At 42.5% G+C, this 115,343-nt stretch carries 92 protein-coding genes and 4 tRNA genes (1 of these 96 only partly in view); 68 read left to right on the top strand and 28 right to left on the bottom strand.

Annotated elements, in window-relative coordinates:
- Positions 1–187 precede the first annotated feature (187 nt).
- The 5 genes from MSMAS_RS01420 to MSMAS_RS01400 form a co-directional block, all read right to left on the bottom strand.
- Positions 188–430, bottom strand: a complete 243-nt coding sequence (locus tag MSMAS_RS01420) for a hypothetical protein (RefSeq protein WP_048036323.1) — start codon at positions 428–430, stop codon at positions 188–190.
- A 176-nt stretch (positions 431–606) separates the two neighbouring features.
- Complete coding sequence (gene feoB / locus MSMAS_RS01415; RefSeq protein ID WP_048046289.1) at positions 607–2,604, bottom strand: ferrous iron transport protein B; 1,998 nt, start codon at positions 2,602–2,604, stop codon at positions 607–609.
- A 60-nt stretch (positions 2,605–2,664) separates the two neighbouring features.
- Complete coding sequence (locus MSMAS_RS01410; RefSeq protein WP_048046288.1) at positions 2,665–3,318, bottom strand: metal-dependent transcriptional regulator; 654 nt, start codon at positions 3,316–3,318, stop codon at positions 2,665–2,667.
- A 236-nt stretch (positions 3,319–3,554) separates the two neighbouring features.
- Entirely contained in the window at positions 3,555–4,010 is a 456-nt protein-coding gene (locus tag MSMAS_RS01405) for an N-acetyltransferase (protein ID WP_048036321.1), read from the bottom strand.
- A 236-nt stretch (positions 4,011–4,246) separates the two neighbouring features.
- A tRNA-Arg gene (locus tag MSMAS_RS01400) sits at positions 4,247–4,321 on the bottom strand.
- 439 nt (positions 4,322–4,760) lie between these two features.
- On the opposite strand from MSMAS_RS01400, the gene MSMAS_RS01395 reads away from it, so the two are divergent.
- The 8 genes from MSMAS_RS01395 to MSMAS_RS17970 all read left to right on the top strand — a co-directional run bounded on the left by MSMAS_RS01395 (position 4,761) and on the right by MSMAS_RS17970 (position 11,813).
- Positions 4,761–5,324, top strand: a complete 564-nt coding sequence (locus MSMAS_RS01395; protein ID WP_011032985.1) for a biotin transporter BioY — start codon at positions 4,761–4,763, stop codon at positions 5,322–5,324.
- A gap of 85 nt (positions 5,325–5,409) precedes the next feature.
- Positions 5,410–6,234 carry an energy-coupling factor transporter ATPase gene (locus MSMAS_RS01390; RefSeq protein WP_048036320.1) on the top strand — a complete coding sequence of 275 codons (825 nt, stop codon included), beginning with the start codon at positions 5,410–5,412 and terminating at the stop codon, positions 6,232–6,234.
- On the top strand, positions 6,210–7,073 hold the full coding sequence (locus MSMAS_RS01385) for an ATP-binding cassette domain-containing protein (RefSeq protein ID WP_048039642.1): 864 nt from the start codon (positions 6,210–6,212) through the stop codon (positions 7,071–7,073). Before MSMAS_RS01390 ends, MSMAS_RS01385 begins: the two co-directional genes overlap by 25 nt.
- A 70-nt stretch (positions 7,074–7,143) precedes the next feature.
- Positions 7,144–7,917, top strand: a complete 774-nt coding sequence (locus tag MSMAS_RS01380) for an energy-coupling factor transporter transmembrane component T family protein (RefSeq protein WP_011032988.1) — start codon at positions 7,144–7,146, stop codon at positions 7,915–7,917.
- A 107-nt stretch (positions 7,918–8,024) separates the two neighbouring features.
- On the top strand, positions 8,025–8,372 hold the full coding sequence (locus MSMAS_RS01375) for an ArsR/SmtB family transcription factor (RefSeq protein ID WP_011032989.1): 348 nt from the start codon (positions 8,025–8,027) through the stop codon (positions 8,370–8,372).
- Entirely contained in the window at positions 8,369–9,736 is a 1,368-nt protein-coding gene (locus MSMAS_RS01370; protein ID WP_011032990.1) for an SO_0444 family Cu/Zn efflux transporter, read from the top strand. The genes MSMAS_RS01375 and MSMAS_RS01370 overlap by 4 nt, the downstream gene beginning before the upstream one ends.
- Positions 9,737–9,828: 92 nt before the next feature.
- Entirely contained in the window at positions 9,829–10,335 is a 507-nt protein-coding gene (locus MSMAS_RS19845) for a PspC domain-containing protein (RefSeq protein WP_011032991.1), read from the top strand.
- A 346-nt stretch (positions 10,336–10,681) separates the two neighbouring features.
- Positions 10,682–11,813 (top strand): IS630-like element ISMma9 family transposase gene (locus MSMAS_RS17970; RefSeq protein ID WP_155395322.1). Its coding sequence is split into 2 segments (ribosomal slippage): positions 10,682–11,115 and positions 11,114–11,813, totalling 1,134 coding nucleotides; the frame shifts between segments, so codons are not numbered across the junction.
- Between the two features lie 172 nt (positions 11,814–11,985).
- On the opposite strand, the gene MSMAS_RS01350 is transcribed toward MSMAS_RS17970, so the two are convergent.
- Positions 11,986–12,060: transfer RNA gene (locus MSMAS_RS01350), tRNA-Arg, on the bottom strand.
- A 346-nt stretch (positions 12,061–12,406) separates the two neighbouring features.
- Between MSMAS_RS01350 and ilvE the strand changes: the two genes are divergently transcribed.
- From ilvE to MSMAS_RS01335, 3 genes are all read left to right on the top strand, one after another.
- Positions 12,407–13,285, top strand: a complete 879-nt coding sequence (ilvE, locus tag MSMAS_RS01345; protein ID WP_015411527.1) for a branched-chain-amino-acid transaminase — start codon at positions 12,407–12,409, stop codon at positions 13,283–13,285.
- Between the two features lie 472 nt (positions 13,286–13,757).
- Positions 13,758–15,686 carry a molybdopterin biosynthesis protein gene (locus MSMAS_RS01340; protein WP_048046000.1) on the top strand — a complete coding sequence of 643 codons (1,929 nt, stop codon included), beginning with the start codon at positions 13,758–13,760 and terminating at the stop codon, positions 15,684–15,686.
- Between the two features lie 378 nt (positions 15,687–16,064).
- Positions 16,065–17,159 carry an OBG GTPase family GTP-binding protein gene (locus MSMAS_RS01335; protein WP_011032996.1) on the top strand — a complete coding sequence of 365 codons (1,095 nt, stop codon included), beginning with the start codon at positions 16,065–16,067 and terminating at the stop codon, positions 17,157–17,159.
- 229 nt (positions 17,160–17,388) lie between these two features.
- Here the strand turns inward: MSMAS_RS01335 and MSMAS_RS01330 are convergent, their stop codons facing one another.
- Positions 17,389–19,491, bottom strand: a complete 2,103-nt coding sequence (locus tag MSMAS_RS01330) for a methyltransferase domain-containing protein (RefSeq protein WP_011032997.1) — start codon at positions 19,489–19,491, stop codon at positions 17,389–17,391.
- Positions 19,492–19,681: 190 nt separating this feature from the next.
- The gene (locus MSMAS_RS01325; RefSeq protein WP_048046287.1) at positions 19,682–20,944 is read right to left on the bottom strand and encodes an anion transporter; all 1,263 of its coding nucleotides are present in this window, start codon (positions 20,942–20,944) and stop codon (positions 19,682–19,684) included.
- A 184-nt stretch (positions 20,945–21,128) separates the two neighbouring features.
- On the opposite strand from MSMAS_RS01325, the gene MSMAS_RS01320 reads away from it, so the two are divergent.
- The gene (locus tag MSMAS_RS01320) at positions 21,129–21,320 is read left to right on the top strand and encodes a hypothetical protein (RefSeq protein WP_048036659.1); all 192 of its coding nucleotides are present in this window, start codon (positions 21,129–21,131) and stop codon (positions 21,318–21,320) included.
- A 252-nt stretch (positions 21,321–21,572) separates the two neighbouring features.
- Here MSMAS_RS01320 and MSMAS_RS01315 read toward each other — a convergent pair whose 3' ends face one another.
- Complete coding sequence (locus MSMAS_RS01315) at positions 21,573–21,857, bottom strand: non-histone chromosomal MC1 family protein (RefSeq protein WP_011033000.1); 285 nt, start codon at positions 21,855–21,857, stop codon at positions 21,573–21,575.
- A gap of 224 nt (positions 21,858–22,081) precedes the next feature.
- On the opposite strand from MSMAS_RS01315, the gene MSMAS_RS01310 reads away from it, so the two are divergent.
- The 5 genes from MSMAS_RS01310 (at position 22,082) to MSMAS_RS01285 (ending at position 29,176) form a co-directional block, all read left to right on the top strand.
- Entirely contained in the window at positions 22,082–22,336 is a 255-nt protein-coding gene (locus MSMAS_RS01310) for a type II toxin-antitoxin system HicB family antitoxin (protein ID WP_011033001.1), read from the top strand.
- A gap of 1,753 nt (positions 22,337–24,089) precedes the next feature.
- Positions 24,090–24,162: transfer RNA gene (locus tag MSMAS_RS01300), tRNA-Gln, on the top strand.
- Between the two features lie 279 nt (positions 24,163–24,441).
- A complete protein-coding gene (locus MSMAS_RS01295; RefSeq protein WP_011033002.1) occupies positions 24,442–26,013 on the top strand; it encodes a PAS domain-containing protein in 1,572 nt (523 codons plus the stop codon).
- Positions 26,014–26,642: 629 nt separating this feature from the next.
- The gene (locus MSMAS_RS01290) at positions 26,643–28,565 is read left to right on the top strand and encodes a right-handed parallel beta-helix repeat-containing protein (protein WP_048036654.1); all 1,923 of its coding nucleotides are present in this window, start codon (positions 26,643–26,645) and stop codon (positions 28,563–28,565) included.
- Positions 28,547–29,176 carry a cobalamin B12-binding domain-containing protein gene (locus MSMAS_RS01285; protein WP_230633323.1) on the top strand — a complete coding sequence of 210 codons (630 nt, stop codon included), beginning with the start codon at positions 28,547–28,549 and terminating at the stop codon, positions 29,174–29,176. The genes MSMAS_RS01290 and MSMAS_RS01285 overlap by 19 nt, the downstream gene beginning before the upstream one ends.
- Positions 29,177–29,938: 762 nt before the next feature.
- Here MSMAS_RS01285 and MSMAS_RS01275 read toward each other — a convergent pair.
- Together MSMAS_RS01275 and MSMAS_RS01270 are read right to left on the bottom strand one after the other, a co-directional pair.
- Complete coding sequence (locus tag MSMAS_RS01275; protein WP_230633322.1) at positions 29,939–31,192, bottom strand: ABC transporter permease; 1,254 nt, start codon at positions 31,190–31,192, stop codon at positions 29,939–29,941.
- Positions 31,185–32,096, bottom strand: coding sequence for an ABC transporter ATP-binding protein (locus MSMAS_RS01270; RefSeq protein WP_048046284.1), 912 nt, complete (start codon positions 32,094–32,096; stop codon positions 31,185–31,187). The genes MSMAS_RS01275 and MSMAS_RS01270 overlap by 8 nt, the downstream gene beginning before the upstream one ends.
- 110 nt (positions 32,097–32,206) lie before the next feature.
- On the opposite strand from MSMAS_RS01270, the gene MSMAS_RS01265 reads away from it, so the two are divergent.
- The 9 genes from MSMAS_RS01265 to MSMAS_RS01230 all read left to right on the top strand — a co-directional run bounded on the left by MSMAS_RS01265 (position 32,207) and on the right by MSMAS_RS01230 (position 42,786).
- Positions 32,207–32,878: a dihydrofolate reductase family protein gene (locus tag MSMAS_RS01265; RefSeq protein ID WP_048046283.1), complete on the top strand. Its 672-nt coding sequence runs from the start codon at positions 32,207–32,209 to the stop codon at positions 32,876–32,878.
- A gap of 835 nt (positions 32,879–33,713) precedes the next feature.
- Complete coding sequence (locus tag MSMAS_RS01260; protein ID WP_230633321.1) at positions 33,714–35,654, top strand: proton-conducting transporter transmembrane domain-containing protein; 1,941 nt, start codon at positions 33,714–33,716, stop codon at positions 35,652–35,654.
- The gene (locus tag MSMAS_RS01255) at positions 35,651–36,592 is read left to right on the top strand and encodes a respiratory chain complex I subunit 1 family protein (RefSeq protein ID WP_011033009.1); all 942 of its coding nucleotides are present in this window, start codon (positions 35,651–35,653) and stop codon (positions 36,590–36,592) included. Before MSMAS_RS01260 ends, MSMAS_RS01255 begins: the two co-directional genes overlap by 4 nt.
- Positions 36,589–37,275, top strand: a complete 687-nt coding sequence (locus MSMAS_RS01250; protein ID WP_011033010.1) for a hydrogenase-4 component E — start codon at positions 36,589–36,591, stop codon at positions 37,273–37,275. The genes MSMAS_RS01255 and MSMAS_RS01250 overlap by 4 nt, the downstream gene beginning before the upstream one ends.
- Positions 37,272–38,810, top strand: a complete 1,539-nt coding sequence (locus MSMAS_RS01245) for a proton-conducting transporter transmembrane domain-containing protein (protein WP_048046281.1) — start codon at positions 37,272–37,274, stop codon at positions 38,808–38,810. Before MSMAS_RS01250 ends, MSMAS_RS01245 begins: the two co-directional genes overlap by 4 nt.
- Positions 38,811–38,821: 11 nt before the next feature.
- Entirely contained in the window at positions 38,822–40,447 is a 1,626-nt protein-coding gene (locus MSMAS_RS01240; RefSeq protein ID WP_048036649.1) for a hydrogenase large subunit, read from the top strand.
- Between the two features lie 85 nt (positions 40,448–40,532).
- Positions 40,533–41,045 carry an NADH-quinone oxidoreductase subunit B family protein gene (locus tag MSMAS_RS01235; protein WP_048036648.1) on the top strand — a complete coding sequence of 171 codons (513 nt, stop codon included), beginning with the start codon at positions 40,533–40,535 and terminating at the stop codon, positions 41,043–41,045.
- A gap of 321 nt (positions 41,046–41,366) precedes the next feature.
- Positions 41,367–41,537, top strand: a complete 171-nt coding sequence (locus tag MSMAS_RS18515; RefSeq protein WP_155395321.1) for a hypothetical protein — start codon at positions 41,367–41,369, stop codon at positions 41,535–41,537.
- Between the two features lie 463 nt (positions 41,538–42,000).
- A complete protein-coding gene (locus tag MSMAS_RS01230) occupies positions 42,001–42,786 on the top strand; it encodes a helix-turn-helix transcriptional regulator (RefSeq protein ID WP_011033016.1) in 786 nt (261 codons plus the stop codon).
- A gap of 396 nt (positions 42,787–43,182) precedes the next feature.
- On the opposite strand, the gene MSMAS_RS01225 is transcribed toward MSMAS_RS01230, so the two are convergent.
- Entirely contained in the window at positions 43,183–43,548 is a 366-nt protein-coding gene (locus tag MSMAS_RS01225; RefSeq protein ID WP_048036673.1) for a response regulator, read from the bottom strand.
- 241 nt (positions 43,549–43,789) lie between these two features.
- A complete protein-coding gene (locus MSMAS_RS01220) occupies positions 43,790–46,657 on the bottom strand; it encodes a cation-translocating P-type ATPase (RefSeq protein ID WP_011033018.1) in 2,868 nt (955 codons plus the stop codon).
- 526 nt (positions 46,658–47,183) lie between these two features.
- Here MSMAS_RS01220 and mtaA point away from each other — a divergent pair.
- From mtaA to MSMAS_RS01160, 12 genes are all read left to right on the top strand, one after another.
- On the top strand, positions 47,184–48,203 hold the full coding sequence (mtaA, locus tag MSMAS_RS01215; protein ID WP_015411548.1) for a methylcobamide:CoM methyltransferase MtaA: 1,020 nt from the start codon (positions 47,184–47,186) through the stop codon (positions 48,201–48,203).
- A gap of 300 nt (positions 48,204–48,503) precedes the next feature.
- Positions 48,504–50,123, top strand: a complete 1,620-nt coding sequence (locus MSMAS_RS01210) for a methylamine methyltransferase corrinoid protein reductive activase (RefSeq protein ID WP_011033020.1) — start codon at positions 48,504–48,506, stop codon at positions 50,121–50,123.
- A 435-nt stretch (positions 50,124–50,558) separates the two neighbouring features.
- Complete coding sequence (locus MSMAS_RS01205; RefSeq protein WP_011033021.1) at positions 50,559–51,716, top strand: GTP-binding protein; 1,158 nt, start codon at positions 50,559–50,561, stop codon at positions 51,714–51,716.
- Between the two features lie 645 nt (positions 51,717–52,361).
- The gene (locus tag MSMAS_RS01200; RefSeq protein ID WP_048038091.1) at positions 52,362–52,553 is read left to right on the top strand and encodes a hypothetical protein; all 192 of its coding nucleotides are present in this window, start codon (positions 52,362–52,364) and stop codon (positions 52,551–52,553) included.
- A 1,040-nt stretch (positions 52,554–53,593) separates the two neighbouring features.
- Positions 53,594–54,370: a methanol--corrinoid protein MtaC gene (mtaC, locus tag MSMAS_RS01195; protein WP_011033022.1), complete on the top strand. Its 777-nt coding sequence runs from the start codon at positions 53,594–53,596 to the stop codon at positions 54,368–54,370.
- A gap of 12 nt (positions 54,371–54,382) precedes the next feature.
- Entirely contained in the window at positions 54,383–55,768 is a 1,386-nt protein-coding gene (gene mtaB, locus MSMAS_RS01190) for a methanol--corrinoid protein co-methyltransferase MtaB (protein ID WP_011033023.1), read from the top strand.
- Positions 55,769–55,823: 55 nt separating this feature from the next.
- Positions 55,824–56,408, top strand: a complete 585-nt coding sequence (locus MSMAS_RS01185) for an acetate uptake transporter (protein ID WP_011033024.1) — start codon at positions 55,824–55,826, stop codon at positions 56,406–56,408.
- A 386-nt stretch (positions 56,409–56,794) separates the two neighbouring features.
- Positions 56,795–57,787, top strand: a complete 993-nt coding sequence (locus MSMAS_RS01180; protein ID WP_011033025.1) for a cation diffusion facilitator family transporter — start codon at positions 56,795–56,797, stop codon at positions 57,785–57,787.
- Positions 57,788–58,182: 395 nt separating this feature from the next.
- A complete protein-coding gene (locus tag MSMAS_RS01175; protein WP_011033026.1) occupies positions 58,183–60,198 on the top strand; it encodes a hydantoinase/oxoprolinase family protein in 2,016 nt (671 codons plus the stop codon).
- 147 nt (positions 60,199–60,345) lie between these two features.
- Entirely contained in the window at positions 60,346–62,274 is a 1,929-nt protein-coding gene (locus MSMAS_RS01170) for a hydantoinase/oxoprolinase N-terminal domain-containing protein (protein ID WP_011033027.1), read from the top strand.
- Positions 62,275–62,402: 128 nt separating this feature from the next.
- On the top strand, positions 62,403–63,188 hold the full coding sequence (locus tag MSMAS_RS01165; protein ID WP_011033028.1) for a helix-turn-helix transcriptional regulator: 786 nt from the start codon (positions 62,403–62,405) through the stop codon (positions 63,186–63,188).
- A gap of 351 nt (positions 63,189–63,539) precedes the next feature.
- On the top strand, positions 63,540–64,328 hold the full coding sequence (locus MSMAS_RS01160; protein WP_011033029.1) for a helix-turn-helix transcriptional regulator: 789 nt from the start codon (positions 63,540–63,542) through the stop codon (positions 64,326–64,328).
- 183 nt (positions 64,329–64,511) lie between these two features.
- On the opposite strand, the gene MSMAS_RS01155 is transcribed toward MSMAS_RS01160, so the two are convergent.
- Both MSMAS_RS01155 and MSMAS_RS01150 read right to left on the bottom strand, forming a co-directional pair.
- The gene (locus tag MSMAS_RS01155; protein ID WP_048036635.1) at positions 64,512–64,928 is read right to left on the bottom strand and encodes a cupredoxin domain-containing protein; all 417 of its coding nucleotides are present in this window, start codon (positions 64,926–64,928) and stop codon (positions 64,512–64,514) included.
- Between the two features lie 276 nt (positions 64,929–65,204).
- Positions 65,205–65,276 (bottom strand) — tRNA-Arg (locus MSMAS_RS01150).
- Between the two features lie 171 nt (positions 65,277–65,447).
- On the opposite strand from MSMAS_RS01150, the gene MSMAS_RS01145 reads away from it, so the two are divergent.
- The 12 genes from MSMAS_RS01145 to MSMAS_RS17805 all read left to right on the top strand — a co-directional run bounded on the left by MSMAS_RS01145 (position 65,448) and on the right by MSMAS_RS17805 (position 78,847).
- Positions 65,448–66,632, top strand: coding sequence for a redox-regulated ATPase YchF (locus MSMAS_RS01145; RefSeq protein WP_011033031.1), 1,185 nt, complete (start codon positions 65,448–65,450; stop codon positions 66,630–66,632).
- Positions 66,633–66,736: 104 nt separating this feature from the next.
- Positions 66,737–67,411, top strand: a complete 675-nt coding sequence (locus tag MSMAS_RS01140; RefSeq protein WP_011033032.1) for an undecaprenyl diphosphate synthase family protein — start codon at positions 66,737–66,739, stop codon at positions 67,409–67,411.
- Between the two features lie 2 nt (positions 67,412–67,413).
- Positions 67,414–67,947 carry a DUF5817 domain-containing protein gene (locus tag MSMAS_RS01135; RefSeq protein WP_048039307.1) on the top strand — a complete coding sequence of 178 codons (534 nt, stop codon included), beginning with the start codon at positions 67,414–67,416 and terminating at the stop codon, positions 67,945–67,947.
- A 778-nt stretch (positions 67,948–68,725) separates the two neighbouring features.
- Positions 68,726–69,697 (top strand): global nitrogen regulator NrpRI, encoded by a 972-nt coding sequence (nrpRI, locus tag MSMAS_RS01130; protein ID WP_011033034.1) that lies wholly within the window; start codon positions 68,726–68,728, stop codon positions 69,695–69,697.
- 118 nt (positions 69,698–69,815) lie between these two features.
- Complete coding sequence (locus MSMAS_RS01125; protein WP_011033035.1) at positions 69,816–70,484, top strand: MBL fold metallo-hydrolase; 669 nt, start codon at positions 69,816–69,818, stop codon at positions 70,482–70,484.
- 511 nt (positions 70,485–70,995) lie between these two features.
- A complete protein-coding gene (locus MSMAS_RS01120; protein WP_011033036.1) occupies positions 70,996–71,739 on the top strand; it encodes an ABC transporter ATP-binding protein in 744 nt (247 codons plus the stop codon).
- Positions 71,721–72,944 (top strand): SufB/SufD family protein, encoded by a 1,224-nt coding sequence (locus MSMAS_RS01115; protein WP_011033037.1) that lies wholly within the window; start codon positions 71,721–71,723, stop codon positions 72,942–72,944. Before MSMAS_RS01120 ends, MSMAS_RS01115 begins: the two co-directional genes overlap by 19 nt.
- A gap of 714 nt (positions 72,945–73,658) precedes the next feature.
- Positions 73,659–73,964: an ATPase domain-containing protein gene (locus MSMAS_RS19680; protein ID WP_011033038.1), complete on the top strand. Its 306-nt coding sequence runs from the start codon at positions 73,659–73,661 to the stop codon at positions 73,962–73,964.
- Between the two features lie 88 nt (positions 73,965–74,052).
- Positions 74,053–75,477 carry a circadian clock protein KaiC gene (gene kaiC, locus MSMAS_RS01100; RefSeq protein WP_011033039.1) on the top strand — a complete coding sequence of 475 codons (1,425 nt, stop codon included), beginning with the start codon at positions 74,053–74,055 and terminating at the stop codon, positions 75,475–75,477.
- A 159-nt stretch (positions 75,478–75,636) separates the two neighbouring features.
- Complete coding sequence (gene kaiB, locus MSMAS_RS01095) at positions 75,637–75,978, top strand: circadian clock protein KaiB (protein WP_011033040.1); 342 nt, start codon at positions 75,637–75,639, stop codon at positions 75,976–75,978.
- 5 nt (positions 75,979–75,983) lie between these two features.
- Positions 75,984–76,358: a circadian clock KaiB family protein gene (locus MSMAS_RS01090; protein WP_011033041.1), complete on the top strand. Its 375-nt coding sequence runs from the start codon at positions 75,984–75,986 to the stop codon at positions 76,356–76,358.
- Between the two features lie 32 nt (positions 76,359–76,390).
- Positions 76,391–78,847, top strand: a complete 2,457-nt coding sequence (locus tag MSMAS_RS17805; RefSeq protein WP_162009646.1) for a PAS domain S-box protein — start codon at positions 76,391–76,393, stop codon at positions 78,845–78,847.
- Positions 78,848–79,016: 169 nt separating this feature from the next.
- Here MSMAS_RS17805 and MSMAS_RS18510 read toward each other — a convergent pair whose 3' ends face one another.
- Positions 79,017–79,190 carry a hypothetical protein gene (locus tag MSMAS_RS18510; RefSeq protein WP_155395169.1) on the bottom strand — a complete coding sequence of 58 codons (174 nt, stop codon included), beginning with the start codon at positions 79,188–79,190 and terminating at the stop codon, positions 79,017–79,019.
- A gap of 417 nt (positions 79,191–79,607) precedes the next feature.
- Here MSMAS_RS18510 and MSMAS_RS01080 point away from each other — a divergent pair, with 417 nt between their 5' ends.
- From MSMAS_RS01080 to thsB, 3 genes are all read left to right on the top strand, one after another.
- Complete coding sequence (locus MSMAS_RS01080) at positions 79,608–79,970, top strand: transcriptional regulator (protein ID WP_011033043.1); 363 nt, start codon at positions 79,608–79,610, stop codon at positions 79,968–79,970.
- 1 nt (position 79,971) lies between these two features.
- Positions 79,972–80,589 (top strand): 4Fe-4S binding protein, encoded by a 618-nt coding sequence (locus tag MSMAS_RS01075; RefSeq protein WP_193334235.1) that lies wholly within the window; start codon positions 79,972–79,974, stop codon positions 80,587–80,589.
- A 672-nt stretch (positions 80,590–81,261) separates the two neighbouring features.
- Entirely contained in the window at positions 81,262–82,890 is a 1,629-nt protein-coding gene (gene thsB / locus MSMAS_RS01070; protein WP_011033045.1) for a thermosome subunit beta, read from the top strand.
- Positions 82,891–83,256: 366 nt separating this feature from the next.
- Here thsB and MSMAS_RS01065 read toward each other — a convergent pair whose 3' ends face one another.
- Positions 83,257–83,646, bottom strand: a complete 390-nt coding sequence (locus MSMAS_RS01065) for a DUF473 domain-containing protein (RefSeq protein WP_011033046.1) — start codon at positions 83,644–83,646, stop codon at positions 83,257–83,259.
- Between the two features lie 4 nt (positions 83,647–83,650).
- On the bottom strand, positions 83,651–84,400 hold the full coding sequence (locus MSMAS_RS01060) for a proteasome assembly chaperone family protein (protein ID WP_011033047.1): 750 nt from the start codon (positions 84,398–84,400) through the stop codon (positions 83,651–83,653).
- 658 nt (positions 84,401–85,058) lie between these two features.
- Between MSMAS_RS01060 and MSMAS_RS01055 the strand changes: the two genes are divergently transcribed.
- From MSMAS_RS01055 to MSMAS_RS01035, 5 genes are all read left to right on the top strand, one after another.
- Complete coding sequence (locus MSMAS_RS01055; RefSeq protein ID WP_048039628.1) at positions 85,059–85,646, top strand: pyruvate kinase alpha/beta domain-containing protein; 588 nt, start codon at positions 85,059–85,061, stop codon at positions 85,644–85,646.
- Between the two features lie 122 nt (positions 85,647–85,768).
- Positions 85,769–87,241 carry a tRNA guanosine(15) transglycosylase TgtA gene (gene tgtA, locus MSMAS_RS01050; protein ID WP_048039627.1) on the top strand — a complete coding sequence of 491 codons (1,473 nt, stop codon included), beginning with the start codon at positions 85,769–85,771 and terminating at the stop codon, positions 87,239–87,241.
- 293 nt (positions 87,242–87,534) lie between these two features.
- Positions 87,535–88,476 (top strand): UbiA family prenyltransferase, encoded by a 942-nt coding sequence (locus MSMAS_RS01045; RefSeq protein WP_048039626.1) that lies wholly within the window; start codon positions 87,535–87,537, stop codon positions 88,474–88,476.
- A gap of 28 nt (positions 88,477–88,504) precedes the next feature.
- A complete protein-coding gene (locus tag MSMAS_RS01040; protein ID WP_011033053.1) occupies positions 88,505–89,662 on the top strand; it encodes an NAD(P)/FAD-dependent oxidoreductase in 1,158 nt (385 codons plus the stop codon).
- A 161-nt stretch (positions 89,663–89,823) separates the two neighbouring features.
- Positions 89,824–90,963 carry a radical SAM protein gene (locus MSMAS_RS01035; RefSeq protein ID WP_193334236.1) on the top strand — a complete coding sequence of 380 codons (1,140 nt, stop codon included), beginning with the start codon at positions 89,824–89,826 and terminating at the stop codon, positions 90,961–90,963.
- Positions 90,964–91,260: 297 nt separating this feature from the next.
- On the opposite strand, the gene MSMAS_RS01030 is transcribed toward MSMAS_RS01035, so the two are convergent.
- Both MSMAS_RS01030 and serB read right to left on the bottom strand, forming a co-directional pair.
- Positions 91,261–92,118 (bottom strand): coiled-coil protein, encoded by an 858-nt coding sequence (locus tag MSMAS_RS01030; protein WP_011033055.1) that lies wholly within the window; start codon positions 92,116–92,118, stop codon positions 91,261–91,263.
- A 40-nt stretch (positions 92,119–92,158) separates the two neighbouring features.
- The gene (gene serB, locus MSMAS_RS01025) at positions 92,159–92,866 is read right to left on the bottom strand and encodes a phosphoserine phosphatase SerB (RefSeq protein ID WP_011033056.1); all 708 of its coding nucleotides are present in this window, start codon (positions 92,864–92,866) and stop codon (positions 92,159–92,161) included.
- A gap of 402 nt (positions 92,867–93,268) precedes the next feature.
- Between serB and MSMAS_RS01020 the strand changes: the two genes are divergently transcribed.
- On the top strand, positions 93,269–94,099 hold the full coding sequence (locus tag MSMAS_RS01020) for a F420-dependent methylenetetrahydromethanopterin dehydrogenase (protein WP_015411578.1): 831 nt from the start codon (positions 93,269–93,271) through the stop codon (positions 94,097–94,099).
- A gap of 198 nt (positions 94,100–94,297) precedes the next feature.
- Here MSMAS_RS01020 and MSMAS_RS01015 read toward each other — a convergent pair whose 3' ends face one another.
- Both MSMAS_RS01015 and MSMAS_RS01010 read right to left on the bottom strand, forming a co-directional pair.
- Entirely contained in the window at positions 94,298–94,708 is a 411-nt protein-coding gene (locus MSMAS_RS01015; RefSeq protein ID WP_048039624.1) for a DUF2111 domain-containing protein, read from the bottom strand.
- Between the two features lie 91 nt (positions 94,709–94,799).
- Positions 94,800–95,462 (bottom strand): DUF166 domain-containing protein, encoded by a 663-nt coding sequence (locus MSMAS_RS01010; RefSeq protein ID WP_011033059.1) that lies wholly within the window; start codon positions 95,460–95,462, stop codon positions 94,800–94,802.
- A gap of 157 nt (positions 95,463–95,619) precedes the next feature.
- On the opposite strand from MSMAS_RS01010, the gene tmk reads away from it, so the two are divergent.
- Entirely contained in the window at positions 95,620–96,240 is a 621-nt protein-coding gene (tmk, locus tag MSMAS_RS01005) for a dTMP kinase (RefSeq protein WP_011033060.1), read from the top strand.
- 151 nt (positions 96,241–96,391) lie between these two features.
- On the opposite strand, the gene MSMAS_RS01000 is transcribed toward tmk, so the two are convergent.
- Both MSMAS_RS01000 and MSMAS_RS00995 read right to left on the bottom strand, forming a co-directional pair.
- Positions 96,392–96,664 (bottom strand): hypothetical protein, encoded by a 273-nt coding sequence (locus MSMAS_RS01000; protein ID WP_011033061.1) that lies wholly within the window; start codon positions 96,662–96,664, stop codon positions 96,392–96,394.
- Between the two features lie 164 nt (positions 96,665–96,828).
- Entirely contained in the window at positions 96,829–97,551 is a 723-nt protein-coding gene (locus tag MSMAS_RS00995) for a HisA/HisF-related TIM barrel protein (RefSeq protein ID WP_011033062.1), read from the bottom strand.
- 112 nt (positions 97,552–97,663) lie between these two features.
- On the opposite strand from MSMAS_RS00995, the gene MSMAS_RS00990 reads away from it, so the two are divergent.
- Both MSMAS_RS00990 and MSMAS_RS00985 read left to right on the top strand, forming a co-directional pair.
- Entirely contained in the window at positions 97,664–98,368 is a 705-nt protein-coding gene (locus MSMAS_RS00990; protein WP_011033063.1) for a (5-formylfuran-3-yl)methyl phosphate synthase, read from the top strand.
- A gap of 108 nt (positions 98,369–98,476) precedes the next feature.
- The gene (locus MSMAS_RS00985; protein WP_048036617.1) at positions 98,477–99,016 is read left to right on the top strand and encodes a metal-dependent hydrolase; all 540 of its coding nucleotides are present in this window, start codon (positions 98,477–98,479) and stop codon (positions 99,014–99,016) included.
- A gap of 503 nt (positions 99,017–99,519) precedes the next feature.
- On the opposite strand, the gene MSMAS_RS00980 is transcribed toward MSMAS_RS00985, so the two are convergent.
- Both MSMAS_RS00980 and MSMAS_RS00975 read right to left on the bottom strand, forming a co-directional pair.
- Entirely contained in the window at positions 99,520–101,331 is a 1,812-nt protein-coding gene (locus MSMAS_RS00980; RefSeq protein ID WP_015411586.1) for a hypothetical protein, read from the bottom strand.
- 679 nt (positions 101,332–102,010) lie between these two features.
- Complete coding sequence (locus tag MSMAS_RS00975; RefSeq protein WP_011033066.1) at positions 102,011–102,916, bottom strand: polysaccharide deacetylase family protein; 906 nt, start codon at positions 102,914–102,916, stop codon at positions 102,011–102,013.
- Positions 102,917–102,961: 45 nt separating this feature from the next.
- On the opposite strand from MSMAS_RS00975, the gene MSMAS_RS18505 reads away from it, so the two are divergent.
- The 3 genes from MSMAS_RS18505 (at position 102,962) to MSMAS_RS00970 (ending at position 106,778) form a co-directional block, all read left to right on the top strand.
- Positions 102,962–103,108, top strand: coding sequence for a hypothetical protein (locus tag MSMAS_RS18505; protein ID WP_155395168.1), 147 nt, complete (start codon positions 102,962–102,964; stop codon positions 103,106–103,108).
- Positions 103,109–103,385: 277 nt separating this feature from the next.
- On the top strand, positions 103,386–103,553 hold the full coding sequence (locus MSMAS_RS19340; RefSeq protein ID WP_155395320.1) for a hypothetical protein: 168 nt from the start codon (positions 103,386–103,388) through the stop codon (positions 103,551–103,553).
- A gap of 1,344 nt (positions 103,554–104,897) precedes the next feature.
- Positions 104,898–106,778 (top strand): disaggregatase related repeat-containing protein, encoded by a 1,881-nt coding sequence (locus MSMAS_RS00970; RefSeq protein ID WP_015411588.1) that lies wholly within the window; start codon positions 104,898–104,900, stop codon positions 106,776–106,778.
- Positions 106,779–106,964: 186 nt separating this feature from the next.
- Here the strand turns inward: MSMAS_RS00970 and MSMAS_RS19125 are convergent, their stop codons facing one another.
- Positions 106,965–107,114 carry a hypothetical protein gene (locus MSMAS_RS19125; protein ID WP_155395167.1) on the bottom strand — a complete coding sequence of 50 codons (150 nt, stop codon included), beginning with the start codon at positions 107,112–107,114 and terminating at the stop codon, positions 106,965–106,967.
- Positions 107,115–107,350: 236 nt separating this feature from the next.
- Here MSMAS_RS19125 and MSMAS_RS00965 point away from each other — a divergent pair, with 236 nt between their 5' ends.
- Both MSMAS_RS00965 and MSMAS_RS00960 read left to right on the top strand, forming a co-directional pair.
- The gene (locus MSMAS_RS00965) at positions 107,351–108,961 is read left to right on the top strand and encodes a right-handed parallel beta-helix repeat-containing protein (RefSeq protein ID WP_011033068.1); all 1,611 of its coding nucleotides are present in this window, start codon (positions 107,351–107,353) and stop codon (positions 108,959–108,961) included.
- A 363-nt stretch (positions 108,962–109,324) separates the two neighbouring features.
- Positions 109,325–111,421 carry a disaggregatase related repeat-containing protein gene (locus tag MSMAS_RS00960; RefSeq protein WP_011033069.1) on the top strand — a complete coding sequence of 699 codons (2,097 nt, stop codon included), beginning with the start codon at positions 109,325–109,327 and terminating at the stop codon, positions 111,419–111,421.
- Between the two features lie 264 nt (positions 111,422–111,685).
- On the opposite strand, the gene MSMAS_RS00955 is transcribed toward MSMAS_RS00960, so the two are convergent.
- Positions 111,686–113,281 (bottom strand): glycosyltransferase family 2 protein, encoded by a 1,596-nt coding sequence (locus MSMAS_RS00955; protein ID WP_011033070.1) that lies wholly within the window; start codon positions 113,279–113,281, stop codon positions 111,686–111,688.
- A 1,248-nt stretch (positions 113,282–114,529) separates the two neighbouring features.
- On the opposite strand from MSMAS_RS00955, the gene MSMAS_RS00950 reads away from it, so the two are divergent.
- Positions 114,530–115,343 carry the 5' portion of a UDP-N-acetylglucosamine 3-dehydrogenase gene (locus MSMAS_RS00950; protein ID WP_230633320.1) on the top strand. Its footprint extends 122 nt past the window's final position, so the window shows 814 of its 936 coding nt (coding positions 1–814); its start codon is at positions 114,530–114,532; its stop codon lies off the right edge, out of view.

Genomic DNA, 115,343 nt, shown 5'->3' with positions numbered 1-115,343 from the left:
TATAGAAGAAAATTCCGGAAGGAGAGGTACGGCTGACAGTTTTATATAGACTGTTTTAGATAAATAGAAGAAGGCTCAAGGTCCTGAATTTTACAAAATAGAGAATGAAACCCAAAAACTAACTCTAAAACAAAAGGAGTTAAAGAGTTGGATTTCAATAGGGGATGGAACTTCTCAGGGGTAAGTGTTACTTAATGGGCTGAACAGGTTCATCGAAATTGAGCAGTACACTTTGCCTTGCCTGTATTTTGGGGGATGTACCGCAGTCCATATCCAGAGCAGTTTCGTCAACAATAGAACCGTGGGTTCCGGTGCTTTCGAGAAAAAGTTGAACCTCTTCAACCTCTGGCTCTCGGAAATGGTCCATTTCGAAAATATCCATAATAACACTAAGTACGTTTTTGTGTAAGTGATCGGTAATCCGAGTCATCGGAAATAAACACGATGTATAAAGTATTAATAATTAACGTTAATAGAAGAATAAAAGAGAAAGGAATAAAGAAGAGTTTTAATATATAAAAATTGTGCTTAAGGCACATAAATTTGATTCAGCATCACAGGCTAGAATAAGGAAAAAAATACAGTAAAAGAACAAAAAATGAAAAATTAAAGGAATAAAGGCCCGAAAATCCGGATCAAAACACCTACTACAACAGCAAGGACTATTGTGAAGGTGACAATTAGAGTTGTATCCTTTGTACCGAGTTCATGCTTCAGTACTGCAATCGTTGCCACGCAAGGGACATAAATCGTAGTGATCACCGCAAACTGATACATCTGAAGCGGAGTCATCACTGCTGCAAAATTGGCTGTGCCTGCCAGTACTGCAAGAATCTGAAGCGCCATTTCTTTTCTGAGAATCCCAAAGACAAGAGCTGTTGCGGCAAAAGCCGGAAGTCCCAGAAGCCCTACGGATATGGGCTCTACGAAGTCCTGGAAGACAGAAAGAAGTCCCAGTGCATCGGCAACTCCCAGGGCTGCACTCCCTGCGAGCAGCAGCGGAAAAGCTATGTATAAAAATTCACGGCTTTTCATCCAGGTCTTTCTGAGGGTTGATTTGAGTTCGGGTTTCCTGAGAGGAGTCATTTCCATAATGAAACCGCTTCTCTGGCCCGGAAGAGTTCTTCCAAGAATCCAGCCCATTGCTCCGATTATGATGACCTCAAGCACATAGATCGAAACCGCAGGCCAGAAACCAACAAAGGTCCCTACAAGCCCAAGGATGATAACTGTCCTTGCAGAGCAGGGAATAAGAGAGATAAGAATCGAAGCTATCCTCTTTTCCCTTTTTGTACCGAGTGCATGTACAGCCATTATTGCCGGGACATTGCAGCCAAACCCCAGAACAAGAGGGATGACAGCTCTCCCGTGAAGCCCGAGTTTATGTGTTACATTGTCCAGAAGAAAAGCTGCCCTTGTCAGGTAGCCCGAATCCTCGAATATGGAGAGAATCGCGTAAAATACTGCAATGTACGGGATTGCGATTGCGAATCCGGCTTCCACACCTCGCAGGGAATAGACGATAAGGTTTCTGACAACGGGAGACATATCACGAGTCATCTCCTCGACGGGCTGGATTATATGAGGCTCGAAAAGGTCGTTAACAATCCAGGTTTCGAGAAAACCCCCTACCCTGAAGACCATTAAAAACGTAAACAGAAGAGCAGATATAAGGACTGCTATTCCGAAGTGAGGAGAAGTAAGAACTTTATCTACTTTATCACGGAACCTTTTTTTAGGCTCAAAACTTGAAACCACAGTGTCAACAATAAATCCGGACTCTCCGTAAAGGTCTCTTGCGACCGTGTCAGGAACTGAGATTCCGTAATCGATTTCAATATTCTGCCTCAAACGCCTGGCAGAAGAAAGAATCGCATTTGCTTCAGGCGGCATGCAGCAGAGTTCCACAAACTCCGCGTCGTTTAACAGGGCTGCAATCTTAACACTTTGAGATACATTCGGAAAAGCATGGTCAAGCCCGGATAGAGCCTGACGGATCCACTGGCTGTATCTTACCCTGTGGTGCTTCTGGACTTTTCTTGCTTCTTCAAGAGCCGCAAGCACGACATCGTCAAGCCCCACACCCCAGGTTGCAACAGTTGGGACTACGGGCAGGCCCAGAAGTTCCGAGAGTTTATCCGTATCAACAAGGATACCAAGCTCGGCTGCAAGATCTACCTGATTTAAGGCGATGACCATAGGGATATCGAGTTCCAGAAGCTGAAGGGTCAGATAGAGGTTTCTCTCAAGCCGGCTTGCATCAAGGACATTAACAATAACATCAGGAGAATTTTCAATAAGGAATCTCTTGGTTACCTTTTCATCTTCGTTTGCAACCCCCAGAGAGTATATTCCGGGAAGGTCTACTACTTCAATGGTCCTGTCGTTTACTTTTACAGTTCCCTGTTTGAGCGAAACAGTTGTGCCAGGATAGTTGGAAACTTCAACCCCGACGCCTGTAAGCCTGCTAAAAAAAACGCTTTTTCCAACGCTCGGGTTGCCTATAAAAGCAAGTGTCAAATCATAGGGAGGAATCCTTTCATAAAGGGGGTCATTTTTACCTCTCTCACCGGAATTACAGCATGAGCTGGAAATCTCTATCACATCTCCGTCAACTACACTCCACTCCAGTTACAGCTGAATCATCCATTTTTACAGGACTTTTCATTTAGGAGTGATGAAAATTTTTTTTGCTACATCCCTTCCAAGGGCGATCTCGGACCCGACAGCCATGACTGAAATACAGCCCTGTTTTTGCTTGCGCCGGACTTCGATATCCTCTCCTGCTATAATACCAAGGGAGGTCAAACGCTCTTTGGTTTCTCTGGGAAGGGTTACTCTTGCAACCGTGCCTGAACTTCCCTCTTTCATTTCATCCAGAGGAATGAACGCTTCTTCTCGCTGCAAATTATTTTTATCAATATTTATCGGGTGTCCGTCAGGACAGTACTCCGGGTTTCCAAGGAAATCGTAAATTCTCTCAAGAACCGAATCCGATACCGCATGTTCAAGCTCACAGGCTTCCTTATGGGCTTCCCTCCGGTCAAAATCAAGGACTTCAGCCAGGAAAGTTTCAAGCACCTGGTGTTTCCTTTTAATCCGAACAGCTTCTTCAGCCCCTTTTTCAGTCAATTCTACCCCCTGATAAGGTTTATATTCAACAAACCCCATTGAATGCAACTTTTTAATCATTTCCGTCACACTGGGTGATGACACATTGAGTTCTTCTGCAATTTGTTTAGTTTTAGCAGGGCTCTGGTTTTTTGTAATAAGGTAAAGAATAGTTTCAAGGTACTCTTCAAGTCGATCCGTATGCATTAACACCATCCTGCCAGCGCACCGGCGCCTGCCCGAAATTGATCGGCTCAGATAATTAGGACAACCTAAAAAGAATAATTACTGAATAAATAGTTTTTGTTTTTTGCCTGTCAGAGAAGAGACGGATAAAAACGATTCAAAGCCGAAATAGAACCTGAGTTCTGCAAAGAAAATATAAAAAATAAAGATTTCGGGAAGAGCAAAGCTCAAAACTCCCTGAAAACTCCCGGGATCTTTCATTCTTTGATTGACTTAAGGACGGCAATCTCATTACAATCCGGGAACTTGGGGCACCTGATGCATCCTGACCAGATTTTCCGGGGCAGGCTGTTTTTGTCAACAATATTAAAGCCAAGGGTTTCAAAAAAACCGGGCACATAGGTAAGAGCAAAAACTTCTTTCATGCCGAGGCTTTTTGCATCCTCAAGACAGGCTGAGACAAGCTTTGTGCCCACTCCTTTTCTTGCACAATCAGGTTTAACGGCGAGAGCAAGAATTTCCGCAAGGTCTTCCCAGACTACATGCAGGGCACAGCATCCCACAATTTCTCCTTCGATCTCACAAACGTAATAGTCCCTGATGTTCTCATACATCTCGCTCAGGGAGCGAGCAAGCATAAGCTCCTCCCTGGAGTAAGTGTTGATGATCTGTTTCATCTCAACAACATCACTTATCCTGGCTTTTCTGATCAATTTCTGTGTCCTCTGAAGCTGCAATTGTATTTTAAATAGAAAGTGCGCTGCACCTTAAACATTTGCTGTAATGCAGATAGGAGATAACTGTACTTCTAAATAAGAAATTTTTCCACAATTAAAGAGACATGACTGCGGAAGCAGACATACAAAACCGGTAAAATGAAAAGGAAAAATTTGAAACAAAAACGAACAGTAAATAAAAGATAATATTTAAATGAAAAGATAGGTTTTAGCGGGCGCGAAGGGATTTGAACCCCCGATTTACAGCTTAGGAGGCTGCCGCCATATCCGGGCTAGGCCACGCGCCCACAATGAACTTCCAGAACACAGCATGAAACAGTATAGTAAAACTGTATTCCAGGTGAAGTATCCATAATACCGGCATAAGATATATATTTAATTATCGCTCCAAACATGGAAAGCCTGCCATATCATAAGAGCAGATGTCCTGAAGCGAATTCTCTGGAAAGTTTTAAATCAAATGTAAACCATGTACCTCCTCCAGGTTAACAATGTTTTTTAGATTATCGAGAACCCGTTCTAATTCAAAAGTTAATGAAGATTGGAGTTAACAATACGATCACTGCTACCTGGAGGATCTCGATATATCATGATCACACAGTCCAATTAATATATTTAAGAAAGATTTACCTGATGATTTTTCAGGAAGGAAAACTCAAATGATATTAAAACGGGGAGACCTGAAAAGAAGACGGGTAAATAAAAAATAACAAGAAAGGAAAAAGCATGCATATAAGACATGACAATTCTTACCCACCCCATACCTCGGAACTCCGGAAAATGGTCTTTGCATCCCTTTTTGCAGCCCTGACTGCTGTGGGAGCTTATATACAGATCCCTATACCTTTTTCTCCTGTTCCTGTCACACTGCAGGTTTTTTTTGTTTTGCTTGCAGGAAGTATGTTAAAGAGTAAATGGGGGAGCCTGAGCATGGTTGTATATACCCTTCTCGGTGTTGCAGGGCTTCCGGTCTTTTCAGGAGGCAGTTCAGGTCTGGGAGTGCTCCTGGGACCTACAGGAGGATATATTTTCGGTTTTATCGTGGCTGCGTACTTTACAGGCAAACTCGCTGAAAAAGCAGAAAGGGCTGGAAAGTCAGGGCTTGCAGTTAATGCCCTCAATATGAGTGCGGGAATTTTAACTATATATGCCCTGGGTGTTACCCAGTTAATGCTGGTTGCTGAAATCGGTCTTGGGACAGCACTTGCCCTCGGAGCCATCCCCTTTATTCCGGGAGAAATAGTGAAAACCGCAGCTGCAGCATATATCGCTACAACCTATAAGCTTTAAAGACTGTGACCGGATGTCTCGGCGAAATATTTAGAAGTTAATTGAATCTGATACAATCAATAAAAATATGTAAACTCGATTCCACATGATCCGGCTCGAAAACGTAAGTTACTGCTATCCTGATGGAACCCCTGCTCTAACAAACATAAATCTGACGATAAGAAAAGGGGAGTACCTGGGGATAATAGGGAGGAACGGGAGCGGCAAATCCACTCTTGCTCTCCACCTTAATGGGCTCCGAAGACCTCAGAAAGGAAAGGTCATTGTAAAGGGCATCGACGCCGGAGACTTTTCAAAGCTTCAGGAGGTCAGGAAAATTGTTGGAATCGTATTTCAAAACCCTGAAACCCAGTTTATTGGCAGGACTGTAGAAGAAGACCTTGCTTTTGGTCCTGAAAACCTCTGCCTCCCCCCGGCGGAAATACGCAAAAGGGTGGATAGAGCCCTTGCAGAAATCAAACTTGAGAAATACAGGCACCATTCCCCAAAGTCCCTGAGTGGAGGGCAGGGTCAGTGCGTGGCTCTTGCAGGGGTCCTTACCATGGAGCCTGAATGTCTTGTTTTTGATGAAGTAACATCCATGCTTGACCCTGATTCCGGAGAAGCTGTCCTCAGGCGCATAAAAAAGCTTCATGAAAAAGGAAAGACCATTGTATATACCACACATAACCTGGAAGAACTTCATGTTGCAGACAGGATCATAGTAATGGACAGGGGGAGAATAGTGCTTGAAGGAGAACCTGAATACGTACTCTCAGATCCTTTACTTAAAGATCTGGGGCTTACTCCACCTTCCCTCATAGAACTTGCAGAGCAGCTGAAAAACCATGGAATCGAAATTTCATGGGAAAATACCTCTTCCCCTTCCAGCTTTGCGGAGGAACTATGCCGATTATTCTTGAAAACATAAGTGTCTTCTACTCCAGAAATACCCCTCTTGAAATTGCAGCCTTAAAAGATGTTAACCTGCGTATTGAAAAAGGGGAATTTGTGGGGATACTTGGAGAAAAAGGTGCAGGGAAATCCACTCTTATAAAGCTGTTTAACGGCCTTCTGCGTCCGGATTCGGGAAGAATAACAGTTAACGGGCTTGACCCCTCTTCAAAAAAGGTTAAAAGCAGGGTAGGGATGGTATTTCAGCAGCCTGCAGACCAGCTCTTTTGCAGGACAGTATATGAAGAAATAGCATTCGGGCCTCTTAATTTCGGATATTCCAGAAAAGAAACTGAAGAAAGGGTTTTTGAAGCCCTTGAAGCCGCATCTCTTGAACGTTCAATGCTGTCCAGAGACCCCCTGAGTCTGAGCGGAGGAGAAATGCAGAGAGTCGCACTTGCAGGAGCCCTTGCACTCAGGCCGGACTACCTTGTGCTTGACGAACCGATAACAGGGCTTGACCCTGCCGGTAAAAAAGAGATTCTGGAGACTCTCAAAAAAATAAAGGGGCAGGGGACGACAATTATAACCGTAACCCATAACCTCAAAGGGTTTTTTCCTCTGCTGGAAAGAATAGTACTCATTAAGGAAGGAAGGATAAGTTTTCAGGGGAGCAGAAAAGAGTACATGGAAACTGAAAATGTTCCTCTTCCTCCTGTGGCTTCCATGATGAGAGAACTTCATTCCAGGGGCATACAGGTAAATCCTGCAGTATTTACTGTTGAGGAAGCCCTTAAAGAGATATTGCGTGTAAAATCAATGATTGAAAAAGAAAAGGCTGAAAAAGAAAGAGCTGAAAAACAGACTAAAAAGTAACCGGAGAAACATACTGAAAAATGTAAAACAGGTGAGAAGAAACAAGGGAGAAAAAAGAGGAGAGAAGAGCATGCAAGAACCTGTTTTCAGTTATGTGCCCGGAGAATCATTTCTGCATAAGCTTGATCCAAGAACAAAACTTGCAGCCGTAATGCTGCTGGGCATCCTGGCTTTCAGGGCGGAAAGCTTTTTAGAAATAGGGACCCTCTTCACTTTTTTTATTGCCCTTGCTTCATTTTCCCGGCTTCCGCTAAAGGTTTTTTTCCGGGCAGTAAGGCCCATGGCTCTGTTTATTATATTCATTTTCCTTGCACAGTTTTTCTTCACGGAAGGACAGGAGCTGGCTTCTTTCTGGGTCCTGCGCCCCACCCTTGAAGGGCTTTATAACGGGATCAGGATTTCTGCAAGGTTTATCCTTCTCCTGCTTTTTGCTGCCCTTATGACAGCAAGCACTGACCCGTCCGCAATCACCTGCGGGATAGAGAGAATGTTGCGCCCTCTGCCTCTCCGCTGGCTGGGTGTGAATTCCTATGAGCTTGCGACAATGATGAACCTCTCAATAGCTTTCCTCCCCCTTCTTTTTGATAGGGTTGAGCGGACAAAAGCTGCCCAGGCTTCAAGAGGTATGTATTTTGGGAAGAACCCATTAAGGTCTGTTCCGGCACTTACAATTCCCCTGATAAGAGGAGTGGTCAGGGATGCGGAAGAACTTTCCCTTGCAATGGAAAGCAGGGGATACCAGGGGACCTGCAGGACTTCGATTCATGAGCTTTTGATGCGGAAAAGAGACAGGCTATCCCTTTTAGTTATGGGGCTTTTTGCAATTATCATGCTGGTGCTCTAAGATACATTTTGATATCTTACATTAAATTTTGATATATCTTATCTTAAAATTCTGCATTTGAGAAGTTTTAAAAAAGGATTAATACATGAACATTTGTTCATATAATCATGCAAAATAAGTGCAAGCGAGTAAGCACTGAACAGATAAAAACCCTGATGCAAAAGGTTCCCGACGCGGAAATCATCACACGGATGTCTGCAATATTTCAGGCGCTCCAATCGGATACCCGCCTGAAAATACTTTTTTTACTCAGACATAAAGAGATGTGCGTCTGTGAACTTGAAGAGGAACTTGAAGTCACACAGTCTGCCGTATCGCATGGGCTCAGGACCCTCAGGCAGCTCGACCTTGTAAGGGTCAGGAGGGAAGGAAAATTTACAGTTTACTATATTGCAGATGAACATGTACGCACACTTATCGAGATGTGCCTTGAGCACGTGGAGGAAAAAGCTTGAGTACTGATATATTCAGTTCCATCCCGGAACTGATTTCGGGCATCCTCATATCTTCATGGGAAATCTTTGTAGAAGCTGCTCCTTACCTTATTTTCGGATTTGCAATCGCAGGCATCCTCAATGTCCTTGTGCCGGATCAGAAAATTGTAGAATATCTTGGAACATCAGCAGGAAAAATCCGTTCCGTAATCAATGCCGCTCTGGCAGGGCTTCCCCTTCCTCTCTGCTCCTGCGGAGTTATCCCGGCAGCAATGTCCATAAGGAAAAGAGGAGCAAACCGGGGTGCGACCCTTTCCTTCCTGATTTCAACTCCTCAGACAGGAATGGACTCTATTTCTATCACGTACGCCCTCCTTGACCCTCTGATGGCTGTTTTTCGCCCGCTTGCGACCCTTGCAACCGCAATCCTTGCAGGGATTGCAGATAACCTGCTGATAGGGGAGGATCCGGAAAAAAGCGGAAAAAGTGAAAATGAGAAAGCCGGAAAGAAAGCTGAAATCCTTGCTGTCTCAACTCTTGTTGGCGTATCAGTAAGCGGAGATAAATGCAGTCCCGTTTCATGCAACTGCGGAACACATGAAGCAACAGAAACGGGAAAAGAGAAACATCCTGACAAGAATACTGTGCCTTTAAAGTCCGGAACTCTGGAATTAAAGTCCGAGACCGGAAGAGAGACTTCACATCTTAAAATTACGCCTGCAATTCATGCTTCTGAAAATAACACCCCTTCATGTGGCTGCGGACACTGTGGAGAGGGGAAAAGAGAACAGTTCTCTGACAAAAGGGTTAAAAAGTCCATAAAAGAAGACATTCTGGAATGCCTGAAATATGCCTTCATAGAACTTCCGGGAGAAATTGCCAAATGGATGCTTATAGGTATTCTGCTTGCAGGAATAATTTCCTACGCTATTCCCGAAACCCTGGTCCAGGAATACCTTGGTGGTGGTTTCAGTTCAATGCTGGTCATGCTTGTAATAGGCATCCCGCTTTACATCTGCGCTACCGCTTCAACTCCTCTTGCAGCAAGCCTGGTAGCCAAAGGGATGAGTCCTGGCACAGCTTTTGTTTTCCTGCTTGCAGGACCTGCAACCAATGCGGCAACCATAACCATGGTCGCCCGGTTTCTGGGGAAACGTTCCGCAGTCCTTTATGTTGGAGTAATCTCACTCTGTGCCATTGGAGCAGGAATCCTTCTTGACTGGCTTTACTTCAAACTGGGAATAAGCGTTACTGCAACCCTTGGAAGTGCAGAAGAAATGCTCCCTGAGAGTATTAAGCTCGGTTTTGCGGTCCTTCTTCTCCCTCTAATGCTGTACGGAATTTTCCGAAGGAACCATGGGCGCGGCTGCACCGAATGTCACTGAAAAAAGAAGCAGAGCAGCAATAACTTAGCAAGGACAGTTAAAGAATTAATAAGTACCAGATAATATAAATCCTCCTAAATAGAATAAACAATATGCAGGAAAATTCAGAATTCCAGGAAAAAAAGGAACCTGAAGAAAGCGATTTCAAATCTCCGGGGGAACTTGAAACTGGTTACACAGAAAAATCCTGGAAAAAGCCTGAGAAAACAATGGAAGAAAAAGGCACGACTATGGATTCGGAATACCAGGAAAGAGAAGAACCAGCTTCAAGCGGATTCAAAGCTCCGGGAGAACATGAAGCAGGATATACAGAGAGATCATGGAAAAAACCCGAAGGAACTATGGAAGAAGATATAGGATCTGGAGGGGAAACCCGAGAAGAGGAAAGCACAGGCTATACAAAGAAGCGCCTGACAAGAAGCAAAAGTGACCGCATGGTTTTTGGAGTCTGCGGAGGGCTCGGAAAATACTTCGGTGTTGACCCAACCCTTATTAGGCTTGGCTTTGCTTTCTTTATCCTGTTGAGCGGAATCGGGCCCGGAATCGTGATATACATTATTATGGCAATAATCATGCCTCAGGAAAATAATGTTAAATGATGTCTGAAATCCTTAAAGCAATAAAGATTAAAGGCAATTAAAGAAAAAAATCGCCTGCAAACAAAGAGAATAACAGGGAGAGATTATACAGGGACAGGGAGAGATTATACAGGGAATTCAGGTCTCTTTAACACCCGACAAATTGTTTTTTAATTTATTTTCATTTATTCGAACTTTCAATCCTGTTTAGAACACTTTTTAATCCTGTTTAGAACACTTTTTAATCCTGTTTTGAACCCTGTGGCTTTAAAAAATGCTTGCTTAAGCATTTCCTTAAGAGACTAATGTCGTGTCACCGATGGAAAGTCTTAAGCGTTATATTGAATGATCTTCATAAGTATCATTCATGATTAAATATACTGTGACACTTACCGAAGATGAACGTAGATCTCTTTGTGAACTTGCTTCAAAGGGAAAACATAACTCTCAACAAATTCTCAATGCTCTGATTTTGCTTAATTGCGATAAAAGTGAATTGAATGTTAGCCATTCAACCAATGAAGAAATCTCACGTGTCCTGAATATTAGTATGAAAAAAATTGACCGTGTTAAGAAGAGATTTGTTGAAGAAGGTCTTGAAGTTGCCCTTAACGGGAAAGAAAGCGAGCGCATTTATACTAAAAAAGTTGATGGTGATCTTGAAGCCCATTTAGTCGCCCTTAGTTGCAGTCAACCCCCTGAAGGTTTTGCAAGATGGTCGTTAAGATTATTAGCCGATAAGGCTGTAGAACTTGGTTATTTCGAGGAAATTTCTCACGAAACAGTACGCCGTACTTTAAAAAAACGAAATCAAACCCTGGCAAAGGAAACAATGGGTAATTCCTCCAGAACAAAACAGTAGCTTTGTTGCGAATATGGAAATGGTTCTGGACGTTTATAAACGTCCGTTTGATCCACGAAATCCTGTTGTGTGTATGGACGAATCCCCAAAACAACTGATTGCAGAAACCCGGATCCCTATCCCCTGCTCAACAGGGAAGCCAGAAAAGTACGATTATGAATACAAGCGAAATGGAATGTGCAATATATTCCTTGCCTGTGAACCGTTGACAGGGAAAAGAATGGTAAAGATCACTGAAAGAAAAACAAAGAGAGATTGGGCTTATTTTCTCGAAGAAATAGAAGTTCAACATGAAAATGCAGATAAAATTACGTTAGTAATGGACAATCTAAACACGCACATACCTGGATCTCTCTACGAAACATTTCCACCACCAAAAGCAAAGGCGCTATGGGACAGATTTGAGTTCGTCTACACGCCAAAACATGGAAGCTGGTTGAACATGGCAGAGATTGAACTGAATGTACTTACAGGTCAATGTTTAAAAAGGAGAATGGATAACATCGAGTTTGTCAGAAAAGAAGTTTTGGCATGGCAAAATTACAGAAACAACAAAAATTCAAAGGTTAAATGGCAATTTACAACAGATGATGCAAGGATAAAATTGTCACGTCTTTATCCGACTATTGAGGATTGACGCGACACTAAGCTATGCAGGAGAAAGCTGCCAAAATATTGAAGGTGAAAACAAAGCGAGAAATAATGAAGGTGAAAACAGAAAGAAGAGGATTTCAGCAGGAGAGATAAGAAAACCGGGAAGAAATTCGAGGTTTATTTGTCAAAGGTAAATTGAAAGAAGAAGAATAAAGCGGGCTCGAAGGGATTTGAACCCCCGACGTCTGGGTTAGAAGCCCAGCGCTATATCCTGGCTAAGCCACGAGCCCTGTTTGCTTTTCTACTGCGGAATACGAAATGAGCCTTCTAAGATAAAAGCCTTTTGTCTGAAAATGTAAATTAGGGCTGTATTAAATCTTAAAATATTTATGTGGAAGCGGAATTGTAATATATAATCAGCATATACCCATTTCACTTGGAGCGTTTTATAAGACTTCCAGTATGGTAACTCTCTCAAAGTTCAGAGTTCTTTTGTGATCTTTGCACAGAGCTTACATACTAATAAAGACTGAAAAAGTAAATTGGGCTATTGGCCTGTAGATTAAAGGCCGTACTGGATCAAAAGCTCCGGTTAAATAATTTACAGGCAAAAAAACCGAGAAGGATGATTTGCAAATGAGTGAGTTACTTATTTATTTAGACGGGAAATTTGTCCCGAAATCCGAAGCCAAAGTTTCGGTTTATGATCACGGTTACCTCTATGGGGACGGTGTGTTCGAAGGAATAAGGGCATATAACGGACGTGTTTTCAAGTTAAAGGAACATGTTGACAGGCTTTTTGACTCAGCAAAAGCAATTGCAATGGACATACCCGTTACAAGAGAAGAGATGACCGAAATAATCCTTGAGACCCTGAGAAAAAATAACCTCAAAGACGCTTACATCCGCCCTATCGTCTCAAGAGGAGTCGGAGATCTCGGGCTTGACCCCCGCAAGTGTGAAAAACCGTGCGTTGTTGTTATCGCCCAGGGATGGGGTGCCATGTACGGCAACCTTTATGAAATCGGGCTTACAGGAGTCAGCGTCTGCGTCCGCAGGAATGCACCTGATGCCCTGTCCCCTAACATCAAGTCCCTGAACTACCTGAATAATATCCTTGCAAAGATAGAAGCAAATGAGAAAGGCGGAGATGAAGCCATATTCCTTGACCAGAACGGCTTTGTGTGCGAAGGTTCTGGAGACAACATCTTTATCGTCAAAAATGATAAGGTCTTTACTCCCCACACAATAAGCAACTTAAAAGGCATCACAAGAGCTACAGCCATTGAGCTTCTGGATGAAATGGGATACAAGGTTATTGAAGCAAACCTCGGCCTTTTTGACCTCTACACGGCAGACGAAATTTTCGTTACCGGGACTGCAGCCGAATCTGCTCCGGTCACCAGGCTCGACGGAAGAATCATCGGTAATGGCAAACCCGGTCCTCTCACAATGAAGATGGTTGAAGCCTTTGACAAAATAACCCGCAGTACAGGCACCCCTATTTATAAATAAAAGAATCAGAATGAAAGAATTTGCTTGAGAAAAGAATAATACTAAAGCAAATGCAAGAATTGCGGGGTTTTTCCCGCTAAAAATCTTTTTTGATCGATTTTATTACTAATTTCTTTATTATCTGCCTTTTTAGCAAAATTGTTTTAATTAATGTAACTATTTTAGTGAATTTATTCGTATAAGACGTATTTAGCCGAGACGTGTTTTAGCTGAAACATATTTTAGTTGAGAGTATTTTAGTTGAGAGTATTTTAGTTGAGAGTATTTTAGTTGAGAGTATTTTAGTTGAGAGTATTTTAGTTGAGAGTATTTTAGTTGAGAGTATTTTAGTTGAGAGTATTTTAGTTGAGAGTATTTTAGTTGAGAGTATTTTAGTTGAGACTTCTAATGTTTAAAGTGTTGACATATGCCGGGAAACGCTATTAAGTTAAAAAACAATCTGAAAACCGATAAGACTCAGGGTTTGATGCTGATGAAACGTAAAGAATTTCGGGAACTCGTCTCTGTAGAAGAAGCACGGAAAATAATAAACAGCCTTAAGGTCACTCCGGAAAAGGAATATCTGGCCCTTGAAAACGCTTATGGAAAAACCCTTGCAGAGGATATAATTACCGAAATTAATGTCCCTCCTTTTCCAAGGGCGGTTATGGACGGTTATGCTGTCAGGGCAGAAGATACCTACGCAGGCAGTGAAAAAGTACCCGTAAAACTTAAACTCCTTGGAAATATCCCGGCAGGATCGGATGAAAAATTCAGGATTTCGGCAGGGGAAGCCGTGGAGATTGCGACAGGTGCCCCGATTCCCGAAGGGGCTGATGCCGTGGTAATGGTCGAGTATACTTATGAAGAAAACGAGACTGTCTCCGTCCTCGGGGCTGTAACTGCAGGGGAAAATATAATGAAAGCAGGTTCGGATATCCGGAAGGGGGAAAGAGTCCTGCGCAGGGGCAGAAAACTCGGCACAAGAGAAATCGGGGTTCTGGCTTCCACAGGCAAAAAAGAAGTCCCCGTACTCAGGCTGCCCATAGGGATAATCTCAACAGGAGACGAACTTGTAAGTCCCGGAGAAAACCTGACTCAGGGAAAAGTGTACGATGCAAACTCTTATACGCTGTATGCAGGCGTTAAGGAATGCGGAGCTTCCCCTCTTCTTTACGGGATTGTGAAAGACGACGAAAACCTGATGGAAAAAGTACTTGAAACTGCAATTTCCGAATGTGCCCTGATCCTTACTTCCGGGAGCACGTCCTCAGGATCAGGGGACGTGATGTACAGGCTAATAGACAGAGCAGGAGAGACCCTTGCCCATGGGGTCAATATAAAACCCGGAAAACCTGTTGTCATCGGCGTCATAAAAAGCGTTCCGATTATAGGGCTTCCGGGGAATCCCACGTCTGCTTTAATGATTTTCAATGAATTTGTGGCTCCTCTGCTTAGAAAATCCCTTGGAGCGGGAGCAGGGACAAGGAAAACGGAAAAAGGAATAATGGGTACTGACCTGCGCTCCGAAGGCAGGCAGCAGCTCCTTCCGGTTGGGATGGTCAGGGGAAGAGTTTATCCTGCAGACCGGGGTTCAGGCGCCATAACCTCCCTTTCCGGAGCAGATGGATTTATAGAAATTCCGCCGAAAACAGAGTTTATAGAGTCCGGGACGCCTGTGGAAGTGACCCTTTTTGGAGAAGTCGAAAAACCGGACCTCCAGATATCAGGAGGTTTCTGTCCAGGGCTTGACGTTCTGGAAGACCTCAGCGGACTAAGGTTCAGGACACTTTATACGGGTTCAAGCGGGGGTTTCAGCGCAATTGCAGCAAAGACGGCAGATATTGCGGGTGTGAACTTACCCTCGAAATCAAAGGGACAGGCAGAAGCTCTGTACAATATTCCGATAATGAAGAATATGGAGCTTTCAGAAGCTGTACTTGTCAGGGGGTACAGGCGGGAAGTCGGGCTTCTTGTCAGGCTGGACAGCACGATTAAGGGACTTGAAGACCTGCCAGGAAAGCATTTAATTAACCGGAACAGAGGGTCCGGGATAAGGGCACTCCTGGATTTGAAAATAGAGGAACTGGCAGGAGAGAAGGAGATTAACAAAAAAGAGTTTACAGACTCGATACACGGATACTCTTCAGGAGCAAAATCCGAAGTTGCAGTCTGCGAAGCGGTTCTTTCAGGAAAAGCTGATGCAGGAGTAGGTTTAAGAAACTGTGCAGAGAAAAATAATGACATAAAATTCATAAAAATTGCGGAAGAGGAATATGATTTTCTGATCAGAAAAGAGGTCCTCGACACCCCTGAAGTCCAAAAATTCCTTCAAACCCTTGGCTCGAAAGAATTTGCCTCAAAACTTCCTGCAGGGCTTCAGGTATGTGAGAGAACAGGAGAGATTATTTATAATGGATAAAGGCATCTGCTATCCATAATTACCAGAAAGATATATCAATAAGGTTTAAATATTATTATACTTATTCAGTGATATAAATATAAATCTACTATGGAATCGGGAATCTAAAGCAAATTTTAAACAGGGAATAAATTAGGAAACCCCTTTTAGCAGCAGTAAGTTTTAATAAATAATTTTATCAATGAAAAATTCCGGGGCAATAAAAGTATTCCATAGGTATATATATTGCATCCAACTATTCAGGATAAAATATCCAGATAACGGATCTGTTTTGGATCAAAAAAGGTTTTTAGAGACCGTTTGGATGCGGTTTCTTTTTCACGAAATATAAAATCACTATAAGATCATTTCTTCAGTCCCGAAATCGGCAGGTTTCAGATGAGCAGCATACAGGAGCAAATACAGGAAGTAGAAGAAGAAATCCGGAAGACCCAGTATAATAAGGCAACTTCCCACCACATAGGCAGGCTGAAAGCCAAGATAGCCCGCATGAGGGATGAAATTGAGAAGAAGTCTTCCTCAAAGGGTGGAGGAGAAGGATACTCGGTCAAAAAATCGGGAGACGGTACCGTAACTCTGGTGGGCTTTCCGTCAGTGGGGAAATCTACGCTTCTGAACAAAGTTACAGGCGCAAAATCAGAGGTAGGAGCATACGAGTTTACCACGCTTACAGTTGTACCCGGAGTGCTTGAACATAAAGGTGCAACAATCCAGTTCCTTGACGTACCCGGACTTGTAAAAGGCGCGTCTTCAGGGCGCGGTCGCGGGAAGGAAGTTATATCGGTCATCCGTAACTCTGATATGGTCATCTTTTTGCTTGATGTTTTCCAGCCAAAACACTATGAAGTGCTTATGGATGAACTTTACCAGGCAGGAATCCGCGTGGATGAAGTGCCTCCTGACGTCAGCATTAAAAGAAAAGACAGGGGCGGCATCGAGATAAACTCAACCATAGAGCTGGACCTCAATGAAGAAACTATAAAAGCCGTGCTTGACGAATACAAAATCCATAATGCTCATGTCCTCATAAGGGAAAATATCACTGTGGACCAGCTTATAGATGTAGTTCTGGGAAACAGGAGTTATGTCCGTTCTTTAATTGCTGTCAACAAAGTGGACCTTGGGTATCCCCAGCTGATAGAAGAATGCCGGAGAATGTACCCTGACGCGATTTTTATCTCAGCCCACGAAGGCACAAATATCGAAACACTCAAGAATGCTATTTACGACCGCCTTGGCTTTATTCGAGTATATCTGAAACCTCAGGGGCAACCGGCAGATATGGAAGAACCCCTTATAGTTATGAGCGGGACGAACATAGGCCAGATCTGCGACAGGCTGCACCGCGATTTCCGCAGGAAGTTCCGCTATGCCCAGATATGGGGCTCGTCTGCAAAACACCCCGGTCAGAGAGTGGGGCTTGAACATGCCATGGAAGACGAAGATATTCTGACGATAATCATTCAAAAATAAACATCGCAGAGTAAAAAGAAAAGGAAAGCGAAGGAAAAAAATTAGTCTTTCGCGTTCCGTTTTTTTATTCAATTTTTCGAGTATAAAATTCCGGTCTTTTGTGGATCAGATATACTCCGATCCGGCAAATTTTCAGACCCACTTATTTGATCCGGGTTTATTTCCAAATCAAATTTTTTTAACCGATTTTTGATTGTTTTAACCATACACTATGAGAGAGCCTCTACTCTTAGAGAACCTTTATAGTTTCGGAATTGCTTGAGAAAACATTTCTCTTCCTGCCATTTCCGGGCTCAATTGAGCTTTTAGCCTCAACTTCTTCCTCGAATTCCGCAGCACATTCAGCCGGGCTTTTTCTTGTGGACTGGCCTGCCTTCGTTTGAAGCACAACCTTGCCGCCCAGCCCGATACCATATCTTTTCTTTGCAGCCCCAATAATTGCCGCAAGCATACCGGAATAAGAGATGTTCGCATAAGCTGCCATTTTGGCAAGGTGACCGTCCCAGCACCATCCAGGGTTGGGGTTTACCTCAAGGAGCCTTGGCCTGCCTTCAGCGTCGAGCCTCCAATCAAAGCGGGCATAATCACGGCATCCCAGCCTTGTAAAGAGAGCAAGGCAGCTCCTTACGACTTCCTTCTGGGTCTTTTCAGGAAGGTCCGCAGGTACGGATTTAATCTTCCAGTAAGAAGAATCCGGGAGCCATTTGGCTTCATACCCGCAAATCTTTGGCAGTTCTCCCGGGACTGCGGAATAATCTTCTTCCGTAATGGGCAGCACGGTGCACGAAGGAGGGTTTCCGATTATACCTACACTGATGTCTTTTCCAGGGAGGAATTCCTCCAGAAGGAGAGGCTTGTCTGACCCTATTTTTTCCCGTGTTTCTTTCATGATGTCAAGAAGTTCCTCTCTGCTGTGGACTATGCTTTTCTGTGTGATCCCGAAACTTGAATCTCCTGAATTGGGTTTTACGAGCAGGGGAAAAGAGAGAGAAAGCCTTGAGATATCAGAATCATCTGTAACGAGAACCCCTTTTGCCACAGGAATCCTCATCTCACGAGCTACTCCCCTTACAAGAGATTTATCATAGCAGTAGGCAAGGCACTGTGGACCTGCGCCGGTGTAAGGGATATTAAGCTGTTCAAACATGGCAGGAACGTGTAATTCTTTTACAGGATCGTTGTAAAAACCTTCATCGCAGAGGTTGAGTACAAGGTCGGTTTTCCCTGCTTTCTTTCTGAGGTCTTCGAAAAGGGTTTCATGTCTGTCAAGGAAAGTGAATTTTATAGAAGGAATTTCAGAAAGAGCCGTCTTCATCCGGTTAATGGTTTCGAAATCATCATCGTCAAATACACAGGCAGGCTTGACCTGGTCTTCTTTCCTTGGATCCCCAAGCACCACAACAACGTTAAGGGGCTTTTTGCTTTCCGCACCGGAAGACTCCATGGAAGGCCAGGCTTTCTCAACAGTGGCTGAAAGCAGAATTCTCTTTTCCATCATTCCTGCGTCCTGAGTGCCTGTCGAGACAGGGCTGAAGGTTGTGTGGAAGGTCGGGCTGCTAAAACCTGATGCCGTAAGCAGTTCAAAAAGGCTTTCCCTGTTGTACAGCCTTTCAGCGTAAAACTGGTCTGCAATTATCCCTCTATCAATACGGCATATAACCTCCCTGCAGATCAACCTTTCACAGTCTGAAGAAAGGGCTCTTTCCCTACATACAAAATACTTCCTGTCCAGCCATTCCCATGATCTTGGCTGGAAATTCTTTCTAATGTGGTCCCCGTCTACAGCGTCAATAAAGACTCTCCCACCTGGCTTCAGTACCCGGAAAACTTCTTCGAGCACTTTTCTGTCCTGCAGAGTGGAATCAAAGTATCCAAAGCTGTTCCCGAGAATGGTAACCACAGAAAAGGTGTCAGATGGATAAGGCAGCTTTCTTGCGTCCCCCTCCCTGAACCTGACCTGCAGGTTTTCCTTTTGAGCCCTTGTCCTTGCTTTTCGGATGAGGTACTGGGATCTGTCATAGCCTTCAACATTTGGAAATCCTCTCCTTGCCAGTTCCAGGACATGCCTGCCCTGTCCGCAGCAAAGGTCAAGAACAGCATCTTCAGGGTTGAGCCCAAGGATAGAAACAACAAGATCAGCTTCTTTCTTTGTAACTTCAATGTCATCCAGAAGATCGGCATCAGTCTTGAGATAGAGAGAATTAAAAAGAGTCTGCCACCAGTCGGACCGGACATGAGTTTCAAGGTCTTCAACAGGCCCGAGGGTTTTCGTCTGTACGGCACCTTTAGCGCGTTTGCGCCTGGAATTAGAATCAATATTATTCTGGGTCATGATAAGATATCTTCCCGAAAAAAATGTATGTGCTTTCAGTATATCAAGTTTATCGGACAGTTAGGGAGATTTATATACTCAAAGGGTCAGCTGGATAGAGCAGTTAAAGGATTAATAGGTATTAAAACAGCATTTCAAGTTAAAACGAATTTCCTTGCTTCATTTAAGTAAATATAATTGCTTTTAAAGTTTAAAGAAATATAAAGTAAATAATAGCATTTAAAAATGAAATTAAAAGCCCTATTTTAGCGAATTCCATAAAAGAGAAAGTTTCACCTTCTTTTTCGGCATTCTGGAGTATAATAACGTTGCTTGCAGCCCCAAGAATCAAAAGATTCCCTGCAATTGTACTTCCGGCAGCGAGCGCCATCAACTGCCCCTGTGAAACACCGCTCCCCATTGCAGGGAGGTAGAGCGCAACAAAGGGAACATTAGAAATAAGCTGGCTGAGTCCTATGCTGAGTGCAAGGATAGTGGGAACTGAGCCTAACTGCGGAGACATTCTGTACAGGAGTCCCTGACAGGTTCCGGAAATCCAGACGCTTTCCATGAGCACGAACATGGAAACAAAGAAGACCAGGGTTGCCCAGTCAATATTTTTTACAACTTCAGTCCGCCTTTTGCTGAGCAGTATGGGAGAAGCCGAGAAAAGGGCAATCCAGCTCAAACTGAAATCCCAGGCAGGCAAGAACTCTACGAGAAGAATTTTACATGTAATAAGAGCCAGCAGAAGGAAAAGAGCCTTTTTTGATATTTCCGCAAGTTCGGGATCTGAAATAAGCTCGTCGGTGTGTATCAGAGCTGGTTTCCCAAATTCGCTGCTGAAAAAGAGTTTAAGAACGGCATAAACAAGCACAAGATTTATCATAGTAGGTACGGCCAGGGAGCTTAAAAATACCACAAAGGGGGAGTCAAGATTTCCGTCAATTGCGATCAGGAGGTTCTGGGGGTTTCCTATAGGGCTCATGACGCTCCCGGTGGTTATCCCGAAAGCCAGGGCAAAGAGCATGAGTTTGGGAGACACGCCGTATTTCCTTGAAAAACGCAAAACCAGCGGGGTACCCATTATAGCAAGGGTGTCATTCATAAGGACTGCGGAGAGAAGACCTGTGGAGAAGATTACCAGTAAAACGAGCTGGTCCGTATTTTTTGCCCTTGAAACAATCCGGCCTCCTATCCAGGCAAGATATCCGCTCCTGTTAAGTGCTTCCCCCACACAAAAGGCCCCGAAAAGAAAAAGGAGCACATCTATGTTTATTGCCCTGAGAGCTTCCTGAGGTGAAATTTCCCCGAGAAGCAGCACAGAAATGGCTCCAAGGGTCATGACCTGCCAGATCTGCAACCTTAAAGACCCGACCTGCCTGAGAGCGGTAAGCAGAAGGACACAGAGAAGGACGAGTACAGAAAGGTCGGGCGAAGATACAAAAGAATATACAAAAGAGTCAGCTACCATAAATCCCGCAAGCCTGTTAACATACATTCCAGAGTTCTATTAACATAAACTTTGGGAGTGATACATGTACAAGTATAAAATCCCTGCGCTTGTAGAGGAGAACAGAAAGAAAAGATCAGCGAAAATAGACATAAGGAATGTCAGACTCGAAATGTTTAAAATAAACTGAATAATATTTCAAGGTATGACAATTTACTTTCCTTTTTCTGTGACTATTCGGAAAGAAGAGAACACCTATATTTCAATCTGCCCGGAGGCGGATATTGTCTGTAGAGGGGAAAGTATCGAAGAAGCGGTTACAAACCTGAAAAAAGAAGTTGAACAATTCCTGGGGGAAGAACTGCCCAGGGGATTTTCGAAAATTGTATATTACTAAGAAATTTTTTTACTAAGAAACGTTTTGTCATCTGGCTCAAAATTCCCCGGGTTCTGAAAAATAGCGCTTATAAAATACAGAATCCCATTTTAAGCTTGAAGCGGATAATTTAGAAAGAAAAGTCTACTGGAAAAAAATCACCACATATCCAGAAAAAAGTATTAAAAATATCCAGGGAAAAGAAGATGCTCGTGGGCTTTGAAAAAAATGAAATGTCCCCGGTTTTCCAGGGTATATGAAGAAAAATGTATTTTACTCGATTGTTTCTATTTTTTCTTTCTTAACAAAAGGTTTGCTGATTTTATCCGGCATCCATTCAGGCTTGTTTTTCGGAGCTGCGACAACCTGCTTCCATGCCTTGAAAACGTGAATCTTCTTTGTCCCGCGCTCTCTTAGACGGATAATATCTGGTTTTGATTTTGTTCCTTTACCTCTGTTTGCAGCTTTCAAAGCAGCCTGACGAGGCTGTTTTCCAGTGAAAACTCCATGTTCCGTGCCATCTACATCTCGCAAAACAAAATTTCGTGTGTCAGCCATAAAGGTCATCTCTCAAAGTATATTATTAGAGAGTGATTAAGTTGAAAGTATATATAATTTTCTTATAATGTGGTCAATAGTTGTTGCTTTCTTTAAGGTATAACCTTTAGTCATACTGCCATGAGAAGAGAATATACGGAACAGAAGGCTTTATGCAGTACAAATTGACAGATACAGGGGACCAACTGCGAAATATTTAACATAATCCCGAAGTATTACAAATTATGACAGAAACGTTTACTTTAACTGCGAAGGTGCAGAAAAAGGGTGACTGGTACATATCCTCATGCCTGGAACTGGACATATCAAGCCAGGGAAAAACGATTGAAGAAGCAGTGTCAAATCTAAAGGAAGCAGTTGAGCTCTATATTGAAATAGAAGGGATTGACCTTCCGGTCAAGCGTCCTTTTTTGACTAAATTTAAAGTAAAGGGAAAAAAAACCGAAGATAAAAAAACCGAAGATAAAAAACCGAAGTAAAAAGTGTTGTAAGAAGAAGCTTAGAGGCACTATTGCCCTTTAGTTACTATGTCCCCCAACATAGCAAGCCCCGAAGATATGCTCCCCCAAGCATATTGAATCAGAAGCATGATCAATTGCCCCCAAGCAGTTCCATTTTAATACCCGTCTCACTTCCCAACTCCACAAATATAACATTATATCATTACTATTTCAAATTAATTACTCCAAATTTTTCATTCAGAAAAAAATTAATTCCATATTGAAAACTTCAAAAGAAGATTACAGATAGGAGATTAAAGATATAAGGAAAGTGAATTACCACCGGGCTAAGGACTCAGGGGTTTTACGTTTATTGATATAAAAGATAAGGAAATAAAAAATCAGGGGAAAGGACAAAAATAAGATAGAGAAAGCGAAAAGGAAAATCAAAGAAGGAATTAATCAGAGACAGAGTAAGAAAAATCCCGAAAGCATTTGTTCCGGCTGTAGTCCTCGATACATTTGTTCCAGAGATATGCGCCCCCGAGCATAAGTCAAGAACAGGTCAAGAACAGGATCAAAGCTTTCGAGAGATTCTCAATTCCTGTACTTATTCACATCCATTACTCATTCGTTCGATCTGTTCACTCCCGGTTGCAAATATATAATTAACTCTTGATTATTTTAAATTAATTATATTAAAAATTGTTTCGCAGCGAAATATATTTTATTATGAAACAATTCAGCGCCTGAAAAGGATTCAATATTAAATATTATTGCAATACCATTACTTTCTGAGAAAAAAGGCAAATTAAAAGAATAGCGGATGAATATATTGCTTTTTCAACTCAGAGGTTACTTCTCCTGAAAGCAGAGATTGAAAAAGTTAGTGAAAAGGTTAGTGAAAAAGAGTAAAAAGGTTGTAAAAAAAGCCCGGATGCCGCATAAGTTTCTGCATCCCCCAACACAGCCTCTTCAAATTATGCTCCCCCAAGCATATTGATTCAAAGAGAATACCAGCGGCTCCAGGCAGTTTTTTGGTGGCAGATTACATTGGTTTATCCTGTATTGCTTCCCAACTGCAACATATAATTATAACGTAAGTTATTTTAAATTAATTATGTTAAAAATTGTCCTACAGCAAATTATATTATTGCATTAAAAGTTTTAAAGTAAGAATAAAATATGCGGCATTTGTAATTTTTAATTAAAAAACGTAGCAAAAAGTATTCTGTTGGAATTAGATAATATTCTGTTGGAATTAGATAATAAAGAAATAATTTTGAAACAACATAAAAACGGAACAATACGGGATATAATTAACTGAAAATTAATTGATTACAAATTAGAACCAATAAAATGCTTAGACCAATAAAATGCTTAAACCAATAAATGTTTAGAACCAGTAGAATGCTTAATACAAGAAGAAGCCCGGTGCCACCGTGATCCTTTGCCGTATTCCCCAACCAGCCGCCCTGAACAATGCTCCCATCAAACATGTTCCAGAGCAGGACCCGATAACTCCGGGCAATTATTTTACAATCCGCTAACACTTCTCTATTCGACCATACCTTTCATTTCCAGCTCCATAATATACTAATAATGTAAAATACTTTAAATTAATTATACAAAAAATTTTTTTGAAACAAAAAAGATTGCTATATGAAAAATTTCAACGCCAGTATATGATTTTTAATATGATTGATATTTTACAGGAAATTCACAAAAAAGTCCCGAGATGGCACAAAAATTAAGTACATGAATTAAGCTATAAGTAAAAGCTTTCATGCGCAGTCCTGTAGGGTAGTGGTCAATCCTTCGGGCCTTTGGAGCCCGGGACAGCGGTTCGAATCCGCTCAGGACTATACTATTTTTCCAGTTAGGGATTAAAAAAATCTATAAAAAATCCTTTTTTTCAGTTCATCCAGTGTCTTCCGATCTATTCCTGCATGTACACTTAGAAAAGATACTCTGGAAAGGTTTGAGAAATCTCAATTATATAAATGAAAAGTGACTATATATCTCAAGAGATATAATATAAAAATCTCGAGTCTGATTTTCAGTTTGATGCCTTCTCCTGTTCAAGAGTTCTTATATTTCAATTCAAACATCAGGATCTTTCCGGGGGTGAAAGAATTAGTTCTTTGATATCCGAAGATGCAGGACCAGAAGAGCTTGAAGCAATAGCCGTAGCAGTACATTCTCTTGTAGGGCTCCCGACCACTATCCGCAGTTTAAAGCGGAAAGGGCTTCGCCTGGAAAACGGAAAAATAATTGATAGAGACTATACGGGACCTGTACTCGAAGAGGTACTCAGGACCGGTAAAACTGTGCGTGGAGTCCCAAAGGGAGGTACGTACCTTGGCAGGAATGTAGCCGTTTCCCCTATTTTCTCCGAAGATGGAAAAGTTGTTGCAGCAATAGGAATTGTGGATTTGCTCTCTGTCCTCAAGATGCAGGAAACAATCCGGACTGTGGTAAATAACAGCCCTGCTGTTGTTTTTCTATGGAGAAATGAAGAAAAGTGGCCTGCAGAATTCGTTTCGGAAAATGTTGTTAAGTTTGGATATACAGTTGAGGACTTTATTTCCGGCAATTTCCTTTACGGGGATATCATCCATCCTGAAGACAGGAACAGAGTGAAAGAGGAACTTAAAACACGAATACGCAGAGGGGAAGTTGACTTCAATACGGGATACAGGATATTCACAAAAGCCGGAGACGTGCGCTGGGTTAATGAAAGGGCATTTATTCAGAGGAACAGAGAAGGCGAGATAACTCACATTCAGGGGCTTGTGCTTGATATAACTGAAGACAAAGAAAAAGAAGAAGCGCTCAGTAAATCGATTGAAATGCAGAGCATGCTGAGAACCATAATCAACAACAGCCAGGCTATAGCTTTTTTATGGGAGAACAAAGAGAACCTGCCTGCAGAATATGTTTCAGAGAATGTGACCCAGTTAGGGTATAAGGTAGAAGATTTCATATCAGGAAAGGTGCTGTACGGGGATATAATACATAAAGATGACATTAATAAGGTTAATGAAACCCTTAAACGCAGCATCGCTGAGGGGCAGGGTTCTTTCGGCATTGAATACAGGATTTATACAGGAGAGGGAAGAATGCTCTGGGTAGAAGAAAGAGTCTTTGTCCAGAGGGACGAAGAAGGCAGAGCAACTCATCTTCAGGGCCTGGTTGTGGATATTACCGAAAGAAAAGAAGCCCAGAAAATGCTTGAAATACAGAGGGAACTTGGAGCAAAACTTAACACGACATGGAATCTCCATGCCATTCTTAATATGGTACTTGATGCCTGCCTGCAAATAAACGGGATAGATGCCGGAGGCGTATATATCAGGGATGAACTCCTGGACCAGATAAACCTTGTTCAATCCCGCGGCATCTCTCCAGAATTCAAAGAAAAAGTTTCCAGGTTTAAAGCAGACTCAAATGAAGCAAAACAGGTCTGGGCTGAAAAACCTATCTATTCAATGGATTTTTACTCGGATAAAATGGCTGAAGCTGCAAGAAAAGAGGGGATAAAAGCAGTTGCGGTAATTCCTTTAAAATATAGCAACGAAATCATAGGCAGCCTGAACTTTGCTTCCCATACTCTGGATAAGATTCCATGGAATATCCGCAACTTCCTTGAGAGCATTGCCCTCCAGGTGGTAAGCCATATAGCCCCGGTATGTATCCAGGCAGACCTGTCCTGAACTACCTGCTGAACCTGAAATTTTAACCGGGTTTCCAGCTCCCTTAAACCGAATAGAGCCCGGTGAGCATAAAAGTGAACAGTATACCAGTAAAAAGCGAACAATATACCAGTAAAAAGCGAACAATATACCAGTAAAAAGTAAGCAGTATACCAGTAAAAAGTAAGCAGTATACCAGTAAAAAGTAAGCAGTATACCAGTAAAAAGTAAGCAGTATACCAGTAAAAAGTAAGCAGTATACCAGTAAAAAGCAAACAATATACCAGTAAAAAGTGAGCAGTACAACAGTAAAAAGTAAGCAGTATACCAGCAGGCAGTAAAAGATAACAGTTGTTATCCAGATAACCAGGTCTAAATAATAAAATTAAAACTCTTTTTTTAAATCAGCTATGAACTCCGTTTAAGGATTGTTTCCGGGTTAGCTGAATACAGGATATTTTTGAATTAACCCTCGGGTGGATTTTTAATCTGGCCATGTCCTGTGAAAGCCTGAATACTGGTCGTGCAGAGACCTTCTTATCTATCCTGTAAAGTTTGCCCAAGTTTCAGGGATTGCCCGGAAAAAACTCATCCAGCATTCATTATTCAGACTTTATGAGAGAGATAAACCGGGGTTCATTTACAGGGAGATGATACTGTTGAAAAGGAAGAGAATATTTGTACTTATTGCTGTTTTCACACTGCTTATCCTTATATCAGGCTCCGCATCCTCAGCTACTCTTTATGTAAAAGAAGGAGGAACAGGATCATACGAAAATCTGCAGGAGGCAATAGATGCGGCTTACGAAGGGGATATTATCCTTGTTGAGAAAGGGCAGTACAGTGAAAACGTACTCGTAAATAAATCACTGGAAATAAGCTCCACGAATCGTAACCCTGAAAAAACCGTAATCACTGCTCTGGACCCGGAAGCCCCTGCGTTCCACATTGTTTCTGATTCTGTAAAAATCAGCGGGTTCTCTATAAAAGGGGCAAATTCCACATATGGAATTTACCTTGACGGCGTTTCTGAAAGCAATATCACTAACAACTATTTTTCAGGAAACTGGAGAAGTATCGCGCTGAATAATTCACACGGAAATATCCTGAAAAATAACCGCCTGGAAAGCAGTGACAATGGGATCTGGCTTGAAAGTTCGGAACGGAACCTGATAAAAGACAATAAAGCAAAATCGAACAGGCATTACGGATTTTATCTTAATTCGTCCGAAAACAATACCCTTCAAAATAATTGTGCATCTGAAGGAGCGGTTGGCATCTACCTGGAAGATTCATCCGGCTGCCGTATATCTGGCTCAAAAACATTGAATAATTTTTACGGAATTTATCTTACCGGCTCAGGGGAAAGCCTGCTTGAAAAGAATACCGCAAACTCAAACGAAATGTACGGGATATACCTCGGGAACTCGAACGGAAGCATCCTGAGAGGAAACAAAGCTAATTCAAACCACTGGGGAATTTATCTCGACTCAAGCTTCAATATACTCCAAAAAAATAAAATGTCCCGCAACAGCAGAAATTTCGGGGCTTACACCTATCATTACACAGGTGAAATGAATAACAGCATCGACACAAGCAATAAGGTAGACGGGAAATCGATATATTATTTGTCAGGAGTTTCAGACCTTACACTTGACTCCAATTCCAGTGCAGGAGTTGTATACTGCATAAATTGTGAAAACATCACCCTCAAAGACCTGGGTCTTGAAAACAGCAGTTTTGGGGTTTACCTCTATAATAGTCAAAATTCTCTGCTTGAAGGATGCAGCATCTCAAACTGTGAACATGGAATATATCTTGGAAACTGTTCCATGACAGCTCTAAGGGGAAATGATGTAAATTCTAATGAAGGAAACGCTTTCATTTTGAGCAGCTGCAGGAACTGCCCTGTAGAAGATAACAGTGCTTCAAATAACATGGCGGGAATCTGGCTGTGTGATACAAGCACAGACAATGTCCTTAAAGAAAACACTGTTAGCTCAAGCAGCTGGTGCTGTGTAGACCTTGGGGATACAAGCTGCAACAACACCCTTGAAGGAAATATACTTTCAGAGGCTTATGAAGGGATCTACCTCTACGGGTCAAGTGAAGAAAATACCCTGAACAATAATACCATCACAGCCAGCTCCTATGGATTATATACCGAAGGCTGCGGCAACAATACAATATCAGGAAACAGGATACTGGGAAATAATATCGGCATCTCTCTTAACCTGAACTGGACAGATGGGACAGGTTCAGACTTCAATATAATCTACAACAATTACCTGAATAACAGCCGGAACGCTGAAGACTTCGGAACAAACAGCTGGAATATTTCGAAAATCGCTGGTGTGAATATTGCAGGGGGGCCTTACCTTGGCGGAAATTTATGGGTTTCCCCGCAAGGGAACGGTTTCTCAGAAACAGCTTCTGACGGGGACGGGGATATGATTTCAGATCTGCCTTACAATGTAACGGAAGCAAACTGTGATTATCTTCCCCTTATATCCGGAAAAACCGCAGAAGATTTTGAAAATGTGAGCGGAAAAAGGTGCAGGAGGAACAGGTAATTCCGGAGAAAGAAAAAGTCAGAAGGAAGTCAAAAATCTGGAGAAAGAAAGGAGAGAAAAATATGTGCGTTAAAAAATTGAGTTTACTGGTCCTGTTAATTCTGGGGATAGTTGCTGCTCAATTCATATTCCCTGTGTCGGCCGGAGATCCGGGCGGAAAGGAGAGAGGTAATGTGGGAACTGTCGTAATCGCTACTGTTGAAGGGGATTCCCACACTTACGGTAAGGACAGTATTGAAGCCGCTTTTGAAAAAGAGGGCTTTGAAGTAATTAACCTTGGAGAGGGAGTCTCATCTGAAAGATTTGCTGAAGCCGCCAAAGAACACGAAGCAGATTTTGTATTCAGTTCGGCATCCATGAGCACAACCATGATCCGGCAGATACAGATTGAAGAGCAGCTTAAAAATGCCGGAATACGGGATAAAGTCGTAACAGGTGTGGGGGGATCGCTGATAACTCAGGAATGGGCTGACCGGATAGGAGCTGACATCTACGCTTCAGGTTCGGAAGACGCGGTCTTAAAAGCAAAATCGGCTCTCCTGAACAGCAGCACCCAGAAAACCCATATTTCGGCTGATGAAAATACAAATTGCGGAAGCTGCCATGGATAAACCCACAGAACAAAAATTTTGAACAGGAAAATTGGGAGACGTTAACTCTCCCAATCAAATTGTTTAGATAAATGTAGTAATAAATCGGGCCAGCCGGGAGGAAAGAAAAGCAGTAAAAAGAGAAGCAAGAGGGGAGTAAGAGAAAAGAAAATCAGGCCAGCAGAGGGGAAGAAAAGCAATAAGAGAGTAAGACGAAAGAAAATCAGGAAAAGCGATGTAAAGGACCAGAAAAAAGCAGTTTATGGGGATGAATATTGTAAAAAGAGCAGTTTGGTGGTTCAAAGGGATTCTGCATCCATGAAGTGGATTACGGGATCAGCTTTCAGACTGTCCTGAATTTACCTCATTTTACAGCTTACGCATCAATGAAGTATATTGCAAGATCGGTTTTCAAGCCGTCCTGAATTTGCTTCATCTTACATCCTGCGCGTCAATGAAGTAGATTTCGGGATCAGTTTTCAGGCTGTCCTGAATTTGCTCCATTTTACAGTACTTCCCTTATGAACCAATTAATACTATGTAACTCATAATATAAAATCCCAGCGATAGAATTATAGATTATTAAGTCAGTTAAGAAATATAATTATCGAATGCCCGGATTAGCCCCTAAAAACCCTTTCACCCATCTTGAATATTTAACTGGTCATCTAACAGGAAACAGACAGGTCATAAGACCGGAGATGCAGGCACCTGGCCCATTAATTTAAATTGGGAGTCTGACTGCTGTTCAAGTCAGCTTTTTCTTTCCTCAATAGTCCTCCTTCATCTCCCGGCTTCCCGGATGCTCTTCAGGATTTCTTTTACTTCGGGTCTTTTTCCGTACATGAGTAAATAAATCCTGAATAAACGGCTCGAAATTATAATTACCACGTGAATAGAAACAAAAAGGATGAAAAGGCTGGCTGTGATCTGGTAGAAAGGCACTTCTGAAGCCGCGATTCTGGAAAGCATAGTTACGGGAGATGTAAATGGAAAAAGGGAGAGAAAAACTGCAGCAGGGCTGTCAGGATTTGTAAGTATGAGCTGCATGAAAACTAGAGGGAAAGCAGCAGCAAATGTGAAGATGCCTGCAACCTGCTGGCTCTCCTGAAGAGAGCCTGTTATTGCCCCGATTCCCGCCATCATGCTGGCAAAGAAGAGAAAGCCCAGCAGGAAATAGATAAGGGCAAGGAAAAGAATCATTGGATCCACTCTTACAGGGAGGGCATATCCGCCTCCGATAACAATGACAGAGAGCCACACAATAATCTGCAGAAGGCCGACTGCGCCAAGCCCTATTATTTTTCCTGTAAGAAGTTCTGTGGGGGTAGCAGAAGAAAGTAGAACTTCCATAATCCTGTTTTCCTTCTCTTCGGCAACTCCGCGAAGTAGATAGCCTGACGCGGTAAATATGCTGAAAAAAAGGAGAAAACCGGTAAGGAAAGGAAGGCCAAAGCTGGCCAGGATCTCAGCTATTCCCTGCTCTGACGACTCCCCGTTGTCCCCGATATTATAAAGCCTCAGGTTGATGGGGTCCTTGACCCTCTGGAGCACAGACTCATTCACTCTGTCTTTCAGGAGAGAGTCAATAGCTATATCCGAAAGCTCAGCCGAGAGTTCAGTCCCCGGAACTGACATTTCTTTTTTGGAGGAATAAAGTTCAATCACACCGGTCTCAAGGAAATTTTCAGGGACTATAATATAGGAAGAAATTCGGCCTGACCGCAGGGCTTCCCTTGCTTCGGAGTTCTCTTCATACCTTACTAACTCTATTGTTAAGGGTTTTGCTTCCAGAGGACCTGCAGAGAAACCTTCGCTGATAAAAGATTCCGGGAATTCGAAGGAACCTGTCATGTCAATGTAGCCTACTCTCTGGTCTTCGACAGTGGCTGTACTGACAAGCAGGGAGGGAATGATTGCTATTCCGGCAAGGAGGAGAGGAAAAACAAAGGTCATGAAGAGAAACTCTTTGCGCCTGACAGTTTTTAGAAACTCGTGCCTGGCAACAATAAAGGTTTTTCCGGAAAACTTACTCACCGGAAGCACTCTCCACAGTTTCAATAAAAATATCGTTAAGGGAAGGAAATGCCTGCTCAAAGCGAAGTATCTCAGCCCTTTTAACAAGCTCCTGAAGAACCGCCTGTGCGCTTATCCCTTCCTCAGGAAAAATCTCTAACAGCCCCTCATGCCATGCAATTTTTTTGATGCCTGGAATTTCTCGAATAACGCTTAAATTCCTTTTATCCGCAAACTCAACAAACAAAGAGTTTTTTCCATGTTCTTTCCGTATTACTTCAACAGTACCGTAAAGAACCTGCTGGCCTTTATTGAGCATAAGAATTCTGTCGCATAGTTTTTGCGCCTGCTCCATCATATGTGTGGAGAGTATGACGGTTCTGCCCGCGTCTCTGTACTCGGTAATTTTGGATTTAATGGTTTTTGTGCTCACAGGATCAAGCCCTGAAAAAGGCTCATCAAGAATGATAAGTTCAGGGTCATGGATTATTGAAGAAAGGAACTGAATTTTTTGCTGCATCCCTTTTGAAAGCTCTTCTATTCTCTTTTCCCTGTGCTCATAAAGTTCCAGGGATTTCAGAAGCTCTTCAGCATTTGCCTGAGCTTCTTTTTTAGGGACATTTTTAAGCCGGGAAAGGTAAACAAGCATATCCAGAATTTTTGTTTTTTTGTAAAGCCCCCGTTCTTCTGGCAGGTATCCTATCCTGTCCTTTCCGGCAGCAGTAAGAGAGCTCCCAAAAACATGGATTTCGCCTGAATCCGGCTTTATAATGTCAAGAAGCAGTCTTATAAGGGTTGTTTTTCCAGCCCCGTTAGGGCCCAGCAGCCCGAAGATTTCGCCCTTCTCGACTGAAAAGGAGATCTCTCTGATGACATTTTTTTCTGCAAAAGACTTTGATACGCCTTTAAATTCCAGAGCATGCATCCAGATTAAATATATTCCAAGATAGAATAAGTTTATTGAATGTTTGATTTAAGTTAATACAACTTTAATTAAACTATATATGCTTTTAATTTGGGGGAAGAGGTGAAAACATGCTACCCAGACTGGTTATACACAACAGCATAAGCCTTGACGGCTCAACAACTGGTTTTGATGCAAACCTTGATGTTCACTATGGGATCCTGGGCAGTTACGAACCCGATGCCATGATAGTAGGGTCAAATACCGCAAAGGTGGGGACACAATTTTTTTGCGAAAAGATACCTCCTGAAGATAAAGAGGACTTCAAAAAGCCTGATATCCATCCGGATGATACAAGGGCTTACTGGATGATCGCAGACTCAAGAGGGACTCTCGAAGGGCTTATGCACGTATTCAGGCGTTCAGAATATAGTAAAGACATAATCGTACTCGTCTCGGAGAAAACCCCTGAATCTTACATAAATTACCTCAAGGAAAGAGATTATGATTTTATCCGGGCAGGGGCGGAACGTGTGGATGTTAGGCAGGCTCTTGAAATTGCAGGTGAAAGATACGGATTTAAACTTGTGGTTTCAGACAGCGGAGGGATATTAAACAGTATTTTACTTGAACAGGGACTTGTTGATGAAATAAGTTTGGTCCTGACTCCGGAAATTGTTGGGAAAAGCGGGACGAACCTTTTCAGGGGCATTGAGAAAAGCGGGATTCAACTGGAGCTTTCAAGAAACGAGATTGTAGAAAAGAAATATGTGCACCTTGTTTACAGGGTTTTGAAAGAATAAGGATAAGAGCAAAGATAAGGCAGAAAATTATCTCAGGTACGAAAAAACCTGTAGATATAGTTGCAAGTTCGCCAGGGGGACTTAAAAAGAGCCCATACCGGCAGGTATGAGAACCCGGGCATTAGAACATGCCGGACTATGCCTCAATTATCCTGGAGTATATGCATTCCTGACGCTGTACATTTCTGACTTAAATGTTATACATTCCTGACTCAAATGCTTGACCCGTGAGAAAGAGTAAATGGAAAAATCATTTCCTGATAATATACCGGAAACATTATTTAGATCGGAAATTTTTTGAGTTGAGATTAATATTTTCAAAATGTAAAGGTTTTGAAGTAGCTATATTGGAAGTAAACCATAATATTAATGTTAGACCATTCTAATTAACAAAATTTTATTAATCCGGTTAAAAATATCGGGACAGACATTTTCTTTTCGTAAACGGAAAGAAAAGCCGGATTATTACTTTCAGCCGGATTATTACTTTCAGGGAATTTTTTATTCTTTTTTCAAAGCTTTATTGATTTTTTTCCAGAAAAATATATATCATGAATAATAATTAGTAATCGGTGCAATAAACTTTATAATGTAAACCTATATAATATGAGAGAGTATTAGGCAAAAAACGTCCCCGGGAAAAGCAGCCTCCCGGATGAAATTTACGGTGGAATGTCAATACGAATTACATAACTAACCCTGATATCTCATGTGCAGAGGACAGTTTCAAAAGTCCCGCTTTAGGCAGGACAGGAACTGAAAAAACAGGACTCTTTTCCCGAACTGGAAAACTGTTTTCAGCTTTTCTTTCAGCTGCCAGACCTGGGTTTGAGGAGTGAATATATTGCTCGAAGCCTTAATGTATGGTGCAATCTCTGCCCTTGTATCCGGAACAGTCCTCCCTCTCCTGTATCGCAGTAAAAACATAAGAAAGGCTTCTTCTGGTCTTTCTCTTCTCTCATCAATCCTGCTTCTGGGCTTTGCGGGCATAATTCTTTACACCAGAACAGAGCCTGTTTTTCCAGTTACCGGATTTCTTCCGGGCGCTGGTTTTACCCTGAGCGCAGACAGGCTTGCAGCCGGGTTTATCCTGCTAATCGCAGCAGTAGTGCCCGGAGTTTCAATATATTCGGTAGAATACGTTGAACACGCTAAAAGCGAAGCCAGAAAAAGCCTTCAGGCATCCCTTACAAATCTTTTCATCCTTGCCATGCTTATGGTCATTCTTGCAGGCAATATGGTAAGTTTCCTGGTTTTCTGGGAAATAATGTCCCTTTCCTCTCTCCTCCTGGTTCTGCATGACTACTCTTCCGAGGAGAATAAAAAAGCCGGCTTTTTCTACTTTGTAATGACCAATATAAGTACGGCTTTTCTTTTCGTGGGCTTCATAAGCCTCTTCAGGCTGACGGGTTCTGCCGATTTCGGGCCTCTGGAATACCCTGCAGCAGATCTGGCTTTACCTTTCATCTTTCTGTTCATCGGATTTGGAGTCAAGGCAGGGCTTGTCCCTTTCCATAAATGGCTTCCCTATGCTCACCCTGCAGCCCCTTCAAGTGTTTCAGCCCTGATGTCAGGAGTCATGCTGAAAGTTGCAGTTTACGGCTTCCTGCGTTTTCTGCTATCGGTATCTGCTCCCGAACTCTGGTGGGGAGTGCTTATCCTTACAGCAGGCAGCATTTCAGCCCTTTTCGGGGTAATCTATGCCCTTAAAGAAAATGACATAAAAAGGATGCTCGCCTACAGCAGCATTGAAAACATAGGAATTATTTTCACAGGAATTGGGCTGTATGCAGTATTCAAAGTTGAGGGGCTTGAATCCCTTGCCCTCTTAAGCCTTGCTGGGGCCTGTTTTCATGCCTTTAACCATGCTGTATTCAAAAGCCTGCTCTTCCTCTGTGCAGGCTCGGTGGTCCATGCTACAGGCACGAGGAAAATCGAAGCCTTTGGAGGGCTTGTAAAAAGCATGCCTGTAACCTCTGCCCTTTTCCTGATAGGTTCGGTATCCATTGCAGCCATGCCGCCAACAAATGGTTTTGCCGGCGAGCTCCTGCTTTACCAGGCTTTCTTCCAGTCTTTTGCCGTAACAGACCCTCTACTGAACATATTTCTGATAATCGCCCTCTCAAGCTTTGCCCTTACCGGAGCCCTTGCAGCTGCCCTTTTCGTAAAACTTTTCGGGATCACCTGCCTTGCAATCCCGCGCTCTGAGAAGAGCAGGCTTGCAGAAGAAGTCCAGAAACCAATGCTTGTAGGGCCTGCAGTGCCGGCAGCTTTCTGTATACTGGGCGGGTTGTTTTCAAAGCAGCTTCTATCTCTCGCAGGCTGGAAAATCGATTTTCCGGACCTTCTCTTGCTGGGGATTCTTCTCGGGTTGATATACACAGCCCTTTTCGTAATAATCCGCTCAAAAGAAACGGGCCCTGCAAGGATTAGCGAGACATGGGGATGCGGGATCCCGGCCCTTGCACCTTATATGGAATACAGCTCTGCAGGCTTTTCCGAGCCTCTTGTAATGATCTTCAAAAGTATTTACAGGACAAAGATTGTGAACAGACCCGAGTACTTCGACGAAAAGGAAAGCCTCTTTAAGAACGGAAAGGTGGAAATACGCCTGCTCCGCTTCTTTGAAGAATACCTTTACATCCCACCTGCGCGGGCAATTGATATTTTTTCAAAATATGTTTCAAAACTGCAGAACGGAAAACTTGACAGTTATGTCCTTTACGCCTTTCTTGCAGTGATTGTACTAATTATAGCAACCGGAGGCTTTGTATGAACAGCTCGTTTCTGCTCTTCGCCCTCCTGAATCCCCTGTTTGCCCTGCTGGCAGCCCCTCTATACATGGCTCTGATTCGGAAAGTGAAGGCATATGCCCAGGGAAGAAAGGGGCCGGGGCTCTTTCAGGCCTATTACGACTTAAAAAAGCTCATGAAAAAAGAAACGGTGTATTCCCCTGTTTCTTCATGGGTCATGCGGTTTACTCCGTACCTTAACCTTTCAACCCTTCTTGTCTGCTCACTTTTCGTACCTCTGGTATTTGTCCCCGAACCTGCCGGAGGGTTGGGGAACATAATTGTTTTCCTGTACCTTCTGGCGCTTGAAAGGTTCTTTACCGCCCTTGGAGGGCTTGATGCAGGCAGTGCATTCGGAGGCATGGGCAGTTCAAGGTCAATGAGCCTTGCTGCTGTAATCGAACCTACCATGGTAATTTCTTTTGCAGCTCTGGCATTTGTCCTGAAAAGCCTTAACCTGCACCAGATGTTTACACTTACCGCAGGCAAGGTTCTTCCAATCAGCCCGACCCTTGTCCTTGTCGCAATCTCCCTCTTCATTATCCTGATTGTGGAGACCGGCAGAATCCCAGTGGACAACCCTGCAACTCACCTTGAACTTACCATGATTAATGAGGCAATGATCCTTGAACAGGCAGGAAAGAACCTTGCCCTGCTCGAGCTTGCACATGCCCTTAAACAGCTCCTGTTGATGGGAATTTTGATTAACACAATCCTCCCGGTAGGGCTCAGTACTGAGATAGACGCAGGAAAAATTGCAGTTTCAGCCCTTCTCTTCCTTGTAAAGGCAGGGCTGCTTGCAATAATAATAGGGCTCTTTGAATCATCCCTTGCAAAGATGAGGCTATTCAGGCTTCCCGCATTTTACGTCATGGCGTTTTTCTTTTCAGCCATTACAATCCTTATCGAGGTGTTTGCATGATTGACCCGACCTTCCTTGAAGGCATAATTAAGATCCTTTTCGTCTTTGTCCTCATCAGTGCAGGGTTGATCATTTCAACCCGAAACCTGAGTTCGGTATTGACCGCATACACAATCCAGTCTTTCCTGCTGGCTTCAGTCTCATCTCTCCTTTACCTGATGGACGGGAAAGACCAGCTCCTGCTACTGGCGGTCCTGACCCTGGCAAGCAAGGTAATCCTGATTCCTTACTTTATTTCCAGGATAGAAGAGAAAATAAAGATAGGGAGAGACCTCCATTTTACATATCTGGAGCCAACGCCCTCTCTTCTGCTGAGTATAGGTCTTATCATCCTCTCCTACACCTTCCTTTCAAGGGTTTTCGAAGGTCTGCCCCTCTCTAAGCTTTTCTTTTTCGGGGCGGTAATAGGGCTTTCCCTGACCCTGATGGGTATGCTTGTAATATTCAGCAGAAAAAGAGTCATCACAAAAGCCCTCGGTTACCTCAGCATGGAAAACGGGGTGCTGATGTTTGGCCTGTTTGTGACCGAGCTCCCCTTCATTATAGAAGTCCTGATTATAATTGACCTTATTATCCTGGTCATACTGACCACAATCCTGGCTGTGGGAATGGACTCCAGCATTGAAGAATACAGGCAAAAGTTCCGGAAACTGCAGGTATGGGCAGGAGGTGAATCCCAGTGATCCGGTACTACCTTCTAATAATGGGAATATTCCTGGCATTCGGCCTTATTCCGAAATCTCACAGGCTTATGAATGCACTTGCCGCAGGAAACGGAATGCTGCACCTTGTTGTGAGCTGCGTGGCCCTTTCCGTTCTCGACCTGCCGGGAAGGCTGGGAGAGTCGCTGTATCTTGACCACCTCAACCTTTATGTAGAACTGATAACCGCACTTGGATTCACTGCTGCAGCCTTCTATGCCAGAGGGTACACTGACAGCCTTATGGAAGCAGGAGAACTTGACCCCAAGAACCTGAAGACCTTCTACCTTGCCTTCAACCTGCTTCTTATTACAGCCACAGTTGCGCTCTTCTCAGACAACCTGGCACTCTTCTGGATCTTCGCAGAACTCACTACGGTCTGTGCCGCCATGCTAGTTGCGATACTTTCTGCAAGGGAAAATATCGATGCAGCCTTAAAGTACGTCTTTATAGTTTCCGGAGCCATGCTCTTTGCTTTCCTGGGATTAATTTTCCTGTTCACACTCTCGGAACAGGCACTTGGGGAAGGCACTCTCAACTGGACAGAACTGGCAGCTCATGTTTCAGAATTTTCACCTGCCCTGCTCCTCGCGAGCTTCACATTCATGTTCATAGGTTTCGGGGCAAAAGCAGGGGCAGCTCCTTTTCACACCTGGCTCCCGGATGCCTATGCAAGAGCACCTTCGGTGAGCGCAATCCTCTCAGGGCTGATGCAGAACCTGGGGATCTACGGCATAATAAGGATGTATGCCCTGCTCAGGGAAAGCGGCGCAGCCCCGCAGGCTTCCTCTATCCTTCTTGCAGCAGGGGTTTTCTCAATTGCACTTGCTTCATTCAGCATGTTCCAGCAGAGAAACCTTAAAAGGCTGATAGCTTTCTCGAGTGTCGAGCATATGGGCCTTCTCCTTATAGGGATAGGAATAGGGACGCCTCTGGCTCTTTTCTGGGCCCTTTTCTACATGCTCGTCCATGTCCTTGTAAAGGAAACCCTGCTGTTTTCCGCAGGCATCCTGCACAGGCAGTACAGAAGCAATATGCGTGAAAACATGTGGGATGTTTTTAAACTCCAGCCCAGGGCAGCCTGGAGCCTGATACTTGGAAGCATTGCGATCGTGGGAATGCCGCCTTTTCCCCTTTTCCCGGCAAAGTTTTTCATCCTGCTGGAAAGTGCGGCAATTTCCCCTTACCTGACCCTTGCAATACTGCTTATGCTCATCCTTGCAGCTGCCTCCTTTGCAAACTTCCTGTTAAAAGCTTTCTCAAAAGTAACCCTGGAGGAAGAAATAGAAGGGCAGATTACCAGGCCCCATTCCTTAACAGGAGAGGCTGAACTGAAAATCGCAGCCGGAGAAGCAGATCATGATGAAATAAGGCTTCCACGTAAGTATGCTGTTAAGAGCGGGATGAGGATTCCGGCAGTTTTTATGCTGGCTCTTGCCCTTGCCCTGGGATTTTATTTTCCGGACTCGCTGACGGATCTGCTGGATGCGATAATTCTCGAACTGGGATATGTTTAAGGGGCGTATGTATGGACATCAAAATGAACGAAGATATAACAGAACTGCTTTCTACAGTCTCCAGCATCGCACAGGAGAAGCTTGAAATTCTCAGCGCCCGTGAAAACGAGATATACCTGAGAATTTCGGAAACCGGGTTTAAAGAGGCCTGCCCTGCACTTGCGGAAAGGAAGTTTAGCCTGATAGGGCTTTTCTGTGCGGAAGCCTTTGAGGGAAAGGACGGCTTTACCCTATTTTATGCCTTCAAGAAAGAAGGAATGTCACCGGTCCTTATTCTCGTCAGGGAAACAGGAAATGAAAAAAGGATTACTTCGATTGCAGAAACTTTTCCCTCAGCATCCTGGTTTGAAAGGGAGGTCAGGGACGGTTTCGGCATTGAATTTGACGGAGCTTTTGATACACGAAGGCTTTTCCTGCACGAGTGTTATCCTGAAGGTTTCCACCCCCTCCTGAAATCCTTCAAAAACGGACCAATCAGCCCGGTTGAGGCTCCGCGTAAGGAGTACAAATTCAGGCAGCACAAAGGGGAGGGTGTATATCAGATCCCCGTCGGGCCGGTGCATGCCGGGATAATTGAGCCGGGACATTTCAGGTTCAGTGTGATAGGAGAGCCTATATTCAGCCTGGAGATCCGTCTTTTTTACAAGCACAGGGGAATAGAAAAGCTGGCTGAAGGAAAAAACCCTTCAGAATGTGTTGCTCTCGCAGAAGCCGTAAGTGGGGATGAGAGCATGGCAAACGCAGCAGGATTCTGTATGGCAGTGGAACAGGTCTGCGGGATAAAGGTGCCTGAAAGGGCGGAACGCCTGAGGGCGGTAATGCTCGAACTGGAGCGCATTTACTCCCTGCTCGGAGACCTCGCAGGAATGGCTGTAGATGTGGGTTTCGCGCTTGTAGCAAGTCCGTTCTTCATATTAAGAGAAGAAGTTTTCAGGCTGAACGAGAAGCTAACGGGTTCAAGGTTCCTTCGCGGGATCACCGTTCCCGGAGGGTTGAAAAAAGACATTCCAGACCCGGCTCTGAAAGAAATTCCTGAATTTCTTGGGAAGTTTTCCAGGTCTTTTGAATCCGCTTATAACAGGGCAACATCTTCGTCTTCCCTGATTGACAGGTTTGTAACGACCGGAGTGATAAAGAAAGAACTTATTTCTCCGCTTAACCTTACGGGCCCTATTGCCAGAGCTTCTGGGTCCTCTTCGGATACCAGGCTTGACAGGCCTTACGGAGCCTACAGGAACTTTACTCCAGAGCACTGCCTGAGGAAAAAAGGAGATGTTTTTTCCCGTTTTGAGATAAAAGCCAGTGAAATCCGTGCAGCTGTGGGCCTGATCCTCCGTCTCACGGAAAAACTCCCGCAGGGTCCCGTACTTGCTGAGAACGGCGGAAGAGGAGAAAGTGCCGGAGAGATAAACATTTCCGGAACTACAGGATATTCCCTTTCCCTGGTAGAAGCCCCAAGGGGACAGAACCTTCACTGGGTATATCTTAAAAACGGGATTGTTGACCGTTATAAGGTAAGGACGGCATCTTTCTGCAACTGGCAGGCTATAGAACATGCTGTTCTTGGAAATATTGTTCCTGATTTCCCCCTGATAAATAAGAGCCTTAACCTCTCCTATGCAGGAACGGACCTTTGAAAAGAGAAAAAGGCAGTTGAAGGTTCGAGCAAAAAAACAGTGAGCAGATTCAATTAAGGAATATAAAGAAAAAGTGAGGTCTTATATGGTAAACCCTCTTTCCCTTTTCCTTCGTCCGAAAGTTACGGAGACATTTGAGTTCAGGGACGAAGAACTGGAAGCCCTTGGAGCACAAATAAAAAAAGAAGTTCCTAAAGTTTTCGGGCACAGCCTTGCAATCCGTGAGCTAGACTCGGGAAGCGACAATTCTACGGAGATAGAAATTTCAAACCTTGGAAACCCGCATTATGATGTTGAAAGGTTCGGGATTTCTTTTGTAGCATCTCCCAGGCATGCTGATGTCCTTCTGGTTACAGGGGCAGTCACCCTTAATATGGCTGAAGCCGCAAAAAAGACCTATGAAGCCATGCCTTACCCCAAGTATGTAATAGCAGTCGGAGACGACGCCTGTGACGGCGGGATCTACAAGGGTTCTTACGCCGTACTTGGGGGAGTTGACAAAATCCTTCCCGTGGATGTAAAAATTCCCGGGAACCCGCCCTCTCCAAAAGAAATTCTTCAGGGAATTTTTGCCCTTGTAAAAAAAGCCCGGGAATAATCCGGGGATCTCTCCTGCCTCATGCAGGAGTCAACTTCTTTTTACTTCTGGCTATATTCCTTTGATCAGAACCCGTTTACTGAAGAAATTTAGTCTTCAGGCATCAGGTGTCGGAAAGATTTAGTCTAATTATTTTCTATTCCAGCTGTTTTCTATTCTGATTATTTTCTATTCTGATTATTTATCATACCAGTTATTTACTGTGTTTTACTTTCTATGTTTTTATAATTTGACTCCTGAAGCTATCCAGACAAATAAATTAATACAAAAATCAGCTTTCATAGAAATTGTGGGAAAGAAATTTTTATGGAGACTAAAGTTTTGCTAAATCTCCTGTCGGTGGGACATGAAGACCTGTGGGATCTGAGCTTCAACAGAAAGCCACAATATAACAATATGGTCTATGGAATTAACAATGTGATCTCAAGCGTATCATGGAATTCATCAAGGACAGTATTTAAAGGCTCAAAAGAATTTCTTAATAAGAAATAAACGACATAGGGAGCTTAAATATATCGAGATAGCCCAAAATAGTTTTTAATTCATATTAAATCTATAAAAAGTCACAAATATTCATTTTTTATGCGAAAAAACCTTAAAATATTCAATAAATAAGAAATAATTCTTTTAATAAAAAACAGGGCTTTATAAAATATTATTTAAGAAATAAAGATAAAAAGAGAAGTAAAGTAAGCTAAAAGATCCTTTAAAAATATGGGAAAAAAGGAAAGGAAAAAGCAGGAAAAGTAGCTTAACTTTAAGAAAGTAAGTGTTTTTTGGAAAAAAATATAAGGAATCAGCTAAAAAGTAGCCCATGAGTGTTGCATTAAGTCCCCATTACGGTTTTCTCCTGGGAGAAAGAAAGGACTTTTGCCAATAAAAGTTGCTTCCTGAAAAGGAATGAAGGAGAAATGCTCCGGCATACCTCAGAAGCTTCTAGGGGAGATGGAATAAAATGAAAATATCACTGATTGACCTGGCGTTCCTGTCCGAAAAAAGGAAAGACGTACTGCTCCTTCTGGAAGAAGGGCCCAAGACAGGCGACGAAATAAAAACAGCCCTCAACGTGAATTCTACGTCAATTATGCCTCAAATTAAAAAGCTAAAAGAAGGGCGCCTGATAGTGCAGGATGAAAAAAATTCATACAGGCTTTCGGATATGGGGGAAATAGTTGTCGAGAAGATGGAGCCTCTTCTTGATACAGTCAGGGTTTTTGAGGAGAACTATGATTACTGGATCAACCATGATTTTACCGCAATTCCCGAACACCTCCTTAACAGGATAGACGAACTAGGAAACTACTTTATGCTTGAAGCCGACCTTAACCGGCTTTTTGAAGTCCCTGAAGACTTTAAAAATAACCTGCTCGAATCCAGAAATATAAAAATATTTCTTTCATACTTCAATCCTCTTTATATTGAAATATATTCCGAACTCATAAAAAAAGAAGCAGATATGTGTCTCATCCTGACAGAGCCTGTTTATGATAGGATGAAAAAAGACTACAGAGAAGACCTGAAGATGCTTATAGAATCAAAGAGCGCGGAAGTTTATATCTGTGACAAAAACGTAACTCTTAAAGACGTTGTAACAGAACGTTTCTGCTCGCTCGTGCTCTTTGATAAAAAAGGGAAGTTTGATCATCAGCGCTTGATGAGCTTCGACGAAAGTGCACTTAAATGGTGCGGAGAGCTTTTTTCATACTATAAAGACATGTCCAGAAAGCTGGAGAAAATATAACTGCCTACGGATAATTGCGTAAAATAAAAACATTCCTCCTTGATGACAGACTGAAAATAAGCTGCAAAATTCAAATATGGAATGAAAATAAGCTGCGAAATTCAAATATGGAATGAAAATAAGCTGCAAAATTCAAATATGGAATGAAAACCGAATTGAAAAATAGCTCCTCGAAAAAAAAACGTTTTCCGGCTTTAATAGCCTGTCAACCTCAGTTTACTTTTCCCGTGGCTCCTGGCTCTGCATTTTAGACCTCTTCAGATTTCGAGAACTATTTCAGGCTCCAGGACTCTGGTCATGCACAGTTTATAAAAATTTACAAAACCTTAACAGTTTTTTAAGAAGATACCGGTCCATAGCTCCGGAATATTCAGGCTGAATCCTTTCTTCTTTCCATTATTCTCCAAGGTATTTATCGATAAGTGACCTGAACCTGTGAATATCTATGGGTTTTGAAATATAATCGACGCATCCCATTTCGATAAAGTGTTCTTCACTTCCTTTCATGGCATGAGCTGTAACAGCTATCACAGGGATCTCTGAAGTCGCAGGGTTCTTTTTGATCCTTTCCAGAACCTCAAGCCCGTCCATTTTAGGAAGCTGCATATCAAGGAGTATGAGATCGAATTTTTTCTCAGCAAGGCGTTCAAGAGCCTTTATCCCGTCTTCAGCTTCGGTTACACGGTGCCCGTAAAACTCCAGGAGGTCAAGGATCAATTCCATGTTCATGGGGTTATCTTCTACAATAAGAATTTCTTTCATCATCAAGCCTCTTCAGCATAGCTAATTGTTTTATCTTATTAATTAATTCTTTTCTTTTGAAAGCTTCTTTTTTCATAATAGAAAGAGACTTCCTTTGAATTCTCCATTCAATTCTTCGATATTTTTCCAGGTAAACTCTGCTACGTCACATACAATTAAAGGAATAGTATCAGGAAGGAAAAATATTGAGAGTAATAACATCATCTTCAGTTTCTTTACAATACAGACATAATATAAAAATTTACCATTTGAAAAGTCTGGTTGCCCATTTAATGTTTTTTCTCAGGAGGTATTTTCTCAGTTCGTCAACCCCAAGGAGCAAAACTGCAAAAGGAACTGAAAGCAGCATATACCTGAGTTCAATGGGCGCTGTATTGAAAATCAGGTTGGCAAAAGGGTTCCATATTATGAGGGCAAGAATAAAAAGTTCGCTTGCAATTCCCAGGAGAACCAGCCGGTTTTTGAGCAATCCCACTGAGAAAACTGACTGGGTCCCTGTTCTTGAAGCAAATACATTGGCGATCTGACAGATAACCACGGCTGAAAAGAAAGCTGTTATCGCCTGCATATAAAGGGGATTCGTGTTTGCAAGCCTTTCTCCGAAAGTCCAGCCCCCTTCAAACAGTACGGCAAAATAACAGAAGAAGCCTGCAGCAGCCTCTATGGGCCCTTTTACCCCGTAGGCTGTCAAAAGAACCTGAGGAGTCAGTAATTTTTCATCCTTTCTCCTGGGAGGCCTTTCCATAATGTCTCCTTCCCCCTTTTCCACCCCCAAGGCTATTGCCGGGAGTATATCAGTTCCAAGATCGATTGCCAGGATAAGCTGGACGGGCATGGGAAGGGGGATGGAAAGGAGCACAAAAGCTATGAAAGGCAGAATTTCGGGAATATTGCTTGCAAGGATATAAACAATAAATTTTTTAATATTATCAAAGACAGTCCTGCCTTCTTCTACGGCGTTTACTATAGTGGCAAAATTGTCGTCCAGAAGCACCATGTCTGCGGCTTCGCGTGCCACATCCGTACCGCTGCCCATAGCAACTCCCATATCGGCATTCTTGATAGCAGGAGCATCGTTTACCCCGTCTCCTGTCATGGTAACTATTTCCCCTTCTGCCTGGAAAAGCTGTACTATTTTTAACTTCTGGACTGGAGAAGTCCGGGCAAAAACAATGCTCGGGTTTTTGAGCCTTGAGGCAAGTTCCTTGCGGGATAAAGATTTTAACTCGTCCCCGGTGATAATTTCAGGCTTTCCCGAACCCGCAAGCCCTACGTTCCTTGCAATCGACTCTGCGGTGACAGGATGATCTCCTGTAATCATAACAACCTTAATTCCTGCTGCATGGCACCTTGCAATAGCTTCTCTTGCTTCGGGGCGCGGAGGATCTACAATCCCTATGAAACCCAGGAAAACGAAGCCCCCGGTGGATTCTTTCAGATCTTCTGCTTTCCTGAAGGCAAGGGCAATTACACGTTCTCCTTTTTCTGCAAGCCTGAGGTCTTTCTCCAGAAGCTCTTTTTTCCCGGATTCATCCAGTTCTCTGACTGTTCCGGCCTCCATAACCGACGTGCACATCTGCACAACCACCTCAGGAGCGCCTTTAAGGTACGCTTCAAGCTCTCCTTCGGGAGTACGGCAGATAACTTCCATGCGCCGGGTAAGGGAATCGAAAGGAAACTCCTCGAGCCTCTGATACTTACCCTGGAGACCTCTTATATCCATGAAACTGTTCGCAAAAACAAGAAGGGCCCCCTCTGTGGGGTCACCGGTATAGCCCGGAGGCGACTCATAAAGCTTGGCATTGTTGCAGAGACCTGCAACCCTTATAAAAGCCGGGGGGATTTTTTCCATATATATCACGGGACTTGAAGCAGCAGAAATTTCTGTTTCGCCTGAGCCGGCAATATTTGTGGAGTCAGCAACCTTCTCAGCAGGGCCCTTTTTTACATTTTTATTTATGTCCTGCGCCTTAATTCCGTCTTGATAAATGGAAGACTTATCCGGCTCCAGAATTTCAAACCCTATAATGAGAGAATTCACTGCCATCCTGTTCTGGGTCAGGGTCCCGGTCTTGTCCGTACATATTACAGTGGTAGACCCGAGGGTTTCCACAGATTCAAGCTGCTTTATAAGGGCATCTCTGGAAGCCATTCTTCTGGATGCAAGGCTCAGAGCAAGAGTAACTGTGGGCAAAAGCCCTTCAGGAACGTTGGCAACAATGATCCCTATGGCAAAAATAAGGCTTGCAAGAAAAATATCCTGAAGAAAAAAAGCGAGCAGGAAAAAAGTAACGCCAAGGGAAATAGCAATTGCTGAAATTATCTTTATGAAATGGTTGAGTTCTTTCCTGATAGGGGTGTCTACGGAGGATGTCTGCTCTGTAAGAATTGCCAGGCTTCCGATCTGGGTATCATGCCCGGTTGCAAAGATGACAGCTTTACCGTTTCCGCTCTGCACAAGAGTCCCGGAAAAAACCATGTTCCGGCACTCCAGCAGGTTTGAATGAGTACATTCAAGAGAGCGCAGCTGCGGCTCTGACTCTCCGGTAAGGGCTGAATTATCCACTTTAAGGGAATTGATTTCAATCAGGCGCCCGTCTGCGGGAACCTTATCTCCCTCTTCAAGGAGTATAACGTCCCCTGGCACAAGCTCGGAAGCGAGGACGTACCTTAAGTTTCCATCCCTCAGGACTTTTGCATGTGGAGGAAGAAGCTGCCGGAAGCTTTCCATTGTCTTTACAGCCTGGTATTCCTGAATAAATGTGAAAGTCCCGTTCAGAAAAACGACGCCTACAAGGGCAATTCCTATATAAATATTCCCCTGCCCAGGATCAAGGTATTGACCGAGAAAAGAAAGAGCAGCTCCAACAATCAGCAGTATGGAGAAGAAGTTACGAAACTGTCGAAAGTATCTCTTAAGTATATTCTCTTTTCCGGCATCCTCAAGGATATTTGGGCCGCATTTCAGGAGTCTGCGGGCGGCTTCCTCTTCGCTCAGTCCGTTTTCATTTACTTCCAGCTTCTGCAGGAACTCAGCAAGAGGAATAAGATGTTCTTCACCCCATGGAGAGCTTGAACCATGTTTGACCCCAGCCGATCCTTTTTCCATCGAACCCCCTGTAATTCAATGTGACGCAAGAATAAGAAACTTAACTTAATGAGTTTACTTAATCCTGAAAACTCCGGACAGAATGAACAGGAGTTGCATATCATTTAAGGGAGAAATAATCGGGTCGAGAAGCATCAATAAGAAAAATAGTAAGAGAGATAATAGGGTTAAAATTTATTGTGTGATTTATCAAAAAAGAGGTAGAAAAAAATTCCTGGCAATTAGCTTTTATAATTTGCTAACTAAAAAAATGTCCGCATTCTGACTCAACAGAGGGGTTCGAGAATTGTTTTTACTTTGATTATTCTCATTCCCGCTCAGGCGAGAAAAAAGATGATTCAGAGCTATCTATTCCCGTTTATCAAAAGAGACCTTAATTTTTTAATATGCTTTAAACTCTGGATACTCTAGTCTGGAGTGTGAAACATTTTGGATTGAAAAGGTCTATATAATATTGTCAAGTAGACAATAAAATTGTAATAAAAATAAATGTACAAGGATAAAAGTAAAAAAAGGTATGACCGATATGAGCGAATTCACACTTAAAACAAGACTTTTAGCCGCCCTGAAAGGCGAACCTGTTGACAAAGTACCTGTTTGTTCCGTAACCCAGACCGGAATTGTAGAACTCATGGACGTAGTCGGTGCCCCCTGGCCTGAAGCCCACACAAACCCCGAACTCATGGCAAAGCTGGCACTCGCCAACCACGAGCTCAGCGGACTTGAAGCTGTAAGACTTCCCTACTGCCTTACCGTTCTGGTCGAAGCAATGGGCTGTGAAATCAACATGGGTACCAAGAACAGACAGCCTTCCGTTACCGGTCACCCCTATCCCAAGGACCTTGAAGGCGCAGCAGTCCCTGCAGACCTCCTGCAGAGGGGCAGAATTCCAGTAGTTCTTGAAGCAATTAAGATCATCAGGGAAAAAGTTGGACCTGACGTGCCAATCGTTGGCGGTATGGAAGGCCCTGTTACAGTCGCATCCGACCTTGTAAGTGTCAAATCCTTCATGAAATGGTCCATCAAGAAAACCGACCTCTTAGAACAGGCTCTGGACATCGCAACCGAAGCTTCAATTATATATGCAAATGCAATGGTAGAAGCCGGTGCAGACGTAATTGCCATCGCAGACCCGGTCGCCTCTCCTGACCTTATGAGCCCTGACTCCTTCAGGCAGTTCCTCAAATCAAGGCTTCAGAAGTTCGCCTCTAGCGTGAACTCCGTAACTGTCCTCCACATCTGCGGAAACGTGAACCCGATCCTCAGCGACATGGCAGACTGCGGTTTTGAAGGCCTCAGCGTTGAAGAAAAGATCGGAAGCGCAAAGAAGGGCAAGGAAGTAATCGGAACCAGAGCAAGGTTAGTAGGAAATGTTTCCAGCCCGTTCACTCTTCTGCCCGGACCTGTTGACAAGATAAAGGCTGAAGCAAAAGAAGCTCTTGAAGGCGGAATTGATGTACTTGCACCAGGCTGTGGAATTGCACCCATGACCCCTCTTGAGAACGTTAAAGCTCTGGTCGCAGCAAGAGACGAATTCTACGCCTGATAAGGCATAAAATCCTTTATTTTTTTTACGGGCAGATTCTGAGCCAGGGATTTTCAAGCTCTGACATCGTGCCCAATTCATATTTTTTTTACTTGCCGGGAAGGGACCTCAGGGATGAGGCATATCCGAACCAGGGCCCTGAAAGGCTGGCAGTTCAGGATACTCGGTCCGGGCAGAAATAATCCAGCAACATTCACAGTAATATCTTATTCATTATAACTCATCGAAATTTATTGAAAACAAAAGCTGTTGAAAGGATTAGTAGAGAAAATCTTAAACTTTTTTGAAGGAGGTTAAGATATGAAAACAGGAGTTGCAATTGACCTGGGAACCAGTGGATTCAGGGCCCAGAAAATTGACCTGGAGAGCGGCGAGATCAAGAAAACCGTAATAACTCTCCGGAACCCTCTGCCAGGAGCAAATGTAATGGACCACCTCGACTTTGCAATCCATTACGGTCTTGATAAAGCACACGGGCTCTCGGCAACAGCAGTAAAGAACATCCTTAATGAGCTGGGAGTAAAACCTGAAGAGATGGAAAGGTTCGCAATCTGCGGAAACCCTATCCAGCTTTCTATCTTTCAGGGAATTCCAATTGAAGACCTTGCATATGCCGGAGAGCGTAAGAAAGAGAAGTATCATATCCAGGAGCAAAACAGAGATTCCCGGATTATACCGCTGTCCGAAATTGCCGGATTTGAAGAATTTCAAAACTGTAAACTCATCGTCCCCCCGGCAATAAAACACGAAGTTGGAGCCGACGCACTTGCCCTTATTGTAAAAGCAGGCATGATCGAGAGCGACGAGATTGCAATTGCCACGGACTACGGGACAAATGCGGAAATGGCACTTAAATCAAACGGGATTATTTATACAGGGTCTGCTGCTGCCGGACCTGCCCTCGAAGGCCAGGAAATCGAATACGGATCCATTGCTTCTCCTCACACAATATGTGATGTCGAATTTGAAGGCAATAACCTGCGCTGTTATGTTCTTGACAGAGACATGAAAACAGCAAAAGGAGACCTCATAAACCCAAAAACAGGGGAAGTTGTGGAAAAGGGAGAGGTCACTGCAAAAGGCATTACAGGCACGGGAGTTATTGCCCTTATCGAAGCCGGGATGAGAAACAAGTTAATAGTCCTGCCAAAAATCCAGACTCCTGAAGGCGTCCTTTATCTGCAGGACGGCATCAAGTTCACGAATAATGACCTTATCGAAGCCGGAAGAGCGATAGGCGCACTCCGGGCAGGCCACATCACCCTCTGTGCAGCGGCAGGCATTGAGATGGAAGACCTCAAGATAGCACACATGTCAGGTGCTGCCGGGACTTACATGGATGCCGCAAAAGCCCATCAGGTAGGGATGATACCTTACAATGCAAATTATGTATCACAGATAGGGAACACCTCTCTTACAGTTGCCAGGGAAATCCTGCTTTCCGAAGACAGGCTATGGGAGCTGCAGACAATTGCAAAGCAAATCCTTGGTACGCATGTAATGTTTGCAACCTCGGAAGCCTTTAAGGAAGCTTACCTGCTTGAACTTGCTTACTGGAATGAGGGCATGGCATTCAAGATGCTCCAGAAGTTCCTGAAAAAGAAAAAACTGCCCATGTTAAGCGAACCTTCAACTATCCTGAAAATTGACCGCCAGGTAGAAAGGGATATCCCCGTACTTGGAGAAGAAGGGCTTGAGGTGCTTGAGAAGGTCGGGACCTACCTCACAATGGTTATAGAAGACTGCCAGGGCTGTAAAAAGTGTGCAAAGGTGTGCCCGAACGGAGCCCTCAGAATGGAAGACAACGGACTTGTCAAAATAAGGACAGACCTCTGTGACGGAGCAAACTGCCAGCGCTGCCTGCACGCCTGCCCTGATGACAGGTTCAAATGGGAAAACCTGACTGTTGCAGGAATTTAAGGAAAGGGAAAAATGAGGGTGCTTAATCAGACAGAATAAGCGGGCTGATTCAGGAATGAAATCCTGATTCCTGCTTTATTCGAAAAACACTGGCTAAACTGCAATATATCTGATACATCCCTGAAACATGAATTATTATTACTTTTTACTGGCTTGATTCAGCCTTTTCTTTTTCTAAAAGCGGAATTAACCTGAGAACTAAAATTTCTTACCCAATTTCAGGCTTTTAATCCCATTGCTATCTTCCTGTTTTACTGGGAAATGGGTGAGATAACTAATAAAAATTTTAAGAACTCCATATAGAGATAGAAAAATATACTTTGAGGATAGAAAAGTTGACATATATTCCTGAATAAAAAATATATTTACAATACTTTTAATAAAAAACGGAAAGAAAACAATAAGCAGAAAGCGGCAGAAAACGGAGGAAAAAAAGTGGAAGTCATTGTTGTTGGAGGTTTCCTGGGAAGCGGAAAGACCACTACCATTATCAATATGGGCAAATACCTCGCAGATAAAGGGAAAAAAGTTGCAATTATCGTAAACGAGATAGGGGAAATAGGGATTGACGGCGATGTGATTAAGAGATTCGGTTTCGACACCAAGGAAATCACAAGCGGGTGCATCTGCTGTACATTGAAAGTCGGGCTGAGGGCAACAATGAGCACTCTTGTAAAAGAGTATAAGCCCGATATCATAATGATCGAGCCCACAGGAATCGCTTTCCCGAATGTGATCAAAACCGAAGTTGAGCTTATGAATCTTGGAGAGGAAGTGAAAGTTGCTCCACTTGTAACTCTGATTGACGGCAGCCGCTTCAAACACCTGATGAAAGAGGTAAAAGAATTCGCTATGAGGCAGATTATAGATGCTGAAATCCTGGGAATAAATAAGGTAGATCTCATAGAGCCGATCAGGATACCGATACTCGAAACTTCGGTCCAGCAGTTGAACCCTGAAGCAAAGGTGGTCTTGCTTTCGGGAAAGGACACCGGCGAAAGATTTGAGAAATTCATGCAGGTAGTTCTTCCTGATATAAGAGAAGCACCGAAAAAAATCCAGGAAACAGCTACTGCAGAAAATACATCCAGCATTACAGGGCCGCAGGAAACCGAAGACTCCATCAAAGCCTCGGGCGTTGGCAGCTATGCGGCAGAGTTTGAAATTAAAGAAGGAGGAAACCTGAACACAGAAGAAGCCAGGAAACTCACCACCGAATTAATGAATATAATAAAAGGAAAAGTTCTGGAGCTTAACCCTGAATTTGTAGGGCATATAAAACTCTTCCTGGACAATGGGACGGAGACCGTAAAACAGAGTGTCACCATCTATAATGAAGAGCCTCAGGAAGATGTGATTAAATCAAAAGATGGAGCTTTCCCGACATTCAAGATACTCTCTGCGGTTTCAAATGTTGACAAAGAAGCTCTGAAAGATGCTGTAAACAGCTCTGTGAAAGAAACATTTGAGAAAAAAGGGATAAATGCGCACAAAACCGAGCATGGACATAAGCACGAAGGACACGCGCATAATGAACACAAACATGAGGGACATATACAGAGAATCGGGAGCATAAAAGGTATAAAAGAATAAAAAGACGAAAAAGAAAATGAAGGGCGGGCCAGATAAAAACCTGACTCGTCAAACCCTATTTTAAAACATTTTTACTGAAATTACTGACCTGATGCCGCAGGTAATTCCAGGAAATGTTTCCTGGTTACAGCATGCTGATTTTATTAGTTTAATTTACATTTCAACGGTGAGTGAAAAACCCATTATTAGATGGATACATATTCTTCTTTAAAGTCTTTTCTTAGCTGGTATATTTTATCATCAAAGAAAAGACGCACATGAAGAGGAGATGCACATGAAGAGGAGAACAACTTAAAAAGAAGGACAACTTAAAAAGAAGGACAACTTAAAAAGAAGGACAACTTAAAGAGAAGATGTACTATTTTCATTCTCGTCACAGCTTCTTCATTTCTCCAAAGCCCGCCTCCATGTTAGTCCAGAATAGAGTCCTGCAGAAGGCAAAATCCCGCAGATGACGTTAAAGCGTTGAAGCAAATGATAGTAAATCTTTGCGCTCTCAACCCCCGGATACTATTATAATAGAGTCAGATGATAGATTCAGGGGTGTACTCCTCGAAGAGATTCACAGTGAACTACTCTTCCCTGTCGGCTTGATAGCCTCCGAGGAAGGAGTCCTATCGAGATAGAGTCATAATAGGTTCAGCGATGCGCTCCACGGAAAGATTAACAAAACCTGTGGACGTGTTGGAAAGCGGGAAAATAGAGGTCAGAAAGCTGTTAGTTACGAAAATTCAAAAAGCACTCACTGTTACGGTCAGATCACAGTCAGTCCCTTTAAGCATGGATGCATTTGAAGGAAAAATATTTCCGGTTCAGGAAAGCTGTGACCTGACGTGAGAAAAGTTTATATATGTTAAAATTGTCCTCGACTTTTACATGGATAGAGTCTCAACATAAGGAGAGAAAAAGTATTCTATCCAGGCAATAGAGCATCTGGCTTCCATACGGAAATATTTTTTCAAAAAATAGTTAAAAGTCATCATACTAAGAAATTAAGAACAGAGATACAAAAACTTATCAGGGAAAAAGATCGCTCACTTTTTGAAAAACGAAGAAAAGAAGGCAAAAAGTAAGGTTTAATTAGAACCTGTACCAATTAGAAATATGGGACTTTCAAAGGTCTTCTAATATATAAAGAAGAGAAATAAAATATCTGAAAAGATACAGAAATATAACTCAGCAAGTTAATTTCACTTGCTTGCATTTACGAGAAAGCCCTGGCAGATCAATATTTTGCCTTAATAAAAATTTCATAGAAATCAAGTCCACTTGATAACCTCCATAGCTCAAAAAAGAATCTTTAGTTAAATTAAGATTCCAGTAAGAAATATTCTGGAAAAGGCGATAATTGCCTCATAAATTTTGATGCCATTGATTAAATAAACCGGGGTAAAAAAACAGTTCTTTTTTATAAAATCATTTGCCTGGAAAATTGAAGCCATAATTATAAAATTATAGCTGCTCAAAAATTAGCACAGATGAAGGTATATTCCAGAAACTCCAACTGTCATCTGCAAGTGAATTCCCGAATAATAAAGGGAGTACACCTTTCATTAGTTAACTGGGAAAAGGCTAAAAGGCACATGAAATAGGAATAGGAAAAAACCTGAACCCCAGGAAATAAATAGTATTCCTAAGGAGCCTGAAAAACGAGAACCTGGCCTGTAATTCGGCACTATCGTGCGACCAGTATACCACCAAGAGGTTATCCAACTCTCACAATGGAAAGAATTCGATCTGGAGGTTTTCGAATTCATTTTCATTGTTTCAGACAGTATTTCGGGATGAAATACCTGAAAATTCAGGAAGATTCAACTTGCAGGATCAAAGATCTGAGCAATCTGAGATCTCTTCATTATTAAAATGGAGGTTAAAATATGTTGGATTTGAAACTGGAAGATGTCGATGGCATATTAGTACGCTACAACGTCGCCCTCGAAAAGGAAATGACACCTGACGAAGCAGCAGAAGAGCTTTACCCCAAGGATAAACTCATTTATCCAATTGCAAAAGCTATCTACGAGGGAGAAGAAGACGATGTTGTAGATGGTCTTCAGGCAGCAATCGATGCAGGAAAGAACCCGATTGCCCTTATTGACGATGCCCTTATGGTAGGAATGGGAGTTGTAACCCAGCTTTATGATGATGGTATCATTTTCCTCCCCAACGTTATGATGTCTGCTGACGCTATGCTTGCAGGTATCGAATATTGTAAGACCAAGACCACAGAAGTTCCCGAGCCAAAGGGCAAGGTTGTCTGCCATGTCGCAGAAGGTGACGTCCATGACATCGGAAAGAACATTGTTGTTGCCCTCCTGAGAGCAAACGGCTATGATGTAGTTGACCTCGGAAGAGATGTTCCTGTAGATGAGGTCATTGAATGTGTTACAAAAGAGAAGCCGATACTGCTTACAGGTACTGCCCTCATGACAACCACCATGTATGCATTCAAGGAAATCAATGACAAACTCCTTGAGAAGGGAATCAAACTGCCCTTTGCATGCGGTGGCGGTGCTGTGAACCAGGACTTCGTGTCCCAGTATGACCTCGGAGTTTATGGTGAAGAAGCTGCTGATGCCCCCAAGATTGCTGACGCAATCGTAGCAGGTACCACAGATATCGCAGCATTAAGAGAGGAATTCCACAAGCACTAAGGAGGGAGCAAAATGGTAAAGAAATACACTTCAATGGCTTACGCTAACGCAGATGAACTTATTTTCGGGCAATGTAAATTCCCGGTAAAGGCAGGCCTTGGACTCGAAATTGGTGCAGGATACACAACCCCCGAAGTGAACTATGCTCCAAGACCTCAGGCAGGAAAATCTAAAGAAAAACTCGTTAAGGAATACGAAAGGATCACCACTGACATCATGGCAAGGATGGTCCAGATCGGTGCTCCATCTATAGTTCTTGAAACCGAACACGTTGAACAGATGTCCAACAACCCTGACTGGGGAGGAGCTGTTGCACACGCCCAGAAAACCATCATGGAAGAATACCACGATGAATACGGCATAAAGTGCGCACTCCGCCACACTATTGGTGACATCCGTGAAGACCGCGACTACCTCCAGCTCAGAGGAGACAAGTACAGCGTCTTTATGGAAGCTTTTGAAGAAGTAGCCAAGAACGGTGCTGACCTGCTTTCAGTAGAGAGCATGGGCGGTAAGGAAGTCTTCGACTATTCCATCCTCAGGAACGACACTGCCGGCATCCTCTTCGGTATCGGTGTGCTCGGCAGCATGGACATGGAAATGGTCTGGAAAGACATTTCTGACATTGCAAAGAAGACCGGAACTGTTTCCGCCGGTGACACAGACTGTGCCCAGGCAAACACTGCAATGTTCATTGCAGGCGGTCTCCTTGACAAGAACCTTGCCCACACAACTGCAATTGTTGCAAGGGCAATCTCTGCAGCAAGGTCACTCTGTGCATATGAAGCAGGCGCAACAGGCCCAGGTAAAGACTGCGGTTACGAGAACTCCATCATAAAAGCCATCTCAGGTGTACCAATCGCTCAGGAAGGTAAGACCTCCACCTGCGCACACTCTGACCTGATGGGCAACCTCGTTATGCAGTGCTGTGACCTCTGGTCCAACGAGTCCGTTGAATACCACGGTGAATTCGGTGGTACAACCGTCCAGTGCTGGTCCGAAACCCTTGCATACGACTGTTCCATGATGAACGTCGCCCTCAAAACCGGAAAGGCAAAGGACCTCAGGGACATCCTCGTGCTCTCTGACAGGTACAGAGACCCACAGGGATATGTGCTTGCCTATGACAACGCCTACAGAGTTGGACAGGCAATCGCAAAAGACGGAAACAACAACTACCTCCGTTCCAAGAATGCTGCAATCGAGTGCTGCAACCTCATAGAAGAAGGTGTCGGCTCCGGCAAGCTGAAACTCACAAGGTTCGAAACCAATGCACTTGCAAAGGTTAAAGCCGACCTCGAAGCTCTTACCGACGATGCTGACAAGTTCATGAGTGACAACCTGACCAAATTCAAGCAGGAAGTTGCAGTTTTCAAACCAGAAAACTACGGGCTTTAAGCCCTAAACTTCCTTTTTTTAATTTTTTTTCAAAAATGGCTTCAGGAGAATAATCATGAGCGAAAACGCAGGAACTTCTACCGTAATTGTTGATAAAACAGCAAACGCCGCCCCTCTTGGTTTTACAGGGCTGGGTCTTGCCGCAGTTCTGTTAAGTCTGAGCTATATTGGCGTATACCCTGTAGAGTCAATGATTGTCTCCATGGCAATATTCCTGGGAGGATTTGCCCAGGTGTTTGCAGGAATTATGTCCTGGAAGAAAGGAGATATTTTTGCAGGAACAGCATTTTCAGCATTTGGCCTTTTCTGGTTCTCACTTGCCGGACTGCTTGTAATGCCTGCAATGGGCTGGGCTTCCCCCTCCTCTGGAATCGCTATGGCCGCTTATCTCTTTACCTGGGGTGTGTACACCTTTGTCATGTTGATCATTACAATGAAAATCGGAGTTAGAGCCCTTCAGTTTGTATTTGTAACATTATTTATACTATTTATGTTGCTGGCCGTTGTAAACGCAACCGGAAACGCCGGTCTGCTTGTAGTGGCCGGATATGTCGGACTTATTATGGGCCTCGGGTCCATGTATACGGCTCTTGCCATGGTAATGAATGAAATCCATGGAAAGGCAGTCGCTCCACTCTAAAGATAAAGTAATGACAGCATTACATCCTCAGTAAATAAAAACGGAACGAAAAACGGAACGAAAAACGGAACGAAAAACGGAATCTGAGGAAACTACACCAACCTCGACGACCTACAAAACCCACAAAACGAAAGGGCAAAAACAGGATAGAAAGCCCAAAAAACACCAACCCTTGAAAACACAGATTCTAAATCTGTGTTTTCAACTTATCCCCCTCTCCGTATCTATTGATCATACCTGGCTTAAAATACTGCGTTCTGTACCGCGTTGGGGAAGATGTAGGCGTTCGAGGAATGCTAAATTTTAGATAACACATACACCTCTTTTAGACCCTTTAGGGCCCGCTTTACCGAAGAAGGACAAAATTCATTGATGGTGAATTTCTGATGAAAGCGGAGAAAAACCTGAATAAAACCCTGAAAATATCATATAAAGCCCTTTTTTTTAGCTTTGCATTAACTCTTATTAAATTACTTGCAGGATTTTTAGGAAACAGCACAGCACTTATTGCGGATTCTATCCGTTCATTTTCTGAATTAATCAATGAACTTAAAAAGCTTCTTGAAGTTTTTATAGCCAGTAAACCGGAAGACTGGAGCCATAATTACGGACATGGAAAGGTTGCAACCCTCTTTACTGGAGCAGGGGCATGTATACTCCTTTTTGCCGGTATCGAGTCAATAAGCCTGGCTTCACAGGAACTGCTTATATTTATACAGGGGAGAGAGACAGAAGCCCCTGAAATCCTCGCACTATCCGCAGCCTCTTTAACCCTGGTATCAAGAGAAATTATTCCTTTGTTCAGCAGTAAAGGAAAAGAAATTGAAGGTACTTTATCAGGAACCGGCATTTACACCAGAAACGCTCAGATTAGAAGTTTACTTCTCTCCTGTTTTGTTACTCTGGGAATAGGGTGTACTTTTCTCCCCGGAAAAAACTGGGTTGTAACTGATTCCTTTATTGCGGCTCTCATGAGCCTTTATCTTCTGGGAACTTCTGGCAAACTCCTTTATGGCACTGCCAATGAACTTATAGAAGCCTCTCTTGATGAGGAAGACAATAAAAAGATCAGGAAGATAATAAACACAACAGAAGGGGTTACGGGCTCAGGGGAGCTTAAAACACGAAAAATAGGGAATGGGATAGCTATCAATGCCTGCATTACCGTAAGTGATTCATTGAACATTCAGGAAGTTGCAGAAATTGCAGACAGAGTGGAAAATAGGTTAAAAACAGTATATGGAGAAGACATTTATGCTCTTGTAAAAGCAGAGCCTGACCCTGGAAGAAATTGTTCTTTCAGGAAAAAGATGGAATTCTCTGAAGAAGGAAGAAAAGAAAATAAGGGCATAAACACTCAGGATAAAATGCTGGCCTGACAGAGAAAGTAAATAATTATAAATTCAGAAAAATAAAATAGGGAGATACTTATAAACCTGATACGAAGGTTTTACTGGTGATGGCTTTTTACCATATTAATTTCTATATTCATCAAAGATGGTAAAAATAATCTTTCAGGAAATATAATCTTTCTGGATGTTAAAATCTTAAAATCTGCCTTTAATATAATTCAGTTATCATCAGATATCTATTTGGTTACTTCAAGTTTAACAACTATTCAGACTTAATTATAATATCAGGCTTTAACCAGTGATGGAATTGACAGAGGCTGGTATTCTCGATAACCGGCCTGCCATAGGAAAGAATGACCGGAATACTTTCTGGAAAGCCTTAAGAAGCTACTATCCAATTCATAAAAGAGGTTAATGAAGAAATGCACTTCAGTCTTGGAATTGATGCAGGGGGCACATATACCGATGCCGTTATCGTGAGGGATTCGGACGGAGCAGTGGTTGAGTCAAGCAAAGCTCTGACAACCTACCCCGACCCTCTGCCTGGAATGAAAAATGCAATTGACAAACTGGATCCGGGATACCTTGGAGATATAAAGCTGGTATCAGTATCCACCACACTATCCACAAATACGATTCTGGAAAGCACGGGATTTCCTGTAGGGCTTATTATGGTGGGGGACTATGTGATCCCTGAGAAACTTCCCACTGATTACTGGATAGCAGTTTCAGGCGGGCATAACAGCGATGGAGAAGAATTAAAAGCCCTGAACCTTGATGCAGTAGAAGAATTCGCACTCAAAGTACAGAGTAAAGTTTCCGCTTTTGCAGTTTCTTCTTATTTCAGCAACCGGAACCCTGAACATGAGCTTGCAGTTAAAAAAGCCTTAAAGGAACTTACCGGACTGCCGGTTGTTTGCGGGCATGAACTATCCCAGGATCTCGGAGCCTATGAAAGGGCTGTAACTGCTTTTCTGAATGCCCAGCTGATCCCTATTACTCATAAGTTCATCCAGGCAATAATTGAAGAATTCGAAAGTCGCGGAATCAACGCAAACATGCTGATGCTGAAATGCGATGGGTCAGTGGTCGGGATAGAAGAGGCTCTGGAAAAACCCATTGAAACTATTTTCTCGGGCCCAGCAGCAAGTCTTGTTGGAGCCTCACACCTTACCAGGCTTGATACATGTGCCGTAATCGATGTAGGAGGGACGAGTACGGATGTTGCCATGATGCAGAACGGGCTTCCGGAACTCAGCAGCTCGGGCGCGGTGGTTGGAGGCTGGCAGACCCGTGTAAAAGCTATCCGCATGGAGACCTCAGCGACCGGAGGTGACAGCCATATCTGGCTCAAGGGAGATAGGATCAATGTGGGACCCCGAAGAGTCATTCCTCTCTGCAGGGCTTCTGCTATATATCCGGGATTCAGGGAGAAGCTCAAGCATAACAGGGTAGCAAAAGGTTACCTCTGTGAAAATATCCAGGTAACGAAGTTTTTTGTCAGGACAGGGTTCAGACCTATAGAGTTAAAAGCAGGGGAAAGGGAAATTTACAGGAATATAGGAAAAGATCCTGTTTCTTTCGGAGACCTGCTCATAGCCCTGAAAAAACGCCCTTCGCCTTCAATACTTGATTCTCTTATACAGAAAAGGCTTATTCAGGCTATAGGCTTTACACCTACCGATGCCCTGCACGTCCTGAGTGAGTATACGGAATGGGATGTTGAAGCTGCAAGGATAGGAGCTTACTTACTTGGGAGACCACTTAAACTGGACCCTGAAGATTTCAGTGCAGAAGTAAAGCGCAGGGTTGCACGTAATATTGCAGAAGACCTCATCGCATATATGATAGAAGGAATGCCCAGAGAAGAGATTGACAGAGTGCTCAAGGGAAAGAACTTTACTCGTTTCAGAGTAGAAATTCCTGTCGTTCTTCTCGGAGGTCCTGTGGGAGCATATGTAGAAGACATGAGAAAGCTGATCAGCGCCGAGTTTATAGTTCCAGAACACGCTGATGTCGGTAATGCAGTTGGGGCTCTTGTCGGAAAAGGAATTAAGAGGGTGGAGATTCTCATAAAAACAAGGTTCATCCCCAAATCCAGAGAAGAGACGCCTGAAGGTGAGGAACACTGTGCAGCGCCGGAGAGTGAAGTTATAGAAGATACACTCCAGCAGCAGGAAAAGAAAACCGAGTTCATTGTCTTTTCACCATCGGAAAGGAAAAAATTTGAAGTATATTCCGAAGCTCTCGAATATGCCGAAAAACTTGGAAAGCAGCTTGTTATGGATTATATGATCAATGCAGGTCTTGGGAAAGAAGATATAAGAATAGACGTAAGCAGAAAACATCTGTCACCAAGCGGCTGGACGGATGTCCCTCTGGAGACAAAACTTGTTTATGTAGGGATAGGAATCCCGAAGAATAGTGTGATTGCCTGAGGGAAGTAAGAAGTAACGGAAATGTCGAACAATATAAGTAAAAATATATATCTTGAGGCATAACTTTATAAATCCGGCTAAAAGGGATTAATATAGTTAAAAATGATATAAATCGCCAATTAGAATAAAAAATGGGGCTGTTTTGATATGCAATATAGTCTGGGTATTGATGCAGGTGGAACATACACGGATGCTGTCATCTTGAGGGATTCGGACAGCAAGATCCTTGATACCGGTAAAGCGGTTACCACCTATCCAAACCTGATGACCGGAATTCGGAATGCAATTAATGAATTGAACCCGGAATATCTAAAACAAGTCAAACTTGTGTCGGTTTCCACAACTCTTTCCACAAATACCATTCTGGAAAAGACAGGATATCCTGTTGGCCTGATCCTTGTAGGAAACTATACCGTCCCAAGGGAGCTTCCAGCCGATTATACTATCATGGTTAACGGGGGTCACGATAGCAATGGAGATGAGCTCCAGCCTCTTGACATTGCGGCTGTAGAGCAGTTTGCAGTTAGCTTTAAAAATAAAGTGTCCGCATTTGCTGTTTCTTCTTATTTCAGCACCAGAAATCCTGAACATGAGATCAAGATAAAGGAAGTAATCCTTAAACTTACAGGGCATCCCGTAGTCTGCGGACATGAACTATCCCAGGAACTTGGAGCTTACGAAAGAGCTGCTACGGCAGTTTTAAATGCCCAGTTAATCCCCATAACCTACCAGTTTATCCATTCAATCATGAATGAAATAAAGGAAAGAAATATCGATGCCAAAGTCCTGATGTTAAAATGTGACGGTTCTGTCATAGATATAAAGGGAGCAAAGCTGCGACCTATTGAAACTATATTTTCCGGTCCCGCTGCAAGTATTATGGGAGCCTCACACCTCTCGGGGCTTGACACATGTGCCGTAATTGATGTAGGAGGGACGAGCACGGATGTCTCCATAATTAAAAATGGTGTTCCAGAGCTCTGCGAAAAAGGAGCTGTTGTAGGAGGCTGGCAGACCCGTGTAAAAGCCATAAAAATGGAAAGCTCCGCAAACGGGGGAGACAGCCATATATGGTTCAAAAAATGCATAAGGGTAGGCCCGAGAAGAGTTATACCCCTCTGTTTTGCTGCGGTAAACTATCCCAATTTCAAAGAAAAACTGGAGAAAAATCCCATACCTTTGAGGACAATGCTCAATGAACATCTCCAGCCCACAAAATTTTTTGTAAGTACCGGAGCTACGCTCAACAACCCTACAGAGAGTGAACAGAAACTGCTTGAAGCGATAGGAGACGAACCTGTCTCCATACATGACATATTAAATAAAATGAATCGGTTTCCCTCTCCTGCTGTTCTTGATTCCCTTCTCAACCAGAGGGCAATTCAGGCAATAGGATTTACACCAACAGATGCCCTGCATGTCCTTGGAGAATATACGGAATGGGATGTGGAAGCCGCCCAGATAGGGGCAAGAAAACTCTCCCGCTTTACTCAGATGGGAGTTATCGCTTTCTGTAAAAAAGTAAAGCAACAGGTTGCAAAAAATATGGCTTACAGCCTGATGTCCTTTATAATGGAAGGTAAGGGCAAAGACGGGATAAAAATGCTGCTGGAAAAAGAAGTGCCTGTCCAGTATAAAGTAAACATTCCAATAGTTCTTCTTGGAGGGCCTGTAAAAGCTTACTATGGGGAGCTGAAGTCTCTTATTGATGCGGAAATTATTGTCCCGGAGCAGGCAAGAGTAGGAAATGCTGTGGGAGCTCTTGTAGGGAAAGGAATTAAAAGAATTGAGATTACTATAAGACCAAATTCAATGGAAAACCCGGATCAGAATTTCCTTGTATTTACCCCGGCCGGAAGAAAAAAATTCGAACATTACAGGACCGCAATGGAATATTCCCAGAAAGTCGGGGAAGAACTCATTCTGGATTCTATGAAAGATTTCGGGCTTCCTGACAATTCAATAAAGATAGACACCAGCATAGAGTACCTTGTCCCTCCCGGTTGGAAACGAACCCCGATGGAAACAAAGATAACATTCGTAGGGGTCTGCGCTCCTGGTTTTTCAACAGACTGAATTTACATTCACCCCCAAAAGAGTCGGAGAAATTTTGAATTTGAAAAGGAACAGCCATAGAAACAGCCTGCCGGCAGTAAGGACTGGCGGCATATCGCAGGAAACCATACTGCAGGAAGTAGGGAGAAATGGAGTCTTCGCTTATTGATCTTGTTTTCCGCTCTGATAAAAGAAAAAATCTTCTAATACTGCTGGATAGCGGCTCAAAAAATATTGATGAAATTAAGGAAGAGCTGGATGTTACTGCCACTTCAATTCTTCCCCAGATAAAGAAGCTAATAGACAGCGACCTTATTGTCCAGGAAGACCGGATGTATAAGCTCACGGTGTTTGGAGAGTTTATAATTAAAAAGGTTAAGCCGCTGATAAGTGCCCTTGAAGTTGTTGAAAAAAACAACTGTTACTGGACAGGTCACGATCTGAATTCGATCCCCCGCCATCTTCTTGAAAGAATTTCTGAGCTTGGGGATTGTACATTGATAGAGCCGGATCTGAACCACATCTATGAGCCCTCCCAGAAGATTATTGATAGTATGGCAAATGCAAAAATGGCTTCAACCTTTGCTTCCTATTTCAACCCTGCTTATCTGCCTCTGTATGTTGAACTTGGCAGAAAGGATGCCGAACTTTCTCTTAATTTTACGCAGTCCGTCTGGGACCACCTGTCAAACGAGCACTCAAATATGATAAAAGAGCTAATGAGTATGGACAACGTAAGCCTTTATATCTCAAAAGAAGGTATAAAAATCTCAGAAGTTACGGTAACTGAAAAAATAATGCTTCTCGGGCTCTTTGATAAAAATGGTAAGTTTGACCAGCAGTTCATTATGAGTTTTCAGCCTGCTGCTCTGAAGTGGGGACAGGAATTATTCGATTATCTTAAGAGACTTTCCAAACAGGTAAATAAGATATAATTTAAAAATGCAAGGGAGGAAAAACAAAGATGAAAACCCCAGCTAATTCCAGATATGAACCCTGTCTAGTTTTTCATGCATATAAAGAAATAATCGATCGGGGTTTTGCCGGATAAAGCCCTGAAATGGGAACATCAGGACCAGCTTAATGAAAAATAATTATATATCTTATAGTAGTAATTTGTTACGCAAAAATGGCAATTTTCAGGATGTTCCTGCAGCCCTTAACCTGTGAATACTTTTTCCATAACGGTAATGGTTATGGAGATAGTTGAGAAGTGATTAAACTTCCGGTATAGAGATATATACAATGTTGAATATAACAGGATGAAAAACAAGAGAGGGAATTAGATGGAATCATCATTACTGGATGTTCTCTTTCTTTCAGAAAAAAGGAAAAACCTGCTTCTGCTTCTTCTGGACGGACCCAAAACTATCGAGGAGATTAAAAGCACACTTGATGTACGTTCAAGCCCGATTATGACCCAGATAAAGATCCTGATGAAGCAGGACTTAATTGTTGAAAATAACAGGCTATATAAGCTTTCAAGTATCGGAGAGATTCTGGTTCCCAAGATGAAAGCTATTCTTGAAACATTTAATGTATTTGATAAAAACCACAACTACTGGGTAAACCAGGACATGACGTCAATTCCTCCCGAGTTTCTGGATGACATCGGAAAGCTTGGAAATTATATAGAAGTGAATCCTGACCGAAACCATGTTTTTGAGTATCCGAAAGAAGTGGTTAAAAACCTATCCGAATCAGAGAAGGTAATGATATCCTCATCATTTTTCCTTCCAATCTACCCTTCTCTCTGTATAGAGCTTGCTGCAAAAGGTACGGACATTACGCTTGTATTTACGGAATATGTCTATGACAGGATGCTTAACGACTACAAAAAAGAACTTGAGCATTTCCTGAACCTGAAGTATACAAAGCTGTATGTGTGCAATAACAATAATATGAAAATTGCATCAAGCATAGTTACGGAGAAGTTTATGGCACTGTCCCTCTTTTGCAACAGCGGGATCTATTACAATCATAACCTGGTAAGTTTTGATGAAAGTGCACTTAAATGGGGAAAAGAACTTTTTGACCACTATAAGAGTATGGCAAGGCCGATTACCAGGGTCTGAAAGAACTTCCCCTTATTAATTTTAGAAAATAAACTTTAAAGGGCAATGATCCTGCAAGAGTAAAGTACTGTTTTTCTAAAAAGAATTATTATACTATGTTATGTATTCTTTTTTTCATATATCATAGAGAAAGCAGATATCTGCTGAAAAAATAATTTTTAAAAAAAGGGGAAACTGAGGTTCTCAGTTCACCCTGATAGTAACATTCATTTCCGGAACATCTTTTACAGTGAAAAGATATGATCCGGGCTTGTTAAAAGTATAGCTATAGGGAACACTGTAAGCAAGTTCCTGATCCTCAAAGAGTCCTTCTTCACTGACGAGAATATAGGTTCCCTGCCTTTTTCCGCTCCACCATGAGACCGTATCGCCTGTCTGGACATCCAGTTCTGAAGGTCTTATTACTTTGTAGTATTCAAGGCGGACAACATGATCCTTTGCGGACCCAGAACTAACATTTTCCTGCTGTACATCATCCTGCGGCTCTGCAGAGGCTTCTAAATCTGATTCCTCAGATGCGGCCTCTGAGTCTTCTCCGGCACAACCGGAAGCAAACAGAAACACAAATACCAGAAGTAAAACCAGAATTTTCCCTTTCATGGATCTCACCATCCTTAAGCCTTTATTTATAAGTTAATTTATATAGATTACCTTTTTGATAGATTTTAAAAGATTGGTGAGAAAGAAACAAAAAATAAAGGATAAAAACTGAAATTAAAAGAAAAACAAAAGGAGCATAGAAAGTTAAATCAAAACATTAAGTACAAAAAATCTGGAACAAAAAATAGTAAAAAGCAGGGATGCAAAAATCCAGAAGAAGCAGTGGTATAACGAAATGCGGAATGTAACCAAAAAACAACCAGAAATAAAAATTTACGTCCCGACTGAGACTTGAACTCAGGTCTAAGGCTCCGCAGGCCTCAAGGATATCCACTACCCTATCGGGACGCAAGCGAGCACCACTGATAAGCACATTCTAGAATATAAACTTTATTGTTGAAAAAAAGCCAGGCGTGCAATAATTCAATAAGATAACTCTGAAAAAAGAGAGGAAAAACCTTTTTCAAGGGACTTCAATATCAATAAAGATTAAATGCAACAAGTTCTTTTTTATAATTTATGTCGATGACCATAGGCCTTGCAGGAAAGCCCAATGCGGGCAAATCCACCTTTTTTAAAGCGGCTACCCTTGCAGATGTTGAGATTGCAAACTATCCTTTCACAACCATAAATGCCAACCACGGCGTCACATATGTCCGGGCGGAATGCCCGTGCAAAGAGAAAGGAAAAACATGCGGGAAGTGCGTGGACGGGGTCAGGCTTGTTCCTATTGACATTATAGATGTTGCAGGGCTTGTGCCTGACGCATGTAAAGGCAGAGGGCTTGGAAACACATTCCTGGACGAACTCAGGCAGGCTCAGGCAATAATTCACGTGGTAGATGCCTCAGGCGGGACGGACGCTGAAGGCAACCCTGTGGATATCGGAGACCACAACCCCCTTGACGACGTGGCTTTCCTGAACAGGGAAATTACGATGTGGCTTTACGGGATTCTTGAGAGGAACTGGGTCAAGCTTTCCAGAAAAATCCAGGCTGAAGGGCTCAAGCTTGAAGTGGTAATTTCAGAACAGCTTGCCGGAGCAGGGATAAAGGAATCTCATGTAAACGCCGCCTTGATTGAAACAGGGCTTTCAAGGATAGATCATATTAAGTGGACTGAAGAAGACATGATACGCCTCTGCGATACCATGAGGGAGATAAGCAAGCCCATGCTTATCGCAGCAAACAAGACTGATATTGCCCCGAGAGAGAACCTGGAAAAACTCAGAGAACTTGACAGGATAGTAGTATCTACAAGTGCAGCAGCTGAACTGGTTTTAAGGTCAGCTGCAAAGGCAGGGGTAATAAAATACACCCCCGGAGATAGAGATTTCGAGCTGCTTACGGAAGAGATTACAAAAGCCCAGAAAAAAGGGCTTGAAGCCATCCATAAGGTACTTGAGCGGTTCGGCACTACAGGCATTCAGGAGTGCATTAACAGGACTGTCTTTGAACTTCTGGACCTGATTGTAGTATATCCGGTAGAAGATGAAGGGAAATGGTCTGACAAACTTGGAAATATGCTTCCGGATGCTTATCTCATGAAAAAGGGATCTACCTGCCACGATCTCGCATACCAGATCCATACAGAAATAGGAGACCGTTTCCTGTACGCAGTGGATGCAAGGACAAGGCTGAGGCTCGGGGAAAAACATGAACTGAAAAATGGAGATGTAATAAAAATTGTATCTACTGCAAAGTAAGCCGCGTAGAAAAGACCGGAAAAGCTCATGTCGGAAAAAACTGCCGGGTGAAATAAGAATTAAAAAAACACCGAATTTAAGGCTTTATTCGGAAGGAATACTCAATGGACCTGCTTTCCTTTGGTCAGCCACTTTATGAGAGGTATCTGTCCTGGCAAATCACAAGGTCAGCTACAAAGATCCCTGCACATGTGGCTCTTATTCTCAAAGAGGCCGACCTCCTCGAATATAAAGGGATTGAAAAACTCCTGACCGCGCTTCTTACATTCAGAAAGTTTAAGGTGGAACTCGTAAGCATTTATGTGGACATCCTGAAGGCTGACCAGACTATGAAAGCCGAGCTTGCCTCAACTCTTGGTGAACAGCTGGAAGAAAGTTTTATGGGCCTTCCTTCCGGAACAGGGTACGAAATATGCGGTCTTGAGGGGGAAGTAAATTGCAGCCGGCAGGGCAAGGATTTTTTTGTATATCTGTCCCTTGGTTTTGGAGGGAGAGGGGAAATCACCAGGGCTGTAATTTCTATACTTGACGAAGTTAAGGCAGGGCGCATCAGGCCTGAAGAAGTTGACGAAAAAATGCTTGAATCACACCTCCTTGTTAAGCATGAGCCGGATATAATGATCCGTTCAGGAGGGCAGAAGCTTTCGGATTTCCTTGTCTGGCAGTCCGTATATTCGGAACTGTATTTTACGGATGTTAACTGGAAAGATGTAAGGAAAATAGATCTCCTGAGAGTAATCAGGGACTTTCAGAAAAGACAGAGAAGGTACGGGAAATAAAGATGGAGTTTGGGGAAAGGACAGGAAGTCATTATGTTGTGGTTGTCTGCCCTAAATGCAGGCAGCATGCTCAGATAAGCGAAACCGGAAAAAAGACTCTGAGATGCCAGAAATGCGGAGCACTCCTGCATGCTCGAAAACTTAGAGTGTTCGGTTCTTTTGAGGAATTACCTGAAGCTGTGGACTTCAGGACTCGTCTGCAAGCTGAGATTTCCGGAAAAGGAAAAGAAACTTTTTCCCTGAAAACCTTTTCAGAAGATTCTGGCAGCTCAGGTTTTGAAAACGAAGCTGTACAGAAAAAGGCACAACCTCTGGCATCAGGAGCTGCTCCCGGAAATATATCAGTTAAAAGAGACCAGAAGTCAATCATGAGTGAGATCCTTAAATCTTCATGTGGGAAGATGAAGATAGAAGAGTTTCGTGAGGAAGCTCTGGAAAAAGGGATAAGTAAGGAAAGGTTTGAGATAATCCTGAAAAAACTTCTGGAAACAGGAGAGCTTTATTCTCCGGAACCAGGGGTTGTAAAACTCATATAACTATGAACATAATCTGATATACTGCTGATAGATGTTGAGATTTCATTACCGTACCTGATTATAGATAGTTCCTGCAGAGAACCACTGTAGATTATTCTGGTACAATCCCTGCACATAATTCCTCCACATAATCATTGCATATAATTTCTCCACATAATTCCTCACATGATTCCCTACATAATCATTGCACATAATTCCTCCACATAATTCCTCACATGATTCCCTACATAATCATTGCACATAATTCCCCCACATAATTCAAGTATATAATTCCTGTACATAATCCCGAATGAAAATTTACGGTTGATATATCCACTTTTAAATACTTTTTAAAAATAGCACTTAATAAGGTTATCAGTTCAAATGACAGAGATAAAATAAAAGGAAAATTAATAAAGAGTTTGTTAAAGAACTTTTTGTTGTCAGGAAATCTCTTTTCCGTGGTTTCTAGCACATTTATTACGAAGTTGAATAAGACAAACATATATTAAGTACGAAAAGATTTACTATAATTAAGCATTTAAAAGCAAAAAAGAATCCGGTTTGAGTAACTGGATAATAGGCAATGAGATTCATAAATTATTATATTAATCCGGAGCTTACTGAAAAAATACCTATTAAGTGATCCGGGAACTATTATACTGAAACCCCACTGAAACCACCTGGAATTTGTCGATCAGAGTCACCCATAAAAGGTTTATTATGTGGCTTCTGTGGTTTTATCATTATTATCCGTAAACGTTACGGAATTTATACAGGATATAACGGTGTTATAGACATGATGGATCCGCAAATAGAAAGAAAACTCATTGAAATCATGAGGGTGATTCATGAAAGTGACAAGCCCATAGGTGCCCGGGCTATAGCTGATGAACTGAACAACCGGGGCTATGATATAGGAGAGCGGGCTGTCCGTTACCACCTCAGGATCCTGGATGAGAGAGGGTTTACACGCAAGCACGGATACGCCGGGCGTACACTTACTGATCTTGGGGAAAACGAAATGAATGACGCCCTCATTGGGGACCGTTTCGGTTTTGTAATATCCAGGATAGAAGAAATGGCATTCAGAACCACCTATAACCCTGAAACTGACAAAGGGGATGTTGTGGTAAATATCTCTTATTTTGACAAAGATGATTTCGAAACTGTTATCGAGTTAATTTCGTATACTGCTCACGCAGGCTATATGATAAGCCCGAGAGTAAGAATTTTCGAAGAGGATTCGCTGGAAATGTCTTTGCCTCCGGGGAAAATAGGAATAGCTACCGTGTGCAGCGTCACTTTTGACGGGCTTCTTCTGAAAGCAGGAATTCCCGTAGAACCTGCTTACGGAGGGATACTCCAGATAGAAAACAAAAAACCTGCACGTTTCCTTGACCTTATTTCTTACAGCGGGACCTCTATAGACCCAATAAAGATTTTTATGAATAGGACTCCTACTTCAGTTCTTGAAGTACTTGAGAAAGGGGAAGGAAAAATACTTGCCAATATGCGTCAGATAAATTCCTCTGCTTACGAGATGACAGGAAAAATTTTGAAAAAAGCAGAAAAAGTGGGTCTTGCAGGCTGTATCACTCTGGGAGAAATTGATGAGTATTTACTTGGAGCTCCGGTTGAAACCGGAAAGTTCGGGGCTGCGGTAGTGGGAGGAATTAATGGGATCTGCGCACTTGAGGAAACAGGAATTGAAATAGAGACAAACCCAATTTCTACCATGCTGGATTATCAGACAATGAAAGAGATATAAATTTAATATAAATCAAATATAAATCTAATACAAATTTAATATAAATCTAATATAAATTTAATATAAATCAAATTTTGAAATACAGGCAAAAACTAAGATGGAAACGTGAGGCAGGAAAATGCTCAGGCTGACAGTGTTGTACGATAATGAAGCATGTCCCGGTTTAACAGGAAGCTGGGGGTTTTCAGCTCTAATTGAAACAGGCACTGAAACCCTTCTTTTCGACACAGGCTGGGATGGGACTCTTCTTCTAAAGAATATGGAGAAAATAGGCATTGACCCTGCCTGTGTAAATAAACTGGTTCTTTCCCATCAGCATTGGGACCATATAGGCGGTCTGCCAGAAATCCTTAACGCAAACTCCGGCATTACAGTTTATGTTCCTGCATCTTTTTCAGAGAACCTCAAAAGGGAAATCCGGAAGAGAGCTGAGCTGATAGAGGTGAAGGAGTCTATTGAGATATCTGATGGCATCTGGAGTACAGGGGAACTGGGAGAAAAAATAAAGGAACAGTCCCTGGTTCTGTGTACGGAGAAAGGATCCTACGTCCTTACGGGCTGTGCTCACCCAGGCATTGCCGCAATTCTGGACGCTGCTCTTTGTCACGGAGAAGTTAAAGGAATTATTGGCGGCTTGCACGACGATGACAGATTTGAGAGGCTCGAAGGAATGGAACTGATAGCAGCCGGACACTGCACAACCCATAAGGAAAAAATAAAAGAGCTTTTCCGCACGAAATTTATGGAAACTCAAGCTGGCCTGAAACTGGAGTTAACAACATATTAAGTGAGACTGAAGTTAACAAGATAATAATTTGATGAATACTATTTTTCTAGAAAAAGTGAAGACCTATCGTACATCTTATACTATCAGACAGCTTACACAGGAATTTCTATATTTCAGGCGGTTGAAGATTATCTTTTAATAACCTCAAAATCGGCCTGATTCAGGTTGCTGGATCTGGAAGAATTTCAATTCAGGGTTTTAATTAAGTGTTTTAATTAAGTGTTTTAATTAAGTGTTTTAATTCAGGATTCAATACAAACTTGTTATTTTATTTTCAAAAGAATGTTCGGAAGCACTCAGAGAACATATAATTAGAAATATAATGCCCTCCAAAAGGGATAAAGGATTTTGTGCAGAGAACCGGAGATGAGACAGAGCTGTCAGGCCAGCCTGATCTTGGTCCTTATTCTGCCAGATAGAACTAAGTGGACTCACTCTAAACGGCTATTTCTCAGGATACGAAGAAAATCGGGGAAACCGTATCCGGAAAGAGATAAAGGGAGAAAATACCATGCTAAAAATAGAAGACCTGACTGTAGAGGTCAACGGAAAAATCTTACTCCATGATGTGAACCTCGAGGTTGAGAAAGGGTACACAAATGTACTTTTCGGACCAAACGGAGCCGGGAAGTCTGCCCTCATGAGGACGATTATGGGTTTCAGCGAGTACAAGGTTTTGAAAGGCAGGATACTGTTCAATGGAGAGGACATTACTCACCTTCCAGTGGATGAAAGAGCCCGCCGCGGGCTTGGTATTATGATGCAGCGTCCGCCCGATATGACAGGGATTAAACTCGGGGACCTTGTAAAAGTAACATCAAAAGGAAAGAAAGACCCTGAAGCACTTGCAGAAAACCTTGATATGAAGCGTTTTCTCGACAGGGATGTGAACGTTGGTTTTTCAGGAGGGGAGATTAAACGCTCCGAACTTCTCCAGCTTGCAGCCCAGAACCCGACGCTCTATCTTCTGGACGAGCCCGAATCCGGAGTGGATCTCGTGAGTATCGAGCAGGTAGGGATGACAATAAAAGAACTGCTTGCCGAAGGGTTGGAATGCCCAGGAGAGAGATGCACGAAAGGTAAATCGGCTCTTATTATTACACACACAGGCCAGGTTCTGGACTATGTGCAGGCAGACCGGGGATATATCCTCTGCAACGGCACGGTTATGTGTTCGGGGAATCCTATGAAAATGCTTGAAGAGATTAAAAACAAAGGGTACCAGGAGTGTATAACATGCAGACTGAACAGGTGAGCCTTAAAAAAAGAGCCGAGAGCGCAGCTGAGAAGAAAGCGGCTTTCGGAGAGGACTTTGAACTGGAAAAATACGAAGAAGGTTCTAAGGTCAGCAAACCAATTGAAGACCTCCAGTCTCTTGATGAAGAAAGCAAAAAGACACTGCTCCAGGTAGGGGTGATCCCGAGCGAAGAAGGCAGGTCAGGAAGTTTTCTGGTACTGGATAATGCGGTTTCTCACTCAACCCTTAAAGATAAAAACGTGGAGCTGATGTCAACCCACAAGGCTATGGAAAAATACGAATGGCTTAAAGATTACTCCTGGAAACTTGTTCAGGTGGATGCCGACAAATACACCGCAAAAACCTATCTGGAAGACGCTGACGGTTATTTTATCAGAGTGCCTGCGGGAAAGAAAACCTCCATGCCTGTCCAGACATGCCTTATGCTGGGAAGCAAAAAGGCAGCCCAGACAGTACATAACATCATAATTGTTGAGGAAGGGGCGACTCTTGACATAATAACGGGGTGTACAACTAAAAAAGGAGTTGAAGAAGGTCTGCACCTTGGGATTTCCGAGATGTACATAAAGAAAGGCGGCACCCTGAATTTTACAATGATCCACAACTGGGCAGAACAGATAGGAGTCCGCCCGAGAACGGTTGTGAGTGTTGAAGAAGGCGGGACTTATGTCAGTAATTATATTTGCTTAAAGCCCGTGCGCTCTGTACAGACGTACCCGACTGTCAGGCTCGAAGGAGAGGGGGCGGTAACCAGGCTCAATACCATAGCAATTGCGCACCCGGGTTCCGAGCTTGACCTTGGGAGCAAAGCTATTTTTAATGCCCCGGGTACAAGAGCAGAGCTGATTTCAAGAACAATTACCATAGGCGGAAGACTGATTGCACGTGGAGAAATGATAGGAAACGCAAAGGGTGCAAAAGGTCACCTCGAATGTAAAGGTCTTGTCCTTACCGATAAAGGCAGCCAGCTTGCAATCCCTATACTGGAGGCAAATGTGGACGACATAGAGCTTACTCATGAGGCAGCCGTTGGAAAAATTGCTAAAGACCAGGTGGAATACCTGATGGCAAGAGGGCTTACCGAGGATGAAGCAGTCGGAATGATCATAAGAGGCTTCCTGGACGTGGGTATAAGGGGAATCCCGGAAGAGCTTAAGGAAGAAATAGAAAACACGATTGCACAGACAGCTCTTGGAATGTAATTTCTGCAGGCCGGGGGACTTCTGAGTCTCCCCGGAAAAACTTCTCTGAAAAAGCCTTAGGAAAAAGATCGAACTGCCGGGAGGGGAAGAGGCAGCCGCTGAAAAAAACATTGGAAAAGACAGGTTTTACAATTGAGAAAAGAATAAGGTATTTTTTAATTGAGAAAAGGGTGTGTGGTTCCGGCAGGAGAAAAGGAGAAACCTGCCGGCTTTTGTGGTATAAGTGGATTTTAACGAGCATAAAGCATGATTTTAAGATTAGGTCTTTTTGAGTTAGATAAACCTTAAAACAGGCAAGCTCATTAAACCTTAATTTGCAAATTGGATAAGGAATATAAAAACGTTTCTGTTCGATTATTTATATAAAAATAAGATGTAAAATTTCCGGATATCTGTTCTTTTCTTCAAAACTTATTATCAAGGAGAAACTATTTACCAAGAAGGTTTCGGAAAGATTCCTGATCTCATGAGTGAGAATTTAGGGTAAATTGAATCAAAACAAAATAGAAGTCTTAAAGTTTTATTACTAGTTGAGGTGACTGGAGGAAAGAAAATCCTTCGTCAGGGTAGAAGATCTGTTTCTGAAATACGGAGCCCTATTATTATTTACAAGAACAGCATTACATAGCTTAATTTTCAATGCTGAAAGACTTAATGGAAAATAAGAATTTATAGTAATGTATTTTATGCACCAGAGAGTGAGAAGGGGAATTAATGGTCGAAGAAAAGGGCAGAGTTTTAAAAGAAAAAAGTTTGAAGAAAACCCCAACAGGCATAAGCGGTCTGGATGATATAACTTATGGGGGACTGCCTGAGGGGCGCACGACCCTGGTGTATGGAAGTGCGGGTTCGGGAAAGATTCTTATGGCTATGGAATTCCTGGTTAAAGGAGCAGAAAATTACGGCGAGCCGGGGGTATTCATGGCTTTTGAGGAGACCGCTGAGGATCTGGCAGAGAATTTTGCCTCTCTGGGATTCAATCTGGATAGCCTGGAAGCCAGAAACAAGCTAGTGTCATGACAATTTAATTATTGAGCATAATTTATAGTATTTCTATGTCAATACATAACGATTCTTAACTTATAAAATGACCAAAGACTAAATGTTCATGACACTAGTAGTTGATTATGTTCGTATTGATAAGAGCGAAATAGAAGAAACAGGCGAGTATGACCTGGAAGGACTGTTCATAAGGCTCGGGCTGGCTATAGATTCCATAGGTGCCAAACGTGTTGCACTGGATACACTTGAGGTTCTGTTCTCAGGTTTCCAGAACGAAGCGATACTGCGCTCTGAACTCCGCAGGCTCTTCCGGTGGCTAAAGGACAGGGGTGTAACAGCTATAGTCACCGGGGAAAGAGGAGAAACATCTCTTACAAGATACGGACTGGAAGAGTATGTCGCAGACTGTGTAATTTTCCTGGATAACAGAATGGAGGAACAGATTGCAACCAGGCGCCTGCGCATTATTAAGTATAGAGGCTCAAAGCACGGCACCAATGAGTATCCCTTCATGATAGAGGAAGACGGAATGTCGGTACTGCCTATCACTTCATTGGGCCTGGAACATGAGGCATCTAGAGAAAGAATATCTACGGGCATACCGCGCCTGGATACGATGCTTGGAGGGCAGGGTTACTACCGCGGTACCACCATACTTATCTCAGGAACAGCTGGTTCAGGAAAAACCAGTTTTGCAGCCCAGTTCTGTAAAGCTGCATGTGAAAGGGAGGAAAGCTGCCTGTACTTCGCATATGAAGAGTCTCCAGACCAGATAATCAGGAACATGAGGTCCATAGGTATAGACCTCCAACCTTATTTAGACTCTGGACTTCTGAAGATCCATGCATCCAGACCTATGGCGTACGGGCTGGAAATGCATCTGATTACAATGCGCAAATTCCTTGACACCTTCAAACCGAATGTTGTAGTCATAGACCCCATTTCTAACCTGACCAATGTGGGCACTCAGACCGATGTAAGGCTCATGCTCACCAGGTTTATCGATTACTTAAAGCTCAGGAATATTACTGCTGTGTGCACAAGCCTGGTAGAACACGAAAGTACTGCTGGCATTAATGCTGAGGGCATATCTTCCCTTATGGATACCTGGGTCAACCTTCGCTTCTTCGAGAACAGCAATGAGCGCAATCGTGGAATATCTGTTATTAAGTCGAGAGGCATGGGACATTCAAACCAGATAAGGGAGTATCTGCTGACTGATCATGGTATAGAGATTCAGGATGTGTATCTGGGCCCATCCGGTGATCTGCTTATGGGTTCTTCTAAAGCAGTCCAGGAAGCTGAAGAACTGGCAGAGGCAGTGGCTCAAAGACAGAATGCTGATAGAAAAAAGAGAGAACTTGAGACCAGGCTCAAATCTCTGGATACCCAGATTGCCAGCTTGAATTCTGAATATGAGACGCTGAAAGAGGAGCTTGACAGGCTTGTCTCCGACCAGCAACTGAGGAACGAAGCGCTTGCAACTGGCAGAAGTGAGCTGGTTCGAATAAGGAAAGCCGATAAGCCCTGAATGGGCGTGGTTTATGCAGGCAACAATCTCAAAACCCGGGCAAGTGGACATTTTCGTTATCCAATAGTCTATGTTAAAAATGTATGGGGTTCAAAAAATAAGAGAAGGGGGCTTCCAGGGAAAAATTGCTCCTTCTTATGTTCAAATGGTGGAAATTATATGGGAAATGCGGCACAAAGCGAAAACGGGCCCGAGCTTCTCGAGTCTGATACGACGTCTGAGCAGGAATTTTATATCCTGAGGCTATACGTAGCTGGTCAGACTAAAAAGAGTTTGACAGCCTTCGCCAACTTAAAGAAAATCTGCGAAGAACATCTGGGCGGCAGGTACAGGATTGAAGTCATCGATCTTCTGGAGAACCCGCAGCTGGCTAAAGGAGATCAAATATTAGCTGTTCCAACACTGGTTAGAAGACTCCCTCCACCAATAAAGAAAATTATAGGAGATCTCTCGAATACGGAGCGAGTCCTGGTAGGCCTGGATTTGCGTCCTGTGGAGTGATGCTAATGTCTGATACCGAAGAGGCCAGAAAGTCAGATGTTAAGGACTCAACAGCAGCCTTTGAAGAAGCCCTTGCCAAAGGAGAAGATAACAACATATATGTTCTGCGCCTCTATGTCGCAGGGATGGGGCCCAAATCAATACAGGCGATAAACAATATCAAGCATATATTTGAAGAGTATGCGCCCGGCAAGTATGAGCTTGAGGTCATTGATATCTATCAGCATCCTGTCTTTGCCAGAGATGAGCAGATAGTGGCAGCTCCTACTCTTATAAAAGAGCTCCCTCCACCATTAAGAAAGCTCATAGGCAGCATGTCAGATACCGAAAGGGTCCTTATGGGGATGGACCTGAAATCAAAAAAAGATAAAGAATGCTAAAAATGCAATTTTTGGGGAAGGGCGTTGTAAATATGAGTTCAAAATTGGCGAAAGACCAGGGAAACGTGCCATATCAGAAGCTGTTAGATAAAAATCATGCCCTGGAAGCAGAGTTACAGGATCTAAAAATGCGGCTGGAAGAGGCTGAAGAACTCAGGCGTGCCATCAGTGAGGGGGATCTGGATGCTCTGATTATACCTGGACCTCAAGAAAAATTGATTTTCACCCTGGATAGTGCCGACCGTGCATATCGTGTTCTTGTGGAGGCAATGAATGAGGGTACTGCCACCCTTGCCTCCGACGGTACTATTCTTTACTGCAATCGCCAATTTGCAGAACTCACAAAGATGTCATCCGGGGCTGTAGTAGGTACGTCTATTTATGGATTTATTGCGCCAGAAGATGCTATTACCTTTAAGGCACTCCTGAAACAGAAAAACAGTGTAGGGGAGTTGAAATTTAGGGCTCAGGGTGGTACGTCTGTACCAGTATACCTGTCTATCAGTTCATTGCAGTCCGAGGGATCACCAAGTGCATGGTGCCTTGTGGTTACAGACCTGACTGAGCAGAAGAAGAATGAAGAAATAGTTGCTGCTGAACGTCTGGCCCGGTCAATTATAGAACAGGCTGCCGAAGCCATAGTAGTCTGCGACACGACTGGAAGGATCACATATTTCAGCAACACAGTGTCCAAGGTCTGTAAATGCGATCCGGCGTTCAAGAGATTTGAAGATATCATAGATATCCGGTTCTCAGAAGGAAAAGATGCAGGAAAAAGTATTCTTCCGGTCTCCTCTGCTCTGAAAGGAGATACCATCCTTGGATTGGAAGCAATCTTAGAATATAAAAGTTGCCAGAAGTTCAACCAGAAGCTCCATTTACTATTAAATTCAGGACCTCTCAGAAACTCCAATGGCAGGATAATAGGCTGTGTAGTAACTCTCACGGATATCACTGAGCGCAAGAAAATGGAAAGGGAGCTTCAAGAGAGTGAGGAAAAATACCGAAATATCGTAGAGACAGCAAACGAAGGTATATGGATACTTGACCCTGAAGCCAGAATTACTTATGTTAATCAGAGAATGGCAGAGATGCTGGGATACAATCATGAAGAAATAATTGGAAGGTCTGCATGGGACTTTACCGGTGATGAAGGAAAAGAAGCTGCCAAGCAGAGTATGGAAAAAGGAAAGCAGCGTATTGATAGAGATCATGAATTAAAATTAATAAGCAAAAATGGTACGCCTCTATGGACAATTGTAAGTGCTAAAGCTCTTTTTGATAAAGATGGCAATTTTATGGGCTCTATGAAGATGCTTACAAACATTACCGAAAGAAAAGAAGCAGAAGTTAAACTAAAACAAACCCTCAACAATTTGGAAAAATTAGTTCAGGAACGCACGATAGAGCTTGAGAAGGCTTACGGCTCATTAAAAGAAAGCGAAAGAGGTCTTGCTGAGGCTCAAAAAATGGCACACATCGGAAACTGGGATCGGAGTCTTATAACTAATGAAGTTCACTGGTCTGATGAAGTTTATCGTATTTTTGGATTTAAGCCTAAGGAATTTGGAGTAACTTATAGCACATATTTAAATTGTGTACATCCTGACGACCAAGACCGAGTAATTAAGGCAGCTAAACAGGCTTTAGAGGGAAAACTCTCCAGTATTGATTACAGGATTGTCCTGAACAATGGGGAGGAGCGTGTAGTCCATGAGGAATTCAAAGTTGTCTTTGATGAGAAAAGTAATCCTGTCCAACTCAGAGGAACAGTTCAGGATATTACGGAGCGTAAAAAAGCTGAAGAAACCCTGGAAAAAATGGACAAAATCCGCATAAAAGAAATCCACCACAGAATCAAAAATAACCTGCAGGTTATATGTTCTCTTCTCAGTCTTGAAGCTGAAAGATTCAGTGACGAAAAGATGCTTGAAACTTTGAAAGAGAGCCAGAACCGTGTAGCTTCAATGGCTCTGATACACGAAGAGCTCTACAAAGGAGATAAAAACGACACCCTTGACTTTGCAGCTTATCTCCGCAAACTCACTGCTGATCTATTCAGCTCATATAATCTAGGAAATGACAATATCAGCTTGAAAATGGATCTTGAGCAGGTATATCTGGATATGGATACAGCAATCCCTCTTGGTATCATTGTAAATGAACTGTTTTCAAACTCCCTGAAGCATGCTTTCCCTGCTGGAAGCGAAGGCGAAGTCCATATAAGCCTGAGAAGAGCTGAGACTTTTGACAAAGGAAACAATGTATCAGACTCGGACCAGCACTGCAACGAAATAGATAATTTCCGATACATACTCAGAGTGGCTGACAATGGAAAGGGCATATCAAAAGAAATAGAGATCGAAAATGCTGATTCTCTAGGGCTCCAGCTTGTAAATATCCTTGTTGACCAAATAGACGGCTGTGTAGAGCTCAGTAGAAATTGCGGGACAGAATTTACAATCTGGTTTGGGGATAAAGAGCCGTAAGCTCTTCAATTTATGGCTGTCTATTCAAAACCCGTTTTCACTTAAATATCCACAAAAGTTCCATAACTACTTTTCCGATCAGTAGCTCGATTTATTACTTAAGTCAAGATCCAAAAATTAGTTTTAAGTTTAGAATTGGCTCGCCAGATACTGGGAATCCAAGAATTTATTATTGCTCTATTGCGGCAGCTACTAAAAATCCTATAAAAAGCCCGGTAAGAATTGTACCTAAAACTGTGCCTGTCGTTAAATTGTTCGCTGTATTAAATGCTGCAAGCATTATCACAACAAATATGATGAATACTAGAATACCAATTGCAGATGAATTTCTATTTTCCCCCATTTTTATTTTCCCCTATGATATAATTGGTGCAATATAATAATAAATATTGCTATTAGACTCAGGTACATACCTTAATCCATCTAAGCCTGACAGATGCTAGGAACTAAACGATCCAAAATTGTTGTCGAGACAGTCCTTATGCAGAGGTTAGGGCAAAAAATAAAAAACAGGTCACCATATAGATTTTTTTCCGATTCTTATGAGTTTAATAAAGAGGAATATTCATCGATTTCTCAGGATCACATTTGCCGTATCTTATTTTCCCTCTGTGTGCTTATTATTCTCTGTAACATAAGCTTGGAGAACAGAATCAAAAAATATAGTACTTCAGTTTTTTAGCTTTATTTTGCAGTACTTGCCAGTATATAAGTACTACGGACAGAATAATACAGTACTGCAAAATAAAAGAGGGATTGAATGATAGATTTTGCCTGCAAAGAGTTCAAAGTAGAGGATGTAATCAAGTGCGCCCTCAACCTTACAAAAGCTGATCTGAATGTTATGAAGTCATTCTTAAATGAACCTGACAGATGGATTGATACTGATGCCCTTTCAAAATCTCTGAAACTTGATGTTTCTACAGTCCAGCGCTCCGTAAAAAAGCTGCATGAGAAAGAGATCCTTCAGAGATCGCAGCAAAACCTTGACGGAGGGGGCTATGTTTACATTTATAAAATATATTCAAAAAACCAGATAAGGAATATCATTCAAAAAATCGTCCAGTCCTGGGCTGATAGACTCGGACAGGAACTGAAAGAATGGGAAAACGGAGGCGAATAAAATACTCAAAATCACACCCTACCTGGGAATACTTGTACTGATCGTTTCTATCGGCGGACTCTGGTATCCTGCACTCGGCTACTTTATGCTGCTGATCTTTGCTGCAATCTTCCTGAGCAGCCCTTTCAGAGGAAGATGGTTCTGTGGAAATCTCTGCCCTAGAGGTAGCCTTGTGGACTTTGGAGTCAGTAAAATCTCAAAGAAAAGGAAAATACCCGATGCATTCCGGAGTCTCTGGGTCCGCCTGCCAATATTTTTCCTGATGATGGGATTTATGGGCTACAGGGTAGCAAGCACTATCGGAGGCCTCAATACATTTGAAAAGATAGGCATGATCTTTGTAATGATGTGCCTTGTAACCACTTCAATTGCAGTTCTCCTCGGAACTTTCCTGAGCCCCAGAGCCTGGTGTTCTTTCTGCCCCATGGGGACCGCCCAGCGCCTTATTGGAGGGAATAAGTACCAGCTGAAACTTGAAAAAGATAAATGCGTTAACTGCAAAAAATGTGAAAAAGTCTGCCCCATGCAGCTTAAGATTTGCCAGACCGGAGCAAATCCCGATTGTATAAAATGCGGGCGCTGCGTGAGTATCTGCCCCAGAGATGCCCTCCATTTCTAAACTATTAACTTTAATAATTAACTTAGACCGTTATTAACATAGGTTATTATTAATTAAGATCATTATCGACTTAGGTTATTATTAATTAAGGTCATTATCGACTTAAATTATTTTTATAGTTATGAATTGATAAAACGTCGCTGAGTTACATCAGGAAAAACAGAAAAACGAAAGATAAAATCCGTAAATAGAAGGGAAAAAACCAGAATTCTATCGATTAACCCTTTTTCAGATAAAAACTGGTTTTTTTACACCTTATAAAGTATTTTTTCAATCGATTGTATCTGCAGGTCTTTCTACTTCCTTTTTTAAATTAAAAATGTCCTCTATATTGAGCTGCAATAATCAATACTTATCAGTCTTTTTGAGTTCAGCCCACTATTAGAAATAATCTGGAAGTTTTCCCTTTAAGCAAAATCCGCTCACAGGAAAAATCCATGATTTTCTTTCCCGAGGAAGAACTGGGGAAGCAGAACTCGGGAGGAGAAATTCGAGCCTATTAAAAGAACCAGCAGACCCTTTTTTCCAGATTAGGAACCTTTCCTCCAGAGGAATTCTTATATAGAAGTGCTTGCATTAAGAATAGGAAAATTAAGCACAAAAAAAAGTGCTCAGGAATACAACTAATAGAAATTCACACTATTTCATATCATTAAAAAGGAGATTGAATTTTTGGCAGCACAACCGATCTTTATATTAAGGGAAGGCAGCAAGAGAACCCACGGTTCAGACGCTCAGCACAATAACATCATGGCCGCAAAAGCTGTAGCTGAAGCAGTAAGAACGACTCTTGGGCCAAAGGGTATGGACAAGATGCTTGTAGATGCGATGGGAGACGTCGTCATTACAAATGACGGAGCAACCATCCTGAAAGAAATGGACATCGAGCACCCCGGTGCAAAGATGATTGTGGAAGTCGCAAAGACCCAGGATGCCGAAGTAGGAGACGGGACAACCACAGCAGCCGTACTTGCAGGAGAGTTACTTACAAAGGCAGAAGACCTGCTTGAAAGCGGCGTACACCCGACTGTTATCGCAAGCGGTTATAGGCTCGCAGCAATCCAGGCTGTAAAGATCCTTGACACAATTACAATCAGCGCATCCCCTGAAGACACAGAGACTCTTGAGAAGATCGCAGGCACAGCCATCACTGGAAAGGGTGCAGAATCCCACAAGGCTCACCTCTCCAATCTTGCAGTCCGTGCAATCAAGTCCATTGTTGAGAAAGATGAAAATGGGAAGATCACTGTCGACATAGAAGATGTTAAAACAGAAAAGAGGCCAGGCGGAAGCATTAAGGACTCTGAGATTGTCGAAGGTGTAATTGTCGACAAGGAACGCGTCCACACCGGCATGCCGGAAGTTGTGAAGGATGCAAAGGTCCTTCTTTTAAGCGTGCCAATCGAACTCAAAAAGACAGAAACCAAAGCCGAAATAAAGATCACCACTCCCGACCAGATGCAGCTTTTCCTCGACCAGGAAGAAGCAATGCTCAGGGAAATTGTAGACAAAGTGATTGATACCGGCGCAAACGTAGTATTCTGCCAGAAAGGAATTGACGACCTCGCCCAGTACTACCTGACAAAAGCAGGCATTTTCGCAATGCGCAGAGTAAAGAAGAGTGACATGGACAAGCTCTCCAGAGCCACAGGCGGAAGAATCATCACCAACCTGGACGAAATCGACGAATCCGACCTCGGCTATGCAGGTATGGTGGAAGAAAAGGACGTCACAGGTTCAAGGATGACCTTTGTTACGGGCTGTAAAGACAGCAAGACCACCTCTATCCTTCTCCGCGGCGGAACCGAGCATGTTGTGGACGGACTTGAGAGAGCCCTTGAAGACGCTCTCAGGGTCGTTGGTGTTGCCCTAGAAGACCAGAAGATTGTTGTCGGTGGCGGCTCCCCAGAAATAGAACTGTCCCTCAGGCTCAAAGAATATGCAGCAACCCTCAAAGGAAGGGAACAGCTTGCAGTAACAAAATTCGCAGAGTCTCTGGAAGTTATCCCGCAAACCCTTGCAGAGAATGCAGGGCTTGACCCGATTGACATGCTTGTAGAAATGCGCTCACAGCATGAGAAAGGAAACAAGAGGGCTGGACTTAACGTCTACAAGGGCAAGATCGAGGATATGTTTGAAAATAACGTGGTCGAACCCCTTAGAATCAAGACCCAGGCAATTAATGCAGCAACAGAAGCTGCAATCATGGTCCTCAGGATCGATGATGTTATCGCTTCCACAGGCGGCGGAAGAGCAGCTCCAGGCGGAATGCCAGGCGGCGACATGGAAGACATGATGTAAAGAGACTTAGAATAAAATCAAAACTTAACAGAAGGTTGCCGGAAAAGCTTAATTTTTCGGCATCCTCTTTCAAAAACATTTTAAAAAATTTTTTACTTGGAAGGCAAATAAATTTCTTTCCTGAAGTGATTCAGGATAAAATTTTGGGGCTTCAGATAAATTTCATTATATAGATGCCCTTTTTAAGAGACACCTCTTTTTTGAGAATACTTACTAAAAATTAAATGAAAATTAAAGAGAATACGTTTTTTTCAAAAAATTAGCCACAATAATCCGGATTTTAAAGCCGAATATTATAAGAGGGTTAATGGCTCCAAAAAACATATTCGGAACTGGGTTCTGGCAAGTATACCAATCAAATAAACTTTAACGGGCTTCGTAGCAGGAGATCTCCCTTGCGTCTACTATAACGGGTTTTCCTATTTCGTTTGAGATAACGTTCCTTACCCTTGCCATACATCTGCATTCAAGCTGAATGCGTGCTGACAGAGCTTCTCGCTCTTCAATATAGAGTTCACTTGAGCTTACAAAAGAGTGGACTGAGATCTGCTTCTGGACAACTCTTGCTATAAGCCCCTGGGTCCCATCAGTTAGATCCTGAAGGCTTGTGGAAGTCAGGAGAACACTGTCTCCTGCATTGAGTCCTAGTACTCCAAAGAAGTTCTGCGGATTTCGGATCTCAAGAGTCCTGAGATCGTGCTTTTTCAGGATCTCGATCACGGAGTCGGCAATTCCTGTTAACGTAATGTACTCCATGAGATCACCCGTACATTGGGAACTCCTTTTTGACTTCTCCTTTCCGCTCGGTAGCCTGAACGTCTTCAGCAAGCCTCTGGAGTTCGATTTCTATGCGCTCGGCCTGTTCTATGAGCCTGTCAGTGCTGATTGAAAGCCCGTAAAGCTCATTGAGGACTCCAATAACAGAAGATGCAGCCCTTGGATCAGGGTTCTGGGTCCTCGTAGCCCCAAGGAGACTGATTGCAGGAATCCCACGCAGCAGACATTCAGCCATTACGCTGCCCGAAATTCCGGAAATAGTTCCCATCTGGAAAATCTCGACCTTATCCCTGATTTTGTCCAGCATTTCCGGAGTGGTAGCTGCTCCGAAGACCTTATGGCCTCCGTCCATAATTGCAATCCCTGCAATGGAAGCAATCTCTTTTACATTGATAGCCTCAGCCCAGTCTACAAGAGCATTACTTACATCGTAGGAAACCGAATGGCTGATAGGAATGTCGGAAATAACTATAATGAGATTGTGCTCTACATTTTCGTAGATCCTTACAGGCATGTTTATAAGCCCCTCATAAAGCACCGCGATTGAGGGGAAATACCTGGAATCAATGGAGCCTATGTACTCCATGTTCAGCTCTTCGATGATATGCTGACTTGCAATATTCCCCACAAGCCCGATTCCGGGAAAACCTTCAATCAAAACAGGATTTTTTGATTGTACAGGTTTCGTAATAATCTTCACGTCATTGTCGTCATAGTCTGTCGTAGTTGACAAAAAACCACCTCATGAAATACAACCCCTATGAGTATATCTGATCTAATCCTAAATAAACAAGTTTCTTGCCGGCCCGGACCTGTACTACCTTCTGCACAGGCATCAATAAAAAAATATCGATGATTCCGGGATTTCGGATGCCATAACCCTCTTTTTTATTAAAAGAGAATCCTTTTAATATATATTTCTTCTTACTACAGAGAAAAAATAATTCTGATCAGAAACAGTTATTCTAATTGTTATGTTTCCCCCATCCGGCGTTTGCTATATATTTCAGATATAAACCGAATTTAAAGAAGGCCTTAAAGAATATAGGAAGTTTACAGGAAAGAAGAAAAGTAAGAGAAATCCGCAAAAAAAATAGTTGTAAAAGCAATCCATAAGTGAAGCTGAAACAAAGATAGAAGCAGAACAAGTAAAAGCAGAACAAGTAAAAGCAGAATAAATAAAAGAAGGATAAATAAAAGCATAATAAATAAAAGTAAGATAAATAAAAGCTGAATGAATAAAAAAAGGATAAATAAAAGCGGGATAAGTAAAGGCAGAATTAGTAAAGTAGCTCAATAGGCACGAAAGCCGAATAAAACACAAAGCGATTGTAATAATCAATTAAAAAAGCTCATAAAAAATAAAAACCGACTACAGGAGAGAGTAATTTATGGAAAAACCAGTTCTTTATCTGGACAGAGTAGGAGAAGAAAACACCGAAGCTGTTATTGGGGCTGCAGCAAAAAGAGCAGCAGAGCTTGGAATCTCACGTATCGTAGTTGCCAGTACAAGCGGAAAAACTGCCTTAAAAATGGCAGAGGCGGTAAAAGGCAGCAACATAAAGGTAATTGGGGTTAGTCACCAGTACGGTCAGAAAGAGAAAGGCGAATGGGAAGTGGAAGAAGAGTACAGAAAGAAACTCGAAGAGCTTGGAGCAGTGATTACTACCCAGTCGCACATGTTTTCCGGTATAGAACGTTCCATCACAAAGAAATTCGGAGGATATTCAAGGATCGAAGTAATATCAGATACCCTTCGCTCCCTCTTCGGAAAAGGTTTCAAAGTGGCTATAGAAGTTGCCATTATGGCAGCGGATTCAGGTCACATCCCGGTATCAGATGATACTGAAATCATCGCTATAGGAGGAACAAGATGGGGTGCAGATGTAGCTCTTGTGCTGAAGCCGGCTCACAGCAATGACTTCTTCTCCCTTCAGGTAAGGGAAATAATCGCAATGCCAAGGGCAAAAGAAGACTGATGCTGAAATAGATTGGGGGAAGAAAAAAGGGGATAAGAAAGACAGATGCAGCTTTTTATCTGTCCCGAACTCCTTCCAATCCCCAAAGATAAATATATCTGAGCGGCATCTATAACCGCGGCATGTCAGCAATATTTGAAATTATCGATAAGGACGCAGGCGGCAGGATAGGAAAACTCAGGACTCCTCACGGAGTGGTTGAGACCCCTACAGTCATGCCTGTTATCAATCCGAACATCCAGCTTATTTCCCCGAAAGAAATGAGAAGTTTCGGGGCAGAGATTCTGATCACCAATTCCTACATTATTTACAGGAAAGAAGAACTGCGTACTGTCGCCCTTGAAAAAGGGTTACACGAGCTACTGGGTTTTGACGGCCCGATTATGACAGACTCCGGCTCTTTCCAGCTTTCAGTATACGGGTCTGTGGAAGTTACAAATGAAGAGATCCTCGGGTTCCAGGAAAAAATAGGAAGCGACATTATAGTCCCACTTGATATCCCGACCCCTCCGGATGTCCATTTTAGAAGAGCGGAAGAAGAACTTGCGACCACAGCCGAGCGCCTTGAAGCTGCCCGTAAATTCATCCAGAGCAAACAGCTCCTCGCAGGTCCTGTCCAGGGTTCAACATATCCGGAACTCAGGGAAAAGGCTGCATCCCACCTTAAAGATTTGAATTTTGAAGTTTATCCCCTGGGAGCAGTTGTGCCTCTCATGGAATCCTACCGTTATGCAGAGCTTGTTGATGTAATTGCAGCATCCAAAAAAGGACTTTCTCCAACCTCACCTGTCCATCTTTTCGGGGCAGGGCACCCGATGATGTTTGCCCTTGCAGTTGCCCTTGGCTGCGACCTTTTTGATTCGGCAGCTTATGCCCTTTACGCAAAAGATGGTCGTTATATTACCTCAAACGGGACATACCACCTGGAGAAACTGAACTACCTGCCCTGTTCCTGTCCTGTCTGCTCCAGATATACTGCCGAAGAATTAAGAAAAGCTAAAAATAAAGAAGAACTTCTCGGGCGGCATAACCTTTATGCGACTTTTGCGGAAATCCGGCTTATTAAACAGTCTATTAAGGACGGAAAACTGCTTGAGCTTGTTGAGCAGCGCTGCCGTGCCCACCCGAAACTCCTTGACGGTCTGAAGAGGCTCTATACTCACTCTGCATGGCTGGAACAGTTTGATCCTGCAACTAAAGGCACTTATTTCTACTGTGGGCCGGAGTCTGCTTCCAGACCTGAGGTTCTGCGTTTCGGGAAGCGCCTGGAAAGGTTCAGCATTGAAGGTTCGGCGATCATACGTACATCTCCGGTTAAAGGAGAAAAGGACTATGACCGGATTCTGACATTTAAAGCTCCATTCGGGGCCTTCCCGGCAGAAATGGAAGAAGTGTATCCCTTCAATGCCGAGGTTCCAAAATTTCCGGACTACGAAGCTCTCAGCACGTCCCTGTCAAATACAATTAAACTGATGGATCTGAATCCCGGGGCAGAATTTACCTTTATCTGCGAAAAAGAGTTCCAGCATCCTTTAATTGAAGAAATCGGAAAAAAGGCAAAGCTTGTATACAGGGAAGCCTGGAAAAAAGAATAAGCAGGCTTAAAGACTGCAACTTGAATAGAACAGACTTCTATTAAATTTTTGAGAATTGAAGGGCGGAATATCGGTTAGGTTTAGAACCCTGCTCAATAACCCTTCCAATTGTCTAACTTTCAACTCTCCCGCATTGGCAGAATCTTTCGGTAAAAAAGAAAAAGGAAACTTTTTTGAAATGCGAAAGTTTATAGGACTATTTGTAAACAAGCTCTTAAACCGAAAAAATCCCGAAACACGAAATTCCGGATACAGAAAACTCCTTATAAACCGAAAAACCAAAGGTGAAACTATTGTCCCTTACAGCAAGAATAGGGGAGCTCAGTCCCTACCTCCGGCTGCTGAGGCCCGAACTATACTATATGGACCTTACCCTCCCGGCCTCAAGTGCAATTCTCGCTTCTTACCTGGCAACCGGAGAGCTCCCCGAAATTCTCCCATTCCTGGTTGCCGTAGTCGGAGGCTTTGCGGCCATAACCAGTTCATATGTCTTCAATGACTGCTGTGATATTGATATAGACACGATCAATCTTCCAGGCAGGCCCCTTCCTTCCTCAAAGGTTTCGAAAAACTCAGCAATGCTATATGCCGGGCTGCTTTTACTGATTGCGGGAGCTGCTGCTTTTTACCTGAACCCTGAATCTCTTGTGGTTCTCTTTATCGCAGCTGCAACCATAACAATTTACTCGATCTTTGCAAAAAGAAACACCTTTCTAAGTTTTCTGCCTGTGGGGATATCTTATGGTCTCGTGCCTATCGGGGTATGGCTTGCATTTGACCCGGCAGGGATCCTGAAAGGCAGTGATGGAGTAATTCTGCCCCTCCCAGCAATCTGTTTCGGTCTAATGATGTGCGTTACTGACTGGGCTTTTACACTCGGAGGAGTTGCCAGGGATGTGGAAGGGGACAGGTTAAAGGGTGCACCTACAATGCCCGTAACCTTCGGGATCCCCTTTACCGCCAGATTTGTGACCTTCTGGTGGATTGTAGGGGTTATTGCCTCGGTTATCATAGGCTGGTCAGCACATCTGGGCCCGGTATTTTTTGCAGGAGCCCTTGCTTCAGGACTCTGGATGCTCGCTCAGTGCATTGACTTTATAAAACACCCGACGCCTGAGAGAGGCGGCGCACTTTTCCTTAACGGCTCAAATTACAGGGCAGTAATGTTCGGGTCAATGATTCTGGATGTTGTGCTCTGCATATATATTGGGTCTTATACCTCCATACTCTGGTAAAAATCCCTGTTGGGAAGGATAGAAAAAAATGGACGCAGATATAATTGTAATCGGTGCATCTCCTGCAGGGCTCATGGCCGCCAGAAATGCCTGTGAAAAAGGTGTGGATGTGCTTTTGCTCGAAAGGAAAAAAGAGATAGGGAATCCACCCCACCCTGCAAATTCTTTTTTTAAGGGAATGCTTGACAGGTGCGGAGAAAAGGCAGACGCATCTTATGTTGTTCACCACCTCAAAGGGATGAAAATCATCTCCCCGGAAGGACACGAAGTAATAGTGGAAACTCCCGGCTATTCCATTGACAAGACAAAGTTTGACCGGTTTTATGCAGAGAAAGCCGCTAAAATCGGTGTTGATATCAGGACAGGAATCGAAGCAAAGGATATCTGGAGAGAAGGAAAGGAATTTGCTGTTAGCACTTCTGCCGGGAGGTTCAGGTCGAAACTTGTAATAATTTCTGACGGCATCAATTCGAAAATGGCTTCTCTTCTGGGTTTGAAAACAATGAAATACCCTGAAGATATAGCCTGGGGAACCGAGCTGGACATAAGAGCTTCAGGACTGGGCAAACCTGAAATGTTTGAGTATTATGTCGGGAACCATGCCCCTGGCTGGAAAACGACATATGCGCCCAGGGGAGGCAATAACGCAGCTATCGGTGCTTATGTGCGCAGGTGCGGAAAGGACGCGACCCCTTACCTGGATGCATGGGTCGAGCGTTTTAAAAAGCTTAAAGGGCTTGAAGAAATAGAGGTTGTCAGAAAACTTTCCGGAGGAGACCCTATCGTAACCATACCCGGGGAGTATATAAGGGATGGAATAATGGTGGTTGGAGGAGCTGCAGGCCAGTCCGGGATAGGATATGCCATGAGGGCAGGCCAGATATGCGGGGACGTGGCAGCGGATGCCGTAAAGAAAGGTGAGGTCTCAAAAAGTGTTCTCTCGGAATACAGGAAAACCTGGGAAAAGGAATTCAGGGCAGAGCACTACGTGGGCCGTATAGGGCTTGAGACTCTCAGGAAGATGACTGATAGGGAAATCGATGAGATGGCAGAAATATTTGAAAACGAAGACCTCTCCTTTATCCACGGCAGCGCTTTTGAACAGGCTATGCAGGTTTTTACGTTCATGTTGAAGAAGAAGCCTTCAGCCATGCTCAGGTACGGGGCATTTCTGAGAAACAAATAAACAGCAAAATAAACTAACAAAAACATAAATCAACGAAAGAAGTAAACAAAAGCTAAGGCGCTGAAAAGAAGTACCCGGAACTACTGAAAAAGAAGAACTGAAACATGTAATTGAACAACACGGAAAATAAAAGCCACCAGAAATCCAGATGCAGGGAAAATATGCAATACGAGTTTTACAAAAATCCCCTTTTCAGGGTTTATGCCGAAATTGAAGACGGATGCCTTGCGATGAAAACAGGCGGGGCAGTCTCTCCACTGATGAAAAACGTCCTTAAGGCAAATATCTCAATCTTTAACGGCGAAAAGCCTGCAAGAATAGAGGCTGACCGCCTGATCTATTCTACATGGATGCCCCCGATCCCGAGTTCTGGCTTTGACCGCCTTGTTAAAAGCCAGCTTTCATCAATGATAGGGAAAAACATTCCCGACCAGGTAACAATCTCGATTACAGAGGACTGCCCCAACAACTGCATCCACTGTGCCCTTCCTGATACGAAGAACAGAGCGAAACTTTCACCTGAAACAGTCAGGGATGTGATCGACCAGGTTCTCGAAATGGGTACGACCTTTGTTATCTTTGACGGGGGAGAACCTCTGACATATCCAGGTCTGGAAGAGCTTATAAGCTACGTTGACCCTGAAAAAGCCATTACCGGAATGTTCACTTCCGGGGTTGGGCTGACAGAAGAACGCGCAAGGAGCCTCAAGGCTGCAGGGCTTTACTCTCTTACGGTCAGTTTTGACAGCGCATATGAAGAAAAACACGACTATGTAAGGGGCAGGAAGGGAGTATTCAAAAGCGCGGTTGAAGCAGTTAAAAATGGGCTTGCTGCAGGGCTGCTTGTAAATATATACGTGGTGCTCTCACGGGACAATGTCAATGAACTTGATGAGCTTTATAACCTTGCAGCAGGCCTCGGAGCCCATGAACTCTCTTTCTATGAGATAGTGCCTACAGGCAGGTGGATGGACCACGCCTCCGAAATAATGACCCCAAAGGATATGAGAAAATTTGATAACTTTGTGGTTCAGGCACACGAAAAAGAAGGCCCGAGAATTTTTCCGATTCCGCTGGTTATGAGGACAACAGGCTGTATGGCAGGCAGGAAATGGCTGCATATCACGCCAGAAGGAAACATTCTGCCCTGCGCATGTATCCCCATTCCTTACGGGAATGTCCACAAAGACAGGGTGAAGGATATCTGGAAAAAAATCAGGAAAGACCCCGCATATAATGCAAAATGCTGCCTTATGAGGAATCCGGAGTTCAGAGAGAAATATCTGAAACTTCCAGAATGAGCTTCAGACTCAAAGCAAATTTTGAATTTTTCGAGCAGGCAGGGTAAAAAAGTCGAAGCGGCAAAAGGCAAAACTGGAAGCCAGAAAACAGGAATTCCTTTTTTTCATACGACATATGTAGTCTGAGCTTGCCTGCGCAGCAGCTAGTCTAAAGCACAGGCTGCACGGAACTTAACTCGCAGAACAAACAGATACCGGCAAGGTTCTGATAATAGAAAAATAGGTGCAGGTGAGAGCAAAGCTGCTTTCACTTGCAATTGAAATTAAAGATTCAACGAATCTATTTTGTGAGATTGATTAGACTAAACCAGACCTCTGAAGAGTCATCAGGTCTTCAGTGGTGAGCTTTGCTCCGCCCTTGAACTTCTCGAAAATGGATTTTGCATCTTTCTGGAGTTCCGACTTGACAACACGGGACTTTCCATCCTTGTCTTTCTTCTTAAGCTTGAAGATTTCTTTGTCAAGGTCTCTTATTTCCTTCTGGGCGTTGATGAAAATCTTGTGCTGTTCGTCAGCTGCTTCCTGGGCTTTTACAAATTCCCTGTGTGCAATATCTGACTCTGCTCTGGTTCTGTCAGCTTCCTTGAAAGCTGCAATCATCTTCTCGTGGTATTCCTGTGCCTGCCTTGCATACTCTGCAAGCTCGTCATGGAACACTGAAGCTTCATCCCTGATTTTCTGGGCTTCGTCCAGGATATTTTTCAGTTCGAGGTTGCTCTCAAGCTGGACTTTTTTAACATGGTACTGTTTCTGAAGCTGCTGGATCTTACCAACGAGTTCTCTTTCCTTGGTGGTGCTCAGTACTTCTGTCTGCTGGGCGAATTCAAGGCGATCGATGTCTTTCCTTAAGGCTTTGATTGAGGGCCCGCCAAGGTTGTTCTGCTTTCTGATGGTGTCTGCCTTTGCAAACAGTTCATTTGCTCTGGCATTGGTCTCGTCGCGCTTATTCTTGTACTCACTGACTTTCTCGTTAATCTCGTCCCTGAGAACTTTTAATTCCTGGGCTTCGTTGATAAGGTCTTTCGTCTTCTTGTTGAGTTCGTTGCGCTTTGCGGCGAGAGCGCTGGCTTCAGCGTTAAGAGTATTCCTCTTCTCTTTGGATTCTTCAGAAATGTCCTTCAAATCTGATCTTTTTTTCTGCAATTCCTTTAGCATCTCTTATTGTGCCTCCCGGTCCAGCAAAAAAGCTGGCATTTTAGTAGTGTTCGATGTCGACATGCTGTGCCTGATTACAACATTGATAAGAAAGAGATTCAAGAACAGGGATTACGGCCCTCAGGTCTTTTACTGTTATGACCACGTCCGCATACTCCCTAAGGATGGGCTTTGGATTGAAAGCTATGGCAAAACCTGCTATCTCAAAAATACAGGCATCGTTTGCGCCGTCCCCGACAACCACACACTGCTCGGGCCTGACATTGTAGAGCTGTGCCAGTTCCTCGAACACCTTTGCTTTGGAATCACTTTGTGTGACAGGGCCGACAACTTCTCCCAGGAGATAGCCATCTTCCACAAGCAGTTCGTTAGAAACAACAAAATCGATACCAAGCGTTTTACCTATCCTCTCGGCGGCTATGGTAAACCCACCGGAAATCATAGCAGTCTTATAACCCCGACTTTTGACATACAGGACAAGTTCTGCTGCTCCCGGCATTAGATTTATCTGGTTTACAGCATCAAGGGCAGTTTCCACAGGAAGACCCTCAAGAAGTCTGACCCTTTCTGCAAGCGCTTGCTCGAAATCGAGGTCTCCATGCATCGCTCTATTCGTAATCTCCTCTACTTTGCTTACAACACCTGCAGCCCTGGCGAGCTCATCGATAGTCTCAGCGTCTATAAGGGTGCTATCCATATCAAAAACAATGAGTTTGTTTTCAGTAGAATCGTTTATAGGACAGTTCACTCAATCAAAACCTGGACCTGAATATCTATAGATATAGCGGGACAATTCCCGAAATAGGGCATACTGCCCGAAGTACCGTTTCAGAGGTACCCCCACAGTTTTAGATAATATATATGCCCTGACATTAAAAGCCCACCAACGGATAAGTTTGTCAAATTATAATGCGGGTTTCGCGAAAACAAAACCACAAAACAACAGCATTGATGTCAACGTTTTTGACTGAAATAAATCACATCCCTTTTAAGCTTTTCGGAGGAGCTGCAAAATATATCGAATAATGATGATAAATAGAGTAGATATATATAAAATAAAGGTGATAAGGGAAGGAAATTGCCAAAAGGATTATAAACCCTTTGGGAATTCCACTATTGAGAAAAAGGTCAACACAGGATTTTGAAAAAAATGGTCAACATAGGCTTTATAAAAATGGGCAACCTGGGAATGAGCCAGGTTATTAATCTGATCCAGGATGAAATTGCAGCACGAGAAGGAATCACCGTAAGAGTATTTGGTACCGGTGCTAAAATGGCTCCTGCCGATGCTGCAGACACTGAAAGCTTCAAGCAGTGGAATGCTGACTTCGTGGTAATTATCAGCCCGAACGCAGCAGCTCCAGGACCTACCGCAGCCCGTGAAATCTGGAAAGATGTACCCTGCATCATAGTTTCAGACGGCCCTACGAAAAAAGAAGCTCGTGAGGCTTTTGAGCAGGAAGGTTTCGGATACATTATCCTGCCGGTAGATCCCCTTATCGGAGCAAAGAGGGAGTTCCTTGACTCTGTCGAGATGGCATCCTTTAACGCCGACGCTATGAAAGTGCTTTCCATCTGTGGTGTTGTAAGACTTATCCAGGAAGAACTTGACAAAGTGACAGAACAGGTCGCATCCGGAAAGTCAGGAAAGGACCTGGAACTCCCGCACATTTTCGCTAAACCCGAGAAATGTGTCGAACATGCAGGCTTTGCAAACCCCTATGCAAAGTCAAAAGCTCTTGCTGCCCTTCACATGGCTGAAAAGGTTGCTCAGGTCAACTTCCCTGCTTGCTTCATGTTGAAGGAAATCGAGCAGGTATGCCTTACAGCCGCAGCCGGACATGAGATTATGGGAGCTGCAGCACAGCTCGCAAACCAGGCAAGAGAAATAGAGAAATCCAATGACACCGTCTCCAGGATGCCCCATGCAAAGAACGGAGCCGTGTTGAAAAAAGTCAGGTTATATGAAAAGCCAGAGTAATTCTGGAAAAAATATCATTTGTGAAATAACCTGTTATTATTTCTGAAATAAACCTGTTATTAAAACTGGAGGGACTGAAAAGATGTCCCTCTCAATTAAAAGAGATAGGGACAAAGTCCTCCAGCAAAAATACAATTAGTTTGTTGCTTCTTTAGAAGACTTTCTGGTAGTCTTCAATTTTGTATAGATTTTACGCTGTCATTTTTTTGCATCTTCAACTTCTTCCAGCACGGATGCGTATTCCGAAAAGACAGATGAAAGGTCAATTGTAGCCAGAAGGTCAACAATCCCTATAGCCGCAACAATTTTACCATCCCTGGAATGAAGAGGAGCAACTACGACATGTTTACCGCGATACACGCCCTCTGAAGGAGCTTCATGGATAACTTTGTCGGCTTTTAATACTTTTTCAAGTACAGGACCTGTATAGTCCCTGTCAATAACTTTTCCCTTTTCCAGTCTAAGGCCTTTTCTTTTCAGGCTTCTGATGGTTGTAGGGAGCCCGGTTAACGAATGTATTGCAATTGCTATTGACTCAAGTTCTTCAGGACCTGAATCTTCTGAGATACATAGGGAAATAATGTTTTCACCCCCAAAGATATTTGGCAACCAGTACAGGCAAAAAACAGGAATTTCATAACTGAAAAATGAACTCCATTTTTTTTGCCATATTTAGATTATATTTCCAAAGAATATATAATCACTTCTCATTTTCAAGGGCTTTTATCAGCGCCTGTTTATGCAATTCTCCTGATTCATGAATACCTCCAAGGTCACCCCTTGCCGCCCTACAGGGATAGTGCTGGATTAAGAGGCCGGCTTTCGGAGGAGCATCCTTTACAGGCACCCCGACAATTTCCTTTGCCATATGCCACGTACTCCCGCAGGGAGCTCCTTTTAAAACCTTAACTTCAGCGATTTTCCCGTTTTCAGTCCTGACTTCCAGAACAGGAGACCCGAAAATCTCAGCAAAGGGCTTATTGTATAAGTTGGGCTCGAGGGTACAGCAAATTTCGTCTACTTCTATATCCATTCCGGAAATTTCTGAAATCTTTTTAAGTTCAGGGACTGATGCCCTGGAAGGTCCTCCAGGAACAATTAAAGATCGAACCCCGGCTTCTGCGGCAAGCTTTGCAATTGCCTGAGTAAGGTCAGGATGAAGGGAATAACTAATCACGATCTCGGCAGAAAAGACATTCCTGTCGAAATTGAGGTTTTCCAGGAATTCGTCAGGCTCCTCAATGAATGCAGGCACGAACTCAGGCAGATCGGCAGTTACAACCGAGAAGTCACTGTGTTCCTTTATGGTTTCAATAAGGCGGTGCCCGTACTTGCCCCTTGTGATAACTCCTATTATGGTCATTACTAAGCTATTTTTAATGTTTACATAAATAGATACTCATTTTATCCGGAACACTGTCCTGTTAGTTGCCACTGGCTCCTGCAGGCTATAAATACAGATAACGCGTTTCAATAAAACCTGTTAAAACCTGTTAAGAAAAGATAAAAAGGCGGTCTTTATGAGAGGCAAACTGATCACACTCGAGGGTATTGATGGTTCAGGCAAAAGTACAGTTGCAAAAAAAATTCAGGAAAACCCTGAGATTCAGGTATTTGACCCGGTATTTACCAGGGAGCCAACCAGAGGTACACTTACAGGAACTGCCGTAGAAAATGCTATCCAGTCTGAAACTGACCAGCTTGCTGAGCTGTTTCTTTTTACAGCGGACCATGCGGAACATCTGGCAAAGCTTGTAAAGCCTGCACTTGCAAATGGAAAAAACGTAATTTCTGACCGCTATTCAGATAGCCGCTATGCTTATCAGGGAGTTACCCTTAAAAGCAGGTTTGAGAATCCTCTTGAGTGGGTCAGGAGCCTGCACTCAGGATGGACAGTTGTCCCGGATCTTACTTTTCTTTTCGATATAGAACCTGAAATCGCAGTTGAAAGGTGTGGAAAACGAGGAGAACAGACCAAATTTGAGAAAATAGAGTTTTTACAAAATGTCCGAGAAAATTTTCTTATCCTTGCCGCAGAAGATCCGGGTCGTTTCGTGGTAATAGATGCCTCTCGCCCCCAGGAAGAAGTAGAGAAAAAAGTAATTAAAAAGGTTCTTGAGTTTATTCAACGTATTTCTTGAGTTTATTCAACGCATTTTTTTGAGTTTATTCAACGTATTTTTTTGAGTTTATTCAACGTATTGAGTTAGATATTACGGGAAATGAGAAACAGATACGGGAAAAGTAGATTTAATGAAATGTAAAAATAAAAAAGAGGAAGAAAAATCAAGATCAAAGCCCGTTATCATCCGCAAATTTGATCAGGGCTTCACCAAGCATCCGGACATGAGAGGGGTTAAGATTAAATCGAGATTTTTTCATGCCCCCGCGCTCTTTTGCTAACTCTACATATTCCTTTTCGAAACGTTCGCTATGCGCGAGAGAGATGGTCATGTACCAGCCTCCTCCCATCTTGATCTCCACGTAGCCGTCTCCACTGCTTACTCCTTCGCTCTCATCTACCTGTTCTTCAACACTTTCCTCAGTTACTTTTCTTTTTGCCATACTGTAACCTCATAAATTCTTTGTATTTATGATAAAAATTTGAGAATCCAGATAAATCTATTAAATGGGTTATACCTGTAGGGCTATATAAGATGCTCAATACCTTATATACCGGAGGCATAAAGCTGAGTTAAAGATCTTCTGTATATTTACGAATCAGCACCTTATTTTTTAAGTCCCAGGGTCATTACTTCCGGAGAGACCTCACCGGAGTGTATTGCAGTTGCCACCAGAGCGCCCTTTATGCCAAGACTGTCAAGAGCAAAAAGATCTTTCATACCCCTGACACCCCCTGCAAGCAGGACGTCATGTGCTGAGCTCTCAGCCAGTTTGCGCAGGAACTCAGGGTCAAATCCTGAAGCTGTGCCTACCCTGTCGAGATCGAGAAAAATCAGGTCTTTTAGTGGAAGCCTGTTAAGGATTTTTACGATTTCAAATGGGTCTTCAGGGATCTTGGGATCCTGCTTCAGAAGCTTCCCATGTTTTATATCAATGCTGACACTGATACGTCCCGGATTTCTGGAGATTGAATCCTTAATTACCTCAAGAGTGCCGGTCTCCGTGCCTATAACTGCGGTTCCTGCAATAGAAAGTGCTCTGTCAACGTCTTTTGAAGAAGATACACCAGAATCAAGCATGGTATCCGCTTTAAAACTTACCTCCCGGATAATTTCCGCATTCATATCAAGAGGACCTTTTCCCTGAAGAACATTAAGGTCGGCGATGTAAACCTCTTTTGGACGTAAAATTTCAAGTATCTCCAGGGGGTCTGAGGTCCTGCATACAGCGCTTGAATCCGAGACCGGCCGGTAATTTTCCCTTATTCCGCCTTTTGCGAGAACCACGTTACGGTTAAATATGTCCATTACAAAGACTAGTCGGAACATACTTATTTGATAGTTGCATCATCCTATAAAAAAATATAAAATAAACGTTATTGTATATATTAAAGAATATACTGTGTAAAAGATTTAACTCCATGTTTGCTAGAGGCTTTCTATGAAACTGCTTGTAAGTCCAATTAATAGTGAGGAGGCGATTATCGCTTCTATAGGTGGCGCGGACATTGTAGATGTCAAAAACCCTAAAGAAGGTTCTCTTGGAGCCAATTTCCCCTGGGTAATCAGAGAAGTTAAAGCGGTTGTGAACGGCAGGCAGCCAATAAGCGCGACAATTGGCGATTTTAACTACAAACCCGGAACTGCTGCCCTTGCAGCTCTTGGAGCAGCAGTCGCAGGAGCAGATTACATAAAAGTAGGACTTTACGATATTCAGACCGAATCGCAGGCTCTTGAGCTGCTCACGAAAATTACACGGGCTGTAAAAGATTACAACCCATTAAAAAAGGTTGTTGCCTCAGGATATTCGGATTACAAACGCATAAATTCTATTTCTCCTCTTTTACTTCCTGCAGTTGCCGCAGAAGCCGGAGTAGATGTGGTTATGGTGGATACAGGCGTTAAAGACGGAAAATCTACCTTTGAATTCATGGATGAAAAAGAACTGAAAGAGTTTACAGATCTTGCTCACAGCTACGGGCTTGAGAATGCAATTGCAGGCTCTCTGAAATTCGAGGACATTCCTTTGCTTGAAAGGATAGGCCCGGATATAATTGGTGTTAGAGGAATGGTCTGCGGTGGAGACCGGAGCACTTCAATAAGGCAGGAACTCGTGGAAAAGCTGGTGGCTGAGTGCCAGGCCTGAAAAATAGTGTGAATCTGCAGTAATAAAAAATATTTAAAAACTGTGCTGGCATGTCTTTAAGGCAGGCCAGCCAAAAAATAATTATATGGTATATACTTTTTTAATCTGATGTTTATTTTCGGTCATATAGGTATAACCCTGGGAATCTTCTATTTGCTGAGCCGTCTATTTCCGAAAAAGAATATTCCCGTAGACTTTAAATGGATAGCTTTTGGAGCACTCCTTCCGGACTTTATTGACAAACCCCTTGGCAGGATAGTCCTTGCTGAGACCATAGGAAGCGGGAGAATATTTGCCCATACCCTTATTTTTGCGATCCTGCTGGGGCTGGGGGCATACTGCATCTTTTACCATAAAGGCTGGACTGCCCCCCTGATCATTGCAGGCGCTTCATTCTGTCATGTACTTGAGGATCAGATGTGGAACTCTCCCAGAGCTTTTCTCTGGCCGTTTCTCGGATGGGAATTTCCAAGAGACACGTTTTCCGGAGGTTTTATTGAATACTTAATTGGAATCCTTAATCGCTCATACGACCCGGCTTATTCAGGTGTGTTTATTCCGGAAATAATAGGTATAGGAATAATTCTCCTGTTTGCAGGCAACCATATAAGGTCAAAAATGAAAGAAAACCACAGAACAGCTTCCTGACCGAAAAAACACTTTTTTTGACCCAAACGCCTTTTTCAGTTAAATCTAATTGGTTCTTTTTCAGTTAAATGTAATTAGTGCTCACACCACACCTTCTGATGTCCAGTCAGAGGAATAAAAAAGATAAAAAGAAAATAAAAAGTACTCTAATTTTCCGTATAAACCTTTTCGCAGGAGCTTCAGATAATTTTGACTTGCTGGTTTTACCTTCCTTTTGTAGCTTCTTTTATCTGGAAATTTCTCTCAGGTAAGCCTATAAAAGAACCAGCAATAGTTTATATACACAGGTTGAGTTTGTGATTCAATACTGTCAGTTCTCTTGAGCTTAGATAATTCTGCAACTCACAAATTAGTCCTCTTTGTTTTAGCTCATCTCCAGATAAAATCAGTCCTCTTGAGGAAGCGAAGCGACCGAAAAGGACCGCGTACTCCCGAGGCGCAATTCGGGGAGTGAAAAGGACCGCGTACTCCCGAGGCGCAATTCGGGCGAGAAAAAAGCAAATTCAGGGAGTATGCTTGTAAATTTTTATGTCAAGGGAATCGTATATCTTGTACAGAGGTCTGTCTTTTTGAGTTTCAGGGTCTCTTTCAACTGAAGAAGATTCCATTTCGGGTTTTCCTGAGATTTCCAGACCTATAGCCTCCGAAAACGATGTCACTATAAGGTAAAAAGGTTCGTTTGCAGTGGTACTCTCCAGAGGCATTAAATTTTCAGAGAGGCTCACAGGTGCTGGCCCGGAATTGTCGGAAGCTCCGGAAAAGGCATCAAACTGCGCTATGTTGTCAGAAGATTTTTCTGAAAATGCATAATTTTCTTTTTCGCTGAAAGATACAAAATACGGATATTCTGATTTTGTTTCTACCAGCCACTGCACTCCTTCCACCTCATTCTGCGGGATGACCTCCGAGAATCCACCGGCATATGGGGAACTGAAACAGCTGAAAAACCCTAAAGTCCATACGAATCCCAGTACAAGAATTGCAGCTCCAAGGCCTATTGGATATCCCTTCCTGAGAAGGACGATATATACAGAGTACCCAAGCAAAGGAATCTGGGCAAATATAATGAAACTCAGGTTTGCAAACCTATCAGGAGGATAGGGTATGAAGGGATTCAGGAGAAAGCAGAGTTCCAGGAAGAAAGAGGCTATATACAGGAGTAAAAAGCGAGGATACCTGCGGACAAAGTGCTGACAAAAACGTTTACGGTTCTGCCATACGATTATTGTATTAATAATAACAAAAATTAAGGGGATGTAATACTTCCCATAGTAAAGATTGAAAAGGTGTATAAACTTAAAGACCCCGGGTTCCATGCTTGGAATTGTAGCAAAACCTGCAGCTACAAGGGTCTCAAAACGCCAGACAATATCCGGAAGGAAAACATCAAAAACCCCTGATGCGTACCTTGCATAGATAAGGAGACTGCCTGAAGTAAACGACAGGAATAGAAATAGAGGAACTATTTTTCCTGAAGAGCTGGAGAGAGGGTCTCGAGCAAGATTTTTAAAGCTAATAATTTTTTTGAGGAGACCTGACTGCATGGCTTTACCTGCAAAAGTGAGCAGCAAAGCGAAACACAGCAGATAAGTAAAAATAAAGGGATGAGCTAGCGGAAGCAAAGGTATCATAAAGAGTAAACAGACAACCATTGCCAACCTGTTTTTATGGGATATCGCATTCCAGAGTAAAAGGAGATAGAGAGGAACCAGGCAAAAAATAAGGTAATATGAAACCGTTGATACCTGAAAATGCCCGAAATATGGGATAATCGAAGAAATAAAGGTTACTGAAACCAGTTTTTCCCGGCTCATAAAACCACGATAGAACAGAAACATACCGGTAATAAATGCGATAGAAAAGACTACCGGTAAAAAGTGAGATAATACCTGTGCCCTCATGCCTGAAATAAGGCCCAGAGTTGAGACCAGGAGAGGCCCTGTAGGGGAAAGATCTGAATAGGTTGACGGGCACGAAGCTCCTGAAATTCCAGTGCTTATTGCCAGTCCCGGATATAAAAATTCGTCTCCTCTGCCTACTGAAGCGTAACCGAGCATGTAAGGGATTATCATTACGGTAATATGAACAAGCATCAGTGTGAAAACCGCACTGATCTTTCTGTACGCAAGAAGCACAAAGCATCCGGAGAAGTAACAGAAAAGCAAAATCATATAAAAACGGAAGGGAAGCTGTTCATAGATATTGACAATATATCCTTCAGGCTGGATTTCTCTGAGAATGAAGAGACTGTAAACAAGTAATAACAGAGAAATCGAGGTTAGCAGGTTCAATATTTTGTTGTTGAGTTTAGACAATGTGTCCCCCATCCTTCCGGAAAGTTACAGAGTCCAGTTCCCATACTTAAATTTAAAGCCAGCGCCTGTGTAACTCCCGTGGAGGCTATTTCACAGACAGTTTGATCTAAGGGAACTTCAGTTCTCAAATTTCCTTCTATCTAAGAGTTTCCTTAACATTCTTCTCCTTTTTCTTTTCCGTGTATGCAATTGCTTAATAAATAATTAATTGTTGTGCCCGGTGTGTAGTTTGATACAGTATTCTCAAGTTAATTAATGTTCGCATAAATAAAAATACTTGAGAATTAAAGGCTTTAGAGGTCTTATAGAGAGATAAAAGACACTTAAGTAATTTTCAGAACTTTTAAAAGATATTGATATACAAATAATAGATTACTCAAAAAAAAAGGATTTCAAGTTCCTTTTCCACAGAATGTAGAAATGAAAAAATTGAAGCCTGAAAAAAGAAATAGAGTTTATACAGAAAGAAATTGATCTAAAATTGAATTTTAAGGAGCTTAAGTCCTGTTTTATAATGAACTCCAGCTCCAGGGTTCATCCTGCAATCATCCTGCGATCAATTTTTATTATGCTGAAAACTCAGCTATATCCAGAAACCCGGATATTTCTGGAGTCAGAGATATCCTGTGTCCAGGGATTTCATAAACCTGAATTTTACATCAAAAGCATCAGAAATCATTTAAACACATGATACTCCCGGATAATCTCTAAGAGATATCTTTTCAACATCATCCAATTTACTCAGGATATGCCGGATTCTCTGTTCAACAAGCCTCCCTTTTATACACCAGTAAAAGGGCCTTTTATTTCCAAGAGATGGGAATCTGGCACAGGAAATATCCAGTGGATGGAAATAGAATATGGTATGCCCTCTTTTAAGGCTCTGCATAAGCCCGTCCAGTATAAAAGATGAGCCCAGGAACCGAAGCATCGGGCCGCCTGATGCCGGAAACTTCAATCCATGCTGACAGTAAGCCCATGGGAACTCGAGAAAGTTTCTGTCAATCCCTGCTTCAAGTTCCGTTTCCTCAGGGTAATAAGGGTAAGATGAAACTGTTCTCAGAGCTGAATCAGTTTTATTGTAAAAAGAATTTACCGAAACAGAAGAGTCATATTTAAAACCCATCTTTTCAAGGGAATCAATCATCCAACCGCTTACAAGGGCATTTGGTGCCCTATAACCTATTAGCTTTTCTCCACTGATTTTTTCAAGCATTTTCTTTGCAGTCAGAGTCCTTTGTTCAAACTCCTCCACACTCATTAATTGTTTTTTTGTCTCAGGATCAATCTTGCAAGCATGGCTAAGCCCGTGACAGGCAAGCTCGTGCCCTCTATCTGCAATTGACTCTACCAATCCCGGATAATGTTCTATAGTGTCTGCAACAACAAAAAAAGTAGCATTTACATTGAATTCGTCAAGAATGTCCAGTACCCTTTTTGTAGGCTCACTCAAGTAATCATACCTGCCGTGCCAGCTCCTAAAGAATTCGTCTACATTCCTGTAAACCGAAAAAGGTGAGCTGCAGACGGAAGGAATATGATACCAATCTTCAAGATCAACCGTAACTGAAAGACTACCTTTCATGAAATCCCTCAATACGAGCTATAATGCATATATCGTGAAACAAAAATGGAAGTTTTAATAAGAATGGGAATAGGCAACTATGCATTTCCCCACTGGCTTAGAAAGCCTCCCCACTTAAAGGAACACATAGAGAGTATAAAAGATTTTTTGAAATATCAGAGCAAATATGAAGACAAAGTGAGACTAGATTAAATAAAGTAGACCGTAACAATGAAAACAGAAAAAATAAATTTAAAAGAGGAGATAACTATAAATATTAGATAACTTCAATAAATAGACATATTCTTCTTATTTTAAGACATAAAGCAATTAAGTTTAAATTTATTAGCCTATCTACAGGGCCCCTTAAATTTTAAAAATCCATAAGTGATATTTAAACGGAAATTGTGCTTAACTTATCGAGGTATATATTTTATAAAACATAGAAGGCTTTGAGAGTATATCCAGGAATAAATAAAGTAATTTATGTTTGAGTGAAGAGAAAATATATAACTGTATTAATCCTGATTTTATTTATGGGCTCACATTTTTAAGGATACTTCAGGAAAAATACCCACTTTTTAACTGTATTAATCCTGATTTTATTTATGGGCTCACATTTTTAAGGATACTTCAGGAAAAATACCCACTTTTTTAATGAGAATATTATACATAAAAAATAAATTATCTGGCTATTGAAGCTGTTTTACCAACATAGACTTCATATTTATACAGCATATAGAATAATACTGTAAGTAGATAGGAGAAGCAACCATTAAAGAGAAAAATGGAAAGTTTGCCATAAATATAAGACAGATGCAGGAAAAAAGAAGGGGGACTTTAAATATTATTTATGAATCCGCACCTTCGTATCCGCAAGAATATTAGAACTAATATTGGAGCTAGGAAATAGAGAGAAGTACAGTATAAAAGAAGAAATAACAAAGAAAAAATAACAAAGAAAAAATAACAAAGAAGAAATAATGAATAATTTCTGTTCAAATATTACTTTTGCAAACCGGAATAGAGCTCACAACACTCCTGAAATTAAGCAAGCCTCAGATAAATAATATATAAACTGTTCTGCTTTTAGAATCTGCCGGGTAAAATCGGGGTATTTTTGCAACTTTCTCTCTAAAAAACTCTTTTTTCCGTATGATGAGGCGTACAGGGTTAATAAAATGTCTCCAATACTATATAAAAAATTTAAAAAAAATAACAAAAATATTTTATAATAGGATCGCATAACCATCAAAGTCAACTCAGAACTATATAAGTAAACAAAAATTTCGTAGATGGGTTGACCGGGCTAAAAGTGAAGGTAAAAAAGAACAGGAAATATTGACTTTAAGAAGATATCCTGAAATCAAGGCTTTTAAAAAAATGAAAAGCCAGAACTTCAGTGCCCGACCACCTCCAGTGACTGATCCCTATAATGTGATTGGAGAGTGAAACTCTGTGTGCAACGTGTCCGCCCCACATAAATCGCAGAGGACCAATTGGATAGATTCAAAAATATTACGCAAACGTAATTAGAATTTTTGAATTACCGTATAGACCCGACATAATTAGATGTTAAAAACAGAATAGGTCTAATTAGATAGTTCGGAAAAACGTTACGAGTACGTAATATGGAATTTTGAGAAATATCTGGGAAAAGTATGCGATAATCCTGGATTTTTGAGTTTACTCAAATTTTAAATCCAATCCAGAGGCGATACGATGCTAAAAAAGAATTTAGATACCCTAATCCTGACGGCATTTCTTATTTTAACAACCGTATCAACTGCTGGAGAAATACAAAACGATTCTATAGTTTTTTGAGTTTACCCAAATTCGAATCCGGCCCAAAGGTGATACGATGCCTGAAATTAAGAAGGAAACCCTATTCCTGACAGCATGTTCTCGTCTAACGTTCGTATGTGCTTTGGGGAAATATACTGAAACCCAATAAAACTTTTTGAATCCACTCAAATTCCAATCCCAACCCAAAGGTGATACGATGCTAAAAAGACAGATAGGAACCCTATTCCTAATAACGTGCCTTATTTTAACAGCCGTACCCGCTGCGTTAGGCGCACAGAATACAGTAACTGTAAATCCTGCATCTGGCTCAGATGCCCAGACTGCAATTAATAACGCAATAAACTCCGTAGCAGCAGGAGCAACATCAAGCAACCCGGGAGTGGTTATTCTCGGTGCTGGCACTTATAAGATAAGTGCACCTATAATTTTGAAATCCAATGTAGTACTGAAAGGTGCGGGCGACAATACAATAATCTTTGCTACCGGCTCAGTCTGTAACTCAGATGGATCACCTGCCTACATATACGGATCAGGTGTTTCTAACGTAGAAGTATCTCATCTTCAGTTCCAGAGTACAGCAACAGGACCTAAAGATGGAGGGCACGGAGACTACCGGAACTGCATAAAATTGACGTCTGTAACCAATGCTAAGGTACATGATATCTTACTGACTCGTTATCTATATGGTGACGGTGTCAGAATCAGTAAGAGTTCTGGAATAGAAGTATATAACTGCAGGATGCAGTCTTCAGGACACGATGGAGTGTCATTTTTATCCGGCACTAAAGATTCCAGAATGTACAACTGTTATGTTGAGGTTCAGACCAACACAGGTGTCAGGGTAGACAACTGTGCAAATATAGAGGTAGATCACAACACCTTCACAGGTAGCGCCGGGTCCGGATGGTGCTGTGTTGAGCTGGAAAACAAACTGACAAATGTGGATGTCCATCACAACATTATGCATGATTACAAAGGATCAAGCAGCAGCGCAGGCATTGGTAACTGGCACGCAAGCGGGTCGATTAGCGTTCGTGATAATGTAATGTGGAACGTGTCACCTTACATCCAGGTGGGCTCAGGTTCAAACATATTAGGACCATCTGACCGCAGCGTTGAGAACTGGGTAGCCAAAGGATACGGCTATGGATCTCTTGGAAGTGCATCGAGCTCACAGAGTACAGAAACTGTAAGCCCGACATCCGAGGAAGATTCCAAGACGACTGCTAATGAAACTGCTGTAACAGAGACAGAAGAAACCGAACTTGCTACGGAAACAAAAGAAACTGAAGTTGCAACAGCTAATAACCAGACAGCAGAGAATGAAACTGCAATAACGAAAGCTGCTCCAGAACAGGTTACTGGAACTGATAACGAATCACTGACAGAAGAGAATATATCTGAGACAGGCACCCAGACAGGAGTTAATGAGCCTCCTGTAACAGAGGCTGATCCTGAACAGGTGGTTGAAACTGATAAGACATCATTGACAGAAGAGAATTCATCAGACATTATAGACAATCGCCTCAAGGAATCCACACCTGATACGGTTTATCAGGACAAAGAATATCTCGACATCGGAGGCAGACCTGGAATAGGAAAGTACAGAGACCTGCTTTTATTTAATCTTAGCGAATACAACGATGCAGAAAATATTAGCAACGCCACTCTGTCTCTCTACTGGTACTATCCCGATGGAATTGAAAGGCCAGAGGACACAATCGTAGAAGTATACAGACCAGCTGCAGCCTGGAACCCTGAAAATGTAACCTGGAACACCAGGGACAATGGGGTGCTCTGGACACAGCCCGGAGGAGACTGGTTTGACATGAATAACGTCTCTCAGGGAGATGCGCCATATGCCACAATAACTATTAAGGGCAGTGATATACCGGATAACAGGTACTACGAGCTGAACGTAACAGACCTCGTAAAAGAGTATGTCAGCGGCGAATACGAAAACACAGGGTTCCTTATAAAAACTCGTGCTGAGAATGCAGACTATGTAGCATTCTACAGCAGTGAAATTGATGATGAAAACCAGCGCCCAATGCTGGCCATAGAAGAAAAAATATAATCTGGCACCCTTAATTGAAAGAGACAACTTGAAAAATCCGGTGTTTGTGAGATTATAAAAATCTCCTTACCGGATATTTCAGTTTCTCCTCTCTGCTTTTTATAGAAAACTCCAGAACAAATACAGGACCATTTTGAGTATATTAGCTTATTTTAGAATGGAGAAATAGTTTAACAGTGAATATTTTCAAAAGTGCCCGTATATTACTGTTTCAATCCTGAACCTGCAGCCATAAATAAAATTATTTCCAGATAGAATTCTGTCGACAAAAAGATTCGGAACCGTGCGGCTGTCCACACTATATTGTTCCGGAACAAACAGAACAATTTTACTCACACAAGCTATTTGTATACTGCGGCAATCAATGATTATTATCATTATTTAATAGCCTGCATATATTTAAGAAAAAAACAGAAATGTGGAATTAATCACTTTGGATTGTTATAAAGATTAAGCCTCTGAGATCATTGACAACTTCACGCTTCTTGAAGACCTCCATAACAGTTCTGTTCTTGCATTAATAAACTTTTTTCGAGATTGGAGGGTTATATCTCAGGACACAGGGATGAAAAATGAGTGGGAAAGATCTGGCAAATATATGGAAAAACAGGAAAAAAATGGGAGTTTGCATTACAGTCTTTATACTTCTGGTTGTGACGACTACAACAGCCCTTTCCATAACGCTACCGGAAGAAACTGTTTACGTGGCTGGAGATGGGAGAGGTGACTATAACTGTAACGGAACTGACGACCAGATAGAGATCAATGAAGCCCTCGCATACGTAGCAGAAAACCCTGAGTTTACAACAGTCCACTTGAAAGGTCCAAACACATACGTTATCTCGGACAGCATTTTGATAGGAAGCAATGTAACCTTTCAGGGGGATTCTACAGCTGTAATAAAACTCAAAGACAGAGCAGATTGGCCGTCCTTGAAGCCTCTCATTACCCAGAGAGATTTTTCGGAACAGAATATTACCATAAGAGGTTTCGAAATTGACGGGAATCATGATGGGAATGAGGAAAAAAATAAAGGTGAAGGATATTATAACCTGATCTATCTCAATAACACAACAAATATTCAGGTTCATGACATGTATATGCACGACGGTCATGGAGATGGATTGAAAGTTGAAAATAGTTCCAATATCCAGTTCTACAATAATAAGGTATATAAGCTCGGGCATGAAGGTCTCTATGGGATCCAGTCTCAATATCTGAAAGCCTGGAATAATACAATAACCTGCAGGACCAACAGCGGGCTTAGAGTATGGGATTCAAATCATGTAAAATTCCATGATAATGTTATTGATTCCTTCTATCACTGGAGTGCAGGAGGACCCGGGATTCAAATTCAAAAATCTTCAGCCGTTATGGACGATATAGAAGTCTATAATAATACTATCTACAACACTTATGGGCCCGGAATCTGGCTGGTAGGTTACGACAATTCATATTCAACAGAAGAAGCTCAGAATGTCCAAATTCACCATAATATATTTTATAGTACAGGCACGAACCCGAACATTGACTGGGTAGGAGGTATTGTAACCAGCGGGTTTTACAATACCCTGATAGAGAATAACGTGTTTGACGGGACATATCATACTGCCATTGCCCTGATGCACCCTACGGGATATTCTACGGATCTCTCACCAAAAGATACTGGATATACAACCATTGTGCGCAATAATATCATAGTGGACACACTTGAACGTAAGAACGACCCGGAAGGTACAGGGTATGGTGTAATTAATTATCTGCCTGAAACCCACAGCTTTATACTGGAAAATAACTGCTTTTACAATAATACGGCAGGAAACTATAAAAATGCAAATTCGACAGGTGATATATATGAGAACCCCCGATTTGCAAATCAGAAGGAAAATGATTACCATCTAAGATCAATAGGCGGCAGATGGAATGGAAAAACATGGGTAAAAGATTTCCAGACATCACCCTGCATTGACGCTGGATATCCGTCCTCTGATTGCTCCAATGAGCCTGATGACAATGGGGGCAGGATCAATATAGGGAGATATGGAAACACCGAAGAAGCATCAAAGTCAGGGGTGATGCCCGGATATGTTGCATGGTGGAATGAGATACTTTCACCAGAATGGAGGATACTAAGGACACTCCTGAGGATATTCCTTTTATTCTGCTTTAAAATCCAGATATAATTTATTTTCAGGTATCTTTTGAGTTAAAATTTAATTCCATCCCTGAAATAAATATTCTGGCTTAAATTTTCAGGGATTTGTTTTTATATTAGGATTAAATCTATCTGACTACTTTTAAAAGCAATTAACTTATTTTCAACTTTTACAACCCATGATTCGGACAACACATTAAATATTTACAAATTATTGGGAGGTATGTATTAATAGTGTTGCAGAGGAGATAGACAATATATTCAGAAATCAAGCTCCTTAAGCCTTAGAGAATATAAAGGGTTCCATTATTTCTTTTAAATTTATTTTAGATTTCCACAGATAACTTTTTTTAAGCTTAGAGAGTTATAGTTAAGTGTATTGGGGATACAGATGAACGAAAATAACTGGATACATAGACAGGGAGAAAAAAAGAATAAAGGAATCCTGATTTTAATTCTTATTATTCTGGTCGCAGGTGTAACTATTACCCTTTCAACTTCCCAAACCGAAATGACGGTTTACGTAAGTACTGACGGGAGTGGGGATTTCAACTGTGATGGCACCGATGACCATATAGAGATTAATGAAGCCCTCGCATATGTAGCAGAAAACCCTGAGTTTACAACAGTTCATTTGAAAGGTCCAAACACATACTTGATCTCAGACAGCATTTTTGTGGGGAGCAATACTATCCTGGAAGGGGACCCTACAGCCGTGATAAAACTTAAGGATAAAGCAGACTGGCCATTGGAGAAGCCCCTTATCACCCAGAGAGACAGCTCGGAAAGCCAGAATATTACTGTAAAAGGTTTTGAAATTGACGGGAACCATGATGGGAATAGAGAAAAAAGCAGGGGAAAAGGATATCATAACCTGGTTCACTTCCTGAACTGCAAAAATATCAGAGTTTATGATATGTACATGCACGACAGCCATGGAGATGGGTTGAAAGTTGTAAAAGGCTCTGATATCCAGTTTTATAATAACACAGTATATAAAGTCGGGCATGATGCTCTTTATATCATCTACAGTTCAGACATAGGGGCATGGAACAATAAAATAACATGCAGAACAAATAGCGGGCTCAGGGTATATAATGGAAATCATGTGAAATTCTATAATAATATCATTAATTCCGAGGGAGAAGGGGGAGCCGGAATTGAGATCCAGAAAACGGGTTCTTCAACGGTAATGGATGATATTGAGATTTATAATAACCTGCTGTACGAGACAAATGCAGCAGGGATCTGGATTACTGGTTACGGGCCTGCATATTCAAAAGATTCCGCAAAAGATGTATACATACACAATAACAGATTTTACAAAACCGGAATTAATCCTGGCGCTGCCTGGGCAGGGGGCGTGGTCCTCAACGGATTTTATAATACCCTTATAGAAGACAATGTATTCGATGGGTGCTACGGAGCGGCAATTGCCCATAAACAGGTAGATGAAGAGTTTTCATCTCCGGGATCAGATTATACGACCACTGCTAGAAATAATATAATAATTAATACCCGGTCAAGTCCTACAGCCGGAGAAGGTTATGCATTTTATAATCAGTTAGAAGACAGTCATTCATTTATCCTACAAAATAACTGTCTCCTGAACAATGCCGGTGGGAACTATATGCATGCTGAATCTACATCGGACAGAGAAGCCACCCCCGAACTGATAGAGCAGCTGAATAAAGACGACCCTTCAGAGATACAGGATTTGCCCTGTGCGGAGGCGATAAAGTCCGGCCCACAGAATATATCGTATGAAATAGATGACGGCATTGATATAGGACAGAAAAAAGGTCTTATATATGAGATAAAAAGAACGATTTCAGAGATTATAAGATCTATAAAAAAGATTTTTTTAAGTTTTATTTCGGGAGAATCTGACAATGAGGAACTTGAAATTGTCTTACCCCTGGTAATCTCAGACAATAGACTGAAGGAAGAAAATCCTGACTCGACGTTGAGGGACACTGAATATATCGACGTTGGAGAAAGCCCGGATGGCGGGAAGTACAGAGGAGTTATACTTTTTGAGCTGGGACAACTGAATAAAACAAATAAAATTGAAAAAGCAACTCTTTCTCTATTCTGGTATTACCCCGAAGAATCCCGAAAGGAAGATACTATTCTCGAAGTATACAGGCCTGAAAAATGGTGTGAAGAACATATTTCATGGGGCGCGAGAGAAATAAACACTCCATGGAAAAATCCAGGAGGGGACTGGTACGATAAAAATGGAGTATCTCAGGGCAGCACTCCTTATTCCACAATAACTTTTAAGAGCAGTAGTCTTCCTGATAACAGGTATTATGAGCTGGACGTAACAGAGCTTGTAAGGGAATACATTAGCGGGAAATATGAAAATACCGGTTTTCTTATAAAATCCAGAGCGGAAGACAGTGACTATATTGCATTCTACAGTTCGGAATGGCAAAACAAAAATCAGATGCCAAGACTTTCAATAGAATATAAAAATGAATAATATAACAGGGAAATGTGGCGAAAATTATAAGATATGGATATGAGACAGGAAGCATTTAGAAATGCATCATATCTGAAAATAAAGTCATATCAGATTGAGTCCCCGAATGCAGGTTATATATCCAAAACAGATACCTGATCCAAATGGTTTTTTACTCCAGATATTAACAAGCGGACAAAGATATGTAGAAAAATCAATAGATATTCAGGCTCTTAATGATGATTAAAATAAATAGAAAAAGATCTGGGAGATAAATTCCAGACCTTAACGAGCAAGTCCTACTCTTTCATTTCTTTTCTTCTCTACCTGCATGTCAAAGAGCATTCCGAAAAGGAGCATCTGGAGCCCTGTACCCAGTACGAGGAAGCCAAGCAGTGGGTAATATGACGGAAGAGTGTTTTGAAGCAATAGCTGGAAAATTCCCCAGAAAGCCAGGAGGACACTCAGAGGTAATGCGAGCATCCCGAGGAAGTAAAATAGCACAAGGGGATGGAAATCCAGGACAGTGTATTTGACCCTGAGCCTCCAGAGGAAACCCCTGAAAAGCATGGGTGAGACCTTACGGACATATTTGCTATATTTTATAGATGACTTCTCTCTTCCATAACGGGCAGGAATGACCACATCCATTACCCTCATTCCAAAGGCATTAAGCTTGATCAGCAGGTCGTTACAGTACCCGTAATAAGGATAGACTGCATCCAGATCGATAACTTCAAGAGCCTGCCTGGAAATGGCTGTGTACCCATTTTGTGGGTCCATTATGTGCCAGTATCCACTTCCTATTTTGGTCAGGAAGCTCAGAAGAAGGTTTCCAAAAGACCTCAACCTGCTCATCCCGGTCATAAAATTGTCTGAAAGAAGCCTGTTGCCCTTTGTATAGTCGGCAAGTCCTTCGATAATCGGAAAGATCAATCTCGGAAGATGGGCAGGATCCATCTGGTTATCCCCAGCCATAACTGCTACAATATCCATTTCATCTTTCAGAGCGAGTTTATACCCGCTAATTATCCCTGCCCCGACGCCCCTATTTACCTCGTGACGCAGATAAACTATTCTCGAGTCTCCGAACTTTTTGACTATTTCTCCTGTCCGGTCAGTGCTTCCATCATCAATCACATATATACGGTCCACATACTCTGGAATTCCGCTGAGAGTCTCACCGATAAGCAGTTCTTCGTTGTATGCAGGAACAACAACTCCTATGCGGGTACTCTCAAGCTTCCGAAATGCTGGATCGACATCAAAGCTCAGATAGTTAACCTTAAGTTTTTCAGTCTTTGCCGCAGAAAGCAGGGACTTTAAAGACATGTGCTCTTTGCCTGAACTTATATTCTGAAGTGACCTTGAGGTTACGGCAAGAAAGCCTATTTTTTCTTTAAAGGTGCTTTTCCCGTTAAGAAGCATCACAGCTTCCTGTTCACAGGAAACACGGCAGGGCCAGGAACCTACTGACAGGTCAAACCCCTGCCTTAAAGGCTCAAGGACATGGGAAAGCAAATCTATATCCTGCATGCACTCCGGATAGATGAGAACCACAAGCTCAGAATCAAGTGACGCCCTGTAGAGGACTTTAAGCAAAGCTTCCTCCCCTCCTGCAAGAGGAATAACTCTTGCCCCACCCAGAGCTGCCACTTCCATGGTTCTGTCAGTAGACCCTTTGTCAAGCACAAGTACACGATCTGCATAACTCGCCGCAAGCAGAACCTTGCTACCGATGGAAGCCTCCTCATTTTGGGCTGGAATCAGGACCGTAAACTCATGTCTTAGAGGCCTATCGGAAAGTTGAGATGGCGATGAAACTATACTAACAGGATCGGAAATTAAAGAATTGAAACAAAGTGTAAGGGCTGAATACAAACCCTCTCCACCCCCTTATGAGTATGCATTATACTATAACCCCCAGTATGTGTATAAATGCAAAAATATTAAAGGCTATCATTTGAAAGATATTTGGAATAAAATATATATAAAGTTAACATCTGACTGAAAATAATCTATGAAAATATTAATAACTTACCACAATATCCCTGCATTAAATAGAGACCTGATTATATATAAGTGTAAATTATATATTTTCACTATCGCGGTTTTTAGGCACAGGAGATATTAGAAATTAAGGCATATTCTCCCCATGTTTGGAAAATAATGCATTTGAAAGGGAGATTCGTGAGAAAAGCCAGTTTATTCACTGTAAATTTATGTATCAAAGAAAAAAGTAAAAAAATTATATGATTCAAAAATAAACAAATGTTTTCCAGATCAGAATGCTTTAACGGCTCCGCTACCCGAGGGAAATACTATATAAAAAATATTGAATCCCGGAGCACACGTGATACCTGCCCTGACTCAGTTACCTGCCATAAAGTTACTCTCCGGGATGAATATATGCTGGGACTAAATCAACCTGCGGCATCGGGCAGATAAAATAGTATGTAGAAGGAATAGTATTATTCATTTAAAGAATAATGTAGTCCCCGAATAAAAAATAATACAAAATAATCACTGTAGAAAGATCCTGCTTCTCATTCAGTAGCTGTTAAGGAAAATAATATGTCTACAGGAAGCTTATTTAGCCTTCCGAGTATAGTGAAAAGAGAAAGCTGCGAGAAAAAGGGGAGATATAAAAATTTAATATGTAAATCCTGTTTCAGAAGGCACAAAACTGTTCTTGAAGTTGCCTTGTTGAGAGATGTCCAGGAAAAATATTGAAAGTGTTAACAGGAGTTAAAAATTAAAACATAGAAGTCAGAGATATTAAAATAATCATCGTACACTGACATAAAATATTAGTGCAAGACTAAAACTTATATTCGAAGAATATTTATTCATTTAGAGGGAAGGTTTACCTGTAAAACTCAGGGTTGCCAGATGGGAATAAAGGGCTACAACTTTTAACTTACAGGTATTCCGAAAGGTTTTCCATATAAAGGGAGTATAATGGAAAACTGAGCCATAACCAATTTAAAAAAGAAGTAAGAACTAAAACCTGTATTTAAAGGATGAATTTTTAATTTACTGATAACATATTATTTGTGTTAAAATAGTGTGCTTTTCAGAAAAGGAAGAAAAAGCACATGATGGATATTTATTGTGGGGGAAAAAGAATTGATACGTGTAGGAGTGGTTGGAACCGGCTATATGGGAGAAAACCATGTCAGAATATATAGCGAAATGGAAGATGTAAGACTGATAGGTATATCCGATCCCAATTCTTCAAGGGTAAAAGAGCTTGCGGCAAGATATGACACATTGCCTTTTTCTGATCACAAAAAGATGTTCGGGAAAACAAATCTTGACGCGATAAGTATTGCAGCTCCTACTACCCTTCACTGTCCTATAGTGCTTGACGCCCTCGAAGCGGGAGTTGATGTGCTTGTAGAAAAGCCTATTGCAGACAGCGTGGAAAATGCAACTGCAATGATCGAATCCGCTGAAGAGATGGACAGGCATCTGATGGTAGGCCATATAGAAAGATTTAACCCTGCAGTCCTGAAATTAAAAGAGGTAGTTGACTCAGGAGTCCTGGGGAAAATAGTCTCAGTTTCGACAAGAAGAGTCGGTCCCTATAACCCAAGGATAAGAGATGTTGGTGTAATTCTGGATATAGGAGTCCATGATATAGATATAATCTCTTTTATTTACGGGATGAAGATAAACCAGGTTTATGCCATAGCTGGCTCGGATATCCACTCTTTTGAGGATCATGCAACTATTCATCTGCGCCTTAACCATTCGTACTCAGGACTTGTAGAAACTAACTGGCTTACTCCGCATAAAATTAGGAAGCTTACAGCCGTTGGCGTTAAAGGAGTTACATATCTTGATTATCTCGACCAGAGTGTTGAGTTTCATGACAATGGCTGGGTACAGACAGCCAGGATAGAAAAAGCTGAGCCTCTGCAAAAAGAGCTTTCCCATT

Source organism: Methanosarcina mazei S-6 (assembly GCF_000970205.1).
Lineage (GTDB): Archaea > Halobacteriota > Methanosarcinia > Methanosarcinales > Methanosarcinaceae > Methanosarcina > Methanosarcina mazei.
The sequence above is the reverse complement of the archived record's forward strand: the minus strand, read 5'-3'. Positions and strand labels throughout refer to the sequence as shown.

Excerpts from the sequence above, each read along its gene's own strand:
- tmk (WP_011033060.1), top strand. The coding sequence starts at position 95,620 with ATGAGAGGCAAACTGATCACACTCGAGGGTATTGATGGTTCAGGCAAA.
- MSMAS_RS01220 (WP_011033018.1), bottom strand. The coding sequence starts at position 46,657 with ATGGAAAAAGGATCGGCTGGGGTCAAACATGGTTCAAGCTCTCCATGG.
- MSMAS_RS01155 (WP_048036635.1), bottom strand. The coding sequence starts at position 64,928 with ATGAAAGGGAAAATTCTGGTTTTACTTCTGGTATTTGTGTTTCTGTTT.
- MSMAS_RS00975 (WP_011033066.1), bottom strand. The coding sequence starts at position 102,916 with ATGAAAGGTAGTCTTTCAGTTACGGTTGATCTTGAAGATTGGTATCAT.
- MSMAS_RS01175 (WP_011033026.1), top strand. The coding sequence starts at position 58,183 with ATGCACTTCAGTCTTGGAATTGATGCAGGGGGCACATATACCGATGCC.
- MSMAS_RS01140 (WP_011033032.1), top strand. The coding sequence starts at position 66,737 with ATGGACCTGCTTTCCTTTGGTCAGCCACTTTATGAGAGGTATCTGTCC.
- MSMAS_RS01380 (WP_011032988.1), top strand. The coding sequence starts at position 7,144 with ATGCAAGAACCTGTTTTCAGTTATGTGCCCGGAGAATCATTTCTGCAT.
- MSMAS_RS01035 (WP_193334236.1), top strand. The coding sequence starts at position 89,824 with ATGCAATACGAGTTTTACAAAAATCCCCTTTTCAGGGTTTATGCCGAA.
- MSMAS_RS01020 (WP_015411578.1), top strand. The coding sequence starts at position 93,269 with ATGGTCAACATAGGCTTTATAAAAATGGGCAACCTGGGAATGAGCCAG.
- MSMAS_RS01325 (WP_048046287.1), bottom strand. The coding sequence starts at position 20,944 with ATGGTAGCTGACTCTTTTGTATATTCTTTTGTATCTTCGCCCGACCTT.
- MSMAS_RS00965 (WP_011033068.1), top strand. The coding sequence starts at position 107,351 with ATGAGTGGGAAAGATCTGGCAAATATATGGAAAAACAGGAAAAAAATG.
- mtaA (WP_015411548.1), top strand. The coding sequence starts at position 47,184 with ATGAGCGAATTCACACTTAAAACAAGACTTTTAGCCGCCCTGAAAGGC.
- MSMAS_RS00995 (WP_011033062.1), bottom strand. The coding sequence starts at position 97,551 with ATGTTCCGACTAGTCTTTGTAATGGACATATTTAACCGTAACGTGGTT.
- MSMAS_RS01230 (WP_011033016.1), top strand. The coding sequence starts at position 42,001 with ATGAAAATATCACTGATTGACCTGGCGTTCCTGTCCGAAAAAAGGAAA.
- kaiB (WP_011033040.1), top strand. The coding sequence starts at position 75,637 with ATGGGAAATGCGGCACAAAGCGAAAACGGGCCCGAGCTTCTCGAGTCT.
- MSMAS_RS01040 (WP_011033053.1), top strand. The coding sequence starts at position 88,505 with ATGGACGCAGATATAATTGTAATCGGTGCATCTCCTGCAGGGCTCATG.
- MSMAS_RS01165 (WP_011033028.1), top strand. The coding sequence starts at position 62,403 with ATGGAGTCTTCGCTTATTGATCTTGTTTTCCGCTCTGATAAAAGAAAA.
- MSMAS_RS01010 (WP_011033059.1), bottom strand. The coding sequence starts at position 95,462 with ATGACCATAATAGGAGTTATCACAAGGGGCAAGTACGGGCACCGCCTT.
- MSMAS_RS00985 (WP_048036617.1), top strand. The coding sequence starts at position 98,477 with ATGTTTATTTTCGGTCATATAGGTATAACCCTGGGAATCTTCTATTTG.
- MSMAS_RS01385 (WP_048039642.1), top strand. The coding sequence starts at position 6,210 with ATGCCGATTATTCTTGAAAACATAAGTGTCTTCTACTCCAGAAATACC.
- MSMAS_RS00960 (WP_011033069.1), top strand. The coding sequence starts at position 109,325 with ATGAACGAAAATAACTGGATACATAGACAGGGAGAAAAAAAGAATAAA.
- MSMAS_RS01315 (WP_011033000.1), bottom strand. The coding sequence starts at position 21,857 with ATGGCTGACACACGAAATTTTGTTTTGCGAGATGTAGATGGCACGGAA.
- MSMAS_RS00990 (WP_011033063.1), top strand. The coding sequence starts at position 97,664 with ATGAAACTGCTTGTAAGTCCAATTAATAGTGAGGAGGCGATTATCGCT.
- MSMAS_RS01310 (WP_011033001.1), top strand. The coding sequence starts at position 22,082 with ATGACAGAAACGTTTACTTTAACTGCGAAGGTGCAGAAAAAGGGTGAC.
- tgtA (WP_048039627.1), top strand. The coding sequence starts at position 85,769 with ATGTCAGCAATATTTGAAATTATCGATAAGGACGCAGGCGGCAGGATA.
- MSMAS_RS01340 (WP_048046000.1), top strand. The coding sequence starts at position 13,758 with ATGAAACGTAAAGAATTTCGGGAACTCGTCTCTGTAGAAGAAGCACGG.
- MSMAS_RS01235 (WP_048036648.1), top strand. The coding sequence starts at position 40,533 with ATGGTAAACCCTCTTTCCCTTTTCCTTCGTCCGAAAGTTACGGAGACA.
- MSMAS_RS01335 (WP_011032996.1), top strand. The coding sequence starts at position 16,065 with ATGAGCAGCATACAGGAGCAAATACAGGAAGTAGAAGAAGAAATCCGG.
- MSMAS_RS01055 (WP_048039628.1), top strand. The coding sequence starts at position 85,059 with ATGGAAAAACCAGTTCTTTATCTGGACAGAGTAGGAGAAGAAAACACC.
- MSMAS_RS01000 (WP_011033061.1), bottom strand. The coding sequence starts at position 96,664 with ATGGCAAAAAGAAAAGTAACTGAGGAAAGTGTTGAAGAACAGGTAGAT.
- MSMAS_RS01135 (WP_048039307.1), top strand. The coding sequence starts at position 67,414 with ATGGAGTTTGGGGAAAGGACAGGAAGTCATTATGTTGTGGTTGTCTGC.
- MSMAS_RS18510 (WP_155395169.1), bottom strand. The coding sequence starts at position 79,190 with ATGGGGGAAAATAGAAATTCATCTGCAATTGGTATTCTAGTATTCATC.
- kaiC (WP_011033039.1), top strand. The coding sequence starts at position 74,053 with ATGACACTAGTAGTTGATTATGTTCGTATTGATAAGAGCGAAATAGAA.
- MSMAS_RS01255 (WP_011033009.1), top strand. The coding sequence starts at position 35,651 with ATGAACAGCTCGTTTCTGCTCTTCGCCCTCCTGAATCCCCTGTTTGCC.
- MSMAS_RS01180 (WP_011033025.1), top strand. The coding sequence starts at position 56,795 with ATGAAAGCGGAGAAAAACCTGAATAAAACCCTGAAAATATCATATAAA.
- MSMAS_RS01390 (WP_048036320.1), top strand. The coding sequence starts at position 5,410 with ATGATCCGGCTCGAAAACGTAAGTTACTGCTATCCTGATGGAACCCCT.
- ilvE (WP_015411527.1), top strand. The coding sequence starts at position 12,407 with ATGAGTGAGTTACTTATTTATTTAGACGGGAAATTTGTCCCGAAATCC.
- MSMAS_RS01185 (WP_011033024.1), top strand. The coding sequence starts at position 55,824 with ATGAGCGAAAACGCAGGAACTTCTACCGTAATTGTTGATAAAACAGCA.
- MSMAS_RS01120 (WP_011033036.1), top strand. The coding sequence starts at position 70,996 with ATGCTAAAAATAGAAGACCTGACTGTAGAGGTCAACGGAAAAATCTTA.
- MSMAS_RS01420 (WP_048036323.1), bottom strand. The coding sequence starts at position 430 with ATGACTCGGATTACCGATCACTTACACAAAAACGTACTTAGTGTTATT.
- MSMAS_RS01080 (WP_011033043.1), top strand. The coding sequence starts at position 79,608 with ATGATAGATTTTGCCTGCAAAGAGTTCAAAGTAGAGGATGTAATCAAG.
- MSMAS_RS01210 (WP_011033020.1), top strand. The coding sequence starts at position 48,504 with ATGAAAACAGGAGTTGCAATTGACCTGGGAACCAGTGGATTCAGGGCC.
- MSMAS_RS01290 (WP_048036654.1), top strand. The coding sequence starts at position 26,643 with ATGATACTGTTGAAAAGGAAGAGAATATTTGTACTTATTGCTGTTTTC.
- MSMAS_RS01395 (WP_011032985.1), top strand. The coding sequence starts at position 4,761 with ATGCATATAAGACATGACAATTCTTACCCACCCCATACCTCGGAACTC.
- MSMAS_RS01090 (WP_011033041.1), top strand. The coding sequence starts at position 75,984 with ATGTCTGATACCGAAGAGGCCAGAAAGTCAGATGTTAAGGACTCAACA.
- MSMAS_RS01115 (WP_011033037.1), top strand. The coding sequence starts at position 71,721 with ATGCAGACTGAACAGGTGAGCCTTAAAAAAAGAGCCGAGAGCGCAGCT.
- mtaC (WP_011033022.1), top strand. The coding sequence starts at position 53,594 with ATGTTGGATTTGAAACTGGAAGATGTCGATGGCATATTAGTACGCTAC.
- MSMAS_RS01200 (WP_048038091.1), top strand. The coding sequence starts at position 52,362 with ATGCGCTCCACGGAAAGATTAACAAAACCTGTGGACGTGTTGGAAAGC.
- MSMAS_RS17805 (WP_162009646.1), top strand. The coding sequence starts at position 76,391 with ATGAGTTCAAAATTGGCGAAAGACCAGGGAAACGTGCCATATCAGAAG.
- MSMAS_RS01270 (WP_048046284.1), bottom strand. The coding sequence starts at position 32,096 with ATGCATGCTCTGGAATTTAAAGGCGTATCAAAGTCTTTTGCAGAAAAA.
- MSMAS_RS00970 (WP_015411588.1), top strand. The coding sequence starts at position 104,898 with ATGCTAAAAAGACAGATAGGAACCCTATTCCTAATAACGTGCCTTATT.
- MSMAS_RS18505 (WP_155395168.1), top strand. The coding sequence starts at position 102,962 with ATGGAAGTTTTAATAAGAATGGGAATAGGCAACTATGCATTTCCCCAC.
- MSMAS_RS01065 (WP_011033046.1), bottom strand. The coding sequence starts at position 83,646 with ATGGAGTACATTACGTTAACAGGAATTGCCGACTCCGTGATCGAGATC.
- MSMAS_RS19680 (WP_011033038.1), top strand. The coding sequence starts at position 73,659 with ATGGTCGAAGAAAAGGGCAGAGTTTTAAAAGAAAAAAGTTTGAAGAAA.
- mtaB (WP_011033023.1), top strand. The coding sequence starts at position 54,383 with ATGGTAAAGAAATACACTTCAATGGCTTACGCTAACGCAGATGAACTT.
- MSMAS_RS01170 (WP_011033027.1), top strand. The coding sequence starts at position 60,346 with ATGCAATATAGTCTGGGTATTGATGCAGGTGGAACATACACGGATGCT.
- MSMAS_RS19845 (WP_011032991.1), top strand. The coding sequence starts at position 9,829 with ATGCAGGAAAATTCAGAATTCCAGGAAAAAAAGGAACCTGAAGAAAGC.
- MSMAS_RS01250 (WP_011033010.1), top strand. The coding sequence starts at position 36,589 with ATGATTGACCCGACCTTCCTTGAAGGCATAATTAAGATCCTTTTCGTC.
- MSMAS_RS01030 (WP_011033055.1), bottom strand. The coding sequence starts at position 92,118 with ATGCTAAAGGAATTGCAGAAAAAAAGATCAGATTTGAAGGACATTTCT.
- MSMAS_RS01330 (WP_011032997.1), bottom strand. The coding sequence starts at position 19,491 with ATGACCCAGAATAATATTGATTCTAATTCCAGGCGCAAACGCGCTAAA.
- nrpRI (WP_011033034.1), top strand. The coding sequence starts at position 68,726 with ATGATGGATCCGCAAATAGAAAGAAAACTCATTGAAATCATGAGGGTG.
- MSMAS_RS01225 (WP_048036673.1), bottom strand. The coding sequence starts at position 43,548 with ATGAAAGAAATTCTTATTGTAGAAGATAACCCCATGAACATGGAATTG.
- MSMAS_RS01125 (WP_011033035.1), top strand. The coding sequence starts at position 69,816 with ATGCTCAGGCTGACAGTGTTGTACGATAATGAAGCATGTCCCGGTTTA.
- MSMAS_RS01320 (WP_048036659.1), top strand. The coding sequence starts at position 21,129 with ATGACAATTTACTTTCCTTTTTCTGTGACTATTCGGAAAGAAGAGAAC.
- MSMAS_RS01410 (WP_048046288.1), bottom strand. The coding sequence starts at position 3,318 with ATGCATACGGATCGACTTGAAGAGTACCTTGAAACTATTCTTTACCTT.
- MSMAS_RS01240 (WP_048036649.1), top strand. The coding sequence starts at position 38,822 with ATGGACATCAAAATGAACGAAGATATAACAGAACTGCTTTCTACAGTC.
- MSMAS_RS01265 (WP_048046283.1), top strand. The coding sequence starts at position 32,207 with ATGCTACCCAGACTGGTTATACACAACAGCATAAGCCTTGACGGCTCA.
- MSMAS_RS01145 (WP_011033031.1), top strand. The coding sequence starts at position 65,448 with ATGTCGATGACCATAGGCCTTGCAGGAAAGCCCAATGCGGGCAAATCC.
- MSMAS_RS01375 (WP_011032989.1), top strand. The coding sequence starts at position 8,025 with ATGCAAAATAAGTGCAAGCGAGTAAGCACTGAACAGATAAAAACCCTG.
- MSMAS_RS01160 (WP_011033029.1), top strand. The coding sequence starts at position 63,540 with ATGGAATCATCATTACTGGATGTTCTCTTTCTTTCAGAAAAAAGGAAA.